This is a genomic window from Polyangiaceae bacterium (genome assembly GCA_016715885.1).
Taxonomy (GTDB): domain Bacteria; phylum Myxococcota_A; class Polyangia; order Polyangiales; family Polyangiaceae; genus Polyangium.
The window spans coordinates 1-84,749 of sequence record JADJXL010000006.1 but is presented as its reverse complement, the minus strand read 5'-3'; the positions used below and the strand labels follow the sequence as shown (position 1 = coordinate 84,749).

The following is an 84,749-nucleotide window of genomic DNA, read 5'->3' as shown; positions in this document are numbered from 1 at the left end:
GGGAAACCATGCGTTCAAGCTTTGTTATTCTCGTAGTGATTGTTCTGCAAGTCGCGGCAGTGAGACGACGGGGGTGTTTGGCGATCTGAGTTCGTCGGGTTCATCGAGCACGTCGAGCGGGGCTGGGGCATCATCATCGAGCAGCTCGAGCGGCGATGCATCGAACTCGTCGAGCCTCCTCGAAAGGGGCCGGAGGCGAAGCATCCTGAGTAGCTCGGGCGGCGGTGGAGAGCCGGAGGATCTGGTGGTTCGTCATCGAGCAGTTTCAGCGCGAGTTCTCGTCCGGCTGTCCGGTTCAATGCCCCCGCGTATCAAGAATGCAAAGCCGGATGGCATGTCGTGCTAGCGGTGCATGAAAGTTAAAACGATGAATTGCACTAAAAAGCAAATTCTAAGACGTAAGGTGTCGATTGCGATGACGGATATTTCTTCCCTCCCAAGCCGAGTGTGACAACGTTAACACTCAACCCGAAATTTCATTCGGATGCTTTGGTGCTGCATTCCAAAATAGGCCTCGAGCTAATACGGTATTGTGGATTGGTCCTGTTTGGCCTGCTCTCCTGATTGTTCTCGCAGTTCCGACGGATTGGGCCATCCGGACGATCGACGACCACATTACTGGAGGAAATGGCCTGAAGCTCAGGTATAAACGCTGGGCGCTGGGCCTTGTAACGACCCGTTCTCGAAGTTAGCCCCGATGCCCGCGAAATTGCCATTGTTGGCTTTTCGCGGGCACGGGGCCATCGAAGTCTTGTTGGGCCTGGTTGCCGGGAGGCGAATGCACGCGTACCGGGCTTGCTCGCACTCGACAGCTATTACAGTGCATGGGGCGTCAAAGATTTGTTTAAACTGGGATTAAAGGGTGCCAAATTGCTCTTGCCAGAACGGTTTGCCGGCGATATTCACCACCAGCATCGCACCACCCGGCGCATCCGAGACTAATCCTTGAAAGAACAACAAACCGCTTGCGCAAGCGTTGTCGCTGGTCGAAACAAGGTTGCTCAGTGGCGTACTTGAACCAGCGCACGATGGGTCGAGGCATGGTTTTCTGGTTGGATTACGAAGCGATTTCGCCATGAGGACTACGTTATCAAATTAGGGCAGCCGTTTCTCTCTCGGATAGGCGCTCTACTTTCGACCGCGCTTTTCGTACGAAACGACCCCGGCCGCCTTTTTACCCCGACCTGTCTCGAACCAAGCGCCGCCCGAGCGCAGACCACGGCACCGACGCCGGCGGCGACGACCCGCGGCAGGCGGTCCCACCGGCGCTGCCCTGAGCCAGGCCTACTGATGCAGTCAACGAAAAGCAGCTTCTCTGTGGGCTGGGGTGAAGTGCTGGGGATACTCTCGCTCTAACTGGTGGAGCTTAGCATTGAAACGAGCCACCAATGTAAATGGAGGTTGCGATGATGCCTCAATTATTGCATCTATGACCACCCTCGCGCGTACCATTGCCTTTCGATACTGAAATGTATCAAAAGCAAAGCGGATATTGAAGCCAAAATTGCCGACCGGTCTTGAACCAGTAAAACTACCGTTGTTCAGACACGACATGATGATTGTCCCTGACATAGCCTGGATATGCCTCAAGACCTTTGGGGAAAATAAGGCCGTTTGGGAGCCGAATGTGCCCCACGACCGCCCGCCATTTTATCCGCAATCCTTTTCGCTTTATGTGGGCATAAGAACACAGGTACTTTCGGCAAAACGCTCGGTGGCGTAATTTTGGGCATGTGGCCCAAGTTCGAGGACTACATGCTTTATCCCAACAACCCTGAGATTTGGCCGATTCATGGTCTTCAAATGTCGTGGGGAACATCAAGCTCCAGCCGCAGTTGCGCCGGGAAATGAACCAGTGGCTGTACGGGTCATCGGTATGAAGGGCGGCGTTCCAAGCCCGGCAAGGTTACTACCTCGCTGCATTTTCATCGGACGAGTGCTACTACCTCGACGGGCAGGTTCCTGGGGATGTTCGTTCACGCGCAAACGCTGCGGGCTACCGTGGACGGATTTGAGCTCACCGCATAAGATGACTGCGGGATTCAACCCAAAATGCACCATTAGCCATCTGTTCGTTGTTCCAACGAGTTGCCGTCCCTTTATTGCCGCACTCCCGCGTCGGGCCGTGGACACGTCTCACCCACTTGATGTCAAGATCCTCAGGCGCACGAGGCCATTTCGGTTCTGTGCGCAAGCGTTCTCTCTGCAACACGCCCCTAAAACTTGTCGCGGCATGCCTTGCTGAATTCTGCTGTACATGTCTTCGACTCGTCGCCGAAAATCTGTCGCCGGGGTCCAAAGCGGCGTGCTCTCGCCATAGATTTGAAAGCGCACTTCACGTCGCTTGAAACCGCTCTGGGCGATGGAACGGAACTCGATGCGTCGGCGGAGGCGACGTAGCAGCGTCGACCGGAAACTCTGTGCTCTGCGTGGTTGTGGGACCGATAATCGTAGGCGCGAGTTCGGAGCTTCCTGAGGGCTGGCGGAGGTTGCGGCTGAGCACCACCTCGGCTGGTTTATGGCTGTCCTTAAATATAGCACCGGCAATCATCCCAAAGCAGAACGTAGGCGTTCCCCACTTGACCGCACGAAGCCATCTATGGGACGTCGTGGGTAAAAGATCTGAATCGCCACGGATACTGCCAACCAAAGCGCTGCAAGCACCAGAATCTTCACAATATCGACGCCGCCGAATGCGAAAAAACCAATGAGCACACCCGCAATCGCACATATCGCTACCAGACTGACGATCGCGATGGCGGCTTCCTTCGCGATTAACTGCCGACCCAATGGGCGGCGAGTCGGCGGGCGGGATCAGCTCTGCGCGGAGAAGTGAAACTGCAAACGAGGCCGCGGCGTGACATGCGTACGCGGTCCACCGCTCATCCCGCTTGAATCCAACTATGTCGCTAATGCCGCGGATCGCAAGGAACGGCGTCGGTGGTCTCGTGCCATACGCGGCACGATAGACGCCGGCCGATCCCATCTCGATCGCGACGAATTGTCGCGCGACCTTCAGCCATACCTGCACCTGTTCGGTATTCCTGACCAATCGATCACTCGATGCGATTGCAGCCGCTTTCACCTTGCCTGATCTGGGTCGGCGGGCTTGAAGTACTTTCTAAAGAATTCGTGACCTTCGCTTGCCACCAGGGTCACCATGTGAGTTCTCCTGTTCGAGCCCCCCCCGAGGTTGGGGCAGCATGATCGCTTCCTGCGTGTTCCACGGACCGAGTTCCGCCTCCAGACTCCACATTGGCGGCAAGCGCGGGACGCGTCGGCAGCCAACCGGCCCCTGCAACCGCATACTCGCGCGATCCGTCCTGAGGACTGCTCTCCACACTGAAGTCGATGATGTGTTCGATACCACCACGTCCCCGAGGGGTGAACCCGTGTCCTGGTGCTCCTCCCGCAATGCCGACTACCAAAAGCCATCGCGGCGCGAGGTCATCCAGCAGATCGCGCGCTGCCGTGAGCGCCTCGCCGTTCCCTTGCTCCGCACAGCGAAGAATTGCAACCGTGTAGCCATGGGGCGCAATGGGGTTGACGCAATGTAAATTATACTGACGGCGCGCATTGACGATGCCTATTTTTTTCGGGAATCGGCGACATACGGCATCGTTCTCATCCGCTCGGATCGTGATGATCCCAACATCGACTTTCCCTTTCCAATCTGACGCCTTCAGCCAGGATACAGGAGACATCGACGTATGCGCCGCCGCTTTGATGGAGAATCCGGTTGGCACGAAACTGCGGTATCAGTATTCCATGGCAGAACGGGACCGCCGTCTTCGAGTAGGTTCTCCCGCGTGGCCACACCAGCTCATGTACATCTGTCCACACACCTTATCTCACAAGATCGGCTCAACTAGTAGACTACTTTCACCTGAGCATGTACATCTTGTCCGCATCCAAGCTTCGCGCCTCGCACATCCCCGCCACCGATTTGGGGGTTGATGCCCAAATCACTCTGCCAGCCGGTTCAACGAACCTTCCGCGACCACGTCGCACGTACCCGTAATCGTGCCCGAGAGCGACAGGGAGAGGTCGAACTCCACCTCCAGGATGTTGTCGTTCAACGTCAGCTTTCCGTCCGTAACCGTGGTCGCGATGGTGGTGCCATCGGTCTGGGTCTTGCGCCGGACAACTATACTGACGCACGTTGGCAACATCGCCATCGACGCTGGCGTAATCGCAGTCGCTCCGCATGGAGCTTCCCAGGTGACGGTGTCGCCATCGTCTTTCAGCGTCAGGCTGACGGCCGTGGTCGAGGCGGGGACGGATGAGCCATCGGAACACGTTCCTGTTTGCGAAAGCTTCCTCCAATTTTCCGGCTCCAATCCGGTCCGCAGCCCGCCAGGCAAAATGCTTGAAATCAGTATCACGAGGCACTTCATTCGGCGCCAGTAGACAGGAGCCCGGGGCCCTCGTCAACACGGACGACCGTACGTTGAGCCAGTTGCGGGCCCATGTAAAGTGTTTGGTCGTGCTCTACCGTCGCAGCGAGGCTCGGGCGGCCGAGAGAAACGGCTCGGCTTTGCATGGCGGGAGCGGCGACACGGCAGTTTTGGCGGGCTCTGCCTGGATCGATCGAACGTCAATGCACAATTCAGACTCGACCCTTGAAGAGCCACTCAAACCCTTTGGCCACGAGCTTGATCAAGGCCAGCCCGGATGAATAACGGGCCAAATGCGGCGGATACCACATATAGGATCGGCGCCATCTTCTCGCTTGAGTCCCCAAAGAAAAGATATTTGAACGACGTGACGCCGAGACCGATCCAAATCCCTACTAGAAAGATCTCCATAACGCACCCCTTCTCACTATTCTGCCAAGATAGGGACCATGTCAAACCTCCGCAGGCTTGGTGTCAAGGAAGAAAGTAACGCCCTGTTACGGTGATCCGCGCATCCCGGTCAAGATTGTCGCTGATGCGTCGCTGGTCCCCGCCATCCCGGCCCGGTGCTGCCCAGCCAAAGGGGGGTCCTGCCCAATGCATCGCGTCAACCAACCATGCATAACCGGCCGAGACCCCAGCAGGAAACGAAGCAAACGGCAAACGCACAGGCCGACTTCGGTTGTGTACAGATGTACAATAGATGTCCAGCGGTTTGAATTTGTCCGAACCGTTTCGTGTACATATGATGCAAGGCACGGCTTTCTCCTATCAGCAATACGACAATATGCGTAGCCCGAGGTTACTCAAATTTCAATGCGGGCGGAATACACTGCTTAAAGGCTCGCCACTGCTGATAGCAAGATATGTCCATAGCGCATGACAAGTCGACACGCAGGCGGGGTTGGGTGCGATGCGGCACAAAAGGAAAATCTTAGATAACTGACTCCCATCTCTCTGGACTCGTGAAAAGTACGCGAGTAGGGGACCCGAGAGGTGTCGGCAAGGCTACGGCAGAATCTTTGAGGGCGACGTGTACAAGCAACTTTTCTCGAAAAAGCACGCCTGGATGCATCTTGATCCTGATCGATCAATCCGGTCCCATGGATGAAGGCTTCAACGGTGCGCAACCCAATGCCGCAGATCCCTTCAGTCGAAAGGACGGAGCATGCGCGATGGCCGTAAACCGGAGTGATTCGTGAAATCGCACTCGCAGCGCAGAAGGGTGACGTATTTTCGCCACGATGTGATCTCGGTGTGGTTGGATACGGACGACAAATTGATCTGCATTCCGTGGTACATTGGAGGGCAAGGGGCCTGTTTCGATCGCAGATGTTGCGGTATCACCACAACGAGTCGATACGGTAAAGCAAAAAGTCCCTGACGGTGCAGGTGGTCTGGTGGACATGGAAATGCCTTCCCAGTTTGGGTGGACCCCATAGCAGATGGTTCTACACCAATGGCAGACGCGTTCGAACTTGGCGCAGGTTGGGTACGTGAATGGGTTGCCTCTCATGAGAATAGCTTCCTCCAGTAATCATCAATATCACCGATGGAGCACCAGATGATGTTGGTCGGGCGGCGACAGCCGCCAAGCAATATCCAATCTAAAACGTCGGATGGCTCTGCTCTCCTTCTGAATGTACATTTCGCAACGGAAGGGTCACGCTTATTTTCTCTTCCAGATGCAGAGGGCGCTTTGCCCGACGAGTATGCGAAATTCTTATTTCGCATGTCGTCTGTCCTGCCAGCACCACTCCAGGCATCAGCCGCCGCGCAAGGTTTTAACGTCTCGCCGTCGTCACGAGGATTCATCTATAACGCGGACGCCGAAACACTCGTGCGATTGCTTGCGTTCGGTAGTAACCCCACGGGAAGATGATACATGCCCAGGGGAACGGGGGATCGCACTCAAACACCACGCAAGAGGGAGACCGTTCCTTGAGAGAAGCGTCTAGCTCATCGTCGCGAACGGCGCTCGTGGTTCGGCATCGGCTTCGCGCATTGGCAAGAAAGGCGAAGGCCACGAGCGACGATGCGGGGCCGGCAATGATACCGCTCGCGTTTACGCAGTAGCGGACGGAGCCTCCGTGTCGTTTCTCCCAGGCCCGTGGGCGCAGTTTCTTGTAGACGCGGCCTGTACGAGCGGATTACCAACGAAAAGAGAACTTACAAGATGGCTCGCTGGTCCAAGAGAACAGTGGCGCAAGCGCCAAGCGGAAGCTGCGGCAGGTGGAGCACGGTGGAATAATCAGGGGCGTCGCGGCGCTGCTACATTCTGTGGGATTGCGGTTGAGCACAAGAACGACCTCGTGGAATGGTCTGCAGTGACTATTGGGGACGCATGCGTTTTCCTGTTTGTGGGAACAATTTGTTGCGATCATTGCCGCTGCTGGAGTCGAGCGCCGGCTTCAATTCGACTCCCGCTGTTTGTTCAGCACCCCGTCCGATCCAGAGCCGGAAATCAATATTTGAAGGACAACGCCACGACGGAAGACGTCTCTATTTGGCGACCGATGATTGGCAAATGGTTGCTCCAGCGACATGAAGCTGGAACGCCAGTGTGGAATCGCATTAGCCAGATCGTATCAGAAGACGAGCTACTCCAGCTCGTAGGATCAGGAACGCGATGCGAATAGAATGGAGAACGATGATGTCACGCTGCTTGTCGTCAGAATGGAGAAGGAACCAGATACCGATGTAATTTGTACAGAGCGCAACGGAGCCCTCCTGATCTTTCACGCGCGAACAAGATCATCAGCAGAAGTCGATCGCAAAGACATCGGCTGCGCAATCACCGCCCGCATACCATACGACTCGAAAACCTCCTACAAGGAAAGAATCGACGCTGGACGAATCTACCAAACTCGCCGAACCATCGCCCGCGTACCATGCAGCTCGAAAACCCTCGTCCAGGAAAGTGTCGACACTGGACGAACCCATTGAACTGGCTGAGCCTAAACGCAATAAGTCTGACACCAAGGGGAGAGCTCCTAGCTACCCTAATATCATGTTTGTCTCGGCCGTGGTCTCAGCCGTGGTCTCAGTGCTTGTTTCTTTTGATCCAGACACGAGGTTCAGCACAAAATTCGGCTCCAGTAACACCAAGTTCGGGAAACGCGACAACCGCTCCCTCCTCGAGGCACGCCACCCACTGCAACAGTCTCCCGTCGCGATGCAAGCGTTTCCTCATCAATCCCAAGTGCAAGTGCCTCCACAGTGACCAATGTGACCATAGTTGGCTGGGTCGATTGCTCACAAAAAATACGGTGCAAATCCCAAAGATGCCCAACACCAGTTTGAGGCGCAAGAACCTGTCTATGATGACAAGGATGGCGACAGAATGCGGGGGGAAACTGCTCCAGAAGGCGGAGTATCGGGTGACGGAGCATCACATAAGATCAGCCGACAAGTTCAATCGTTGTCAAATACAAATCGATTCCAGCAATCTGACGCAATGACGCAATGACACAGGTCTTTCCGACGCGCGCAAAGTATCAGGACGCCGTGATGCACGGAGCCAAGGCTTTTCTCGTCCCTGAACTCAAGGCGGGTGTGGCGGAGCGCGGGCCTCCTCTCGGAATGCCAAAGACGTGGAATGGCGGATTTGCGTCCGTTTTTCGAGTGAATTCTGGGGGCAAAGATTATGCGGTTAAATGTTTCACAATGGATATCGGAGATGCCGCGACTCAATATGCCGAGGTGAGTGCGTACCTCCAGCAAAATAAGTTATCATATTTTGCGCATTTCGCATTTCATAAACAGGGTATTCGTGTAGAAGGGCGTGAGTATCCGATTGTGCAGCTCGAGTGGGTGCGTGGTGCTCCCTTGAAGACTTTCATCGAAAATAACCTTCGCGATCCACATCGACTCGTTGCCCTTGCTGAGGCGTGGCGCCGCATGCTGTCCGATCTGCGAGCAAACCACATTGCACACGGCGATCTCCAACACGAGAACGTTCTTGTTAATGATGACTCTGGAGGACCGACGTTGCGTTTGATTGATTATGATACCGTGGTTGTGCCAATCTCGTAGGGAAACCGGAGGCTAATGCTGGCCACCCAGCTTTCCAACATCCAATGCGAGCTGACGCGATTAAAACAAAGACCATGGACATCGACGCTTCTCCGGCGTGGCGATTTACACGACCATTCTTGCATTCGCCCGCGACCCAGGGCTTTGGGACTATCGCAATTGCGCAGGACGAGACGGCATTCTTTTGATCCGAAGGACTTCTGAACTTGGTAAAAAAGCGACGGCATTTTTCGATTATCTCAGCAAACTAGGCAAGATTTTAAGCAACTTTCCGATGCTCTTGTTGGCGCCTGTCGCGGAGCACCCAATAAAGCAAAGCCTCTCGACGAAATTATCGCGCCGGCGCAACCGGTGCAGACGTTTAACAAGAAACGACTGGTTTCTTCATAGACCGACATCAACTACTCCAACCCCACCACCAATCGCTGTGGGGCCAACCGCTACAGTTTCGAGTGCTTCCACTTCGGTTGCAACCTTCATGGGATCGTCAACGAGCGCGAAGGCACATGCGGCACCACTTCCACCTTGGCTTCAACAGCCGCAACCGTTACCGCCAGGGCCAGGTGCTGCCCAATCGGGTCAGCAACCGCTGCCGCCACGGCCAGGTGCTGCCCAATCGGGTCAGCAACCGGTACCGCCGTGGCTCACCCCCGCCGCCAACGCCGACCGCGACGTCAGCAACATCTAATACGCAGTCGCAGACGCTTACAAGCACTCCCCCAGGAGGAGCATTATCTCAACGCCGGAGCATTTTCTCGAGGGTTGCCGTCATTTTAGTAGTTATCGGGATTTCTGCCTTCCTATTGAAGGCTTGTAGCTCGTTGTTATCAAACAAATCAACAACTTCCCCCGAACAACGTCGCGCAAGGGGCGGAACATGCAGCCAAAATACCCAATGTGGTGACAAGCTAATTTGCGATGGGGCACGATGTGTGCCCGCTTCTTTGACTTTGTTAGAGGGCGAGGCGTGCGATGCATCTAATCAATGCATTGAAGGGTTAAGGTGTTCTAATAGGATCTGTTCATCACCAACCCCGGCATTTTCAAGCCCATCTTCGACACCCCATGTGGCGCCAACGGTTGACGACATGGCGCCATCGGCATCGTCGGTTGATGGCCCGACTTCATCGACTCCCGCTGAGGTGCCAACGCCACCGGCATTGGTTCCTGACGACTTGCTTGTAGCACCGGCATTGGTTCCTGACGACGCGCCAGCGCCACGTCCCTTAGAGCGGCCGAGAGCGCTACTGCGGGGTGGTGCAACGAAGATAGTGATTGTCGTGATGGTCTTCTTTGTGTGGAATTCGTATGTGCGAGGGCGCGAGCAACGGTACAGCACTGTGAGCGTGCCCTGAATCACAAGTGCATTGTTCGTCGCGGAGATGAGACGCCATTTTCGGAGACGGAATGCAGGCGTAAGTCAGGGATATCGTCGGCATTTTGGAATATAACAATGGCAACAAGTATCGAGAAGTTACCTGCCCCTGCTGTGGTAGCGAACGCGGGTTCATGCACAGGGATCTGCTTCGCATAGATGGAGGTTGAGCGCCAATGTGGGGAACAATCACGTGCCCGAAATGCAAGCATGACAGTCCAGGCACTGCGCGACAGTGCTCGTCCTGTGGCACGCCATTTGCGCTGGCTTCTGCGGCAGCGTCCGGGATATCAGCGCCTGCATCCGTTTCCACCACGCAATCGCCGACCCCAGCACCTGCCCCAGCAGCGAATCCTGCTTCGGCCGCGGGGACTGCGAAGCCTTCATGGATGACTACCAATACACCTCTACCAAGCCCACCAGCTCAGCCACCATTGACCCAGAACGTTGAGACTGAAACGCCACGCATTGTTTCGCAGGGAGCGGTCTTGCAACCTGCACCGTCTACACCGATCACGTCGCCTCTGAGCAAGCAAACAACTGGTGCGTCTGCACCGCAGTCGGCAGGGCAGCGATTGCTGCTGCCTTTGCTAGTCGCAGCATTGGTACTCACTGGACTGGCTGCATTTTATTTTGTGCGGCGAGACTCTAATGGTACCGCAGTTCCTCCCTCTAATTCTGATATCGCTCAGCCTCCTCCCATGAGCGGTCGCGGGCTCGAGACCCTAGCCCCAAGTGGGAGTTGATTGCACGGTGGAAATCAGCTGTTGTGCTCATTGAATCGTATGCATTCAAGGGAAACGACATCATTCACATTGAGGGCAAACTTCGCAAGGCACGGGCTTTTTCGTCTCCGCTGACGGGTTGATCGCGACGGCACATCACGTTATTCGGCAAGTTGATGACGGTTTGGATCACCGGATCGCGGTAAAATTACTGGACACGTCAAAGTTCGAGCAAGTGCTTTGTCTTGCCGAGGACAAAGAGAACGATCTCGCGGTAATAAAAATAGCAAAACAAGGTACCGAGTATTTGCGACTTTCATCCACTGACAGCATTCCACAAACAACACGAATTTTCGTAATTGGACATCCTGGCAAGGGAACCTATAGCGAATTCTGGTCTGTGACTCAAGGCAGCGTGACCAGTCGTGCAATTGGTCCAGATGAGAAGAGTATTACGGCGTCGATGCACGCATCGAGCCTGGTAACAGTGGCGGTCCAGTGTTGCTTACCGGAGGCGAGGTTATCGGAGTGGCAGACTGGAAGGTAACGGCAACGTCGATGAACTATGCAGTTCCTGTGCAGAAGCTTCGAACGCTGATCGAGCGATCGAAGGATGCAAAGAAGTCCTTGTGGAATTGGCGGAAAGATGACGTGGTAGAGGTGTGCGGCCAATGGCTTTGCGACGAGGTGCTGCCACTTGCGGACATCTGTCCACGCACAATCGCACCATGTCAGCCGTATTCTAGCCGCAACTTCGCCATTGCATGTACATCTGTCCGCATGCTAGGGTCGCGCGCATGTAGGGGAGGCCGTCCGAAAAACCAGAGTGGTCCTCCGACGTATGGTACAATGAGCTTCAGACTTCAGGAGCATTCCAATTGTATAAGAAGGCGTCACGCCATTCCTATAGGGAGTTGGATCCGACATCGGCACGAGATGTAGCGGAATGGATGCTTCAAGAGGAGGCAAAACAGGGCGTTATCCAGACGCAGCAGCAGTCCGTACCAAGTTTGGCGATAGGTTTCTGGATGGTGGTGACGGCGCAGAACTATCCATTCGAAGAACTGTATTGAAGGAGCTCCGCAAGCTCGAAACCGAGTCGCGGACTCGTGAGTCCGGAGCCCTCATCGGCGGCATGCCCCAAGCGCGTCGAGCTGCACTGAAGCGGGCGACACTCAACGTGGACATGTTGACAAGGGGTGGCGGAAGCAAACGGAAACGAACGAATCCGCAGCAATTTTGACAGTCTTTTGCGCTTTCTTGACGACGTCTTTCGCGCTCGTTTGGAGCATGGCCCAAAGTCTTATCCAGGAGATTGGGCCAACGACTTCCGGGTGGTCATGGCGGGACTTGAACGAACGGGTCATGTACTTGGCTACGCCAAGGCTTACATCGAGGCCGAACAATTGCGCTGGAAAAACGCATTCGACTCGCTGGCGCGCCGCGAGCGAGGTCCTCAACAGGCCAAGTTCCCCCCAAGGTGGGCAAAATCAAAACGGTAGGCAGCGCCACGCACGATGGTGCTTTCGCCATGAAGCGCCAAACGCATTGATGACGTGGGCGACGGCTTCGTGTACATCTGTCCACAACCCACCGCACCCAATCTTCTAAATTCTAGCACCGCCTTCCCTCTTGCATGTACATCTGTCCGCATGCTAGGGTCGCGCGCATGTTGACCATCGCGGTGATGAACTTCAAAGGCGGCGTAGGGAAGACCACGCTATCGATCTTGCTCGCAAACGAACTCGCGCAACGTGGGCATCGAGTGCTCCTCTCGGATTGTGATCCTCAGAACAGCGCCATGGCGTGGCAGAGTTGGTCGAAGTCGAACCTGATGGTCGAACGCGTCGAGAAGATTCGTCCGAAAAAAACGGAACGCTCCGACGTCGACATGAACGTCCTCGATTGTCCGCCCCGATATGGTGACCAATGCATCGCGGCCGCGATTGCCTCCGACGTGGCTTTGGTCCCCGTCATGCCCGGCCCGCTCGACTATGCCGCTACGGGGCTGCTCGTCGAGACCTTGCGCGAAGCAAATAAGCGCCGAACGTCGCCGCTGCCGGCTCTGCTCGTGGCGAATCGAACGATGCCCCGATCCGTCGTGAGCCGTTTGCTCGTCGAGACGCTCAACAAGCTGGCAACGCAAGTCGATGGCGCCCGCGTTTCGAAGACGGCGCTGCCGCAGCGCACAGCTTACGTCGAGGCGCTCATGGGGACATGGACGCCGCTTGCGAAAGAGGCGAGGACTCCCGTTCGTGCATTGTGCGATGAGGCTTTGGCTTTGGCGGGGCGTAAATGACATGGGCAAGAAAAAAGACCTCTCCTTCGATACATTTGTCCCGGTAAAACCGATCCAGACGACCGCGCACGTCGAGCGAGTCGCGGCAAATGTAAAGCGTTTGGTCGTGGATATTTCGCCAGCAATTCATCGGCAGCTCGTCGAGCGGTGCATTCCGTTCGACACGATGAAGGCGTATGTGCTCTTCATCGTCAACAAGCAGCAGCACCGCGCGAAGGTTTCATCGACGCCCATTCCGCCGATGCGCGGTCAAAAACGCGTCATCATCGAGCTCCCCGAGGCCGAAGCTGACGCCCTCACCGACAAAGCGAAAGAGAAGGGCTTTCCAAGCTTCCGCGAGTTCGTCCTGCGCTGCTTGGAAGCCGAAGGGCTCGAGATCGAGGCGAAGCGGTCGACATGAAACGCCGGCGCAAAAAGCTGCCGATGCCCTCTGATGAGGAGGCCATTGAATTCTTGGCGAAAACGCCAAGTTTCGTCATCCTATGCGAGACGTGCACTGCCGGTTACGCGATGAGAATCACGTTCGAGCAGTTCGAAAAGTGTATGGCGGATGCTCAGCAGGACGAACGAAAGGCTCTGGATGCGATTTTCGACATCGAGAATTTCGACGAGTTTTATGCAAAAAACCCGGAGACGCTGTCAGACATGGCGACATTTTGCGAACAGCACCAGGGTCACAAGCTGCAACTGAAGGTTGTGCCGCCGTTGTGGAGGCATTGAGAAATCCAAACGTCCAGAGCCCGACCCCACGTCCCACAGGGTCGGGCTCTTTTTTTCGACTGCGAACATGCAGCTCCCAGCAGGTAATTTTCATTCCACTGCTTGAGATTCGGCTTGAAGTAGCCTGATTGCCTCACGACCAAGCCACGGTGTCAGCCAGTGAAGGGCATGCCATGCCCATCGGCGGAACCTTGCAGGCCATTGTCTCCTCGCATCGAGCCGGTTGGGCGTCGCCGCGGAAGGACGAATCGTGAAGTGTTGCACCTGCATTTCCGTGGCGATGCGCAGGCGCAAAGGACGTGCGGCGGAAACAGGATGGTTGGGCCCACCCCCATCGCTCATAGCCAGAAGCAAGGCCATGAACATCATCATCACGAGCGCCAGCGTGAGCATCACGCCGTGCGAATAACCAAGCATGTATTCGGGACTCGAACGATACATCGAAACCTCCTTCACCCTGTCTTGGGCGCCATGCAGATCCTTCTGTGGAAGGTCGGCGACGCCGCCTTGCACACTCGGAGGGTAGTCGGCGGCCTCGAGCAGCGCTGCGCTTGCAAGCGATAAATCACCACCCGCACGGAACTGATCGCGTTCTTCCTCCGGAGCTCGGAATTCGCTTCCGACATGCGCGGATGATGCCACCAACTCGATGTTGTTACTGAGCGTGTACTCCTACGGGGCGGGGTTCGATCGCCCGAACACCGGTGTTTCTGCGGGAAAAATATTTTCATTTTGTACTCTTCGCCTGAGAGGGCTTCCGGTATCGATACCGCGATTCATCGAATCACAAGCGAAGGTTTTCGACGAGCCTACCAAGGTGACTGGGCGAACGTCTATCCGTTTCGTTTAACGAAACCGTCACCCTTCCACCTCGCATACGCAAACACCGTCTTCCGCGGCCCCGGTGGACAGAGGGCGGCATCCTCATCCGGCAGAGGCTTCCGTCCTGCGTTGGGGCGCAGCTCGAGCACGCCGCGTTCGTCGAGCTCCCGAAGGAGCGTGTGCACGCGCTCGAGCGGCACCAGATCTTCAACCGCACGCACGACTGAAGGCACGTAAATCAGCCCATTGCGCGCATCTTGCTTTGCTCGAAGCGCTTCGTAGACGTGCCGCATATCGTCGGTTTGCTTGTTTTGCGGCGTCTTGGCGATCCTCGAATCGAAGATTCGCGCGATTCGTTCACGCACACGATTGACGTTCGATTCGGTAATTGACAAACGAAGCCCGTCCGCTCCGTACCAATCCCACAATCCCGTTGCCAATTCGTTGTTCCGGATGGATTCGGCGTCGATGAAATCGATCCAAATAAAATTCGGTTCCGAGCAGCTCATGCTCCATGCAATATTCTTGTCATTGACCCTGAATCCATACGCGTTCCAAGATATTCGGTATTCGCGCCGTTTCGCTTCATCGAGCACAAACGAAAACAACGCGGCCGCCTCGGATGCACAGCGCGTGAGAATGGCTTCCAGGTTGGGTTTCCTTTGGTCGAGCCACGACCGAAGCAGTGCGGTTCGATCTGCGTGCCCCTGCTCGGCAACGAGCTCGTCGAGCCGACGTTCTTCGTCTTCCGTGAACCGGATGGCGTTCGGATCCGGCGCCCTTTGCGCGAGCCACGAGCGAAGCAACGCCGACCGGTCTTTGTGGCCGAACTGCACGACGAGCTCATCAAGGCGACTCTCCTCCTCTTCGGTGAGACGAAAGCCGATGATCCGTGTCGAAGGTGCCTCAGCCCTGGAAGGACGTGCCATCCCGTTTTCGTTTAACGAAACTCGGACGCGCATGCAAGTCGTTTTGTTAAACGAAATCCGCTCCCACGCTCGACCTCTGGGCGCCGGCCTCGGCGACAAACTTGGAGTTGGCAAATTCAGGCCGCTACGAGCGCATTAACGGCCTAGCGTACGATTTTTTCCGTTTTCTCAGCGAGCCCCACTGTCACTTTTCACTGATTCAGGAGCTTCGAAAGTCGGATCTCGGCCGCATGATCGCCGTCGGTTCCGTCGTATGGGTATCGAGCTACGAGTGCAGGCGAGACTTCCTCTTCGTCAATGCAGTCGAATGTACGATCATCGTAATGCGACAAGAAGGCTCTGCCTGCAAACTCATCGACCCGAATCAACGGGGGCATTGGCCATTCATCGTCATTCCAGTTTTCGACCTGGCCTAGCTGGGGCCAGTCACCATTTCTTAGCGAAGGATCTCCGAACTTGGTAATGTACACGGCCTGACGCGGGTCGAGTCCGCGTGTCGTTGCGTCCTCTGGCGAATTCAACTTGGGTCCGAAGAAATATCCGAACACGAGCCCTTTGCCGTCAAATCTCGCAACGACTCCCCTTGCAAAACCCCCGCCGCGCAACGGAACCAGAAAAACCGTACCCTTCGAGTAATTGACTTTGGATCGACGTTTCATTTGCTCTTTATAGCCTATCGCCCGCCCGAAGGTATTTTTCTCGCCGTGGGTTCTTGGGACTTATGGGCTGTTTTCGATTCAAATCTGCCTCTGGATGTTGTTCCCAAATGCGCTGTTCTCGCCCCGCTGTGCGGCATAGTGCGAGCAGACAACCGCAGGGATTTCTTTGCTCATGGTTTCATGCGTTATGGGACAAGGATATCGTCTATCTCTACTCGCATCTGTTCTGTCGTTGGATCGTCGATTAACGTTGCCTGCAATTGCAGATCGGATTCACCCTCCTCAATGGTGTAAAAATTAAATCGGATCGAGTATTCCTGTGGAACGGATGCACGTATTGGGATAACGTCGACATTTTGGAATGCTTCTGGGGGCGGAACTACAAGAGTCCTTCCATATTCGGTAATGCCCTCTTCGATTTCGGATGCTTTGAGTCGTACGCCATTGCTCAATTTTTCGAGGGCTACGTAGTCCTTGCGGACAAACAGATTCATAATATCACGCATTGTGCCCTCAATTTTCGCGCTCATCGTCATCTCCTATCGCCTGGAATTGTTGTGGGTGTAGACGGTTCCACGCCAATACTCCTGAAGTAACCATCCGCCTCTTGGATGGCCTGCCGCGCCTCCCCTGGGGACATCCCAGCTTTACGCAGCGCCTTGTAGCCGATCCTTCGCTCTGCGGCGTAGGTTCCACCCCCGGCCTGACGCTGCACGGGCCTCGTCAGATTGTGTGGAGTGCCACGAACACGTGCAGGACCATCGAGCCGAACTCCTGGCGCCAGATTCGTATTGTAGCCGGGCAGATTTTTCACCGCGGCATCCTGGATCACGTGGTGAGCATCTCTGAGCCCGGCCGCACGCAGCTCACCCACTGGAGTTGTTACCCTTGGCGGCCCTCTCGTCGTTTTTGGCCCTTTTTTCAAACCAGGCGCCTTCTTCGCGATGACGATACTGAGTATCGCAACCCCTACGCCGACTGCCTGCTGACCGACCGTGTACCAGTCGCCATTGTCCACGGCAAGCGAGATGTTTGCCACGGGCATCAGGGGGTTGATGACGTTGAAGGCGTCAATGACGTCGCCCTGCTGGTAGGCGGTGATCATGTGATCGACCGTGTCGACCGTGTTTCGCGACCACGATGGCGTCAGTGGAATGAGCGACCAAAAATCATCAACGAAATCGCCCAAACCCGCACCCACCCCGTCGAGAAAACTGCCCTTTTTCGGCTCGGGTAGCGTCGGTTCGTACGGCAAACCCTCGCCACCATTTCCCGTCGTGCTCACGTCGATGGGAGGCACGTAGGCGCCCACTTCGGCAGCATCCTTTGGCGATTCGCCTAGCTTTTTGATTTCAACGCCATAGGTGAACGAATCTTTCTCTGGGCCAATGTGCACAGGTGGCAAAAGATGGGTTTCCCATTTGCCCGGCGGCTCCGCTTCCTGCGGCGAAAAACCCGTAGGATCGATGAATGCAAGCGGATTCCCATTGACGTACGAGTATCTGTTGAGCGTCTGCCCGTTCCAAATGTCCGCAATGACCGGATCCGTCGTCGTGAATCGCCCGAGACGCGGATCCATGATCCGCCCTTTCATGTTCACGAGGCCTAAATCCTCGTCTTCCTCGTGTCCCGTGAAGCCGCGCGTCGTGCGGCTCGTGAAGGCTCCCGAAGGCTTGCCCCATTCTGGATTTCGCCGTTGCCCGTAGGCATCGTGGCTTCGCCGCTCCGCAATCGTGCCGTCTTCTTTCGTAACGACGTCGATGGAGCCCAAGTGGTCCACATGGAAAAACCGCGTTCCTGGCTCTGCTCCGCCGCGCGTTACCACGGCGATCGCCCGTTCCGGTGAATGCACGTAATAGCGACGTTCGACGACGCCGGCAGAACTCGTCACTTGCTCGAACATGTCGCCGAAGTAGAGCGTTTCCGCGGTCGGCGTCGTTTTGCGTATGCGCCTTTGGTCTCCGTCGTACCCGAAAGAAGTCGTTTTCCCGCCTTTGGTAATCGTTTTCGGCAAATCGAAGGGCGTGTACGTCACGAAAATGCCGCCCGGACGCGTGATTTGGTTTCCAACGTCATCATAGCCGTACTTGGGGCCATTTGGGCTGTTTTCGTTCGCCACGGCATGCGGATGCTTCGCGTCCTTATACAACAACGTGCCCACGTCCGATTTGAACGTTAAATTGCCATTCAATGCGTAGTCGTACGACGCCACGCACGGCTCGAGCGAGCTCTCGACCGCGCCAAAGTACGCGCACGTTACGCGATCGAGTGCGTCGTACCGAAACCGCTCCGTCTTGTTTTGCGGCTGAAGGGCATCCGTGCGGCTCTTCAAGTTGAGCCGTGCATCCCAAGCATACGCAAGCTTTTGGATGTTCGTTGGGCCGTGAGTCGTCGAGATACCCTTGAGGGTTTGTTTGTCGGTATCATACGTTCGCGTTGTCTCGACGTCATTGCCGAATCGTTCTTTTTGGATTCGACCGGCATCGTCGACTTCCTCGAGCGTCCAGAAGGCTTCCTGCGTGTTTTTCTCGCGTACGCCAACAACGAATCCATGTTCGTCGTGCTCGTACATTACGCCGAACGGTTCCTCCCCGAGCGGCTGCGGGTACGCCATGGACTTCACGCGACCGACGTCGTCGTACGTTTGACGCGCGGCAAATGAGCCTCCATCGACGGTCTGCACCATTCCTTCGAGCTGACCCTTTGCCGTGTACGAAAACGATTGAATGGCATCTGGACTCGTCACCGTCTCCAATCGCCCAATGCCATGCGCCGCGGTGTCCCATTTCCACGTCGTCGTCGATACTTGCGCCCCAAGCTTGTCCGTGCGCGTTTCGACGCGGCCGAGCTCGTCAACGTCGAACTTCACGACGCGGCCGAGCCCATCCGTCGAGGTGACCAGCTCGCCGAACCCATCGTGCTCGAGCACGGTCGTCCCGCGGTCGGGATCCTCTATCTTCCGCGGCCGTCCGAGCGCATCGAGCGTCCACGTCGTCGTCGCACCGCCTGGATCCGTGGCCGTGCGCAGCGTGTTGAACGGGCCGTAGGTGTAGCTGGTGACGCCCTGCTTGGCGTCGGTGATCGTGACGGGTCGCCCGAGCTCGTCGAGCTCCGTGAGGGTGTGCCGGGGTGGCGTAATCGTCAGATCCGCCGAGTCGATGACAAACCCGTCATACGTCGTCGTGGTCGTCGCATTCCACGGCGTCGTGTGCCGAATTTCGCGCCCGATGGAGTCGAATTCGAAGACGTCGAACCGCAGTTGATCGTCCGGCGTTCCTTCTGCGGCCAATATCGAGCGTTTTGCCGTTTTGCCGCTCAGCCGATCGTACCCAAAAACCTGCATGCGCCGCGGTGTGTTCCCCTTTTGGCTCGCGGGTGTCGGGCCATGGGAAAACGTGCGAATGGGTCGGCCAAGGCTATCGAACACAAGCTCGTCATCGGCGCCGCCCGTGGTGGTGATTCGTTGCGACAACCGCCATGCTCCGGCCGCTTTCTCGCGCGTAAGAGTCGTCGTCGTTTGCGACCCATCGGGGCGCATTTCGAGTGTCTCACGACCAAGGCTGTCGTATTGCCATTCCGTGACCAGCTTGTTCGGGTCGGTTTCTTTTCTCAATACGCCGAATCGCCGGTCATAGTCGAGCGCAGTTTCGTGCTCGAGCGCGTTGATCACCTTGACGGGAAACACGCCTTCCTCGTCGAAAACCGTCGTCGTGCCGCGCACGTGGCCGAATTCATCTTTCGCAGTCAAGTGCTCGACGTTGCCGTACTCGTCGCGTTTGTCGTACTCGACGGTGAGCTTCGTGCCGGGTATGCTTTTATCGCTCGTCGACTCCGATTCGACTTCGCCAAACTCGTTCGTGGTGTACGTATACAAGCGGCACCGTTCATCGACGCCCGCTTTGCTGCACTCCGTCTGCTCTTGCACTTGCCCGAGAATCCATCGCGCGGTGTCATTCTTGACGATGCGAGTTATCTCGTAGCTCAGGTCAACGCCAACCGTGGATACCTTCACGCCAAGCACGTTGCCGAATGCGTCGAAGTCCGCGACATCGACGGTCGTGTCCCGCAGCATCGTCGCATTTTCGTTCGCCGCGACGCCGGCGACCCACGTTTCGAGCGACGTGCCCGCGGAAAATGTCCCCTGCAAGCGGCGCGAGCGGCGCTTCGTGCCGAGCGTGAAATACGTCTGCGCGTTGTTCGTCGGCACGACGTCGACATCCATATCGGCAAATGCAAGCTCGACGCGGTTTTGCTTGGATTCATGCGGCAACGCTGGAGCCCAGCGCCATTGTCGATGCACTTGATTTGCAAACGGGTAGACCTCGCGGCCACCGACTTTGACGGCCGTCACGTTATCGTAAAACGTCGCGGTTCCTGCGTTCGTGTCGAGGTCCGTGACGATTCGAGCGCCAAACCCAAGGAAACCATGACCACGGCGATCATATCGGCCGTCACGATACTTCACGCCGAATCGACGCACGCCACCCTGACCGTCGTTCACTTCGTAGCCGCGCACGAGACGATGCGAACCTACCGCGCATCGCCGCGGGTATTCGCACGGATTGCTCGTGTCGGACCTCGACAAATACAAATACGATTCTTTTTTCGCGCCATTCGTGATGGATTCGTCCGTCAGATGGCCGTACGAAAAGGACACGTTCGGAATGAAGCTCGGATCCTCGGGATCATGGTCGTTCAGGCCATCGGAGAACGAAACGAGCACGTCAGGATCGGACGCCTTGTTCTGAAAAACCTGGAGCTCGTTCCCGATGAACAGCACGACGTCCGCCGCGCCGTCACCGTTGACGTCACCGACACGAGGCCCGCGAGGGTCGGCCAGCGTGACCGCTTCGCCAAGCTGCGCTTCGAACGGGATTCCTGCATCGATTCGCTCGAAGGTATTGGTTCCGCTCGTCGCGCGAAGGATGTACCATTTCGGCAGTTCTGGGGGCTCGCTCATGGCCATCAGGAGGTCGGTGCGGCCGTCGCCATCCCAATCGAGCGGCGTCGCGAGGTGAAAGTATGTGTCTTGCGGAAAAAGCCCGTCCCATTTCAAGCTGTCGACGGGTTTTTCTGCAAAACGGCTGTCCATATTCATCCACGTGCGCAAACGACCGTCCGATACTCCGGATGCAATCGCATCGGGCAAACCATCCGCGTTGACGTCGGCGAAAATGACGCGTCCGGGGCGTGGAGGAATGCGCAATTTCGTGTCCCACGCTTTCCACGTGCCGTCCGCGTTCCGCTCGAGCGCGCTGTACGTCGTCGTCTGTGTCGCTGGAGTGCCTCCGATGCGGATCATCCCCGGCAAAACGAGGTCGATCTTGCCGTTCCGATTCACGTCGACCGTGCGCAGCTCGACGCCACAACTGAACCCCGCGAGCGGCTCGATGGACGCTCCGTTTGCCTCGAATCCACCCGGCCGCCAAAGATGGAGCGTCCACGCGGACTGGCTTGGGTCCACTTCGGGCGAACTGCCGTGATCTTCGCAGGAAATGAGGTCCCCGACGCCGTCGCCATCGACGTCTGCGAGATGCACGGATCCACCCGACCCACGTAGCTGTTTTGGTGCACGTCCGAGAGGAAATGGGCGCTGGATTTGCGTGTCGACCTCTTCGAATGTGCCGTCTGCTTTCGATAGCAGCACGATATGGTTGTTTCGGTTCCCATAAACGTCGTAAAGCAATACATCCATTCGCCCGTCTTGGTTGTAGTCGACAGCGACCCCGAGCTCCGGCTGGAGCAGTGCGGGATCCGATGGACCTTGCGCATCTTGCACGAAGGACCATTCCTGCGAAAAGGCCACTTTCGGCGCGGCGAACTGATTGCCTTGATTTCGCGCGATGCGCCATTCCGTGATGGGATTCGTCGGCGTCGAGAGTGCCGTCGTATCCGGCGTGAGCAGGTCATCGAGCCCGTCGCCATTGACGTCCGCGAGCATGTAGCTCGCAAGTCGCGACATGGGCGCCGCTATCGTCGTCGCGACGTGCTCGAATCCCGTACGTACATTTGCGTATTGGAAGCGTATTTCTGGTGTGCATGCGCCATCTGCGCCGCATTCTTGCGCCGAAACGAGCCTCGTGTGGCCCGTGGTTTCGCTTTGCTCGTAGGTGAATTCGTACCGACGCACGAGCTCGTCATCGACGCGCGTTTGTACTTCCTCGAGGCGCAAACTGCTTTGGAACGCCATGCCAGCCGAGTAAATCGTCCGCACGTCGTCGGGGTCTTTCGTGCCGTACACGAACGAAACGGCGCGCGTCCCTTCCTCCCCGTCGAATCCCGCAAATCGCACTTCATCGAGTGCATATTCCGCTGTAAAACCGTCACCTTCGGCGAAGCAATACCCGTAGCTCATGGAGTTGCCGCGAGCGTCGCGCGTTTCCGTCGCGAGCCATGCGCGCGGCACGCCTCCACGCGCGAGCGGCCGACTTCCCGCGGTTTTGCCGTATTCGACGACCCATCCCGAGGGCAGAAACGCTTCGAAGTACGATTCGTTGCTCGTCGCAAAGTGCTCGACGACCTTCACCTGTGCGTCATCAGGGAATGTACGGTATTCTATCGAGTCCCCGTCTTGCGCGACAATGACGAGACGCTTGCCGTCGAGGCACCGGGCGTCACCGGACGAGTAGTCCACTTCACGGACTTCGCCGTCGATCGCCATCGTCCTAGGGCATCGAGTGATCGCCGAAGCTCCGCTGATGGAGAACCCCCGGCCCAGCACACCATCGCCGCCGTCACTGCGGTAAGAAACCGCGATGGATGGCTCCACACCCGCCCGGCCTGGTGGCACGACGAGCGGCATACTCACCGCGCTCTCGCCCGTGTTGGTGACCCCGTAGGTTACGGGAATCGTTCCGGGCACAAGGGCGCTCTTCGATTCGAGCCGCGGGAAGACGGGGAGCTTCTCGTGCTGGGAGCGACACGGATGCGCTTCGGTGCTTCGAACTTGACCCTCCGGTTCGCACGCGCATCCGGCAGGGGCAAACACGCCAAAGAGCAGGAACCACAGCGGGACTAACGCCTGCCAAATCCCCCGATTCGCGCTGAGCATGGGAACCTCCCAGCGTCGAGGATACGGGAAAAGGGGTCGTGTGTGTTGGCGCGCAACAGGTTGCCGTCACCTGCGCCGATTCGTGAAGCAGGTAACCGGATTTGAAAAATCGACCGACGTTTGAAAAAAGTTTCGGTTTTTGTCGCCCCGACTGCCCTTAGCAAATGTGGTGGGGAAGTTGCGTCTCTGGCATGGCCCGACGATGTGCTGCTTCCGCGCCAACGTAGAGTGCGGTGCGAGGCTATTGCCCGCAGCCCGAAAAGTCGGACGCACTTTTGGGAGAGCTCGAAGGGGAGATCCGCACGCTCTACTTGTCTAGGGCGCGGTAGAGGGCAAATCCCGAAACTTTTTTCGAGGGCCGGGCGATTTTCCCGAAGCGGTGACACAGATCACTGACGTCGATGCTCTCGGTCGAATGTCGAGCGCTGCGTTCGAGGACATCTGTACACAAGAACATAACCTATCTAAATAGAGTTTTCATATCCGGACATGTACAGATGTCCGCACGTTGGGCGCGACGGTCGGCCACTGTCGTACATCTGCCAACTGCTACTTCGCCCCGCCCCCTCACCAAACACGTCACAGCATCCGTGTCTTCCTTCTGACCGTCCCAATGGCCACGCCTCCCGTAGGCTCGCACTTGCCAAGCAAGTACGTCAAGCCAACGTGCGCCTGCTTTGCGGACATCTGTCCACACAACACTGCACTCAATCGACTGCATTCTAGATCCACCTTCTACCTTGCATGTACATCTGTACGCAGGCTATCGCGGTGATGAACTTCAAACGCGCCGTAGAAAAGACCACGCTATCGACCTTGTTCGCAAACGAACTCGCGCAACGTGAGCATCGCGTGTTGCACTCAAATTGTGACTCACCCTCACGCGGCAAAGCTGGTCGCAGTCAGGGTCGTTTTGGAAAACGGAAAAAATCGTGGCATACAATTTGCCATTTTCTGAAACGGCCCCTTGTTGACATAAGGGAGCTGATATTCCAATATCTGTTGACCTTGACCAATTCGGAACGTCTGACATACTCACAATGCAGTTGCATCTGTTCGCAATGAATCGAGGTCTTATGCACGAACCGATTCACCCAAGAAAGGTCTTACCACACGGGGAGTGTTTTCTATTTGTGGATGAGGTGTTATCGATTGATACCCGCCGTATTGTAGCATCGCGCGCCATACCTTTGCAGGAACCTTGGACCAATGCACACTTTCCTGGTGATCCCCTGGTGCCCGGAGTGCTGCTCATTGAAGGGATGACACAGACCTGCGGTATTCTCGCGCGATCTCTTGGCCCAAAGGACGGCAGCGCAGTCGGCGTACTGGCAGCAGTTGATCGTGCCCGGTTTTTCCGTCCTGTTAAGCCAGGCACGACGATAGTCTATTCGGCAGAACTCGACGTCAGGGCAGGATCATTGTTTCGATTCGACGCAGCAGTGCACGTTGGAGAAGACATGGTCGCCAAAGCCAAAATATCGCTATCGCTCGGGCAACACAAACCAACCGTGGGAGAAGTATGAGCATACTACGCGATACCTCGCCGGGTCAGCGTTACAATTCCGCCTGCAATGGCACGGGCCAGAACATCGAGCGCAAATGCTGAATTTGCGTATCGATTTGCCCATTCCAGTGCGCCTGTCCCAGATTCCGCAGCGAGGACAAGATCTACCATATGCTGATCGTCGCTCACGCATTGCAAGCGTTCGACGTCGAAGACAGCTCGTGTGCCACGTGTCGAAGATACCCAGTAGTACGGACCGGCTATCGTCAAGAATTTGCCCGCTAGGGCAGGAAGCGCCTGAGGCACCAGAACTGGTGCCATTCGCGTCTCGTTTACCAAAGATGTGGGAATGACCCAGCGCGTGAACGTCGACCATTCCTCCCAATGTGAAGGCGACTCGCGAATACATTTCTCCAACCACTTGTAAAGAGCCCTAGTACCACGTTCGCGAAACGTCGTTTTGTCTTCGTGGTTCTCTGCCCTGATGGGCGGATAAAAGCAAAGCAGGGGGGGCCTGCCTGCCCGTTCCCGAGCACGAACAGGAATCATGGGAACGTTCGCATGTACAGCAAGTGCCGCGATTCCGGTGCGGGCAGAAATGGTACGACTCAAAAAAGGAAGATAGATACTGCCGCGGTCGTGAGCATAACCATTGATGCCGGAATTCCCGTCTGCAAACGCAATCACCACACGCCCTGCTGCAAGTGCGCGGGCAAGTGACCACAACGAGCATACATCTCGGCTGCTTACGACAGCAAATGATTCGGGGCCCGTCCCAACGAAGGATTGCTGCCAGGCGTCCATTTGCACCATGCTAGAAAGCACTGTCGTGTTTGGGGCGTCCACTAGGAGTGTCACTGAAAGGCCGATGTCGAACAGCGCTTGCGGTATCGAGCGATAACGTCCGAAATGCGCTGGCACGATAATGGCTCCTTGCCCTGCCAAGAGTGCGGCATCAAGATGCTCACGACCTTCCATATCAAACGGCTCCCTAATGTCGAGTTCCCGGAAGATACGATTGTGAAGATAATGGCGCCGATTCGCTTGATCAGCGATTCGTACGACAGTGTTTCGAGGGAGTTCGTGAGAAAAAGCCATTGCGACACCCATGCGGCAAAGGTCTGCACGGGCCTCAACGGAGCGTCGCAGGGATTCGTTTTGACGCATTTGGCGTAATTCGTCACGCAACGCCAACCATCTAGCGCGCACGGCGGGAATGGTTGTCTGTTCGGTGTTCATCGAGAGACCTCCATGGGCACCATCAGTTGATGCTTGACAAACCGAGTATTGCCGATACTCTGCATTGACACAAACCGCGATAATCAATGCGATTGTCGTGCAAGTGGACACCGCACCGGCCCCAACCACGAAACGCGTCCGTCGATATCGCGCTGCACCGGTGCGGGATCCTACACTACAGTACCGAACGTTGCTCGAGTACTATGCTTGTTCCGCCGCGATGCATTTCATGAGATCTTGCGTGTCGCCCGTAAACGCATTCACACCATACACGTGGAGCAAATCGCCTTCGCGAACGACAGCCAGGTTCATGCCTGCGGCATCTTGATGAACGCCAAATTCGGGTGCACTTGCTGCATTTCCAGCAATGCGCGGGTCAACCACCCGAAACCCCTTTGAATCCTTGACGACACGGAGCTGAAGCATTTGCTTCTCACCGAGCCGTTGTTCGGGGAGCGTGAACGTCATCGGAGTGCGCGGGTCCACATTGACTTTGATCCGTGCGCTGGGCTTCGATGCGGACGAGAGCAAACCAGCAATTGCGGCAGCCGATGAGGCGGCGGCCGCAGCGGCGGCTGCGTTTGCCCCCAGTTGATCGAGCAATTCTTTTTTTGTCTTTTCGTCGAACATGAGCATTGCCTTTCCAACGTCCGAGCCCATTCTCGGACGAGCCTTTGGGGCATTATGTGCCTGCGGTGAGTAGGCGTTCGATCTGCTCTGCAAACCACTTTTCGCGCGTTGATCGTGCCCCAAACACAACGCTAAGCGGATCCTCGAGCCTGGCGCCTAGAGGAGCGTACACGCCGCATGCACTTACTGCATGTATGCCACTGTAATGGCGGTAATCTCCACTAGCGCTTGCAAAGTCCCAAGAAACAGTTCCAGCCACTAGACCAGTCAACAAACTCGCTGTAAGAATGCTCGAAACGTCTGCCAATGCGCATTGTCCTGGCGTGCATACGCAATGCTCGCCAGAAAAGGCCCATGTCCAGGAGCGGCGTCCATCTGCGAATACAATGTCGAACTGCTGCCGCACATGCAGGCGCCGGTGCCCCTCGAAGAGCGTGCGTTCCTGATTAACAATTCGCAGCATGTGGTCCTCGAAAAATGCGCTGACGAATGGCAAGCTTGATGCTATAGAGAAGAGTTCGCCTCGGTGTTCGTTGACCTGGCAGCCAGCATCATCCGGCCGATATGCAAGCTCTTCCCAGCGGTATGGTCCCGATTTGCAGTATTCGACCTGATTTTTTTGAACGCCAACGACATCCTGTGTAAGTACAATTCTGTCCCCAGAATCCATCTCGAAAATTTGTGAATCCCATGCCGGGTTCGCACGAACGACGTCCTCAACAAAGCGCGTTCGCGTGATCGGAAACAGCACGTGATTTAGCCACGCGTGGTGCCCGGTGGCTCGAAATCCACACGAGCCAGGCACGAGAGAGCGTGCACCGATCTGGAGCGCCGTGGAAATTATGGTCCCATACATTTCATAGGGGAACTGACGCGCACCGCCGATAGCCACCAATTGATCCTGGAGTGGTTGCCACGGTACAATGGCGAGATGGATCTCGGGGAAACGCAATCGAATTTCGGCAATGACGGAGAGCGGTGGGTTCGTATCCACAAGGTTCCACAGAACGATGTTACCATCGCGAACGATAAATCCGTGCTGGATTGTATCTGCCGCACCGGGCGTTGGGATGATTTCCAGCGACCCGATTGTAACGGGTTCAAGATTGCGCAATGGGCGGATCCGCAAAAAACCAAGACCGTCGAGGCAGGCAAGGAGCAGCGAATCCGCGGCGCAGTATATAGGTAACTCCCGTGGCATGAGCGCCATTGAATGCAAATCGAAATGGTCGAGGCGCGCCTGGCTTAAAAAGACGGCATCCAATGGCGGTAATTGTTCGATATCTAGCTCCCGCCGTGGATATACCTCATAGAGGCCTTCGTGGTGGGCTCCGAAAAAGAGTGGATCGAAGAGGATGGTTCCTTCCGCTCCCCGAATGAGTAACATCGCATGTCCGAGAAAATCGATGTTCATGGCGCTTGTTCTTTCTTCTTACGTTCCACGTACGCCGCTAAGGTGTTTACCGTGTGAAAGTCGTCTTCGGCAACGTCGTCAAATGGCAGGGAGAATTCTGTAGAGAGCCCTGCAATGATCTCGAGGCTGGCCAAAGAGTCGAGCCCCAGGCCACCGTGTTCGTCAGGGGCAAACAGGAGCATGTCTTTCGGAAATGTCTGGGCATCGAAGCCCTCAAGTTCGAGCCGCTCAATGATGATCTTCGCAATGTGTTCCGGTAGATTCATGACGAGACCTCACGTGGACGAATGGGAGACGACAAATGGCTCATTGATTCGCCGCAAACACAACGAGGCAACACTGCCACCAAATCCTAATGAATTGCAAAGCGCCAACGGAATATCGCCAGCTTGCGGTTCTTTTGGCAAATTGAGCGGCGGTGTATGTGACAATGGCGTACGAAGCCCAATAGTGCCCGGTACGAGTCTATCATGCATGCACAGTATGGCAGCAATAACCTGAATGGCGCCCGCTGCTCCAAGCGTGTGCCCTACTTGGCTCTTGATAGATGAGACATGAATTGGGCCCGGAATCGCAAATGCTTCGACTACTGAAGAAATTGCGCGAAGTTCTGCGCTATCGTTTGCCGGCGTTCCAGTCCCATGTGCCGAGACAAGCGCTAAATCTTCGGCATGGCCATCCTCGGCAAGCGCACTCGACATGACTTCCATTGCGCCCTTACCCTCGGGGTCGGGTGCGGTTGCATGATGGCCGTCTCCAGCACTTCGATATCCCGTAATTGCCGCAAGGATGCGCGCGCCACGACTGCGCGCTTCGCTTTCTCGTTCAAGTACACAATACGCGGCTCCGTCGCCAAGAGACATGCCTTGTCGTTGCACATCGAATGGTTGACAGCCATTCGGATCAATTGCACGCAAACTGCTGAAACCGGCGAAACTCAGCAAAGAAAACGTGTCATTCCCGCCCGCTAATGCGCAATCGATTCGGTGGGATCGAAGTAATCGTGCCGCAAGACCGAATGCATTGAGGCCGGACGAGCAAGCAGTATTAATTGTTAGATTGACGCCGCGCGCATTGATCCGCGCTGCAATGCTCCTGCCAACCCATGACGCTGATCGAGCGACAAGGGATGCGTCTGGGACGCGACCTTCTACAACACGTTGTCTGACAAATTCCAAAAGTCCATGGTTCGCGCCGTGTGACGTACCATTGAGCACTCCAACGCGGCGTTTGTCGTACATTCCAGCGGGAATCTCCGCTGCTTCATACGCATCGAGAGCCGTCTCAACAGCCAGAGTGCTCGGCCAATCGACTGCTCGCCTGGCGTTATCCCACATTGATGGCGGTTCGGGCTCGATCTGCATAGCCATCTTTGTTGGAAAAAACGGATGATCGTCGAACAGCATGCCTCGCACCGGGCGAAATCCTCGATCACCGCGTCGCATTGCGGAAAGTAGGGGCTCTGTTCCCCGACCAAAGCACGTCCAAAGGCCCAGACCCGTAATGACAATGCGATCTGACATGACATCCTCACCCAATTGCTGCGCCACCATCAACCTTGATCACTTCGCCTGTGAGATATGCCGGCGCTTCAGTGGCCAAAAACGTGACGACAGCAGCGATTTCCTCTGGTGTCCCCATGCGTGGAATTGGCTGCGAGCGTACTGTTCCGTTTCGCCTGTTTCTCGCCATTTCGGTGTCGACAAGTCCAGGAGCAACAACGTTTACAGTCACTCCCGAAGGCGCTAGTTCCCTGGCAAGTACTTTCGACAGCGCAATGATGGCGGCCTTTGATGTCGCATATGCGGAAAGACCTACGCTACAATGCATTGCGGCAATCGACGCAATGTTGATGATTCGCCCTTTCCGTTCGCGCATGAGCAGCGGAATTGCAATCTTAGAGCAGTTGACAACTCCGCCCAAATTTGTATTGAGGATAGTCCAAAAATCCTCCAGCTTTGTCAACGCGAACAAGCTTTCGTGGAGCACCCCCGCATTGTTGACAAGCACGTCGAGGCGGCCAAAGTCCTCGGTTATGGATTGAAACATACGGCTAACCGCGTTCCAATCCGCTACGTCAGCACGAAACATATGCGCCTGGCCACCCGAGCGAACAATTTCGTCGAGAAGGTCGACCGCAGCTTGTTCGCTTCGTTCATAGTTCACGACAACGCAAAAGCCATTTTTGGCTAGTTCCAGCGATATTGCTCTACCAATTCCGCGGGCGCCTCCAGTGACGAGTGCCACACGCTTCGATTGAATTGTGTCATGCATATTCAGATCCTTTATCGAAGGACGGCGCCAAAGTAGAGTGCGTGATTCTCCATGTTAAATACGAGCGCCACCGGCGCTCTGTTTCTCTTCAACGAAGTGCGCCGAATGGAGTCTGCTGCCCATGCGATAGATGCTGCCGCTGCCATACCAGCACCCTCGCCAATGTGCTTTTTTAGCGTAGTCGTCAGAGTACGACTAAGGCCAAGGATCGCCGCTGCTTCGCTTTCTGCGTCGTCAATCGCGGGCTGGCCATTGGCAGTGCCCACCATTAGCGCCACATCGTCGATGTGGACGCCCGCATCATTTAGAACCTCGCGCAACAATTGCGCTATTCCTGCGCCAGTCGGTCGCCCCCAGCACGCGATATCTGCTTCTTCGATTTTTTCGAGCGCCGAATCCGATCCAACAGCCACACTTGCGAGTTCGGCATAGACTTGCGCGCCTCGTTGCCGTGCGTGATGAGCTCGCTCTAGCAAACACATCACAGCCCCCTCTCCCTTTATGGCTCCCTCCTGCCCTGGCTTTGCGAGATATCCAAGAGCCTCTGCGGCAGGCAACGTAGTGGCCTCGACTTCGTCGATACCACCGCAGAGAATGGCGTCTGCTTCTCCGGATCGCAACGCCTCGAATCCAAGCATGAAGGCGCCCCCGCCCACTGTGAGAATGTGAGGGCCATGAAGACCCAAGTGAATCGATATCGCGCCGAGCGGGGCGTTCTGGACACTCTGTGAAAATGCTAGTGGGCTCATCCGCTGAGGCCCCTCTCTGAACATTGGCTCGGCAGCTTTGACGACGACTGCGGTTGCGCCCTGATTTCGATTGAGAAAGATTCCGGTGCTTGGGCGAGCTGCAGGAGGAAGGTTGGAATCCTCGATAGCTTCCTTGGCAGCGAGAAGTGCCATGCGGGTCAGTGGGAACGGTAGCGGTGGTCTTATTTGGGGGAATTTACGCTGAAACTCTGACAAGTCGCGGACGAGTCCCACTGCCCGATCCTCGACCCCCGGAAGCAACGGCCCCGCTGATGCAATTGCACTTCTGCCATCACATAGTCCTTTCCGAAGCGCGTTCAAGCCAACGCCATAGGCAGTGACCGCACCGATACCAGTTATGACAACAGAATCTTCCGTGGAGAGCATTTCCACGCTCCGTTCCCAAACGTTCTTCGATTGCACATCGTTGCTTGTTTTTGGACGCGCGCAAGCCACCACCGTATTATTGTCAAGCCGAACTACCTGCCGGCACGAAGTCTATGATATGTCAAGGCGGACTCGCGAAACCTCTCGTTCCTGCGAGAATTCACCACATTCTCGTCGACGAAAATTGGCTTGACAAAAGTCAAGAAAATTGCGCACTTTAGGCACAACCCGCCTGTTTTCATCAATCGCTAACAATTACAATACATTAACTATCGGTCTTTTTTTGTCCCTGTGCAAAAAGCCACATAGTAGTGTATGTTATTGCTGTCAAAAAATGTCCTAGCGCCTGTATCCACCTACGCCTTGGACCTTGGGATAGTCAAGTAGCTAATCGAAGGAGGTATTTGCACGGTTTCTGATGGACGGGCCTGTCATGCGCATCGGCAGCAGGGAAGCGACACGCCCCGACGTTTCGCGCCGATGCGAGCCTGTCGTGACGCGATTTTCCCATCAAATAATTTGCCCCTGCCCTCTGTGCCAACATCATTCTGACTTCCGCTAAGAAGGGGCTTGTCGGAAGCTAGAACTCGCGCCCTACTTTGTCCCCACCCCTTCCCCCGCCCAACAGCACCATGTCACCGCATCCGCGTCGTTCTTCTCCACCGTACCGATGGCCAGGCCTCCCGTGGGCTCGCACTTGCCAGGCACGTACGTCAGGTCGACGAGCTCCTTGCTCCCGACGGCCACGCCGGGCATCAGGTTCGAGCACTCGTACGTCTCGGAGTTCAGCACGTCATTCTGGATGAACTTCGTGCACTGCTCGTCTTCGTACACGTTGAACGTCCCGTAACAAGCGCCGCCCGCTGCTTTGCAGCCGCATTCGGTGCATTGACGCGTATCCGTGTAGCCCGTGTTCGAATACGCAATGACCTGGTCCGTGTATTTCGAGCCGCTCGGGCATTCGTGAATGCCTTTTTCTTGGTGCCGCACGCAATGACGCCAGCCTTCCGGCAAAACCGCGAATCGTTTCGAATCGTGGTCGGGACAAGACAAATCAATGGGCGTAGCATTGCACGAAAGCACCCGCGTGCCCCACGTGGGCGAGTCGGAATGCAACTTCGGTACAGGGACCGGAATGGGCTCGCATCCCTCGACCGGATCGAGAAGCGCCGACGTGTAAATCGATTGCGCGCACGGTATTCCGCTGCCAACCGGGCACTCGGCGCCCGCCGGCATCGCGTTTATGCTCGTGCAGGAGCCATCCCAGTTCTCGGGGGCCGAGAAGTCGGACGTGTAGGTCTGCAACACCTCGCAGAAGTCCGCGCGAAGGTGGATGCTGTTCGGCCGGGGTGAACACGAGCCCTCGATGGGACCGCATACGCATGCCGGACATCCCGGATCGGGCACCACGAGGTCGTTGTACCCACGACCACCAAAGGCGCCGATCTCGGGGGCGCAACCAGGGTCCTCTGCTTTCGGCCCAACCCACAGCGGTTGTGGTGCGTCAAACTTATCCGGCGCGTTCGGGACGCAGACGCTCTCGATCGCCTCGTCCATCGCCTGCCCTTCGTAGCCGGGGAAGTTCGGCCGGCATCCTGCGCCGTCGTAGCCGGCATCTCGCGCGGCCTCGAGCTGGTGGCGAGCCTCGGTACAGAAGGGATCATCCCATTCTGGATCTTTGGGGTCCGTGGGGCAGCAACTGTTGTTCATGCCGTTCCACTGATCAGCCGAACAACCATCGGCGAGGGCGACGAACACCGAAGACGTCACGACCACGAGGGCGATGATTTTCCGTTCCATCCAGTTTGACCGAGTAACAGACAAACCATCACCACGTCAACAAGGCTGTTGCGCCAAATCCTCCCAGCACAGGCAAACCAACCCATAAGCCGTTGCCGTTTTTGCCTACGGTATAGCTATTCGAGAGCACGACGCCCTCACCCCAAAGTTGGAGATGAACTGGCGCACGCACGAGCAAATCGACCCCCGCGTGAAGCCCTCCGCCAAACCTGGTCTGCCATCGATCGTCCTCCGACAAACTCTTCATGCCACTCGCTTGGAGCAGCCCACAACCAAACAAGAACCTATAATGCGCGCACGGTCGCAGCCCTGCTGCCCACGTGACAAGCCGCATGTCCGGTGCACTGTCAAGCGTTCCTACGGCCCATGCAACGCGTGCGTCTGCGTTGATAGAGAAAAACCCACGGCGAAAGCCTCCACTGATTTGAGGTCCAACGGCTACGCCGGGAGTGGCCTCTAGCACGAGCACTGCCCCGCCACCAACATGAAAACGCGTATATGAGTCGGACAAACGTTTTGGCGGTTTGCCCACGACCGCCGGTTTGGGGTCCGGGTTTGGTTTGGCCTCCTCCTGAACGGGTGGAGGGGGTGGCAGTGGCTTCAACTCGAGCCTGACCTTGTATTCCCCCCCGGCAGGGATGTCGATTGTCTCGGTGCCATCCTCGAACCCCTCCAGTTTGGCTTGGAACGTATGCGAGCCTGCGACCACGAAGACATGAAATGAGTTTTTGCCTGAATCGGGCTCTTGCTTCCCGTCAATGAGGATCTCCGCGTTCTGTTCGGACACGAATACCTCGACGTAACAGACCTTGGGGCGCACGCGCTTGAACGCATCGTGGAACTGCCGCATGAGGTATGGCGATGCTTGTGCCTTGGTAATCGCACTCAGCAAATACGCCGCAGCCACGTTAGGTTCGCCAATCTCCAAGATAACGAGGCCCAACCGGCCCTCGACCGCAGGGTCACTGCGAATGGCAAGTGCTTGGTTGTATGCTTTGAGCGCGTCCGAAATTCGATGTGCCAGCCGCGCCCTGTCCCCGGCAGTAACCAGTTCTGCAAATGTCTGGGCGTCTTGCGCGGCGGCTTTGTTGGGCACAGACACGGAAACGAGAAGAACGAACAAGGCGGGAACAGTGCGCATCATGGCCATTTTACCGGGTCCTGCCTCATGGCAGGCTTACCGGCGAAGGGGGGTGGCGTCGAATTACGTCCTCGTACTCACGTCGCGTTTCTTCATCCATCTCAGGTGGCTTTTCGGCGTTTGGCGGCGGCTCTTCCTCCTCCCGCAGATTTGGTTCTGTGACGGGTGTCTGCGCGCCTTCCTGGGGTGCGCTGCATCCGGCAAACACGACGAACACGATGCAAATCAGGGTCTTGTCCATGGCGGCAAGTTAGCGTTCTTGACGTTTTCTTGGCCAACTGGCCGAAGACCAGTCGTCGCAATTTGCCGGCAGCTTTGTGGGCATCGCCGCCCTCGATGGAGCGCACCTGCTCGATGACTGCGGAGAGGGGGTCTTCGTTGGGGAACACGGCCAAAACGAACGGAGGGACGCCAAGAGCGCGCGCCGTGGCCACGACGGTGCCAACGTTGATCAAGACGAGGCCCCGTTCGACGCTGGACATGTGTCCTTTGGACAAACCGGCAGAAGCTGCGAGCGTTGCGATGGACATGCCGCGTTCGAGGCGCAATTCACGAATTCTGGCCCCCAGTTTTGCGGCAATGGGGTCGGGAATCGAACGACGAGGCATGATGGCGAAGGCCCTCAATTCTCGACGAGCGGGCGCACTTTATTCCTTATTTGGGCGATACAATCAGGGTCCTTGCGCATCATTTCGATGATGTGCCCCATATCGTCGTTTTCGGTGTCGTGATTCAATAAGTCGAGCGGGGCGACTCCAAGTGCCTTGGCGATGGCCCGAAGCGTTTTCGTATTTGCTGCCAACTGCCCCAGCTCGATGGCCATGACGTGGAATGGGTGCACCCCAGCCTGCTTTCCGAAGTCGCGGAGCGATAGTTTTTGCTCCATGCGCAATCTACGGATTCTCATGCCCACAAGAACGACGAGCGAATCCTCTGCATATTGTTGACGCAACATATTCCTCCAATGCAGCGGATGAACCGCGCCTGATTCACACGTATGCGGTCCCGAATGTGGGACCGTTGTCGCTTACTTTTTTCTCGCCGGGAGAGACCGAGGTGCTTGACGCCGAGCGCGTTCCATTTCCTCGGGATCGATTGGCGGACTCAAGCTTGGGGTATCGCTCGAGCTCGACGCTGTCGGAGCCTGCGCGCTGGCCGAACTCGACGCTGTCGGAGCCTGCACGCTGGCCGAGCTCGATGCTGCGGGAATTTGCATGCTGCTGCCTTGGCGGGGGGGAACGTAGTCCAAAGGGACGACGTCCTCGACGACGCTCACGGGAGGCGCGCGAAGGCCCTTGTTGGCCGTTTGGGCAAGCGGTGGATCCCAAAAATAGTAAATGGCCACGATGCTCGTCGGAACGAGTATGAGCAGCACGAGCACGATGGCAATCGTGACTGCCGAAACGGCGGACCCCACAGCCGCCGAAACCACGGGGGCCACGGGAACGGGAGGAGCACCGGGCACAACCGGCGGCGGTCCGGGTGGATCCGGCGGACCTCCTCCGAACGTGGGGACACGTCCTTCGGCCCTCCAGATGGCGCTGAACGCGGCGCGCTGCACGTCGGTGAATTCGAACGCGAGCGGGGCGATGACGGCGCCTCGCTTTTCGCTTTTCTCGTCGCCGTTTTCGTCTTCGAAGATGGCGAGGAGCCGAGCCATCGCACGCCACAAGCGGCTGGTAATGGCTTCCTCACTCACGCCCACTTGGTTCGCGACATCGGCGTATGTGCGCCCATCGATTTTGCATTCTTTCACCAACCATCGTTCGTGGTCGCTGAGTTTTTCGAGGGCATTGAACAAGGCCACCGCGCGGACAGTCTCGCGCTCCACGTGCTCGTTGAACCACCTCACTTGTTCGGCAAATTCTTCTGCGTCGTGAAGCAGAGCGCCTTGGCGGTAGACTTCCCGCCTCGCACGGCACTCGAGGCGACTCGCCAATTGCACAAAGACACGACGCGCTTCGTCTCGCGTGACGGGCAGGTCCCGGAGCTCCCACAAGGCGAGCCGGATCTCTTGGCAGATGTCTTCGGCCTTGCCCTTTCCGCAGCGAGCCGAAGCTCGCATCCACTGCTCGAACTCGGCGACGTACGAAACTAGGGGCACTGGCTGCTCAGGGGCGGGCTTGGGAGCGGACTTGGTCTTCACAAGAAGCTAGGGCATCGAGAAGAGCACATCCTTTCAGGCCCATGTCGATTTTTTTGCGAAGGTGGTGCAGGGCACGAGACGATGTACGAGCTGCTGGCAGCAGCGCGCGGACAGATGTACACGGACGTGGGCGCGCGAAGCAATCGGAAAGCGGAAACGGTTCAACTCGTGCGTGGACAGATGTACGCTTGACGGCGCGTGGACCTCGGCGCCTCATGTACGCTTGACGGCGCGTGGACCTCGGCGCCTCGGCGGCACTCGTCGTTTGAACCGCGACCCCGCCGTGGTTGGCGGCGTGAAGCGAATCGTGAATCACAACACGAATTTGAGAGAAGCGCGTCGTGCCTCGGGGGGTCGCGGGCATGTCCCGGAGCTCCCAGAACGCCCAGCGAATCCGTTGGCAGAATTGATGCCTTTTGTTCGCCAAAGGTAGCCAACGCACAAACCTGCGTGCGAACAGCCACGCTTCGTGCGGACATCCGTACACACGAATGGGACGCGAGCAAGTCAAAGCAGCACATAGGCTTTAGTCGTCGCGCGGACATCTGTACACTTGCGTTCGACGGACGGAGGTCGGCGGCGGGACATGCCTCTTTGTGTGGGCGACGCGTTGCGGGCGGGTTTTATCGAGCAGCCGCGTTGTTGCCGGGATACAATTTATCCGCGGTGCCCCTGAGTCCAACACGCCGACGGCAAATCGGTTGGGATATTCCACCTGCAAGTATTGGGCGATTTTTGTGAGGATCTGATTATCGTTTCCCCGCGTCACGTGAAGCAGCACAAATTCGCGCGAACTCACAAACGTGTCAAACGTTTCCATTCTTACCGTCGTGAGTGTGGCCGTGAACACAGAACCACAAACTAATCATCACTGAACGTGCGTCAACCTCTGCCACAGCTCGCCTGTTTGCCCGCCAATTATTTGTGGACATCTGTACACAGAAGTCGATCGAAATTCAATATTAGACACTAATGTCTCATGGACATCTGTACACTTGCGTTGACTCGTGGCTGTTCATCGTGGCGGTCGGGTGCAAACCCGTTGGCTGTATCCACGGGAGTCGAGCAGCTGGAGTGTCGTGACGGGCCGATTCGATTGCGGTTCGACAAGACAGCGCTCGTTTTGGCAGAGAGAAAAAATCTTCGTCAATACGGGTGGAGCATGGGCATGCCGGTGTATTGGAGCATGGGCAACCCAAGCAAGACTTGGTGTCTTGCTTGGCTCCCGATGTTTGGTACTTATGAAAAAAACAAAGAAACGAACTTCCAAAAAACGTGCCGTCTCCGTCAATTCAAAATCCGTTCGCAAAATCATCTGGTTTCTTTTGCGACTATTTGCATCGATTGCTTTTGACGACCACACAATGCCGTTTGATGATTTTCCACCACCATCTGAATCGCCACCGTCAACCATGACGGAGAACGACGAAGACGAGTGACGTTGACATGATGAACCGAGTGCTCGACGGCTCATGCACCATCGAGCTTGACTGCTAGTCGCTGGCATCAGTGGCCGCATGCCCCGCGATCCGGTCGTCAAACCAATCATCCATTTCCTTGTTCTTTGTCATACTTACGAATGGCTCCCTTTGAAGAAGCTTGATCACGGTGTCCTTCGTGATATTTCGAGCGCGCCAGAGATCAAGCTCGGATATTTCCGCAATGCCGGAATGAACGAGCCTACTTCGCTTATCGTACAATTCACGGATTTCCGTGGACAGTTTTTTGCGTACTTCTGGACTGGCAAGCTGCCCTATGCGAAGTTGAAGTCGGTACGTGATGGCGTCCGCATGTTTCGTGCCCATAACCAGCGCTTCCAATGCCATCATGAAAAGCAGGAAAGCTTCGTCTCGACGTCGAGCAATGGTCGCTCTGCCTGCCCAACGCAAAGCCGCCAAAAGGCGGTGATCGATCTCGGTCCTGTTGGTGTCGTCTTTTTTTAGAATTTCCGCGACGCGATCAAACGCGTACTCCTTCGCCGCCTCAGCGTCCGCAGGGTATAGCCAAACGTCGTCTATCGGTCCCACGTTGTCCGTGGCGGGTGAAAAAACCTCTTTGCCTACTGGACGGGCAATATACGCGAGGATCGTTGGATCCGGTTCGCACTTCAAGGCAGCGCGCGCACGGTAATTGATGGGACGCCAAAGATCCGCATAAAAATTGACAACGTCCAGGGTAAGACGTATCTCCTCCAAGCCCGCTGTTGCTGCGGCCGAATCGTCCCCCTCGAATGCCATTACCTTGACGCACGCCCAAGGGCTATTCCCGAATTCGTCGTCAATTTCTTCGCGCGCGCCTTGGCGACAGGACGCTCTCACCGATTCTGGCAGGTCGCAGGGTGCGTCGTCTGCAAATACCAACTTAGCAGATAATGAGTCCGGTGGTGGGTGGAAGGACGTTCGTCCGACATCAATCGGTAAACAGTCCTCGTTTATCCCAATGATCGAAAAATAGACCTCCCATTCGATAAACGGCTTGTCTAACACCGTCTCTATGTGCGCAATGGCCCGGCGTCGCTGCTCCTTATCCATCTCTCTGTCAGCATTCTCTCTTGCTACCAAAATGGCTTCCTGGACAACGTCTTTTATCTTCGCAAAACTCCACTCGTGCTTTGCATATTTTGTTCGAATGTTCTCCACCAATTGGAAAAGTTCGGCGCGCTGTGCCTCATCCAAGAAGATTGCGCCGGATGGAGTCATGTATCGGAGGCCGCGGCGGGTATCTTGTGGATCGATCGTGCGCGGCATATCCTGCATTTTTGCGAGATATCGATCAACTTGATCCCTGAGAGATTTGGAGAACGGCATGCTGATACACCCTGGGCGGTAGCCTAGCCCAACGCGAGCTCGTTGTGCAAGTCCGCGCCACAGCTTGGCCGCATAGGTCGCCCTTGTGTACAGGTGTCCACATGCGAGTGGGTGATGAGTGGGTGATGGACGGGCGTTGATACCCTGCTCGTCGCCAAGAACGTTAATCGGCATACACGCAATCACAGACGCATTCTCGACTCGATCCCGAGATTGGGGTCATGTCGCCGCAAGCGATTTGCTCAATCCAGACCCGAAGCTGTACGAGATGCGCTTGTCGATCAAAGTAGTCCGCAGGCGTGGGTTTTTCGTTCTTTCGAATCATGGCATCACGCTTTGCTTCTGCTTCCGCGAGGGTACGAAATTGCTTGTAACCATATCGAACGCCATCTCTTGACCACCATACCGCAAAACGGTAGCCCAATTCGTACGAACGAATATATTCATTGATCTCCCGCTCTTGCTCACGCTGCGCTCTAGTCTTTCGGCCCATTCGTGACAGAGTAATGCTTCGATCGGTGGAGGTAAGGGGCAGCGAGCACATGCTCGCCGCGGTGTGCGAGAGCACCTCGGTCGAGCTGACGCCAAGGACGTTAATGCCAGCCGTGCCGAGATCGACGAGCTTCCGCTCATGCAGCTTTGCGAGGACGCCCGGCAGCTCGAGTTTGGTGATGTTGTTCGTCCGGGCGAGTGCCTCGACTCGCGGCATCGGGACCGTGACGCCATCCTGCCCCGACAAGACCGACAGGAGCACGCCGGCCTTTCCCGCCAAACCGATGTTATCGAAGTCGGTACGGTTTACGACTGCATCGAGCTTGCTGGCGTGGTGGAAGATCCAAGCGCCCCGAGTTTTAGCGTCCATCTGCTTCACCGATCCGCAATTGACAAGCACGCCGTCGGAAGCGTGTCAAGCTCGAAATGCTCCCTGGCAGGATCGAAAGTCGTTTGGCTGGGCGCAAATTCAACCTGACCCGTGAAGCAACGAGAGCGCAATCAGAATAGAGCGCAATCAGAATAATGGCGGTGGGTTGATCAGGGCGGGCCGTCTGGTGTCGAGATCGAAGAAGTGTGCGGAGACTGGGCTGTATGGGATGACAAACGCAGTTCTTGAGAGTGTGACGACGTACCGCAGACGCAACAGCAGCGAGACTTGAGCAATGATACGATGTCCCGATGTCTGCACGGTGAGGTAGTGGCCCCGAGCTGCGGTACCATCGGACGCTCGTTCGATCGTTCCTGGATCGGTTCGAACTTCAACAAGCCTTTCGGCTACTGGGATCCCATAGCGGATGAAGCGACGGATATCGTTGAACTCGGGCATTCGTGCAATACCGGCTGTTTGTGTTGCTGCGAAATAATTGAAGGCAATCTTGGATATCGCACGGAAGTCGAGTTCACCGATTTGCGCGAGCGTTTTGCTCAACATCTCCGTGTTCGCATGCTGGTACTTTGCTTCCATCGTGCCGCGAGCATAACCTCGGGCTTCCAGCACTTCTTGCGCTCGCTCAATCGAACACCCTTCGGAGCGTGCGACAGTGTCACGCCCATAACCTTGCGCAGTCAATTCATCCTTGGTGGGAATGTCGTCGAGAAGGAACCACTCGAACGGCCCCTCCGCCGACTCTGCAAAGCCGACCTGCGGAGCCAGGGTAATGTTCAAAGATCGCTCGTCGCCCCCCGGTACATAAAAGGCATACGCGCCCTTGAGCGGCCCCTCTTCGTTGATGCGGACTTGAAGTGTACTTCGCTTGCCGCGTGTCTGAAACTTGGAGGCTTCTTTCAAGCCGGCGCGCACTCGTTCCGGTGCCTCGATCGAATCCCGTGCCAATTTCTCGTCGAATTCGCTGCCGAATAAATCGTTACACTTCTTACATACACACTTGAGCACGAGATTGTTCTCGAACACACCGAATGATCGCGGGATTACGTGCTCCGTGTTGAACTTGGATTCGTCCTTCTCCTCCAAGCAGTAGATACAACATTGCGTCGAGCGAGCATTGGGCCTGGGCATGTTTCCTCTCGAACCGCGAGCGCAAGCTCCGAGCGCCCGCTGTCCAAGCGTAGTTGGGCGCCCTCATGCCGCAAGGGTCCGGCTGCAATTGTACCATCGTCGCTCGGCCCGAGGGGCAGCGCATGCACAATCGGCGTGGTAGAGAACGCCATGTCCTACGAAACTACCGAAGCCAAGACCATCTTTGTCAAAGCACATCTACAGCTTGATCCTGCGTCTCATTACAAAGATCGCGAGGTTGCTGCCCACGAACTACTGGACGCAATTGAGACAACCGCCAAGACCACAGGGTACAGCGTTAGCAAACCTTCCTATGGAGTCCGCACGATCACGCACATGTTTCACGGTTCTGTAAGTGCCGTTGTGGAAGACGATCGATTCTTCCTCTATGTCGAGGGCCCGCCCGCGAGGAGGATCACAGACGAACTCGGTATCGAGTATGACCCAGTGACGAAGGGTTTTGTTGGAAGGGAGCAGGACAAGTTCAATGCACCCACGCCAGGAGCGCCCTCCAAGAAGCGGAGTGCTGTCGCCGTCGTAGCCGAACAAATCGTCGCGCTCATCGCCGAGCAATCCGAAGCGAAGCGTCGGGCACGCTGATTCACGTGTACTGGTTCCGAAGCCGCTCGTGGACATCTGTACGCAACTTCAGCGTTGCGTTCCGAATTCATTAGCAAATGGACGTGTACAGATGTCCGCACGACGGACTCAGCTTCCTTGAGGGGCGCCAAGCGGAAAGCGCGCTTGATGCGCTCGATGACAAGCGGCCTCGTGAATCTCGACGAGCGCCAACGCGAGGGCGCCGTGCGGCTCTCTAAGAAGTCGCTCCAATCAGTCTTTCTCAATACTCCTCCGGAAGCAGCACGGTCGTATACGACCTGTCCCACTCGGTGATGATGTACATCTTCCGACCGTCGTCGAACTTGTAGGCGCTCACAAGGCGTTCATCGTCCTTCAACGCCAACTCGTTTGCTCGCTTGTCCTCTTCTTCGAGGTCCCCCCAGTCGCCGTTTGCGTGCCGAAGCAAACATCCCAGCACTTCCTCACGCGTGAACACATCCCTCGACCCCCGAGTCTGCACGACTTCCCCCAACGAGAACCCTCGCTTGTCATCCACGATGCCCTCCCATGGCGAACATAGCGCGGACATCTGTACACACAACATATGGCATACACGCAACAACATCTTCTATCACGTGCGTACATTTGTACACAAAGCAAAGCGTGCGCTCATGCTCGTTCGCCGACCGTGCCTTCACGATGCAGCGACCAGACGATCGAGCGCGTCCGTTTCGCTCAGCAACATCCAGCATCCGGCGCGTCAGTAAGGCGCTTGCGGACATCTGTACACAACCATGAAACTTGAAACTTGTTAGACCCGCACTTGCGTGCGGACATCTGTACACGGCCGAGCGACCACGCGAGCGAGGGCGCCGAAGGGCGCCTGGTGGAGCCGCTCTGGATCGGTCGGTCACACCCGGTAACATTCCTTTACCGAGCGCGTGTAGGGTCGTGTCAGAAAACGGTAGGACTACGGGCACATCGAAACTCGTCCAGACGGTGGGCAATTGAGATTTGCCTTTCGAGAACTCGATGAACTCGACTCCGTCTCGTGACGAGTGGTCCTCGGCACCCGTTGACTTCCGACTCCTAGTCAAACTAACGTGCGCCATCATGAACGCGCCCGCCAAACCTCCTCAGCTAGAAGTCGTCCGCACGGTGTTCCGCTATGGGAAGAACAGCGATCCCAAGCCTGGCACGAGGTATGTAATCGAACTTGGGCCTGGACAATTTTATGTGGAGGAGTGGCATAGCGGAAAGGGATCGCCTTATAGGGTCGCTGGCCCCATCGACGAGCCCATGGCACTTGCTGTACTTTCTGCCCATCACCCGACAGAGTTACCGCATACGATTGGTGAATGGAAGGCGCTCTCGGAGCTTCCTTCAGGCCGCTATTTGGTCGTGAACGTGGGATATAAAGAGGCATCCCTGATCGAATGTCGAGCGGCCAACGTGGAAGGATTGCCTCCACCAGAGGGTGATGAGTCTGATTGCGGCATTCGGCTTCCGAATATTACAGTGCAAGAAGGAAGCACCGCACGCGTATATCGCCTGCATATCGACTTCGGATCCATTGCGAAGGCAATGTTTGAGAACGCGGGGCACTTGTATGCCCGAGGTCAGAACTTACTCCCGATGTACTGCACGTTCGGTATGAATTCGGAAGGCGCGTTTGCGATTCCAGACAACGTGCGGTAGAGCGTCTGCGCGAAGGAGGACGTAATGGCAGCAGATCGCGAAAGCTACGACATGCACCTGACTTCACGAGGGTGGATCAAGGGTACGTCCGAAACTGGCTTTGGGGCGGCCGAGGTTATCCCAACCCCGCCAGATACCGTTTTGACGATTCAGTTCAACCAGAATACGTCTTCGATATACAGTAAGCCGGATTATTGGGTGGACGTCATATTCAAGTCGAGCGACGAGACAGCCATCGCGGCATTGAAGGAGCGGTTCGGAGCAAGACCCCCCGGCTTCCACCGCTGGGGTTGACTTCGGCAAATCGATGGCAATACTTTCGGCCGCCGCCGCTCCGGCATTACCCCGCCTTGGTCCGCCCCCCAGGACCCTCGGCGCGGGGCGAAGAGGGATGTCCTCAGAGCCGGGATAGGTGCGTCTTCTTCACCGCGAGCGTCGACAGGGGGGGCTGCGATGCGCGCGGTTGTCGAGGAAGATGCTCTCATGCCCAGCAAATTCAAAAAACTCGTTCGCGAGCGCAGGGAAAAGACCGGCGAGTCTCGGCAGACCGCTGCCCGACATATTCGGAATCAGCGGCGGCCAGTTGGACGGTTCGAGGCGATTCTCTTGAACATCATCGAGCTGACGAAGAAGCGCCAGGAAGAGTATGAAGCCGATCCGCGATATCGGGAAAGGAAATCAATGGCTGAGATAGCGCAATTCGTGGACGAAGACTTGCTCTCACCACCGCCAGCCAAAAAAGCTCTCGATGACGCGCTACACGCTCTTCCTCGTACAGACGTCTGGAAACTGGTCGCCATGATGTATTTCGGGGTTCCCTGGGAGGAAAACGACGTTTTTACAATTTACCAGGGGATGTTCAAAAACGATGGCACGGTGATGTCGCTCGGCAAGCGACGCGTTGTCCAGTACCTGGAGAATGGTCTTGCACGAGCAAAGCGAGACGGCATCGACTTAGAAGCCAGCTTTGACAAGGCGGCGTAGCTGACAGAAGTCATAAGCGAAAGCCCGGTCCCACGCGCCTTTGTCTTGCGCTTGGGCCGGGGGCTACTTCGCGTATGCCAACATGTCGACCTGTGCCGCGCCAACAATGTGCATCGCAGGCTTCAAACACATCAACAAAACCCACAGAAACCCATGAATCGGGTGCAAATTGACATGGGAACTTTGCCGTCCCAACGACGAGCCCAGAATCGAGGACTACCCTCGACGCTTTCGAGTCGCAACCTTGAGCGCCTCGCGACACCTTTCAAGCCCTGCCTTGTCGATGCAAACGTCCAAGGGACGTTGGTTCTTGAGAAACGAGTTCGCCGCGCGCATCCAAAAGTCAACCCATTCTTCATCTCGGTAGCGCCGGGCTTCCTTGCGCAGGGTCTCCTGGAGTTCGTTGACTTTCAATTTGTGCAGCCATTCTTCATTCCGCCGCTTTCGTTCATCCATCAGCTCGCTATAGGCGGCGCGCTCCTGATCCTCGCTGAACCCTTCAATTACTTTTATTGATACGCCTCCCAGTGATTGCAACGGCCGGTCTATCCAGGCTTCGACTTCACTCTCGCCAGCAGAAGCGACGAGCCGCTCGATTAGCACTTGCCTCCGCCGTGCGTTCGCCTCACGGGCTTCCTCGGCGGCCTTCCGCGCCCGCTCCTCCCTCTCCTGCTCGGCCTTCCGCGCCCGCTCCTCCCTCTCCTGTTCGGCCTTTTCTCGTGCGAGTCGCTGTTCCTCGCGGCGAGCTTGCTGCTCCTTTTCGAGGGGCAGACCGAGAAGGTTCTCTTCGGGGTAAGCTCCGAACTCTCGCATGCGTTCCAGCCGCCTCAGGTGGTTATCCAGATTATCGTAGTCCCCTCCGCCCGCCATCGCCAGCGCCGCCGGCGAGCCCGCGAGCCCGCTATGCTGGGTACGCATCCATTGCGCTACATCCAGCCCGTGCTTCCCCCCGAGCTTTTTTATCCGGTCTTCGAGCTGAGCCACCCGGTGACGTCCATCCGCCCGAGCCCGGAGCATCTGGGCTTCTTTCGCAGTCCGTTCGTTGCGGTGCCACCTGCCAGATTGTTGGTTTATTATGCGTTGCGCTGCAAGGTGGCTGAGATACGCATCAACGGACTCCCGCGGCGAGTTGAAGTCAACTTGCCTGATCCGAACGGCGTCGGCCAGTTCCACGCTGATGTCATCGGCGAACTGTCGCCGCACGAGACCACGTTGTCGAAGTTGTTTCAGCACATGCGCCGTCTCGAACTCCCAACGAAGGCCGCGCTGGTCGAGGATGAGCCAGTCCAGAATGGCCACCTGCCAGACTTGGGCTGCGACGGCGAAGCACACGTTGCCGGGGAATTGAATTCCGACGAGATCCCGCAGGCTGGTGTCAAGCACGAGATCCACGAGATCCTGGTCCGCCCGCGAGCCTGTCCCTAGCGGCACAGTTCTGATTGTTCGAAACGACTCCGCGAGCCGTTCCGCCTGTGCGTCGAGCTTTGCCTGCTTCTCTTGGCGCATTCGCAATTCACGCGCGAGATCCTCGGCAGCCATGCGCTCGAACTCGGCCTGCAATCGTTCTTTGGCATTCTCCTCTCGGGCATTGAACAGCCAAATTCGAGGGGCAGTGGTGATAATGGCCTGCTCCATCTCCTCCTGAGAAGCATTCCCAGGCACTTTCGAGAGGTCTATCTCAATGGCCGCCACCTTGCGCTCGCGGATGAGTTCCTTCTTTTCCGGCTCGCACGGATGCGTGACAGCAACCTCAATGAAAAGCTCCTTGGTACCATCTTCGACTCTGCGACGACCGAGGATGTCGGGGCGCATGCCCCCCATGTCCGGCTCGATGACGACCTCATCGAGCGTGAACATCACCGCGTCGCAAATGCTCTTCGTACAACCTTTGTACTTGGCGACGACCGGCGGCAGCATCACCTGCTTCTGATCGGCGATCACCTGTTTGCCGAGCATGTGCAGCATCGTCTCATATGCGGCGACGCAGTTCCGATCCGAGTGATGTGCAAAGTGATGCGTTTTTATCGGTCCTTTGTTCGCGATCAGCTTGCCGCTGCAGCTCGGGCAGACGCATCCGCAGGCAAGCCCCTTCTTCACCTCGGAGATGTGCAGGAGTCGGCCGTCCGGCGCCATTCCGTAGGGTAGCTTGACGTCGCCGCTTTGCGGAATTCCTGGACACGGATGCACCCTTCGCCGCACCTCAACCCTCCGATCCTTTAACCCTCCGATCCTTTTTCGACGGGGAAACTTGTTGATTTCAAGCTCCGCCCCAATCACCACCTTTGTCTTCTAAAGTTTTGCCGCGGCGCTCGTACTCTATCTCCGCCTCCTTTGCAATCGCTGCAATATCCGCTTTGCCGATGTTTGGGGCGACTCTCGCTGCAGCGATCATGACGATTTTGTAGACGGTCTGCGGGCGCTCACGCAGTTCAGTCTCAGCTGCTTTGGCCAGTTTGGCAATATCGCCAGCTCCGAGCTCTACGCTGAGCTGAGAACGAACTTTTTCCACTGCGAGCTGCACTAATGCGTATATGTCATTAGTCGTCAATTGAACATAGTTGGATCCCATTAGATCGGCCCTTCTGCATTGGCATTTCCGGTCAGCGAAATCACCCAGTTCTTATGCCCACACGAACTCCCCATCATTGCTTGGGGCGGATGTTTAGCCTGCCTGCCTGCATATGTCGAGTCGGTTTGCTGCATCCAATGAGCTTACCACCAGCCGGCGCCACGAGACTTCCACATCGGCCTGCCGCTGATGCGCTCGTCATCTCGAGCGGTCGCACCATACATCTCTTTTTTCTCGCAAACCAAGGTTTTCGAGACGCCCGCCGAGATGACCTGCACGGCACGTGAAATCTGCACGTTGACCCATCGAAAGCGATTCTCGATTGCGCTCCATCTGGACGAGTGTTGAGTCCGCTCCAGCGACCCCGATGCGACGCCGCAGAAGGGGCTTAGCGGTCGCTTTTTCCGTTTTCTTAGGCGACCCCGAGTACCAACAAGCAAGCTACTTCTTTTTCCGAGTTCGTCGGCGGACTTGTGGCTCGGGTGCAGCGCTCGATGCTTCGGCTGCCGCTGCCGGTGATACTGCTGGCGACTCCGCCAGCGCGACCTCGGAGGGCGCAGCCGTTGGCGATTCCGCCAACGCCTTCGCTTCCGCAGCTGCCGGCTCAACCTTGGGCGGCGATTCTGCCATTCTTGGCGATAGTTTTTGCTGCTCGTGCAAAGCGAGCATCATATTGGCCCGGCTGCGAATTTCCTCGAAATTGGCGGTTGTCGGAGACGTTCCACCGGTCACGAGCTCCGCCAAGAGAAACATTCGCTCGTTCTCGCGATTGCCGCGCGTATTTGCAGCGTCCGCACAATCACTGAAAAGCGCTGCAAGTCTGTTCTTGTCTACATCGGCAACGAGCAAACTCGTGATGGTGGCAAAAGCCTCCTCGGGCTCCAATTGCACGAGTTCATCCACGACCATTTGTTATCAAAACCCTTTCACTTATTGGGTATCGACCACGTATGCCCCTGATCGCATCGCACGTGAATGGTCGATTTGGTGGCTCTCAGAAGTGTACTCGTTTGCCCACAATGCGGACAAAGTGTGCTCGGATCGGGACCGAACTGCGCCAGCATTTCCTCCCGAACTTTTTGCGTCAATGCCTGGAATTCACCAATTCCCTCGGCATCCCGCAAAAGGTTTTCAAAAATATACAATCGAGCATCCGACAGCCGCTTGTTTTTCAAAACAGCGTCCAAGAGCGCCGCCTGTGCATCGGTAAAACGCCACGCCTTGGTGTGCGATGCCGGAGTCCCTGCCCTCGGTCTCCGTCCGGCCCCCGGCCTCCTGGTCTTGGCTGGTTGCTGTTGCATAGCTTCGCTCATGGTGACCTTCCGTAGATCGTTCGGAAGACTTTAGCGCGAATTCGGGCCGAAGTCAGCGCATTTTCGTCGAGGTGCAAACTTTGGAGCACTTGGAGCAACTGCGGCATGGGGAGAGGCCCGGACATCAGCTCCGTGGCAAACGCGAGATCACACCATCGCGGCGCCCCCAAAGCTCGAAGCAGAACCGAGGGGTCGGGTTTTTCGGGCAGTGACACCTGTGTGCTTTCTGAGTTTTGGTTCGTCGTGGTATGCAACAAAACTAACTTGGCACTTGATTTCGTCTTGGTCGACTTTGCGGCTGCCTTGATTTCGTCGGTGGTCGGTGCCTTGGTCGTCGCGGCGACATCAACTTTTTCTGGCAGTTGCTCCACCGTTGTTTGCGACAATGCAGCAGGGGCACTTGGCGCGAGATGTTCGCTCTCGGCCATCTCTGCAAGTTTGCTTTTCGTTGTGTTCGATTTCGCAGCTATTTCGTTCGGCGTCGTATTGGTTTCATTCGGCTGCGTAACGAGTTCCATCGGTTTTGCGGCTACTTGCTCGCCTTTGAGGTATTCGGCGAAACTGACGACCTTTGGCGTATTGGTTGCGGTCACTGCGGTCTTGATCGTCGTTTGGGGCGCCAATTCGCTCAGAATCGTATCGACGGCGCTCTTGCCGAACTTCGGCAGATCCATTCGTAACGCCCTGAGTGCATGCTTGCATTTGAGCAGGAATTCTTCCTTGGTGCGAAGCCATGCTGCTACAGCCGCGTCAGCGATCCGATGGACTGCGTCAGCGAAGGAAATTTCAGGACCGGAGCGCTGGCGCAATCGATCCCGCAACAGCTTTGCAAGATCCGCGACGTGCCCCCCGAGCAGTCCGGCAATGTCCACCGGCATGGGGCAAGTTGCCCGCCCACCGTACACCTCGCGGTAGTGCTTGTCGTACGACACACAAAGTGCCCCCCATCCCTCGTTTTCAGCAGAATCTAAAATGGGGGGGAGTTGCCTTGGATCCCCCTCTCTTTGGTTACAGGTAGGATCAGATTTGATCCCAGGATCGTAGGCCAATTTGGCCAGTACCCCGGAGGACGTTTTTGGCCGATGGTTCTGGCCATTTTGGCTCGTGGCTACAATACGAAGCTCCATCGCTTCCACTGCTGGTTGGCGGTGGCGACACAACACCACGACATCAGGCGAAATCCCATCGTGATCCTGGTCTGGTAGAGGCAGACCCAAATGCGCCTGCTCGAGCGCAAGCAGGCGCCACGTCATCGGCGTCTTCTTGAGCCACCCCGTGATCTCCAACTCATCCAAGTACCGTCGCAGCGTCCGTATCTTCACCCCTGCGAAGTTGGCGATCGAGTCTTGGCTTGCCCAACATCGACCAAGGGGATCGCTCATCGAGATCAGCGCCCAGAGCACCGATCGGAGTTTCCCTTCAGGGCCTTGTGGACTGTTTACAACACGCGAGTAAGCACTCTTCCATCGGGTATCTGTTTGCTCACCGCGGACACGATCCGCAGCAGCTTGGCTCGTTTGCATAGGCACTCCGAAGACGACCCGTGATCCAGCACGGATCCATTGCACCCCCGCGATCCAGCACGGAGATGCGCCACCATCGCCCATGCGGCTTATTTTGTGAACGGAAATGGACCGCCAAAGTTTGTTAGCGGAATCCTTCGAACGATCGGCCCGTTTGCGATCGGCCCTATTGACAACTTCTCGAAACTGTGCTTGGGGGGCTGATGCCCAACGAACTCGACTCGCAACTGCTCGCGTTGGTGACTGGTTTTGAAGGCGTTTGTCTTGTCGAAGCTGCTCGACCAGACTCGTTGGAGAAGCTCGTTCCGCCTCGCGCGAACGTGCTCAGAGAACCATCACCGCAGGAGCTGCTGCTGCCGGTGCAAGCCGGCTGCATCGCGCTCGGACGTCTTCTCGCGGGGAGCGGCATCGCTAGCTCGAGCTGCATCGGCATCGTCGAGCGCTTTGCTGACTCGGACGTGAAGGGTTTGTCCGAACTCGCCAAGTTCGTGCCGCAGCAGATGAGCGAGAGGACGATGAAACGAGCGGCACATCTGTCGCGACTTTTCGCTAGCGGAAGCGACGTGCAGATTGATGCCGAAGTTCAGCAAACGACGCTCGCAAAGCCGCCATCGCCCACGGCTGTTCAACATGTCGCACTTGCGTTGAGCGCGGCCCTGGGGATGACGTTGCGAGCAAACGGTTGGCGCGCGGAAGAAGCCGTGCAGATAATCACGAGCGCACACCGTGGTGTGCTCGAGGGGCAAGTCGCACGTGCAACCAAACGATGATGATGACCTTCTGCAACTCGTGAAAGCGTTGGAGCGCTCTGCTCTGCGTCCCGAACACCTGAAGGACGAAGCGCCACCGCAGTCTTTGTCTGGAGACGAGTTCGACGAGCTGGTGACGGACCCGGAGACGCTTCGGCGGTTGTTGGGTCTCCGCTGACGAACCATTGTCATTGCGAAACGATTGTCATTGCAAAACAATTGTCATTGCGGAACGATTGTCATTCCTCAACCAACCCACGAATCGGCTTCTTCGGCTTGGAGCGATTGTTTGCTCGTGCTGCATCGAGCAATCGAACCAGCAAAGGAACGATCGTGTCGGGTTTCAGCTCGAACCCATGGTCGCGCGCGATTCGACGGGCTTCCCCAGGAACGACGAACCCATCTTTTTCGCGGAGATAGATGTTCCGGATTCGGTTGGCTTCGGAAATGTCGAGTCGAGTACGCCGAACAATTTCGACCAAGTCCTTGCCTTCCGCTAGCAAGTCGAACACGAGCGCCTCTACGCGCGCCATGCGGGCAAACCGTGTGTCAGCCTTCTTGCCAGCGTGTTTGGCCACGTCGTCCTCATTGTACACCCACTTGATTTGCCCACCTCGCGGGCATGGTTTGTCATGGGTGTAACCGACGTCTTTTGCCGCGAATTTGCGAAGTTTGCCGTCGCGCTCGAGCTGTCTGAGACGGTCGTACGTCACGCGATACTTTTTGGCGGCTGCCGTGCGTGTGATGAAGGCCATGTCCCCCTCCGATTCATTGGTTCGCGACTCGACGGGCTTCCCCTGGAACGACGAACCCATCTTTTTCGCGGAGATAGATGTTCCGGATTCGGTTGGCTTCGGAAATGTCGAGTCGAGTACGCCGAACGATTTCGACCAAGTCCTTGCCTTCCGCCAGCAAGTCGAACACGAGCGCCGCTGTGCGTGACATGCGGGCAAACCGTACGTCAGCCTTCTTGCCAGCATGTTTGGCCACGTCGTCCTCGTTGTACACCCACTTGATTTGCCCACCTCGCGGGCACGGTTTGTCATGGGTGTAATCGACGTCTTTTGCCGCGAATTTGCGAAGTTTGCCGTCGCGCTCGAGCTGTCTGAGATGGTCGTACGTCACGCGATACTTTTTGGCGGCTGCTGTGCGTGTGATGAAGGCCATGTCCCCTCCGATTCATTGGATCAATTGATCCGGATTTGTTGGAGGCTCCCAACAGTAAAAGTCTGAAATCGTTCAACTAAGTACGGTCGATTCATAGGGTACAGTATTGGGGACCCGCCAATGAATCCGGAAGTGGCTGTCGACGACCGCGCCGGCGTGCCGTTATCTGATGTGCATGGCCGACAAGCTCGATGTCCGGAAAGTCAACGCAACGCTGGGAGAGGCCCGACAGCAGATGGCGCGGTTGGTCCGGGACAACCAGACGTTGCGCAACGCAAAAGCACGCGCGCAGCAAGAAGCCATGGTCATCGCCGGCAACGTCCTCGCGACGGCGGAGATCGTTGGAATGGCGTTTGGCATGGGGTACTTGCGCGGTTACTACGGCGAGAAGGCAACCATCTTGGGCCTTCCCGTCGATGCAGCGACGGGTCTCGTGCTGCACGGCGTCGCCTATGGTTTGGGCTTCGCCGGGGGAGCCGTTGCACATTTCGTCGCCGCAAACCTTCACAATCTTGCCAACGGGGCACTCGCTACGTGGGCTGCTGCGTCTGGCGCTGCTCTCGGGAAACAAAAGCGGGACGAGACCGCGCCGCCCTTGCCACCCGAGCAGCCACCCGCGATTCCGCAGCCGCCATCGGCTGGCGAGTCCTTGAGCTTTGGCGCAATGCCTCCAGCAACCCAGGGACAAATGCGTCAATTGCCCCCACCACAACCATCGTGGAATCCATGGGGCGCGCCGCCGAATTGGAATGGCCTTCCGCAGCAGCAAGGCAATCCGATGACGCAAGAAGAGTTGGCTGCGGCAATAGCGTGGAACCAAGCCGCTGCGTGATTTCGTGGAACGTCGCGAGGCGTTCGCCGTACCAGAAACGTTTTACGGGGAGTACACAATGCGACAACACCGTCTGCATGATCTTGGCAACCTCATCGTGACGACCGCGGGCTTGGAGCTGCTGAGCGGCGCCGATGATATCGACGAAATGTTCGCGTCGGGGTCCGATTTGGACCTGTTCAGCGGCGCTGATCAGTTGCTGTTTGGCAACGACCAATTGCTTTTCGGTGCGGACGCCGATCTGTTGTTTGGTGCGAACAGTATCGAAGATCCCGATTTGGCTATGTTGTCCAATATCGTTTCGGGGAGTGACATCGTCGATCCCATCGATATTGCGGGCGCAGGACTCGATATCATTGGCGCGAGCACGACAACGGCTCGGCAAAGGGCGTTGGCTGCCGCTGCCGCAAAAAGGAAAAAGGCTCTCGCGCTGAGGAACCTTTTGGCCCAACGAAAGAAGGAAGCCGCACAGCGCCGTTTGCAGGGCATGGCAAATATCGGCATTCAGCCGACGTTGGCGGTCAATACAGGGTACACCAAAGCTCGAGTATTTCCGTTCGGATTCCAGGCCGATGCGCCGACGCCGGCGGGCCAACCTGGAAGTGTGACGCGACGTCCGCAAACCCCCATCAAGATTCGACGTCTCGTGATTCCGTCCGTGATTGCCCCGGCGTTCGTGATTACCGACATCAAAGTTGGCAAAGATTCGCAGTTCGTCGGGTCGGATCCAATTCCGGGTGAAACCTTCTCTCCGCAATCCGTTGCGGTGGAATTGACGGGCGATACTGCGAATGTCGGTCACGACGTGACGATTTCATTCGCAAACATCTCTGGCGCGGCTCAATTGTTCCGCGCTGTGTTGATCGGTCCCGCAGTGGAGTAAACGACGCCGCTCGAGTCCCATTCCAACCTTCGGGAGGTAAAGTTTGGAATGTACAGCGTCAATTTCCATACGAGTACCAGTTTTGAGCTCGGAAATGAGGCCGTTGCGCACAAGGTGTTGGACACGTTCCTCGAATGCCTCGTGCAAGTCAATATGGCGCTCATGAGCTCGCGAGCGTTTCCCGATTTGTACAGCACTCGCGTGCGGTACAAGCAGGAGCCGCTCGGTCAAGAAAACTGGCGCGACGCAGCTATCGTATTGCAGACCGGCTACGGCGATTGCGAGGATCTATCAGCGTATCGCGTGGCAGAACTGCGCGTAAAACATCGCATACCAGCGCGTTGCGTGTTTCGTTGGAAGACGTTCAGCGTGACCAACCACAGCGGCAAGCATCGGGTGAAACTGTATCATATTCTCGTTGGACTTCAGCAAGGTAAAACGATGCTGATTGAAGACCCATCGAAACGCTTGGGCATGCCCTCCAGCGCTCCCGAGCAAACCATGGGAATAGCGGGGCGCGTATGAAAATGGGTGGTGGGGCCGTTCTCGGCGTTATGGCAGTTTTGGGCCTTCTGGGCGCTGCTGCGGTCGCAGCCAAAAGCGGCGACAGTCCGCCCAAACCTACCCCCAAACCCTTGCCGCCTGCACCACCACCACCACCACCACCGCCGCCGGCAGCCAAGCCGTTGCCACCAGCTCCACCGCCATCGGCACCTTCGCCCTCTCCGAATCCGCCGTGGCCGCTGCCGATTCCGATGCCGCCAAGCCCACCAACGCCGTGGCCTGAGCAAAGCCCAGGATGGCCACAATCGCCCCCAGGCACCACCACGGCGAGCATGATGACCACGATCGCAAGCGATGGCACGAAGGTCTTTCGGCAAGAGGCCATCCCCTATTTGGTGCCAATGCTCGATCAATACGGGGTAGAGGCTGTCGAGGGCGATCCGACGCGCGTAAAACTCCTACCGAGAACCCAAGCAACTCAAGTGACAGCCAGGCAATGGGTGGAAGGCTATGGGAAGATGGCAATCGCCGCGGTGGAATGGCTAGCCACTGCTCGCGAGCCAAAATTCTTGCAGGCGATCCGACCCGATGAAGCGAAGCAAGTCGCGCCGCCAACCGGGTATTTCGCCATTTTGACGGGTCCGGTCATCGTCATGCCATCGCCATCGCCGTCACCGTATCCCTGGCCATCGCCGTCGCCGATGCCTCCCCCAACGCCTCCGCCGATGCCCAAGCCGAGCGAGCTCGAGGAGCTTCCGCCCGACGTGCGGGCGAAAGTCGAACAGTTGATGGCAGGTAGCAACGCAACCGCAATGGAAGCGGCGGCCAACGAAGTCGAAAAGCAGGGCTATACGCGTTCGGCCGAAGCATTGCGAAAACGCGCGGCAGAAGTCCGTTTGGCGTCCACGGTGTCGAATACCACGTCGGGCCGGACGTACACGGTTCGAGGTTCCGAGTTACCGTCGCAGTTGGCGCAATGGTACACCGGCGATGCCAATCGATGGCGGGAATTGGTTCAAACCAACCCCGACCTGCGAATTCGCAAGGTAGGCGAAATCGAATACCTTTTGCCTTGGAAATCCGGCATGACGATAACGTTGCCTTCGACGTGGGATGTAAAGAAAGGCCCGATGCCCATTCAGTCGAATGCCAAAGCTCCCGCGGGGGCGTCTTCGGCGACAAACCTTCCGCAATTGCCGGCGCAAGCTGCGCAATTGCTTCAAACTCAATCCCAATCACCGCCGCCAAAATAAACCAAGAATGGAGTAACCATGGAGACGGTAGTCTACATCAAGCGCGGCAAGCAAGCCCCGATCCCAGTGCGACTCAAGACCGTTCGGCAAGGCGGGGACTGGCTTGCCGTGGCTGAAATTCCCACCAGAACGGGGCCCGTTCGGCTCACTGCAACAGCGTCCGAGCAGACCGTGAAGGATTTGATTCAGCGTGGCATTGCCAAGGTTCCTCCAGAGATTGCCACGGGAGCCAGTATTTGGTCGAGCATCGCCAAGCTCACCCAAAGCCGAGCGGCTCAAAATGTGCTGAAACAAGCACAAAGCGTTGTGCAGAATCCGCTGCTCCTGAGTGCGCTTTCTTTCGTGCCGGGGTTCGGCCCGGCGATGCAAACCGTTTCCAAGGCGACTGCGGCTGTGAAAGCTGCGGAAAATATCATGGGGCGCGCGCGCCAAGGCGATAGGAAAGCCCAGAACAGTGTGGCGCTTGTCGCAAACTCGGCGAAAAAGGGCTCAAAAAAGGGGACCTTGTTGATGGCACTGCTGCAAGCTGCCGATGGCATTCGCCGAATGTTTTCGAGCGGGGACTCGCCAACGCGAGAGGTCCAGGATGTCACCGCGGAAGTCAACGCCGGGAATTCGTGGACGCCGCCGTGGCAACCCGCTGCTTCTGGTAGTGACGGCAACGCGTGGACGCCACCGTGGCAAGCTGCTGGCAGTGCTGGCGCCTCGTGGACGCCACCGTGGGGAGATGCGCCGAGTGCACCAAGCGCTCCCAGTGCGCCACCAGGCGTGAACACGAGCGCAAACACAAGCGCGGCCCCGCCTTGGCCGATGTCGCAGCCGCCATGGGGAGGCCCACCGCCACAGTCGCAGCCTCCGGCACAGTCGCAGCCGTCGTCGTCGTCAGCCCCTTGGGGCGTGCCTCCCCGCGGTGCGGTTGTTTCTCAATGGCCGCCCCAACCGCCGGCGCCGTGGGCAGTTCCACCGCCGCAATTGCCGCCTCCAACGGCTCCTGCCCCCAACGCATCGCCCGGCTGGCCGCCCGGCTGGCCTTGGTTCCCTCGTAGTACGCCCAAGTGTTGATGGAGCACCGAAATGGCCACGTACTCTGCCGCAGTCGAAATGGCAATTACCGGAGCATTGATAAAGGGCAAGGGGTTTGCCGACTACTTGGAACAGATTTTCCCTGGACTGTGGATCCTACGGCTCGATGCGGCTCTTGCCGCTTCCGAATTCGTAGTGACCGCGACCCCGTGGCAAATTCTCGGCTCGAACAAACATACCGCGTCGGTGTGGAAGGTTCAGGATCCGCCTCCGCCACGACCACCAGGCATGTACCTCGTTGTCGCACTCATTCGTGACGGAATCCCCACGAATATGAACTTTGACGTCGTCGTAAACACGCTCAAGTGATGGAGGATTGCAATGTTTGGCTGCACAGTTGACGGTGGAATGGTCCCCATTGTGCGAGGCACAAGGGGATTCAGTCAAACCGCGAACAGACTCGGCGCGGGACAGGTGGAGCTGACACTGGATGTCCCCATGGCTCCCAACGAATTCTCGGTATCGGTGTGCATCACCGAACTCGTGGGATCCGACACCACGATATTACCGCAAAAAACCTACAGCGGCGGCGTGACGAAGATTGTCGTCAGCACCTTCGTTGGTGGAGTTGCGGCGGATGTCGATTTCGACGTTACCGTGGCACGATTTGCCCAAATTGGGCTCCAATAACGCGGGCAGTGGAGGCCGCCATGGACATTGACCTTCTCGGACTCCACGACGGCACGAATAACGGCGCTTCGGAAAAGCTCGATCCGGCCCAAAGCGAGCCGCAGCAAGTCCTTGCAAACAAGGGCGGTTCAAATCGATCCCCGCAACTCGTCACGATTCAGTGTGGGTTGGAAATAATCAATCCCCAAGCGCCTCCAGCATCCGTCATTGGTGTTGAAGGCTTTATCGATTGGGGAATCAGCGGTTCGAGCCACAAGGCGAGATTCGATTGGATGCAGGGTTGCGCGTTCACCCTTGCAGCAACGAGCTTCAAGCTACGAGCCAAACTGCGAACACAGATCGTGCCAGGCACCAACGTGTTCGCAAAGGCTACGATTGCTTATGGCTCGAAACCATGCATTCCAATGCAATGGTCATCGGACTACACCACATTGAATGGCGGCGCCAATGTCGTTGCCGATATCCCGTTATGGGCAACGCATGGCATCTTGGTTGCGAACCCGTTCAACGCGATTCTCGGCCGTTTGATCCGATTGGAATTGCTTACATTCAACAACGTTACACGATACGAAGCTCGTCCGGGGGATTGCACGGAGGCAAGCCGATTTCCCCTGTCATTCGATGTCCAAAAAGTGCGCATCACGAACCTTACCGATGAGCGGGCTACCGTTGCCATCATCTGGAGGTTGGCGTTATGAAGGTCGCGGGGTTCGACCTGAACGACGACCTCGGGCCGCAACGAGACGCCCAGATCGTCGAGATTGTCTTGGGAGGCGGTGCTGTCCTTTGGCCTTGGGTACAGGTACCGCTCGAGGACGGAAGGGGCTATTTCGAAGTAACGAGCGATTACCTCGCGATAGGCAACGCCTCGGATTGGTGTCGCGTGCCGATAGGTGGTCCGGCCGCTCAGATCATTGCGGACCAAACCGAATCGGTTCTACCGACTGCATTCATGGTCGACTTGATTTGGAAAAACGGCAGCACGAAGCTCGCGCCACAACCCTTCAAAGATTTGAAAGGAATGACGACGACAAAGCGGTTCGTCGAGCACAATGGCATCATCGAGCGGCAGCGACAAGACCGCGCTGGTCTCGTGGTGGGGTGCAAAAAAGACCTGATCATTTCGAATCGCCTTGTGGAATTCCCGAATGCCGTTTGCATTTACGGGTGGCATACCGCTGACGGCAAACCGATTCAGCCAGTGTCCACATTCCACAAGCAGTATTGGTATTGTGACTATTCGCACGGGATTCGATTTGCGAAAAAGCTCATGGTTCTCGACGGGCAAACGGTCGAGCTCGAGCGTGTGTGGCGCGACCCCCAAACCGCGCACGTGCTCACGGGGGGCCAGAAATACGCGACGGCGACGAAACAAGCCGACGCAGTCCTACGCGTTTCTCGGTACGACACTGCGCTGCTCGCCAAGCCCACTGCGCCTTCGCAGACGGCGCCGCAGACCCCATCGAGTTCTCCTCCAGCGCCAAAGCCGTCCACGCCGTCTGGGTTGGTCGGAGAAACGGACCTGGGCTTGCGTGCGTTGCGCTGGTGCGAGCAGGAGCTCGCCGCGGGGGTGGGGGAAGAACCTCCCGGCTCGAACGCAGGCGCGCGGATCGCACAGTATTTCGCCCCAGCGCGACGTCGAGCAACCGGGCAGAAACTCGGCATCGATCGCGGGGACTGGTGCGCAGTCGCCCAGAGCGCAGCACTGGCGGCTGTTGCGCGGCCCGACGAACCTGTGCCGCATGGGTACCGAGCGGCGGTGTGGGAGCTCGAGGACGACGCACGTGAGTCCAAGGCTTGGGTGCCCGCCGCCGACATCCGCTCGGGGCGATACGTGCTCCAACCGGGTGACTTGGTGCTCTGGACGCGGGGGCAGCCGGGAAGTCGACTCGGGCATGTCTCGCGCGTTCAAATTCCCCCGGATCAAAACGGCAACATGATGACCGTTGGCGGTAACGAAACCGAGGGACCTGAAAGAGACAAATGGCTGAACCGGCGCCGAAGCATCACGGAAGACTCGTTTCGAGGGGCGATCAAGTATCACGATTACCTCGCAGTTGATTTCAACGAGAAAAACGCTGCCGCCCCGGTCGTTGCTCCCACCGTGCACGAAACGCCGGCGGCATTCGTGAAAAACGAGGTGACGGCGCCCGAAAAGGTCCTGACCTCGGAAGGCTGGTTGCGCTTCGAAGAGGAGTATCTGCCGCGCGTCGTGACTGGCGAAAATGGTCGAGCGCATCCGGAGGCCCTGAAAGCGCAAGCCATTGCTTCACGCACGTATGCGCTCCGAGCGATGAGAGACGATGCGAAACTCGGGCGTACGAATCCAATTCCGAACTCGCAAAAGTTTCAAGTATTTGCAAAGAGCGCTTTGCCCCAATGCGTTGATGCCGTGAATGCGACGCGTGGAATGGTGGCCATGCACAGCGGCCGTTTGATTATCGCAAATTACGTCGCCGGAGCCATCTGGTCGAACGGCGCGCCTGGTGCCGACCCCACGAAGACCGAAAAGTGGGTCACTTACAACGACGGCAAGAGGGGGGCTCAGGTATCGCCCACGAAATTGTCCAGCACTTCGCGCGCGGACAACCGAGGGTGCATGTCTCAAAACGGTGCCGATTGGTTGGCACGAAACGGCAGAACGTTCGACGCGATTTTGCGATTCTTTTACGGAGCAGACCTCGACATCTCAAATCTTGGAAATGAAGTCCAGAGCGCAACCTTCAATGAGTGGAAAGGACAAACCATGCCCGCAATGGCAGCGAACCAAAACCAAATCCGCAGACCGCAAGTCGTCTACATCCAGCCGAAACCATCCCGCCAACGTCCTTCGGGTATCGAAGCGCTGGCGATGTCCGTCGGTGGAAGCTGGTTGGCGCGTCACGGTGCCACGACGGTTGGGTGCTCGACCGCCGGCGGGGAACAACCTCCCATCATTGCCGTTGGGGTGGACCAGGTGCAAGAAATGCTCAATTACGTGAACAATGTGGCCGATGCGGTAAACGCAAAGATGCAGCAAATCGCCGAAAGCGACGAACTGAGGATCAAATGGAACGCTTACATAACGGCGTTCAAGGGTTTTTACCAACGCAACTATGTCAATACGCCAGAGCGTGATGCCGACGCAATGCAGCGCGCATTCCAGTACGAGGACGGCCTCAAAACATGGAACAACCTCGTCGATCAACGGATCTACGCACCCAAAACGAACGTATACGAAGGAAAGATCGACAACGGCAAGTTCGCATATTGGCCGCTCGTCGGGCTGGCGGCGGTGACGATTGCGGCAGCGGCTTTCGTGGGAGCTGCACACACGAAATAGGGGGATGCACCATGGCCGATAGCATCATCAAATGGCTGACCGATGAAATGCAAAAAATGGAGGAGGGCGAGAAAGTCACTTTTCGATTGCGTTATAGCGAGCGTGCACGAGGAACCGTGACGGTCAACACGTGGACCGTGGTGAACTCATTTGATGCGGCTGCACTCGCGAGTGTAATCATGAAAGCAGCAGAGACGGATTCCAGTTACATGGCTGCTGGTACCAAACGGTACGAAGTACAAGCGATCCGCAATGGAGAAAACGTCGCTCGATACCCCGTGGTGATTCACCAAGGAGAGAACGAGGACGACCTCGCAAACTCGGGCGCTGGCAGTGCAACGGTCAATGACGCAGCGGTGGCGCTCCTTCAACAAAGCCAAAACCACGTCGAGTCGCTGGTTACCGCCGTTGTTCAGATTGCAATGGGAAATGAGAAATACCGTCTCATGGAATTGGACCGGAGCGCCCGGAGGAGCCAAGCGCTCGAGGAGCGGCTGGACGGCGTGAGGGAGTTGATCGAGCGCGCACAGGACAAGCAGTTTGACCGCGACATGCAGCGGAAAAAATACGACGACGAGCAAAAGCTCCTCAACGAAGCAGTTGCCACTGGGCGTACGTTGTTGCCGTTTGCAATCAATGCGGTGGCGAAGAAAAACATGGTGCCGACAGGGGACAACTCCGTATTGAAGGAAGCTCTCCGCCCCGTTTTTAGCGAAATTACCACCGAGCAACTCGAAAAATTGCAAAGCATTTTTACTCCCTCACAAGTCGTGGGGCTGCTCGAAGTTTGGAACCTGTTGCAAGCAGAGGGCGTGAAAGCACCGAATCTGGAGGGTGAGAAGCCCAATGGCAAGAACGGCAAACACAATTGATAAAGCGCTCGAGGAGTTCGACGCACGCGTCCGCGAGCTCATGAAGCACGCGCAGGTGGACCAGAAGCGCACGAAGAAGCGTGCAAGGCCGAAGGGGAGAACGAGGACCAAACCAGTTGTCGTCGAGCGCAAGGTCCAAGCGCCCAGGAAGGTCCGGAAGGGGACTTCCACCAGCCGCAAGGTTGAGAAGGAGGCTTCCACCTTCCGCGAGTTATTACCGTTCGCGATCAATGCCATGTATGCCATGAAAAACGTCGGGGCAACGCGAAATCCCTCGGTATTGGAGGAAGCACTTCGCCCAGTTCTCAGAGCAATGACCGCAGAGCAGATCGAAAAAATGCAAAGCATTTTTACTCCCGCGCAAGTCGACGGGCTGAACAAACTTTGGAAGAAGTTGGTGGGAGAAATAGCCGGCACGGAGGAATAGAAAGTCAATGGCAAACGCGACGCACAAAGCTCTCGAGCGGTTCGACGAATGCGTTCGAGACCTCATGAAACACGCCAAGTCGGACAAGAAGAAAGGCGCGAAAAAGCGCGCGAAACCAAAGAGGAGAATCAAGACCAAAACGGTTGTCGTCGAGCGCAAGGTGTACATGCCGGCGAAGAGGGCCAAGAAGAGGACCGCCAAAAGGACAGCCAAGAAGACGCCGAAGAGGACCGCCAAAAAGACCGCAAAGAAGCGGGCACGAAAACGAAGCGCGAGCTAGCGGAGGATGGTCATGCTCGAATTCTATTCGACCAATAAATGGTACGTGGACGGGCAACTTCCGAATCACAATGAAATTGCCCAAGCAGTGGCGGCACAATTCCCGCACTTGCGCCTCGCAATTGGGCCGACAACGCTGAACTCGAGCTACAAGGGAGCCGACAAAGCACAAATCGAGAGCGTTGTGCAATCGATGGGTGGCTTGAAGGCGCCGGGGGCGGGCTCGAGGGCCCTCGCATCGAACGTGGAAGCACCCGCGGGGAATTCGCCACCAGACGCGCCGGCAAGCATCAACCAAGGGGACATGGTGCTCGTGATCATGCCCGGCATCGGTGAAGTCGTTGCGACGTTTGTCCGGATGCAAGGAACGAACGCGGTCGTCGACTTGGACGGCATCGAGGAAGTCATTGCCTTCTCTGCTCTGGCGCCGTTGCCTCCGGCGGATTCGACGGCTCCGAGCGTTCCACCGGAGCCCCCGGCGCCTTCCATTGAGGCCAAGGCTCCGAGTGTGCCCCCAGCGCCTCCCATCGAGGCCAAGGCTCCGAGCGTGCCTCCAACGCCTCCCGTCGAGGTCAAGGCCCCTCCCGCAGACACGAGTGCCGCGAACGAGGCGCCTCCCGCAGACGCCGACGCTTCGAGTTCGGAGCAACCATGACGTACGAGATCATCGAGTCCTGCAAGACGACGGCACCTTCGTGATCGTAGACTCGCGCGAGGAGGGAAACCATGCGTTCAAGCTTTGTTATTCTCGTGGCGATTGTTCTTGCGTCGTGCGGCAGTGAGACGACGGGGGTGTTTGGCGATTCGAGTTCGTCGGGTTCATCGAGCACGTCGAGCGGGGCTGGGGGTGCATCATCATCGAGCAGCTCGAGCGGCGATGCATCGAACTCGTCGAGCTCCTCGAGCGGGGCCGGAGGCGAAGCATCATCGAGTAGCTCGAGCGGCGGTGGAGCTGGAGGATCTGGTGGTTCGTCATCGAGCAGCTCGAGCGCGAGCTCGTCCGGTTGTCCCGTTCAATGCCCCGCGTATCAAGAATGCAAGCCGGACGGCATGTCGTGCTGGGGTTGCATGAAAAACAACATGAATTGCAATTTCAAAGTACCCAAGACGCAAGGTGTCGATTGCGACGACGGATATTTTCCTCCCCAAGCCGAGTGTGACAACGTTGGCACTCAACCCGAATTCCCATTTCGGACGCTTTGGTGCTGCATTCCAAAATAGGGGTTCGAGGTGAACACGGTATTGTGGATTGGTCCCGTTTGGCCTGCTCTGATTGCCCCCGCAGTTCCGACGGATTGGGCCATCCGGACGATCGACGACCACATTACCGGAGGAAATGGCTCCGAAGCCTACAAACGCTGGGCGCTGGGCCTTGGTAACGACCCGCTCTCGAAGTTGGCCCCCGATGCCCGCGAAATTGTCATTGCTGGCTTTTCTCGCGGGCACGGGGCCATCGAAGTCTTGTTGGGCCTGGCCGCCGGGAGGCGCGACGCACGCGTAACGGGCTTGCTCGCACTCGACAGCTATTACAGTGCATGGGGCGTCAAAGAGCCCAAACTGGGATTTTTGGCGTGGTGCCAAATTGCCTTACAGAACGGTTTGCCGGCGATATTCACCACCAGCACGCACCACCCGGCGCAGTATCCGAGTTCGTCCGAAAGCATCAAACCGCTTGCGCAAGCGTTGTCGTTGACCGAAACAAGGCCGCTCAGTGGCGTACCCGAACCAGCGCGCACGATGGGTCGAGGCACGGTTTTCTGGTTGGATTACGAAGCGCGATTTCGCCATGAGGACCATGCCATCAAATTGGGGCAGCCGTTTCTCTCGATAGGCGCCTACTTTCGACCGCGCTTTTCGTACGAAACGACCCCGGCCGCCTTTGCCCCGACTCCGTCTGTCCAAGCGCCGCCCCGAGCGCAGACCACGGCAACCCCGACGCCGGCGACGACCCCGGTACAGGCGGTCCCAACGCCGGCGCTGCCCCCGAGCCAGGCCACTTCGATGCAGTCAACGAAAAGCAGCTCTCTTGCGGGCTGGGGTGTAGCGCTGGGGATACTCGCTCTTGCTGGCGGAGCTTATGCATTGAAACGGAGCCACCAATGACGTCGGAGGTTGCGAGATGCTCAATTATTACATCTATGACCACCCTCGCGCGTACCATTGGTTTTCGATACCGGAAATGTATCAAAAGCAAGCGGATATTGAAGTCAGTGTTCGCCGACCGCTCTTGAACCAAAACCAATGGTCGGTGTTCAAGACACCGGACATGATGATTGTCCCTGACATATCGGACATGCCTCAAGACCTCCCGAAAATATACGTTTGGGAGCCGAATGTGCCCTACGACCGCCCGCCATTTTATCCGCAATCCTTTTCGCTTTATGTGGGGCATAAGAACATTGCGTACTTCGGCAAACGCTCGGTGGCGTACTTTTTGGGCATGTGGCCCAAGTTCGAGGACTACATGCTTTATCCCAACAACCCCGAGATTTGGCCGATTCGCGGTCTTCTCACGTCGGGGAACATCAAGCTCCAGCCGCAGTTGCGCCGGGAAATGAACTATGCGTGGCTGTACAAGTATCGGTATGAAGGGCGGCGTTCCGTGCCCGGCGGGTACATACCGCTGCATTTCATCGACGAGTGCTACTACCTCGACGGGCAGGTTCCGGGGATGTTCGTTCACGCGTGCAAACGCCGCGGGCTACCGTGGACGGATTTTGAGCCACCGCATAAGATGACTTGGTGATTCAACTCAAATGCACCATTAGCCATCTGTTCGCTGTTCCAATGAGTTGCTGTCCCTTTATTGCTGCACTCCCGCGTCGGGCCGTGGACACGTCTCGTTCCACTTGATGTCAAGATCCTCATAGGGGCGCACGAGGGCCAATTTGCCCCAGCAAGCGTTCTCCTTGCAACACGCCCTAAACTTGTCGCGGCATGCCTTGCCGAATTCTGCCGTACATGTCTTCGACTCGTCGCCGAAAATTTGTCGCCAGTCCAAAGCGGCGTGCTCTCGCCATAGATTGCAAGCGCACTTCGCGTCGCTTGGAATCGCTCTGGGCGATGGAACGGAACTCGATGCGTCGGCGGGAGGCGACGTAGCAGCGTCGACCGGAAACTCTGTGCTCTGCGTGGTTGTGGGACCGATAATCGTAGGCGCGAGTTCGGAGCTTCCGAGGGCTGGCGGAGGTTGCGGGTTGAGCACGACCTCGGTTGGTTTATGGCTGTCCTTAAATATAGCACCGGCAATCATCCCAAAGCAGAACGTAGGCGCCCCCCACTTGACCGCACGAAGCCATCTATGGGACGTCGTGGGTGCAAAGATTCGAATCGTCACGGATACTGCCAACCAAAGCGCTGCAAGCACCAGAATCTTCACAATATCGACGCCGCCGAATGCGAAAAAACCAATGAGCACACCCGCAATCGCACATATCGCTACCAGACTGACGATCATGCGATGGCGGCTCTCTTCGCGATTAACTGCCGACCCAATGGGCGGCGAGTCGGCGGGCGGGATCAGCTCTGCGCGGAGAAGTGAAACCGCAAACGAGGCCGCGGCGTGACATGCGTACGCGGTCCACCGCTCATCCCGCTTGAATCCAACTATGTCGCTAATGCCGCGGATCGCAAGGAACGGCGTCGGTGGTCTCGTGCTATACGCGGCACGATAGACGCCGGCCGATTCCATCTCGATCGCGACGAATTGTCGCGCGACCTTCAGCCATACCTGCACCTGTTCGGTATTCTTGACCAATCGATCACTCGATGCGATTGCAGCCGCTTTCACCTTGGGTTGCCGATTCGGGTCGGCGGGCTTGAAGTACTTCTCTAAAGAATTCGTGACCTTCGCTTGCCACTCAGGGTCACCATAAAAGTTCTCCCGTTCGAGCTCCACCGGAGGTTGGGGCAGCATGATCGCTTCCTGCGTGTTCCACGGACCGAGTTCCGCCTCCAGAGACTCCACATTGGCGGCAAGCGCGGACGCGTCGGCAGCCAACCGGCCCCCCGCAACCGCATACTCGCGCGATCCGTCCTGGAGGACTGCCTCCACACTGAAGTCGATGATGTGTGTCGATACCACCACGTCCCCGAGGGTGAACCCGTGTCCTGGTGCTCCTCCCGCAATGCCGACTACCAAAAGCCATCGCGGCGCGAGGTCATCCAGCAGATCGCGCGCTGCCGTGAGCGCCTCGCCGTTCCCTTGCTCCGCACAGCGAAGAATTGCAACCGTGTAGCCATGGGGCGCAATGGGGTTGACGCAATGTAAATTATACTGACGGCGCGCATTGACGATGCCTATTTTTTTCGGGAATCGGCGACATACGGCATCGTTCTCATCCGCTCGGATCGTGATGATCCCAACATCGACTTTCCCTTTCCAATCTGACGCCTTCAGCCAGGATACAGGAGACATCGACGTTGATGAAACGCGCGCGCACAAATTTTGTCAAGGCAGAGTAGGCTGGCGAGAAAAACCGTTGGCATCGATGGTCGGTACTCGCAGGGGCGCTACAAATTTCCCGCTTAAAATCGGATATGATCGATGCGCTGCCGCTTTGATGGAGAATCCGGTTGGCACGAAACTGCGGTATCAGTATTCCATGGCAGAACGGGACCGCCGTCTTCGAGTAGGTTCTCCCGCGTGGCCACACCAGCTCATGTACATCTGTCCACACATTATCTCACAAGATCGGCTCAACTAGTAGACTACTTTCACCTGAGCATGTACATCTGTCCGCATCCAAGCTTCGCGCCTCGCACATCCCCGCCACCGATTTGGGGGTTGATGCCCCAAATCACTCTGCCAGCCGGTTCAACGAACCTTCCGCGACCACGTCGCACGTACCCGTAATCGTGCCCGAGAGCGACAGGGAGAGGTCGAACTCCACCTCCAGGATGTTGTCGTTCAACGTCAGCTTTCCGTCCGTAACCGTGGTCGCGATGGTGGTGCCATCGGTTTGGGTCTGCGCCGGACAACTATACTGACGCACGTTGGCAACATCGCCATCGACGTTGGCAATCGCAGTCGCTCCGCATGGAGCTTCCCAGGTGACGGTGTCGCCATCGTCTTTCAGCGTCAGGCTGACGGCCGTGGTCGAGGCGGGGACGGATGAGCCATCGGAACACGTTCCTGTTTGCGAAAGCTTCCCCTCGAATTTTCCGCTCCAATCCGGTCCGCAGCCCGCCAGGCAAATGCTTGAAATCAGTATCACGAGGCACTTCATTCGCGCCAGTAGACAGGAGCCTCGGGCCCTCGTCAACACGGACGACCGTACGTTGAGCCAGTTGCGGCCCATGTAAAGTGTTTGGTCGTGCTCTACCGTCGCAGCGAGGCTCGGGCGGCCGAGAGAAACGGCTCGGCTTTGCATGGCGGGAGCGGCGACACGGCAGCCTTTGGCGGGCTCTTGCTGGATCGATCGAACGTCAATGCACAATTCAGACTCGACCCTTGAAGAGCCACTCAAACCCTTTGGCCACGAGCTTGATCAAGGCCAGCCCGATGAATAACGGGCCAAATGCGGCGGATACCACATATAGGATCGGCGCCATCTTCTCGCTTGAGTCCCCAAAGAAAAGATATTTGAACGACGTGACGCCGAGACCGATCCAAATCCCTACTAGAAAGATCTCCATAACGCACCCTTCTCACTATTCTGCCAAGATAGGGACCATGTCAAACCTCCGCAGGTTTGGTGTCAAGGAAGAAAGTAACGCCCTGTTACGGTGATCCGCGCATCCCGGTCAAGATTGTCGCTGATGCGTCGCTGGTCCCCGCCATCCCGGCCCGGTGCTGCCCAGCCAAAGGGGGGTCCTGCCCAATGCATCGCGTCAACCAACCATGCATAACCGGCCGAGACCCCAGCAGGAAACGAAGCAAACGGCAAACGCACAGGCCGACTTCGTTGTGTACAGATGTACACAATAGATGTCCAGCGGTTTGAATTTGTCCGAATCGTTTCGTGTACATATGATGCAAGGCACGGCTTGCTCCTATCAGCAATACGACAATATGCGTAGCTCGAGTTTACTCAAATTTCAATGCGGGCGGAATACACTGCTTAAAGGCTCGCCACTGCTGATAGCAAGATATGTCCATAGCGCATGACAAGTCGACACGCAGGCGGGGTTGGGTGCGATGCGGCACAAAAGGAAAATCTTAGATAACTGACTCCCATCTCTCTTGACTCGTGAAAAGTACGCGAGTAGGGGACCTGAGAGGTGTCGGCAAGGCTACGGCAGAATCTTGGAGGGCGACGTGTACAAGCAACTTTTCTCGAAAAGCACGCCTGGATGCATCTTGATCCTGATCGATCAATCCGGTTCCATGGATGAAGGCTTCAACGGTGCGCAACCCAATGCCGCAGATCCCTTCAGTCGAAAGGACGGAGCATGCGCGATGGCCGTAAACCGAGTGATTCGTGAAATCGCACTCGCAGCGCAGAAGGGTGACGTAATTTCGCCACGATGTGATCTCGGTGTGGTTGGATACGGACGACAAATTGGATCTGCATTCCGTGGTACATTGCAGGGCAAGGGGCTCGTTTCGATCGCAGATGTTGCGGTATCACCACAACGAGTCGATACGGTAAAGCAAAAAGTCCCTGACGGTGCAGGTGGTCTGGTGGACATGGAAATGCCTTTCCCAGTTTGGGTGGACCCCATAGCAGATGGTTCTACACCAATGGCAGACGCGTTCGAACTTGGCGCAGGTTGGGTACGTGAATGGGTTGCCTCTCATGAGAATAGCTTCCCTCCAGTAATCATCAATATCACCGATGGAGCACCAGATGATGCTGGTCGGGCGGCGACAGCCGCCCAAGCAATATCCAATCTAAAAACGTCGGATGGCTCTGCTCTCCTTCTGAATGTACACATTTCGCAACGGAAGGGTCACGCTATTTCTCTTCCAGATGCAGAGGGCGCTTTGCCCGACGAGTATGCGAAATTCTTATTTCGCATGTCGTCTGTCCTGCCAGCACCACTCCAGGCATCAGCCGCCGCGCAAGGTTTTAACGTCTCGCCGTCGTCACGAGGATTCATCTATAACGCGGACGCCGAAACACTCGTGCGATTGCTTGCGTTCGGTAGTAACCCCACGGGAAGATGATACATGCCCAGGGGAACGGGGGATCGCACTCAAACACCACGCAAGAGGGAGACCGTTCCTTGAGAGAAGCGTCTAGCTCATCGTCGCGAACGGCGCTCGTGGTTCGGCATCGGCTTCTGCGCATTGGCAAGAAAGGCGAAGCTAAGGCCACGAGCGACGATGCGGGGGCCGGCAATGATACCGCTCGCGTTTACGCAGTAGCGGACGGAGCCTCCGTGTCGTTTCTCCCAGGCCCGTGGGCGCAGTTTCTTGTAGACGCGGCCTGTACGAGCGGATTACCAACGAAAAGAGAACTTACAAGATGGCTCGCTGGTCCAAGAGAACAGTGGCGCAAGCGCCAAGCGGAAGCTGCGGCAGGTGGAGCATGGTGGAATAATCAGGGGCGTCGCGGCGCCGCTACATTCTGTGGGATTGCGGTTGAGCACAAGAACGACCTCGTGGAATGGTCTGCAGTGACTATTGGGGACGCATGCGTTTTCCTAGTTTGTGGGAACAATTTGTTGCGATCATTGCCGCTGGAGTCGAGCGCCGGCTTCAATTCGACTCCCCGCTGTTTGTTCAGCACCCCGTCCGATCCAGAGCCGGAAATCAATATTTGGAAGGACAACGCCACGACGGAAGACGTCTTCATTTTGGCGACCGATGCATTGGCAAAATGGTTGCTCCAGCGACATGAAGCTGGAATGCCAGTGTGGAATCGCATTAGCCAGATCGCATCAGAAGACGAGCTACTCCAGCTCGTAGATCAGGAACGCGATGCGAATAGAATGGAGAACGATGATGTCACGCTGCTTGTCGTCAGAATGGAGAAGGAACCAGATACCGATGTAAATTTCGTACAGAGCGCAACGGAGCCCTCCCGATCTTTCACGCGCGAACAAGATCATCAGCAGAAGTCGATCGCAAAGACATCGGCTGCGCAATCACTGCCCGCATACCATACGACTCGAAAACCTCCTACAAGGAAAGAATCGACGCTGGACGAATCTACCAAACTCGCCGAACCATCGCCCGCGTACCATGCAGCTCGAAAACCCTCGTCCAGGAAAGTGTCGACACTGGACGAACCCATTGAACTGGCCGAGCCTAAACGCAATAAGTCTGACACCAAGGGGAGAGCTCCTAGCTACCCTAATATCATGTTTGTCTCGGCCGTGGTCTCAGCCGTGGTCTCAGTGCTTGTTTCTTTTTGGATCCAGACACGAGGTTCAGCACAAAATTCGGCTCCAGTAACACCAAGTTCGGGAAACGCGACAACCGCTCCCTCTCGAGGCACGCCACCCACTGCAACAGTCTCCCGTCGCGATGCAAGCGTTTCCTCATCAATCCCAAGTGCAAGTGCCTCCACAGTGACCAATGTGACCATAGCTGGCTGGGTCGATTGCTCACAAAAAAAATACGGTGCAAATCCCAAAGATGCCCAACACCAGTTTGAGGCGCAAGAACCTGTCTATGATGACAAGGATGGCGACAGAATGCGGGGGAAACTGCTCCAGAAGGCGGAGTATCGGGTGACGGAGCATCACATAAGATCAGCCGACAAGTTCAATCGTTGTCAAATACAAATCGATTCCAGCAATCTGACGCAATGACGCAATGACACAGGTCTTTCCGACGCGCGCAAAGTATCAGGACGCCGTGATGCACGGAGCCAAGGCTTTTCTCGTCCCTGAACTCAAGGCGGGTGTGGCGGAGCGCGGGCCTCCTCTCGGAATGCCAAAGACGTGGAATGGCGGATTTGCGTCCGTTTTTCGAGTGAATTCTGGGGGCAAAGATTATGCGGTTAAATGTTTCACAATGGATATCGGAGATGCCGCGACTCAATATGCCGAGGTGAGTGCGTACCTCCAGCAAAATAAGTTATCATATTTTGCGCATTTCGCATTTCATAAACAGGGTATTCGTGTAGAAGGGCGTGAGTATCCGATTGTGCAGCTCGAGTGGGTGCGTGGTGCTCCCTTGAAGACTTTCATCGAAAAATAACCTTCGCGATCCACATCGACTCGTTGCCCTTGCTGAGGCGTGGCGCCGCATGCTGTCCGATCTGCGAGCAAACCACATTGCACACGGCGATCTCCAACACGAGAACGTTCTTGTTAATGATGACTCTGGAGGACCGACGTTGCGTTTGATTGATTATGATACCGTGGTTGTGCCAAATCTCGTAGGGAAACCGGAGGCTAATGCTGGCCACCCAGCTTTCCAACATCCAATGCGAGCTGACGCGATTAAAACAAAGACCATGGACATCGACGCTTTCTCCGGCGTGGCGATTTACACGACCATTCTTGCATTCGCCCGCGACCCAGGGCTTTGGGACTATCGCAATTGCGCAGGACGAGACGGCATTCTTTTTGATCCGAAGGACTTCGAACTTGGTAAAAAAGCGACGGCATTTTTCGATTATCTCAGCAAACTAGGGCAAGATTTTAAGCAACTTTCCGATGCTCTTGTTGGCGCCTGTCGCGGAGCACCCAATAAAGCAAAGCCTCTCGACGAAATTATCGCGCCGGCGCAACCGGTGCAGACGTTTAACAAGAACGACTGGTTTCTTCATAGACCGACATCAACTACTCCAACCCCACCACCAATCGCTGTGGGGCCAACCGCTACAGTTTCGAGTGCTTCCACTTCGGTTGCAACCTTCATGGGATCGTCAACGAGCGCGAAGGCACATGCGGCACCACTTCCACCTTGGCTTCAACAGCCGCAACCGTTACCGCCACGGCCAGGTGCTGCCCAATCGGGTCAGCAACCGCTGCCGCCACGGCCAGGTGCTGCCCAATCGGGTCAGCAACCGGTACCGCCGTGGCTCACCCCGCCGCCAACGCCGACCGCGACGTCAGCAACATCTAATACGCAGTCGCAGACGCTTACAAGCACTCCCCCAGGAGGAGCATTATCTCAACGCCGGAGCATTTTCTCGAGGGTTGCCGTCATTTTAGTAGTTATCGGATTTCTGCCTTCCTATTGAAGGCTTGTAGCTCGTTGTTATCAAACAAATCAACAACTTCCCCCGAACAACGTCGCGCAAGGGGCGGAACATGCAGCCAAAATACCCAATGTGGTGACAAGCTAATTTGCGATGGGGCACGATGTGTGCCCGCTTCTTTGACTTTGTTAGAGGGCGAGGCGTGCGATGCATCTAATCAATGCATTGAAGGGTTAAGGTGTTCTAATAGGATCTGTTCATCACCAACCCCGGCATTTTCAAGCCCATCTTCGACACCCCATGTGGCGCCAACGGTTGACGACATGGCGCCATCGGCATCGTCGGTTGATGGCCCGACTTCATCGACTCCCGCTGAGGTGCCAACGCCACCGGCATTGGTTCCTGACGACTTGCTTGTAGCACCGGCATTGGTTCCTGACGACGCGCCAGCGCCACGTCCCTTAGAGCGGCCGAGAGCGCTACTGCGGGGTGGGTGCAACGAAGATAGTGATTGTCGTGATGGTCTTCTTTGTGTGGAATTCGTATGTGCGAGGGCGCGAGCAACGGTACAGCACTGTGAGCGTGCCCTGAATCACAAGTGCATTGTTCGTCGCGGAGATGAGACGCCATTTTCGGAGACGGAATGCAGGCGTAAGTCAGGGGATATCGTCGGCATTTTGGAATATAACAATGGCAACAAGTATCGAGAAGTTACCTGCCCCTGCTGTGGTAGCGAACGCGGGTTCATGCACAGGGATCTGCTTCGCATAGATGGAGGTTGAGCGCCAATGTGGGGAACAATCACGTGCCCGAAATGCAAGCATGACAGTCCAGGCACTGCGCGACAGTGCTCGTCCTGTGGCACGCCATTTGCGCTGGCTTCTGCGGCAGCGTCCGGGATATCAGCGCCTGCATCCGTTTCCACCACGCAATCGCCGACCCCAGCACCTGCCCCAGCAGCGAATCCTGCTTCGGCCGCGGGGACTGCGAAGCCTTCATGGATGACTACCAATACACCTCTACCAAGCCCACCAGCTCAGCCACCATTGACCCAGAACGTTGAGACTGAAACGCCACGCATTGTTTCGCAGGGAGCGGTCTTGCAACCTGCACCGTCTACACCGATCACGTCGCCTCTGAGCAAGCAAACAACTGGTGCGTCTGCACCGCAGTCGGCAGGGCAGCGATTGCTGCTGCCTTTGCTAGTCGCAGCATTGGTACTCACTGGACTGGCTGCATTTTATTTTGTGCGGCGAGACTCTAATGGTACCGCAGTTCCTCCCTCTAATTCTGATATCGCTCAGCCTCCTCCCACGAGCGGTCGCGGGCTCGAGACCCTAGCCCCAAGTGGGGAGTTGATTGCACGGTGGAAATCAGCTGTTGTGCTCATTGAATCGTATGCATTCAAGGGAAACGACATCATTCACATTGAGGGCAAAACTTCGCAAGGCACGGGCTTTTTCGTCTCCGCTGACGGGTTGATCGCGACGGCACATCACGTTATTCGGCAAGTTGATGACGGTTTGGATCACCGGATCGCGGTAAAATTACTGGACACGTCAAAGTTCGAGCAAGTGCTTTGTCTTGCCGAGGACAAAGAGAACGATCTCGCGGTAATAAAAATAGCAAAACAAGGTACCGAGTATTTGCGACTTTCATCCACTGACAGCATTCCACAAACAACACGAATTTTCGTAATTGGACATCCTGGCAAGGGAACCTATAGCGAATTCTGGTCTGTGACTCAAGGCAGCGTGACCAGTCGTGCAATTGGTCCAGATGAGAAAGAGTATTACGGCGTCGATGCACGCATCGAGCCTGGTAACAGTGGCGGTCCAGTGTTGCTTACCGGAGGCGAGGTTATCGGAGTGGCAGACTGGAAGGTAACGGCAACGTCGATGAACTATGCAGTTCCTGTGCAGAAGCTTCGAACGCTGATCGAGCGATCGAAGGATGCAAAAGGAAGTCCTTGTGGAATTGGCGGAAAGATGACGTGGTAGAGGTGTGCGGCCAATGGCTTTGCGACGAGGTGCTGCCACTTGCGGACATCTGTCCACGCACAATCGCACCATGTCAGCCGTATTCTAGCCGCAACTTCGCCATTGCATGTACATCTGTCCGCATGCTAGGGTCGCGCGCATGTAGGGGAGGCCGTCCGAAAAACCAGAGTGGTCCTCCGACGTATGGTACAATGAGCTTCAGACTTCAGGAGCATTCCAATTGTATAAGAAGGCGTCACGCCATTCCTATAGGGAGTTGGATCCGACATCGGCACGAGATGTAGCGGAATGGATGCTTCAAGAGGAGGCAAAACAGGGGCGTTATCCAGACGCAGCAGCAGTCCGTACCAAGTTTGGCGATAGGTTTCTGGATGGTGGTGACGGCGCAGAACTATCCATTCGAAGAACTGTATTGAAGGAGCTCCGCAAGCTCGAAACCGAGTCGCGGACTCGTGAGTCCGGAGCCCTCATCGGCGGCATGCCCCAAGCGCGTCGAGCTGCACTGAAGCGGGCGACACTCAACGTGGACATGTTGACAAGGGTGGCGGAAGCAAACGGAAACGAACGAATCCGCAGCAATTTTGACAGTCTTTTGCGCTTTCTTGACGACGTCTTTCGCGCTCGTTTGGAGCATGGCCCAAAGTCTTATCCAGGAGATTGGGCCAACGACTTCCGGGTGGTCATGGCGGGACTTGAACGAACGGGTCATGTACTTGGCTACGCCAAGGCTTACATCGAGGCCGAACAATTGCGCTGGAAAAACGCATTCGACTCGCTGGCGCGCCGCGAGCGAGGTCCTCAACAGGCCAAGTTCCCCCCAAGGTGGGCAAAATCAAAACGGTAGGCAGCGCCACGCACGATGGTGCTTTCGCCATGAAGCGCCAAACGCATTGATGACGTGGGCGACGGCTTCGTGTACATCTGTCCACAACCCACCGCACCCAATCTTCTGGTCTAGCACCGCCTTCCCTCTTGCATGTACATCTGTCCGCATGCTAGGGTCGCGCGCATGTTGACCATCGCGGTGATGAACTTCAAAGGCGGCGTAGGGAAGACCACGCTATCGATCTTGCTCGCAAACGAACTCGCGCAACGTGGGCATCGAGTGCTCCTCTCGGATTGTGATCCTCAGAACAGCGCCATGGCGTGGCAGAGTTGGTCGAAGTCGAACCTGATGGTCGAACGCGTCGAGAAGATTCGTCCGAAAAAAACGGAACGCTCCGACGTCGACATGAACGTCCTCGATTGTCCGCCCCGATATGGTGACCAATGCATCGCGGCCGCGATTGCCTCCGACGTGGCTTTGGTCCCCGTCATGCCCGGCCCGCTCGACTATGCCGCTACGGGGCTGCTCGTCGAGACCTTGCGCGAAGCAAATAAGCGCCGAACGTCGCCGCTGCCGGCTCTGCTCGTGGCGAATCGAACGATGCCCCGATCCGTCGTGAGCCGTTTGCTCGTCGAGACGCTCAACAAGCTGGCAACGCAAGTCGATGGCGCCCGCGTTTTCGAGACGGCGCTGCCGCAGCGCACAGCTTACGTCGAGGCGCTCATGGGGACATGGACGCCGCTTGCGAAAGAGGCGAGGACTCCCGTTCGTGCATTGTGCGATGAGGCTTTGGCTTTGGCGGGGCGTAAAATGACATGGGCAAGAAAAGACCTCTCCTTCGATACATTTGTCCCGGTAAAACCGATCCAGACGACCGCGCACGTCGAGCGAGTCGCGGCAAATGTAAAGCGTTTGGTCGTGGATATTTCGCCAGCAATTCATCGGCAGCTCGTCGAGCGGTGCATTCCGTTCGACACGATGAAGGCGTATGTGCTCTTCATCGTCAACAAGCAGCAGCACCGCGCGAAGGTTTCATCGACGCCCATTCCGCCGATGCGCGGTCAAAAACGCGTCATCATCGAGCTCCCCGAGGCCGAAGCTGACGCCCTCACCGACAAAGCGAAAGAGAAGGGCTTTCCAAGCTTCCGCGAGTTCGTCCTGCGCTGCTTGGAAGCCGAAGGGCTCGGATCGAGGCGAAGCGGTCGACATGAAACGCCGGCGCAAAAAAGCTGCCGATGCCCTCTGATGAGGAGGCCATTGAATTCTTGGCGAAAACGCCAAGTTTCGTCATCCTATGCGAGACGTGCACTGCCGGTTACGCGTGAGAATCACGTTCGAGCAGTTCGAAAGTGTATGGCGGATGCTCAGCGGGACGAACGAAAGGCTCTGGATGCGATTTTCGACATCGAGAATTTCGACGAGTTTTATGCCAAAAAAACCCGGAGACGCTGTCAGACATGGCGACATTTTGCGGAACAGCACCAGGGTCACAAGCTGCAACTGAAGGTTGTGCCGCCGTTGTGGAGGCATTGAGAAATCCAAACGTCCAGAGCCCGACCCCACGTCCCACAGGGTCGGGCTCTTTTTTTCGACTGCGAACATGCAGCTCCCAGCAGGGAAATTTTCATTCCACTGCTTGAGATTCGGCTTGAAGTAGCCTGATTGCCTCACGACCAAGCCACGGTGTCAGCCAGTGAAGGGCATGCCATGCCCATCGGCGGAACCTTGCAGGCCATTGTCTCCTCGCATCGAGCCGGTTGGGCGTCGCCGCGGAAGGACGAATCGTGAAGTGTTGCACCTGCATTTCCGTGGCGATGCGCAGGCGCAAAGGACGTGCGGCGGAAACGGGATGGTTGGGCCCACCCCATCGCTCATAGCCAGAAGCAAGGCCATGAACATCATCATCACGAGCGCCAGCGTGAGCATCACGCCGTGCGAATAACCAAGCATGTATTCGGGACTCGAACGATACATCGAAACCTCCTTCACCCTGTCTTGGGCGCCATGCAGATCCTTCTGTGGAAGGTCGGCGACGCCGCCTTGCACACTCGGAGGGTAGTCGGCGGCCTCGAGCAGCGCTGCGCTTGCAAGCGATAAATCACCACCCGCACGGAACTGATCGCGTTCTTCCTCCGGAGCTCGGAATTCGCTTCCGACATGCGCGGATGATGCCACCAACTCGATGTTGTTACTGAGCGTGTACTCCTACGGGCGGGGTTCGATCGCCCGAACACCGGTGTTTCTGCGGGAAAAATATTTTCATTTTGTACTCTTCGCCTGAGAGGGCTTCCGGTATCGATACCGCGATTCATCGAATCACAAGCGAAGGTTTTCGACGGGCCTACCAAGGTGACTGGGCGAACGTCTATCCGTTTCGTTTAACGAAACCGTCACCCTTCCACCTCGCATACGCAAACACCGTCTTCCGCGGCCCCGGTGGACAGAGGGCGGCATCCTCATCCGGCAGAGGCTTCCGTCCTGCGTTGGGGCGCAGCTTCGGGCACGCCGCGTTCGTCGAGCTCCCGAAGGAGCGTATGCACGCGCTCGAGCGGCACCAGATCTTCAACCGCACGCACGACTGAAGGCACGTAAATCAGCCCATTGCGCGCATCTTGCTTTGCTCGAAGCGCTTCGTAGACGTGCCGCATATCGTCGGTTTGCTTGTTTTGCGGCGTCTTGGCGATCCTCGAATCGAAGATTCGCGCGATTCGTTCACGCACACGATTGACGTTCGATTCGGTAATTGACCGACAAGCCCGTCCGCTCCGTACCAATCCCACAATCCCGTTGCCAATTCGTTGTTCCGGATGGATTCGGCGTCGATGAAAATCGATCCGAATAAATCGGTTCCGAGCAGCTCATGCTCCATGCAATATTCTTGTCATTGACCCTGAATCCATACGCGTTCCAAGATATTCGGTATTCGCGCCGTTTCGCTTCATCGAGCACAAACAAAACAACGCGGCCGCCTCGGATGCACAGCGCGTGAGAATGGCTTCCAGGTTGGGTTTCCTTTGGTCGAGCCACGACCGAAGCAGTGCGGTTCGATCTGCGTGCCCCTGCTCGGCAACGAGCTCGTCGAGCCGACGTTCTTCGTCTTCCGTGAACCGGATGGCGTTCGGATCCGGCGCCCTTTGCGCGAGCCACGAGCGAAGCAACGCCGACCGGTCTTTGTGGCCGAACTGCACGACGAAACCATCAAGGCGACTCTCCTCCTCTTCGGTGAGACGAAAGCCGATGATCCGTGTCGAAGGTGCCTCAGCCCTGGAAGGACGTGCCATCCCGTTTTCGTTTAACGAAACTCGGACGCGCATGCAAGTCGTTTTGTTAAACGAAATCCGCTCCCCGCTCGACCTCTGGGCGCCGGCCTCGGCGACAAACTTGGAGTTGGCAAATTCAGGCCGCTACGAGCGCATTAACGCGCCCAGCGTACGATTTTTTCCGTTTTCTCAGCGAGCCCCACTGTCACTTTTCACTGATTCAGGAGCTTCCGAAAGTCGGATCTCGGCCGCATGATCGCCGTCGGTTCCGTCGTATGGGTATCGAGCTACGAGTGCAGGCGAGACTTCCTCTTCGTCAATGCAGTCGAATGTACGATCATCGTAATGCGACAAAGAAGGCTCTGCCTGCAAACTCATCGACCCGAATCAACGGGGCATTGGCCATTCATCGTCATTCCAGTTTTCGACCTGGCCTAGCTGGGGCCAGTCACCATTTCTTAGCGGAGGGATCTCCGAACTTGGTAATGTACACGGCCTGACGCGGGTCGAGTCCGCGTGTCGTTGCGTCCTCTGGCGAATTCAACTTGGGTCCGAAGAAATATCCGAACACGAGCCCTTTGCCGTCAAATCTCGCAACGACTCCCCTTGCAAAACCCCCGCCGCGCAACGGAACCAGAAAAACCGTACCCTTCGAGTAATTGACTTTGGATCGACGTTTCATTTTGCTCTTTATAGCCTATCGCCCGCCCGAAGGTATTTTTCTCGCCGTGGGTTCTTGGGACTTATGGGCTGTTTTCGATTCAAATCTGCCTCTGGATGTTGTTCCCAAATGCGCTGTTCTCGCCCCGCTGTGCGGCATAGTGCGAGCAGACAACCGCAAGGTTTCTTTGCTCATGGTTTCATGCGTTATGGGACAAGGATATCGTCTATCTCTACTCGCATCTGTTCTGTCGTTGGATCGTCGATTAACGTTGCCTGCAATTGCAGATCAGATTCACCCTCCTCAATGGTGTAAAAATTAAATCGGATCGAGTATTCCTGTGGAACGGATGCACGTATTAGGATAACGTCGACATTTTGGAGATAGCTACGGGGCGGAACTACAAGAGGTCCTTCCATATTCGGTAATGCCCTCTTCGATTTCGGATGCTTTGAGTCGTACGCCATTGCTCAATTTTTCGAGGGCTACGTAGTCCTTGCGGACAAACAGATTCATAATATCACGCATTGTGCCCTCAATTTTCGCGCTCATCGTCATCTCCTATCGCCTGGAATTGTTGTGGGTGTAGACGGTTCCACGCCAATACTCCTGAAGTAACCATCCGCCTCTTGGATGGCCTGCCGCGCCTCCCCTGGGGACATCCCAGCTTTACGCAGCGCCTTGTAGCCGATCCTTCGCTCTGCGGCGTGGGTTCCACCCCGGCCTGACGCTGCACGGGCCTCGTCGGGTGTGTGGAGTGCCACGAACACGTGCAGGACCATCGAGCCGAACTCCTGGCGCCGGATTCGTATTGTAGCCGGGCAGATTTTTCACCGCGGCATCCTGGATCACGTGGTGAGCATCTCTGAAACCCGGCCGCACGCAGCTCACCCACTGGAGTTGTTACCCTTGGCGGCCTCTCTCGTCGTTTTTGGCCCTTTTTCAAACCAGGCGCCTTCTTCGCGATGACGATACTGAGTATCACAACCCCTACGCCGACTGCCTGCTGACCGACCGTGTACCAGTCGCCATTGTCCACGGCAAGCGAGATGTTTGCCACGGGCATCAGAGGTTGATCACGTTGAACGCATCAATGACGTCGCCCTGCTGGTAGGCGGTGATCATGTGATCGACCGTGTCGACCGTGTTTCGCGACCACGATGGCGTCAGTGGAATGAGCGACCAAAAATCATCAACAAAAATCGCCCAAACCCGCACCCACCCCGTCGAGAAAACTGCCCTTTTTCGGCTCGGGTAGCGTCGGTTCGTACGGCAAACCCTCGCCACCATTTCCCGTCGTGCTCACGTCGATGGGAGGCACGTAGGCGCCCACTTCGGCAGCATCCTTTGGCGATTCGCCTGGCTTTTTGATTTCAACGCCATAGGTGAACGAATCTTTCTCTGGGCCAATGTGCACAGGTGGCAAAAGATGGGTTTCCCATTTGCCCGGCAGCTCCGCTTCCTGCGGCGAAAAACCCGTAGGATCGATGAATGCAAGCGGATTCCCATTGACGTACGAGTATCTGTTGAGCGTCTGCCCGTTCCAAATGTCCGCAATGACCGGATCCGTCGTCGTGAATCGCCCGAGACGCGGATCCATGATCCTCCCTTTCATGTTCACGAGGCCTAAATCCTCGTCTTCCTCGTGTCCCGTGAAGCCGCGCGTCGTGCGGCTCGTGAAGCTCCCGAAGGGCTTGCCCCATTCTGGATTTCGCCGTTGCCCGTAGGCATCGTGGCTTCGCCGCTCCGCAATCGTGCCGTCTTCTTTCGTGATGACGTCGATCGAGCCCAAATGGTCGGCATGGAAAAACCGCGTTCCTGGCTCTGCACCACCTCGCGTTACCACGGCGATCGCCCGTTCCGGTGAATGCACGTAATAGCGACGTTCGACGACGCCAGCAGAACTCGTCACTTGCTCGAACATGTCGCCGAAGTAGAGCGTTTCCGCGGTCGGCGTCGTTTTGCGTATGCGCCTTTGGTCTCCGTCGTACCCGAAAGAAGTCGTTTTCCGCCTTTGGTAATCGTTTTCGGCAAATCGAAGGGCGTGTACGTCACGAAAAATGCCGCCCGACGCGTGATTTGGTTTCCAACGTCATCATAGCCGTACTTGGGGCCATTGGGGCTGTTTTCGTTCGCCACGGCATGCGGATGCTTCGCGTCCTTATACAACAACGTGCCCGCGTCCGGGTGAACGTTAAATTGCCATTCAATGCGTAGTCGTACGACGCCATGTTTGGCTCGAGCGGGCTCTCGACCGCGCCAAAGTACGCGCACGTTACGCGATCGAGTGCGTCGTACCGAAACCGCTCCGTCTTGGTTTGCGGCTGAAGGGCATCCGTGCGGCTCTTCAAGTTGAGCCGTTGATCCCAAGCATACGAGAGCTTTTGGATGTCCTTTGAGCCGTGGGTCGTCGAGATACCCTTGAGGGTTTGTTTGTCGGTATCATACGTTCGCGTTGTCTCGACGTCATTGCCGAATCGTTCTTTTGGATTCGACCGGCATCGTCGACTTCCTCGAGCGTCCAGAAGGCTTCCTGTGTTTTTCTCGCGTACGCTTACAACGGAATCCATGTTCGTCGTGCTCGTACATTACGCCGAACGGTTCCTCCCGAGCGGCTGCGGGTACGCCATGGACTTCACGCGACCGACGTCGTCGTACGTTTGACGCGCGGCAAATAGGCCTCCATCGACGGTCTCACCATTCGCTTCGGGCTGACCCTTTGCCGTGTACGAAAACGATTGAATGGCATCTGGACTCGTCACCGTCTCCAATCGCCCAATGCCATGCGCCGCGGTGTCCCATTTCCACGTCGTCGTCGATGCTGCGCCCCAAGCTTGTCCGTGCGCGTTTCGACGCGGCCGGCGCTCGTCAACGTCGAACTTCACGACGCGGCCGAGCCCATCCGTCGAGGTGACCAGCTCGCCAGACATCGTTCTCGAGCACGGTCGTCCTCGGTCGGGATCCTCTATCTTCCGCGACCGTCCGGGCGCATCGAGCGTCCACGTCGTCGTCGCACCGCCTGGATCCGTGGCCGTGCGCAGCGTGTTGAACGGGCCGTAGGTGTAGCTGGTGACGCCCTGCTTGGCGTCGGTGATCGTGACAGGTCGCCCGAACCGTCGAGCTCCGTGAGGTTGTGCCGGGGTGGCGTAATCGTCAGATCCGCCGAGTCGATGACAAACCCGTCATGCGTCGTCGTGGTCGTCGCATTCCGCGGCGTCGTGTGCCGAGTTTCGCGCCCGATGGAGTCGAATTCAAGGCGCTCGAACCGCAGTTGATCGTCCGGCGTTCCTTCTGCGGCCAATATCGAGCGTTTTGCCGTTTTGCCGCTCGGCCGATCGTACCCGAAAACCTGCATGCGCCGCGGTGTGTTCCCCTTTGACTCGCGGGTGTCGGGCCATGGGAAAACGTGCGAATGGGTCGGCCAAGGCTATCGAACACAAGCTCGTCATCGGCGCCGCCCGTGGTGGTGATTCGTTGCGACAACCGCCGTACTCCGGCCGCTTTCTCGCGCGTAAGTCGTCGTCGTTTGCGACCCATCAGGGCGCATTTCGAGTGTCTCACGACCAAGGCTGTCATATTGCCATTCCGTGACCAGCTTGTTCGGGTCGGTTTCTTTTCTCAATACGCCGAATCGCCGGTCATAGTCGACAGCGCAGTTTCGTGCTCGAGCGCGTTGATCACCTTGACGGAAACACGCGCCTTCCTCGTCGAAAACCGTCGTCGTGCCGCGCACGTGGCCGAATTCATCTTTCGCAGTCAAGTGCTCGACGTTGCCGTACTCGTCGCGTTTGTCGTACTCGACGGTGTAGGCTTCGTGCCGGGTATGCTTTTATCGCTCGTCGGCTCGATTCGACTTCGCCAAACTCGTTCGTGGTGTACGTATACAAGCGGCACCGTTCATCGACGCCCGCTTTGCTGCACTCCGTCTGCTCTTGCACTTGCCCCGAGAATCCGCCCGCGCGGTGTCATTGACGATGCAGGGTTATCTCGTAGCTCAGGTCAACGCCAATATTGGATACCCTTCACGCCAAGCACGTTGCCGAATGCGTCGGAAGTCCGCGACATCGACGGTCGTGTCCCACAGCATCGTCGCATTTTCGATTTGCCGCGACGCCGGCGACCACGTTTCGAACGACGTGCCCACGGAAAATGTCCCCTGCAAGCGGCGCGAGCGAAATGCCCGTAGTGCCGAGCGTGAAATACGTCTGCGCGTTGTTCGTCGGCACGACGTCGACATCCATATCAGCCGTCTGAAAGCTCGGCGCGGTTTTGCTTGGATTCATTGCGGCAACGCTGGAGCCCAGCGCCATTGTCGATGCACTTGATTTGCAAACAGGTAGACCTCGCAGCCACCGACTTTGACGGCCGTCACGTTATCGTAAAACGTCGCGGTTCCTGCGTTCGTGTCGAGATCCGTGACGATTCGAGCGCCAAACCCAAGGAAACCATGACCACGGCGATCATATCGGCCGTCACGATACTTCACGCCGAATCGACGCACGCCACCTGATACTCGTTCGCCAATGTGATGTTGAACCCATGTCGTCATGGATGTTCGTCCGATTGCCGTGATTTCCGTGCATCTCCACTCCCATTCCCCCCCGCGCCATTCGTGATGGATTCGTCCGTCAGATGGCCGTACGACACGACACGTTCGGAATGAAGCTCGGATCCTCAGGATCATGGTCATTCAGGCCATCGGAGAACGAAAACGAGCGTCAGGATCGGACGCCTTGTTCTGAAAAACCTGGAGCTCGTTCCCGTTGAACAGCACGACGACGTCCGCCGCGCCGTCACCGTTGACGTCACCGACACGAGGCCGCGAGGTCGGCCAGCGTGACCGCCGCCATGAAGCTGCGCTTCCGGAACAGGATTCCTGCATCAAATTCGCTCGAAGGTATTGGTTCCGCTCGTCGCTGAAAGATGTACCATTTCGGCAGTTCTGGGGCTCATGGCCATCAGGAGGTCAGTGCGGACCGTCGCCATCCCAATCGAGCGGCGTCGCGAGGTGAAAGTATGTGTCTTGCGGAAAAGCCCGTCCCATTTCAAGCTGTCAGGCGGGTTTTTCTGCAAAAAGCAACTATCCATATTATCCACGTGCGCAAACGACCGTCCGATACTCCGGATGCAATCGCATCGGGCAAACCATCCGCGTTGACGTCGGCGAAAAAATGGCGCATCCGGGGCGTGGAGAATGCGCAATTTCGTGTCCACGCTTTCCACGTGCAATCCGCGTTCCTTTCGAGCGCGCTGTACGTCGTCGTCTGTGTCGCTGGAGTGCCTCCGATGCAGATCATCGGCAAAACGAGGTCGATCTTGCCGTTCGATTCACGTCGACCGTGCGCAGCTCGACGCCACAACTGAACCCCGCGAAAGCGTCGATGGACACTCCGTTTTGCCCTCGAATCCACCCGGCCGCCAAAGATGGAGCGTCCACGCGGACTGGCTTAGTCCCACTTCCGGGCGAACTGCCGTGATCTTCGCAGGAAAATAGGTCCCCGACGCCGTCGCCATCGACGTCTGCGAGATACGGATCCACCCGACCCACGTAGCTGTTTTGGTGCACGTCCGAGAGAAATGGGCGCTGGATTTGCGTGTCAAACCTCTTCCGAATATTGCCGTCTGCTTTCGATAGCAGCACGATATGGTTGTTTCGGTTCCATAAACGTCAATGAAAGCAATACATCCATTCGCCCGTCTTGGTTGTAGTCGACAGCGACCCCGAGCTCCGGCTGGAACGGTGCGGGATCCGATGGACCTTGCGCATCTTGCACGAAGGATGCATTCCTGCACGAAAGGCCACTTTCGGCGCGGCGAACTGATTGCCTTGATTTCGCGCGATGCGCCATTCCGTGATGGGATTCGTCGGCGTCGAGAATGCCGTCGTATCCGGCGTGAGAGCAGGTCATCCAGCCCGTCGCCATTGACGTCCGCGAGCATGTAGCTCGCAAGTAGCGATGGGCGCCGCTATCGTCGTCGCGACGTGCTCAGATCCAGCACGTACATTTGCGTATTGGAAGGCGTATTTCTGGTGTGCATGCGCCATCTGCGCCGCATTCTTGCGCCGAAACGAACCTCGTGTGGCCCGTGGTTTCGCTTTGCTCGTAGGTGAATTCGTACCGACGCACGAAACCGTCATCGACGCGCGTTTGTACTTCCTCGAGGCGCAAACTGCTTTGGAACGCCATGCCAG

The 84,749-nt window shown here is 56.8% G+C and carries 82 protein-coding genes and 1 pseudogene; 37 read left to right on the top strand and 46 right to left on the bottom strand.

From position 1 onward, the window contains the following. Window positions 1-855: 855 nt before the first annotated feature. The 3 genes from IPM54_10580 to IPM54_10570 form a co-directional block, all read right to left on the bottom strand. Entirely contained in the window at window positions 856-1,077 is a 222-nt protein-coding gene (locus IPM54_10580) for a hypothetical protein (protein ID MBK9260269.1), read from the bottom strand. A 2,078-nt stretch (window positions 1,078-3,155) separates the two neighbouring features. After that, the gene (locus tag IPM54_10575; protein ID MBK9260268.1) at window positions 3,156-3,704 is read right to left on the bottom strand and encodes a hypothetical protein; all 549 of its coding nucleotides are present in this window, start codon (window positions 3,702-3,704) and stop codon (window positions 3,156-3,158) included. A gap of 261 nt (window positions 3,705-3,965) precedes the next feature. Then, the gene (locus IPM54_10570; GenBank protein MBK9260267.1) at window positions 3,966-4,385 is read right to left on the bottom strand and encodes a hypothetical protein; all 420 of its coding nucleotides are present in this window, start codon (window positions 4,383-4,385) and stop codon (window positions 3,966-3,968) included. Window positions 4,386-7,862: 3,477 nt separating this feature from the next. On the opposite strand from IPM54_10570, the gene IPM54_10565 reads away from it, so the two are divergent. From IPM54_10565 to IPM54_10540, 6 genes are all read left to right on the top strand, one after another. Beyond that, on the top strand, window positions 7,863-8,432 hold the full coding sequence (locus IPM54_10565) for a hypothetical protein (GenBank protein ID MBK9260266.1): 570 nt from the start codon (window positions 7,863-7,865) through the stop codon (window positions 8,430-8,432). Between the two features lie 2,239 nt (window positions 8,433-10,671). After that, entirely contained in the window at window positions 10,672-11,079 is a 408-nt protein-coding gene (locus tag IPM54_10560) for a trypsin-like peptidase domain-containing protein (protein MBK9260265.1), read from the top strand. A gap of 399 nt (window positions 11,080-11,478) precedes the next feature. Further along, the gene (locus IPM54_10555; GenBank protein MBK9260264.1) at window positions 11,479-11,775 is read left to right on the top strand and encodes a hypothetical protein; all 297 of its coding nucleotides are present in this window, start codon (window positions 11,479-11,481) and stop codon (window positions 11,773-11,775) included. A gap of 426 nt (window positions 11,776-12,201) precedes the next feature. Then, window positions 12,202-12,831, top strand: a complete 630-nt coding sequence (locus tag IPM54_10550; protein MBK9260263.1) for a ParA family protein — start codon at window positions 12,202-12,204, stop codon at window positions 12,829-12,831. Between the two features lies 1 nt (window position 12,832). Further along, the gene (locus IPM54_10545; GenBank protein ID MBK9260262.1) at window positions 12,833-13,231 is read left to right on the top strand and encodes a hypothetical protein; all 399 of its coding nucleotides are present in this window, start codon (window positions 12,833-12,835) and stop codon (window positions 13,229-13,231) included. Then, entirely contained in the window at window positions 13,228-13,551 is a 324-nt protein-coding gene (locus tag IPM54_10540; protein MBK9260261.1) for a hypothetical protein, read from the top strand. The genes IPM54_10545 and IPM54_10540 overlap by 4 nt, the downstream gene beginning before the upstream one ends. Before the next feature lie 90 nt (window positions 13,552-13,641). Here IPM54_10540 and IPM54_10535 read toward each other — a convergent pair whose 3' ends face one another. The 5 genes from IPM54_10535 to IPM54_10515 form a co-directional block, all read right to left on the bottom strand. Then, the gene (locus tag IPM54_10535; protein ID MBK9260260.1) at window positions 13,642-14,193 is read right to left on the bottom strand and encodes a hypothetical protein; all 552 of its coding nucleotides are present in this window, start codon (window positions 14,191-14,193) and stop codon (window positions 13,642-13,644) included. Between the two features lie 191 nt (window positions 14,194-14,384). Further along, window positions 14,385-15,302 (bottom strand): hypothetical protein, encoded by a 918-nt coding sequence (locus tag IPM54_10530; GenBank protein MBK9260259.1) that lies wholly within the window; start codon window positions 15,300-15,302, stop codon window positions 14,385-14,387. 191 nt (window positions 15,303-15,493) lie between these two features. After that, a complete protein-coding gene (locus tag IPM54_10525; GenBank protein MBK9260258.1) occupies window positions 15,494-15,961 on the bottom strand; it encodes a hypothetical protein in 468 nt (155 codons plus the stop codon). 185 nt (window positions 15,962-16,146) lie between these two features. Continuing rightward, window positions 16,147-16,491: a hypothetical protein gene (locus IPM54_10520; GenBank protein MBK9260257.1), complete on the bottom strand. Its 345-nt coding sequence runs from the start codon at window positions 16,489-16,491 to the stop codon at window positions 16,147-16,149. 2 nt (window positions 16,492-16,493) lie between these two features. Further along, window positions 16,494-23,012, bottom strand: a complete 6,519-nt coding sequence (locus IPM54_10515) for a VCBS repeat-containing protein (protein ID MBK9260256.1) — start codon at window positions 23,010-23,012, stop codon at window positions 16,494-16,496. 1,040 nt (window positions 23,013-24,052) lie between these two features. Between IPM54_10515 and IPM54_10510 the strand changes: the two genes are divergently transcribed. Then, window positions 24,053-24,538, top strand: a complete 486-nt coding sequence (locus IPM54_10510; protein ID MBK9260255.1) for a beta-hydroxyacyl-ACP dehydratase — start codon at window positions 24,053-24,055, stop codon at window positions 24,536-24,538. A gap of 5 nt (window positions 24,539-24,543) precedes the next feature. Here the strand turns inward: IPM54_10510 and IPM54_10505 are convergent, their stop codons facing one another. The 12 genes from IPM54_10505 to IPM54_10450 form a co-directional block, all read right to left on the bottom strand. Next, window positions 24,544-25,758, bottom strand: a complete 1,215-nt coding sequence (locus tag IPM54_10505) for a hypothetical protein (GenBank protein ID MBK9260254.1) — start codon at window positions 25,756-25,758, stop codon at window positions 24,544-24,546. A 201-nt stretch (window positions 25,759-25,959) separates the two neighbouring features. Next, window positions 25,960-26,418, bottom strand: coding sequence for a hypothetical protein (locus tag IPM54_10500; protein ID MBK9260253.1), 459 nt, complete (start codon window positions 26,416-26,418; stop codon window positions 25,960-25,962). Window positions 26,419-26,440: 22 nt separating this feature from the next. After that, window positions 26,441-27,802 (bottom strand): MBL fold metallo-hydrolase, encoded by a 1,362-nt coding sequence (locus IPM54_10495; protein MBK9260252.1) that lies wholly within the window; start codon window positions 27,800-27,802, stop codon window positions 26,441-26,443. Then, on the bottom strand, window positions 27,799-28,068 hold the full coding sequence (locus IPM54_10490) for an acyl carrier protein (protein MBK9260251.1): 270 nt from the start codon (window positions 28,066-28,068) through the stop codon (window positions 27,799-27,801). The genes IPM54_10495 and IPM54_10490 overlap by 4 nt, the downstream gene beginning before the upstream one ends. Window positions 28,069-28,077: 9 nt before the next feature. Then, window positions 28,078-29,325 carry a beta-ketoacyl-[acyl-carrier-protein] synthase family protein gene (locus IPM54_10485; GenBank protein MBK9260250.1) on the bottom strand — a complete coding sequence of 416 codons (1,248 nt, stop codon included), beginning with the start codon at window positions 29,323-29,325 and terminating at the stop codon, window positions 28,078-28,080. A 7-nt stretch (window positions 29,326-29,332) separates the two neighbouring features. Continuing rightward, the gene (locus IPM54_10480; GenBank protein ID MBK9260249.1) at window positions 29,333-30,076 is read right to left on the bottom strand and encodes a 3-oxoacyl-ACP reductase FabG; all 744 of its coding nucleotides are present in this window, start codon (window positions 30,074-30,076) and stop codon (window positions 29,333-29,335) included. Window positions 30,077-30,087: 11 nt separating this feature from the next. Continuing rightward, entirely contained in the window at window positions 30,088-31,218 is a 1,131-nt protein-coding gene (locus IPM54_10475; protein ID MBK9260248.1) for a hypothetical protein, read from the bottom strand. Window positions 31,219-31,806: 588 nt separating this feature from the next. Beyond that, window positions 31,807-33,012, bottom strand: coding sequence for a hypothetical protein (locus tag IPM54_10470; GenBank protein MBK9260247.1), 1,206 nt, complete (start codon window positions 33,010-33,012; stop codon window positions 31,807-31,809). Window positions 33,013-33,040: 28 nt separating this feature from the next. After that, window positions 33,041-34,156, bottom strand: a complete 1,116-nt coding sequence (locus tag IPM54_10465; protein MBK9260246.1) for a PEGA domain-containing protein — start codon at window positions 34,154-34,156, stop codon at window positions 33,041-33,043. Window positions 34,157-34,254: 98 nt separating this feature from the next. Then, window positions 34,255-34,761, bottom strand: a complete 507-nt coding sequence (locus IPM54_10460) for a helix-turn-helix domain-containing protein (GenBank protein ID MBK9260245.1) — start codon at window positions 34,759-34,761, stop codon at window positions 34,255-34,257. A gap of 14 nt (window positions 34,762-34,775) precedes the next feature. Then, the gene (locus tag IPM54_10455) at window positions 34,776-35,060 is read right to left on the bottom strand and encodes a helix-turn-helix transcriptional regulator (GenBank protein MBK9260244.1); all 285 of its coding nucleotides are present in this window, start codon (window positions 35,058-35,060) and stop codon (window positions 34,776-34,778) included. Between the two features lie 120 nt (window positions 35,061-35,180). Next, entirely contained in the window at window positions 35,181-36,218 is a 1,038-nt protein-coding gene (locus tag IPM54_10450) for a sigma-70 family RNA polymerase sigma factor (protein MBK9260243.1), read from the bottom strand. A 1,160-nt stretch (window positions 36,219-37,378) separates the two neighbouring features. On the opposite strand from IPM54_10450, the gene IPM54_10445 reads away from it, so the two are divergent. Then, complete coding sequence (locus IPM54_10445) at window positions 37,379-37,738, top strand: hypothetical protein (protein ID MBK9260242.1); 360 nt, start codon at window positions 37,379-37,381, stop codon at window positions 37,736-37,738. Between the two features lie 54 nt (window positions 37,739-37,792). Here IPM54_10445 and IPM54_10440 read toward each other — a convergent pair whose 3' ends face one another. From IPM54_10440 to IPM54_10430, 3 genes are all read right to left on the bottom strand, one after another. Beyond that, the gene (locus tag IPM54_10440) at window positions 37,793-39,106 is read right to left on the bottom strand and encodes a hypothetical protein (GenBank protein MBK9260241.1); all 1,314 of its coding nucleotides are present in this window, start codon (window positions 39,104-39,106) and stop codon (window positions 37,793-37,795) included. Between the two features lie 163 nt (window positions 39,107-39,269). Beyond that, window positions 39,270-39,968, bottom strand: coding sequence for a hypothetical protein (locus IPM54_10435; GenBank protein ID MBK9260240.1), 699 nt, complete (start codon window positions 39,966-39,968; stop codon window positions 39,270-39,272). A 147-nt stretch (window positions 39,969-40,115) separates the two neighbouring features. After that, window positions 40,116-41,072: a hypothetical protein gene (locus IPM54_10430; protein MBK9260239.1), complete on the bottom strand. Its 957-nt coding sequence runs from the start codon at window positions 41,070-41,072 to the stop codon at window positions 40,116-40,118. Between the two features lie 195 nt (window positions 41,073-41,267). Between IPM54_10430 and IPM54_10425 the strand changes: the two genes are divergently transcribed. Then, the gene (locus IPM54_10425) at window positions 41,268-41,717 is read left to right on the top strand and encodes a hypothetical protein (protein ID MBK9260238.1); all 450 of its coding nucleotides are present in this window, start codon (window positions 41,268-41,270) and stop codon (window positions 41,715-41,717) included. Between the two features lie 241 nt (window positions 41,718-41,958). On the opposite strand, the gene IPM54_10420 is transcribed toward IPM54_10425, so the two are convergent. Beyond that, complete coding sequence (locus IPM54_10420; protein ID MBK9260237.1) at window positions 41,959-42,267, bottom strand: hypothetical protein; 309 nt, start codon at window positions 42,265-42,267, stop codon at window positions 41,959-41,961. A 710-nt stretch (window positions 42,268-42,977) separates the two neighbouring features. Between IPM54_10420 and IPM54_10415 the strand changes: the two genes are divergently transcribed. The 3 genes from IPM54_10415 (at window position 42,978) to IPM54_10405 (ending at window position 44,360) form a co-directional block, all read left to right on the top strand. Further along, a complete protein-coding gene (locus tag IPM54_10415) occupies window positions 42,978-43,376 on the top strand; it encodes a hypothetical protein (GenBank protein ID MBK9260236.1) in 399 nt (132 codons plus the stop codon). A gap of 24 nt (window positions 43,377-43,400) precedes the next feature. Then, window positions 43,401-43,670 carry a hypothetical protein gene (locus IPM54_10410; GenBank protein MBK9260235.1) on the top strand — a complete coding sequence of 90 codons (270 nt, stop codon included), beginning with the start codon at window positions 43,401-43,403 and terminating at the stop codon, window positions 43,668-43,670. Between the two features lie 189 nt (window positions 43,671-43,859). Continuing rightward, window positions 43,860-44,360: a hypothetical protein gene (locus IPM54_10405; GenBank protein MBK9260234.1), complete on the top strand. Its 501-nt coding sequence runs from the start codon at window positions 43,860-43,862 to the stop codon at window positions 44,358-44,360. Between the two features lie 216 nt (window positions 44,361-44,576). Here IPM54_10405 and IPM54_10400 read toward each other — a convergent pair whose 3' ends face one another. The 6 genes from IPM54_10400 to IPM54_10375 form a co-directional block, all read right to left on the bottom strand. After that, window positions 44,577-46,493 carry a DUF2384 domain-containing protein gene (locus IPM54_10400; protein ID MBK9260233.1) on the bottom strand — a complete coding sequence of 639 codons (1,917 nt, stop codon included), beginning with the start codon at window positions 46,491-46,493 and terminating at the stop codon, window positions 44,577-44,579. 124 nt (window positions 46,494-46,617) lie between these two features. Further along, the gene (locus IPM54_10395; protein MBK9260232.1) at window positions 46,618-46,929 is read right to left on the bottom strand and encodes a hypothetical protein; all 312 of its coding nucleotides are present in this window, start codon (window positions 46,927-46,929) and stop codon (window positions 46,618-46,620) included. Window positions 46,930-47,072: 143 nt separating this feature from the next. Further along, window positions 47,073-47,225 (bottom strand): hypothetical protein, encoded by a 153-nt coding sequence (locus IPM54_10390; protein ID MBK9260231.1) that lies wholly within the window; start codon window positions 47,223-47,225, stop codon window positions 47,073-47,075. Between the two features lie 145 nt (window positions 47,226-47,370). Next, window positions 47,371-47,832, bottom strand: coding sequence for a hypothetical protein (locus tag IPM54_10385; GenBank protein ID MBK9260230.1), 462 nt, complete (start codon window positions 47,830-47,832; stop codon window positions 47,371-47,373). Between the two features lie 23 nt (window positions 47,833-47,855). Next, window positions 47,856-48,242: a hypothetical protein gene (locus tag IPM54_10380; GenBank protein MBK9260229.1), complete on the bottom strand. Its 387-nt coding sequence runs from the start codon at window positions 48,240-48,242 to the stop codon at window positions 47,856-47,858. After that, window positions 48,239-49,765 (bottom strand): helix-turn-helix domain-containing protein, encoded by a 1,527-nt coding sequence (locus IPM54_10375; protein MBK9260228.1) that lies wholly within the window; start codon window positions 49,763-49,765, stop codon window positions 48,239-48,241. The genes IPM54_10380 and IPM54_10375 overlap by 4 nt, the downstream gene beginning before the upstream one ends. Before the next feature lie 203 nt (window positions 49,766-49,968). Between IPM54_10375 and IPM54_10370 the strand changes: the two genes are divergently transcribed. After that, window positions 49,969-50,535, top strand: a complete 567-nt coding sequence (locus IPM54_10370) for a hypothetical protein (protein MBK9260227.1) — start codon at window positions 49,969-49,971, stop codon at window positions 50,533-50,535. A 218-nt stretch (window positions 50,536-50,753) separates the two neighbouring features. Here the strand turns inward: IPM54_10370 and IPM54_10365 are convergent, their stop codons facing one another. Continuing rightward, the gene (locus IPM54_10365) at window positions 50,754-51,269 is read right to left on the bottom strand and encodes a hypothetical protein (GenBank protein MBK9260226.1); all 516 of its coding nucleotides are present in this window, start codon (window positions 51,267-51,269) and stop codon (window positions 50,754-50,756) included. 13 nt (window positions 51,270-51,282) lie between these two features. Continuing rightward, window positions 51,283-51,681, bottom strand: a complete 399-nt coding sequence (locus tag IPM54_10360; protein MBK9260225.1) for a hypothetical protein — start codon at window positions 51,679-51,681, stop codon at window positions 51,283-51,285. Between the two features lie 175 nt (window positions 51,682-51,856). Between IPM54_10360 and IPM54_10355 the strand changes: the two genes are divergently transcribed. The 16 genes from IPM54_10355 to IPM54_10280 all read left to right on the top strand — a co-directional run bounded on the left by IPM54_10355 (window position 51,857) and on the right by IPM54_10280 (window position 64,512). Then, window positions 51,857-52,513 carry a hypothetical protein gene (locus IPM54_10355; protein MBK9260224.1) on the top strand — a complete coding sequence of 219 codons (657 nt, stop codon included), beginning with the start codon at window positions 51,857-51,859 and terminating at the stop codon, window positions 52,511-52,513. A gap of 58 nt (window positions 52,514-52,571) precedes the next feature. Then, window positions 52,572-53,396 (top strand): hypothetical protein, encoded by an 825-nt coding sequence (locus IPM54_10350; GenBank protein MBK9260223.1) that lies wholly within the window; start codon window positions 52,572-52,574, stop codon window positions 53,394-53,396. A gap of 114 nt (window positions 53,397-53,510) precedes the next feature. Continuing rightward, entirely contained in the window at window positions 53,511-53,921 is a 411-nt protein-coding gene (locus IPM54_10345; protein ID MBK9260222.1) for a hypothetical protein, read from the top strand. 29 nt (window positions 53,922-53,950) lie between these two features. Further along, a complete protein-coding gene (locus IPM54_10340; GenBank protein MBK9260221.1) occupies window positions 53,951-55,153 on the top strand; it encodes a hypothetical protein in 1,203 nt (400 codons plus the stop codon). An 18-nt stretch (window positions 55,154-55,171) separates the two neighbouring features. Continuing rightward, a complete protein-coding gene (locus IPM54_10335; protein ID MBK9260220.1) occupies window positions 55,172-56,215 on the top strand; it encodes a hypothetical protein in 1,044 nt (347 codons plus the stop codon). A gap of 12 nt (window positions 56,216-56,227) precedes the next feature. Continuing rightward, window positions 56,228-56,545 (top strand): hypothetical protein, encoded by a 318-nt coding sequence (locus tag IPM54_10330; protein MBK9260219.1) that lies wholly within the window; start codon window positions 56,228-56,230, stop codon window positions 56,543-56,545. A 129-nt stretch (window positions 56,546-56,674) separates the two neighbouring features. Beyond that, window positions 56,675-56,866, top strand: coding sequence for a hypothetical protein (locus IPM54_10325; protein MBK9260218.1), 192 nt, complete (start codon window positions 56,675-56,677; stop codon window positions 56,864-56,866). Window positions 56,867-56,886: 20 nt separating this feature from the next. Beyond that, on the top strand, window positions 56,887-57,564 hold the full coding sequence (locus IPM54_10320; GenBank protein MBK9260217.1) for a hypothetical protein: 678 nt from the start codon (window positions 56,887-56,889) through the stop codon (window positions 57,562-57,564). Continuing rightward, window positions 57,561-60,188: a hypothetical protein gene (locus IPM54_10315; protein MBK9260216.1), complete on the top strand. Its 2,628-nt coding sequence runs from the start codon at window positions 57,561-57,563 to the stop codon at window positions 60,186-60,188. Before IPM54_10320 ends, IPM54_10315 begins: the two co-directional genes overlap by 4 nt. An 11-nt stretch (window positions 60,189-60,199) precedes the next feature. Then, entirely contained in the window at window positions 60,200-61,060 is an 861-nt protein-coding gene (locus IPM54_10310) for a hypothetical protein (GenBank protein ID MBK9260215.1), read from the top strand. Then, window positions 61,035-61,487, top strand: coding sequence for a hypothetical protein (locus IPM54_10305; GenBank protein MBK9260214.1), 453 nt, complete (start codon window positions 61,035-61,037; stop codon window positions 61,485-61,487). The genes IPM54_10310 and IPM54_10305 overlap by 26 nt, the downstream gene beginning before the upstream one ends. Window positions 61,488-61,535: 48 nt before the next feature. Further along, on the top strand, window positions 61,536-61,805 hold the full coding sequence (locus tag IPM54_10300) for a hypothetical protein (GenBank protein MBK9260213.1): 270 nt from the start codon (window positions 61,536-61,538) through the stop codon (window positions 61,803-61,805). Then, entirely contained in the window at window positions 61,780-62,421 is a 642-nt protein-coding gene (locus IPM54_10295; GenBank protein MBK9260212.1) for a hypothetical protein, read from the top strand. The genes IPM54_10300 and IPM54_10295 overlap by 26 nt, the downstream gene beginning before the upstream one ends. Before the next feature lie 71 nt (window positions 62,422-62,492). Continuing rightward, the gene (locus tag IPM54_10290) at window positions 62,493-62,987 is read left to right on the top strand and encodes a hypothetical protein (protein MBK9260211.1); all 495 of its coding nucleotides are present in this window, start codon (window positions 62,493-62,495) and stop codon (window positions 62,985-62,987) included. 9 nt (window positions 62,988-62,996) lie between these two features. Further along, a complete protein-coding gene (locus tag IPM54_10285; GenBank protein MBK9260210.1) occupies window positions 62,997-63,869 on the top strand; it encodes a hypothetical protein in 873 nt (290 codons plus the stop codon). Window positions 63,870-63,885: 16 nt separating this feature from the next. Beyond that, window positions 63,886-64,512 carry a hypothetical protein gene (locus tag IPM54_10280; protein MBK9260209.1) on the top strand — a complete coding sequence of 209 codons (627 nt, stop codon included), beginning with the start codon at window positions 63,886-63,888 and terminating at the stop codon, window positions 64,510-64,512. 57 nt (window positions 64,513-64,569) lie between these two features. Here IPM54_10280 and IPM54_10275 read toward each other — a convergent pair whose 3' ends face one another. The 3 genes from IPM54_10275 to IPM54_10265 form a co-directional block, all read right to left on the bottom strand. Beyond that, a complete protein-coding gene (locus tag IPM54_10275) occupies window positions 64,570-66,183 on the bottom strand; it encodes a hypothetical protein (GenBank protein MBK9260208.1) in 1,614 nt (537 codons plus the stop codon). Between the two features lie 382 nt (window positions 66,184-66,565). Next, complete coding sequence (locus tag IPM54_10270; GenBank protein MBK9260207.1) at window positions 66,566-66,982, bottom strand: hypothetical protein; 417 nt, start codon at window positions 66,980-66,982, stop codon at window positions 66,566-66,568. Between the two features lie 223 nt (window positions 66,983-67,205). Then, complete coding sequence (locus tag IPM54_10265) at window positions 67,206-67,403, bottom strand: hypothetical protein (protein MBK9260206.1); 198 nt, start codon at window positions 67,401-67,403, stop codon at window positions 67,206-67,208. A 622-nt stretch (window positions 67,404-68,025) separates the two neighbouring features. Between IPM54_10265 and IPM54_10260 the strand changes: the two genes are divergently transcribed. The 7 genes from IPM54_10260 (at window position 68,026) to IPM54_10230 (ending at window position 76,168) form a co-directional block, all read left to right on the top strand. Further along, window positions 68,026-68,877, top strand: a complete 852-nt coding sequence (locus IPM54_10260; protein MBK9260205.1) for a VWA domain-containing protein — start codon at window positions 68,026-68,028, stop codon at window positions 68,875-68,877. Between the two features lie 98 nt (window positions 68,878-68,975). Beyond that, on the top strand, window positions 68,976-70,469 hold the full coding sequence (locus IPM54_10255) for a protein phosphatase 2C domain-containing protein (GenBank protein MBK9260204.1): 1,494 nt from the start codon (window positions 68,976-68,978) through the stop codon (window positions 70,467-70,469). Window positions 70,470-70,473: 4 nt separating this feature from the next. Beyond that, window positions 70,474-70,860, top strand: a complete 387-nt coding sequence (locus IPM54_10250; protein MBK9260203.1) for a hypothetical protein — start codon at window positions 70,474-70,476, stop codon at window positions 70,858-70,860. Window positions 70,861-70,909: 49 nt separating this feature from the next. Further along, window positions 70,910-71,851 carry a hypothetical protein gene (locus tag IPM54_10245; protein MBK9260202.1) on the top strand — a complete coding sequence of 314 codons (942 nt, stop codon included), beginning with the start codon at window positions 70,910-70,912 and terminating at the stop codon, window positions 71,849-71,851. Window positions 71,852-72,810: 959 nt separating this feature from the next. Next, window positions 72,811-73,809, top strand: a complete 999-nt coding sequence (locus tag IPM54_10240; protein ID MBK9260201.1) for a trypsin-like peptidase domain-containing protein — start codon at window positions 72,811-72,813, stop codon at window positions 73,807-73,809. 292 nt (window positions 73,810-74,101) lie between these two features. Continuing rightward, window positions 74,102-74,653 carry a hypothetical protein gene (locus IPM54_10235; protein MBK9260200.1) on the top strand — a complete coding sequence of 184 codons (552 nt, stop codon included), beginning with the start codon at window positions 74,102-74,104 and terminating at the stop codon, window positions 74,651-74,653. A 165-nt stretch (window positions 74,654-74,818) separates the two neighbouring features. Further along, complete coding sequence (locus tag IPM54_10230) at window positions 74,819-76,168, top strand: ParA family protein (GenBank protein ID MBK9260199.1); 1,350 nt, start codon at window positions 74,819-74,821, stop codon at window positions 76,166-76,168. A gap of 153 nt (window positions 76,169-76,321) precedes the next feature. On the opposite strand, the gene IPM54_10225 is transcribed toward IPM54_10230, so the two are convergent. The 7 genes and pseudogenes from IPM54_10225 to IPM54_10195 all read right to left on the bottom strand — a co-directional run bounded on the left by IPM54_10225 (window position 76,322) and on the right by IPM54_10195 (window position 81,669). Then, entirely contained in the window at window positions 76,322-76,810 is a 489-nt protein-coding gene (locus IPM54_10225; protein MBK9260198.1) for a hypothetical protein, read from the bottom strand. Between the two features lie 281 nt (window positions 76,811-77,091). Next, window positions 77,092-77,355 (bottom strand): hypothetical protein, encoded by a 264-nt coding sequence (locus IPM54_10220; protein MBK9260197.1) that lies wholly within the window; start codon window positions 77,353-77,355, stop codon window positions 77,092-77,094. 138 nt (window positions 77,356-77,493) lie between these two features. Then, complete coding sequence (locus tag IPM54_10215) at window positions 77,494-77,916, bottom strand: hypothetical protein (GenBank protein ID MBK9260196.1); 423 nt, start codon at window positions 77,914-77,916, stop codon at window positions 77,494-77,496. A 1,027-nt stretch (window positions 77,917-78,943) separates the two neighbouring features. Beyond that, the gene (locus IPM54_10210) at window positions 78,944-79,108 is read right to left on the bottom strand and encodes a hypothetical protein (GenBank protein ID MBK9260195.1); all 165 of its coding nucleotides are present in this window, start codon (window positions 79,106-79,108) and stop codon (window positions 78,944-78,946) included. A 640-nt stretch (window positions 79,109-79,748) separates the two neighbouring features. Further along, entirely contained in the window at window positions 79,749-80,468 is a 720-nt protein-coding gene (locus IPM54_10205; GenBank protein ID MBK9260194.1) for an RHS repeat-associated core domain-containing protein, read from the bottom strand. Continuing rightward, window positions 80,465-80,695, bottom strand: a complete 231-nt coding sequence (locus tag IPM54_10200) for a hypothetical protein (protein MBK9260193.1) — start codon at window positions 80,693-80,695, stop codon at window positions 80,465-80,467. The genes IPM54_10205 and IPM54_10200 overlap by 4 nt, the downstream gene beginning before the upstream one ends. A 449-nt stretch (window positions 80,696-81,144) precedes the next feature. Next, window positions 81,145-81,669: pseudogene (locus tag IPM54_10195) on the bottom strand (hypothetical protein). 71 nt (window positions 81,670-81,740) lie between these two features. On the opposite strand from IPM54_10195, the gene IPM54_10190 reads away from it, so the two are divergent. After that, window positions 81,741-81,935, top strand: a complete 195-nt coding sequence (locus tag IPM54_10190; GenBank protein MBK9260192.1) for a hypothetical protein — start codon at window positions 81,741-81,743, stop codon at window positions 81,933-81,935. 66 nt (window positions 81,936-82,001) lie between these two features. On the opposite strand, the gene IPM54_10185 is transcribed toward IPM54_10190, so the two are convergent. The 4 genes from IPM54_10185 to IPM54_10170 form a co-directional block, all read right to left on the bottom strand. Next, window positions 82,002-82,316 carry a hypothetical protein gene (locus IPM54_10185; GenBank protein ID MBK9260191.1) on the bottom strand — a complete coding sequence of 105 codons (315 nt, stop codon included), beginning with the start codon at window positions 82,314-82,316 and terminating at the stop codon, window positions 82,002-82,004. 234 nt (window positions 82,317-82,550) lie between these two features. Continuing rightward, a complete protein-coding gene (locus tag IPM54_10180) occupies window positions 82,551-82,700 on the bottom strand; it encodes a hypothetical protein (protein ID MBK9260190.1) in 150 nt (49 codons plus the stop codon). A gap of 135 nt (window positions 82,701-82,835) precedes the next feature. Continuing rightward, complete coding sequence (locus IPM54_10175) at window positions 82,836-83,105, bottom strand: hypothetical protein (GenBank protein ID MBK9260189.1); 270 nt, start codon at window positions 83,103-83,105, stop codon at window positions 82,836-82,838. A 1,048-nt stretch (window positions 83,106-84,153) separates the two neighbouring features. Then, complete coding sequence (locus IPM54_10170) at window positions 84,154-84,465, bottom strand: hypothetical protein (protein ID MBK9260188.1); 312 nt, start codon at window positions 84,463-84,465, stop codon at window positions 84,154-84,156. Between the last annotated feature and the right edge of the window lie 284 nt (window positions 84,466-84,749).

Bases quoted from the DNA above. Each gene is read 5' to 3' on its own strand.
- IPM54_10280 (MBK9260209.1), top strand. From the start codon at position 63,886: ATGCTCAATTATTACATCTATGACCACCCTCGCGCGTACCATTGGTTT.
- IPM54_10335 (MBK9260220.1), top strand. From the start codon at position 55,172: ATGGAGACGGTAGTCTACATCAAGCGCGGCAAGCAAGCCCCGATCCCA.
- IPM54_10275 (MBK9260208.1), bottom strand. From the start codon at position 66,183: ATGTCTCCTGTATCCTGGCTGAAGGCGTCAGATTGGAAAGGGAAAGTC.
- IPM54_10470 (MBK9260247.1), bottom strand. From the start codon at position 33,012: ATGGAACGGAAAATCATCGCCCTCGTGGTCGTGACGTCTTCGGTGTTC.
- IPM54_10540 (MBK9260261.1), top strand. From the start codon at position 13,228: ATGAAACGCCGGCGCAAAAAGCTGCCGATGCCCTCTGATGAGGAGGCC.
- IPM54_10210 (MBK9260195.1), bottom strand. From the start codon at position 79,108: ATGAGCGCGAAAATTGAGGGCACAATGCGTGATATTATGAATCTGTTT.
- IPM54_10290 (MBK9260211.1), top strand. From the start codon at position 62,493: ATGCGTTCAAGCTTTGTTATTCTCGTGGCGATTGTTCTTGCGTCGTGC.
- IPM54_10480 (MBK9260249.1), bottom strand. From the start codon at position 30,076: ATGCATGACACAATTCAATCGAAGCGTGTGGCACTCGTCACTGGAGGC.
- IPM54_10575 (MBK9260268.1), bottom strand. From the start codon at position 3,704: ATGTCTCCTGTATCCTGGCTGAAGGCGTCAGATTGGAAAGGGAAAGTC.
- IPM54_10550 (MBK9260263.1), top strand. From the start codon at position 12,202: ATGTTGACCATCGCGGTGATGAACTTCAAAGGCGGCGTAGGGAAGACC.
- IPM54_10460 (MBK9260245.1), bottom strand. From the start codon at position 34,761: ATGCCTCGTCGTTCGATTCCCGACCCCATTGCCGCAAAACTGGGGGCC.
- IPM54_10340 (MBK9260221.1), top strand. From the start codon at position 53,951: ATGGCAGTTTTGGGCCTTCTGGGCGCTGCTGCGGTCGCAGCCAAAAGC.
- IPM54_10520 (MBK9260257.1), bottom strand. From the start codon at position 16,491: ATGAGCGCGAAAATTGAGGGCACAATGCGTGATATTATGAATCTGTTT.
- IPM54_10175 (MBK9260189.1), bottom strand. From the start codon at position 83,105: ATGACGACATGGGTTCAACATCACATTGGCGAACGAGTATCAGGTGGC.
- IPM54_10230 (MBK9260199.1), top strand. From the start codon at position 74,819: ATGTTGACCATCGCGGTGATGAACTTCAAAGGCGGCGTAGGGAAGACC.
- IPM54_10435 (MBK9260240.1), bottom strand. From the start codon at position 39,968: ATGGACGCTAAAACTCGGGGCGCTTGGATCTTCCACCACGCCAGCAAG.
- IPM54_10315 (MBK9260216.1), top strand. From the start codon at position 57,561: ATGAAGGTCGCGGGGTTCGACCTGAACGACGACCTCGGGCCGCAACGA.
- IPM54_10495 (MBK9260252.1), bottom strand. From the start codon at position 27,802: ATGAACATCGATTTTCTCGGACATGCGATGTTACTCATTCGGGGAGCG.
- IPM54_10355 (MBK9260224.1), top strand. From the start codon at position 51,857: ATGGCCGACAAGCTCGATGTCCGGAAAGTCAACGCAACGCTGGGAGAG.
- IPM54_10545 (MBK9260262.1), top strand. From the start codon at position 12,833: ATGGGCAAGAAAAAAGACCTCTCCTTCGATACATTTGTCCCGGTAAAA.
- IPM54_10245 (MBK9260202.1), top strand. From the start codon at position 70,910: ATGCTGTCCGATCTGCGAGCAAACCACATTGCACACGGCGATCTCCAA.
- IPM54_10465 (MBK9260246.1), bottom strand. From the start codon at position 34,156: ATGATGCGCACTGTTCCCGCCTTGTTCGTTCTTCTCGTTTCCGTGTCT.
- IPM54_10395 (MBK9260232.1), bottom strand. From the start codon at position 46,929: ATGGGATCCAACTATGTTCAATTGACGACTAATGACATATACGCATTA.
- IPM54_10365 (MBK9260226.1), bottom strand. From the start codon at position 51,269: ATGGCCTTCATCACACGCACGGCAGCCGCCAAAAAGTATCGCGTGACG.
- IPM54_10350 (MBK9260223.1), top strand. From the start codon at position 52,572: ATGCGACAACACCGTCTGCATGATCTTGGCAACCTCATCGTGACGACC.
- IPM54_10485 (MBK9260250.1), bottom strand. From the start codon at position 29,325: ATGTCAGATCGCATTGTCATTACGGGTCTGGGCCTTTGGACGTGCTTT.
- IPM54_10235 (MBK9260200.1), top strand. From the start codon at position 74,102: ATGCTTCAAGAGGAGGCAAAACAGGGGCGTTATCCAGACGCAGCAGCA.
- IPM54_10405 (MBK9260234.1), top strand. From the start codon at position 43,860: ATGCCCAGCAAATTCAAAAAACTCGTTCGCGAGCGCAGGGAAAAGACC.
- IPM54_10295 (MBK9260212.1), top strand. From the start codon at position 61,780: ATGCTCGAATTCTATTCGACCAATAAATGGTACGTGGACGGGCAACTT.
- IPM54_10400 (MBK9260233.1), bottom strand. From the start codon at position 46,493: ATGGCGCCGGACGGCCGACTCCTGCACATCTCCGAGGTGAAGAAGGGG.
- IPM54_10500 (MBK9260253.1), bottom strand. From the start codon at position 26,418: ATGGGCTCGGACGTTGGAAAGGCAATGCTCATGTTCGACGAAAAGACA.
- IPM54_10580 (MBK9260269.1), bottom strand. From the start codon at position 1,077: ATGGCGAAATCGCTTCGTAATCCAACCAGAAAACCATGCCTCGACCCA.
- IPM54_10555 (MBK9260264.1), top strand. From the start codon at position 11,479: ATGGATGCTTCAAGAGGAGGCAAAACAGGGCGTTATCCAGACGCAGCA.
- IPM54_10170 (MBK9260188.1), bottom strand. From the start codon at position 84,465: ATGACCTGCTCTCACGCCGGATACGACGGCATTCTCGACGCCGACGAA.
- IPM54_10330 (MBK9260219.1), top strand. From the start codon at position 56,228: ATGGCCACGTACTCTGCCGCAGTCGAAATGGCAATTACCGGAGCATTG.
- IPM54_10490 (MBK9260251.1), bottom strand. From the start codon at position 28,068: ATGAATCTACCGGAACACATTGCGAAGATCATCATTGAGCGGCTCGAA.
- IPM54_10410 (MBK9260235.1), top strand. From the start codon at position 43,401: ATGGCAGCAGATCGCGAAAGCTACGACATGCACCTGACTTCACGAGGG.
- IPM54_10240 (MBK9260201.1), top strand. From the start codon at position 72,811: ATGACTACCAATACACCTCTACCAAGCCCACCAGCTCAGCCACCATTG.
- IPM54_10300 (MBK9260213.1), top strand. From the start codon at position 61,536: ATGCGTTCGAGACCTCATGAAACACGCCAAGTCGGACAAGAAGAAAGG.
- IPM54_10215 (MBK9260196.1), bottom strand. From the start codon at position 77,916: ATGGCACGTCCTTCCAGGGCTGAGGCACCTTCGACACGGATCATCGGC.
- IPM54_10440 (MBK9260241.1), bottom strand. From the start codon at position 39,106: ATGCCGTTCTCCAAATCTCTCAGGGATCAAGTTGATCGATATCTCGCA.
- IPM54_10425 (MBK9260238.1), top strand. From the start codon at position 41,268: ATGTCCTACGAAACTACCGAAGCCAAGACCATCTTTGTCAAAGCACAT.
- IPM54_10375 (MBK9260228.1), bottom strand. From the start codon at position 49,765: ATGCAAACGAGCCAAGCTGCTGCGGATCGTGTCCGCGGTGAGCAAACA.
- IPM54_10525 (MBK9260258.1), bottom strand. From the start codon at position 15,961: ATGAAACGTCGATCCAAAGTCAATTACTCGAAGGGTACGGTTTTTCTG.
- IPM54_10415 (MBK9260236.1), top strand. From the start codon at position 42,978: ATGGCACTTGCTGTACTTTCTGCCCATCACCCGACAGAGTTACCGCAT.
- IPM54_10360 (MBK9260225.1), bottom strand. From the start codon at position 51,681: ATGGCCTTCATCACACGCACAGCAGCCGCCAAAAAGTATCGCGTGACG.
- IPM54_10530 (MBK9260259.1), bottom strand. From the start codon at position 15,302: ATGGCACGTCCTTCCAGGGCTGAGGCACCTTCGACACGGATCATCGGC.
- IPM54_10310 (MBK9260215.1), top strand. From the start codon at position 60,200: ATGGCCGATAGCATCATCAAATGGCTGACCGATGAAATGCAAAAAATG.
- IPM54_10455 (MBK9260244.1), bottom strand. From the start codon at position 35,060: ATGAGAATCCGTAGATTGCGCATGGAGCAAAAACTATCGCTCCGCGAC.
- IPM54_10320 (MBK9260217.1), top strand. From the start codon at position 56,887: ATGGACATTGACCTTCTCGGACTCCACGACGGCACGAATAACGGCGCT.
- IPM54_10565 (MBK9260266.1), top strand. From the start codon at position 7,863: ATGACACAGGTCTTTCCGACGCGCGCAAAGTATCAGGACGCCGTGATG.
- IPM54_10325 (MBK9260218.1), top strand. From the start codon at position 56,675: ATGGCTCCCAACGAATTCTCGGTATCGGTGTGCATCACCGAACTCGTG.
- IPM54_10505 (MBK9260254.1), bottom strand. From the start codon at position 25,758: ATGAACACCGAACAGACAACCATTCCCGCCGTGCGCGCTAGATGGTTG.
- IPM54_10370 (MBK9260227.1), top strand. From the start codon at position 49,969: ATGCCCAACGAACTCGACTCGCAACTGCTCGCGTTGGTGACTGGTTTT.
- IPM54_10515 (MBK9260256.1), bottom strand. From the start codon at position 23,012: ATGCTCAGCGCGAATCGGGGGATTTGGCAGGCGTTAGTCCCGCTGTGG.
- IPM54_10305 (MBK9260214.1), top strand. From the start codon at position 61,035: ATGGCAAGAACGGCAAACACAATTGATAAAGCGCTCGAGGAGTTCGAC.
- IPM54_10265 (MBK9260206.1), bottom strand. From the start codon at position 67,403: ATGGAGATCTTTCTAGTAGGGATTTGGATCGGTCTCGGCGTCACGTCG.
- IPM54_10250 (MBK9260203.1), top strand. From the start codon at position 70,474: ATGACACAGGTCTTTCCGACGCGCGCAAAGTATCAGGACGCCGTGATG.
- IPM54_10450 (MBK9260243.1), bottom strand. From the start codon at position 36,218: ATGCGAGCTTCGGCTCGCTGCGGAAAGGGCAAGGCCGAAGACATCTGC.
- IPM54_10510 (MBK9260255.1), top strand. From the start codon at position 24,053: ATGCAGTTGCATCTGTTCGCAATGAATCGAGGTCTTATGCACGAACCG.
- IPM54_10380 (MBK9260229.1), bottom strand. From the start codon at position 48,242: ATGAGCGAAGCTATGCAACAGCAACCAGCCAAGACCAGGAGGCCGGGG.
- IPM54_10190 (MBK9260192.1), top strand. From the start codon at position 81,741: ATGCGTCGTCGTGGTCGTCGCATTCCGCGGCGTCGTGTGCCGAGTTTC.
- IPM54_10420 (MBK9260237.1), bottom strand. From the start codon at position 42,267: ATGTCCGCGCTATGTTCGCCATGGGAGGGCATCGTGGATGACAAGCGA.